This is a genomic window from Flavobacterium aestivum (assembly GCF_026870175.2).
GTDB classification, from domain to species: domain Bacteria; phylum Bacteroidota; class Bacteroidia; order Flavobacteriales; family Flavobacteriaceae; genus Flavobacterium; species Flavobacterium aestivum.
Genome location: NZ_CP113977.2, coordinates 1,095,268 through 1,210,610, shown reverse-complemented (window position 1 = coordinate 1,210,610; position 115,343 = coordinate 1,095,268). Strand labels below are relative to the sequence as shown.

Sequence of the window (115,343 nt, the reverse complement as noted above, 5' to 3'; positions counted from 1 at the left end):
CCCAGCCGTTTTAGTATAAGCCACCGTGCTGCAGTTGTCCGTAGCCACCGGAGCCAACCCTTGCGCAGCGGCGATAGCAGCAGCATCGCTGCATTGTATCGTTGAGTTTAAGGCAGTGGCAGCCGTAGTCCACACAGGAGCCGTAGTATCCTCGATGGTGATAACCTGGGTGAAGACCACGCTGGTGTTCGAGCAAACGTCATTGGCTACCCAAGTATTGGTATAGGTACCCGAGTTCGCGCAGGCTCCCGCCACAAACGCGCCAGCCGTTTTAGTATAAGCCACCGTGCTGCAGTTGTCCGTAGCTACCGGAGCCAAACCTTGCGCAGCGGCGATAGCAGCAGCATCGCTGCATTGTATTGTTGAATTTAAAGCAGTGGCAGCCGTAGTCCACACAGGAGCTGTAGTATCCTCGATGGTGATAACCTGGGTGAAGACCACGCTGGTGTTCGAGCAAACGTCATTGGCGACCCAAGTATTGGTATAGGTACCCGAGTTCGCGCAGGCTCCCGCCACAAACGCCCCAGCCGTTTTAGTATAAGCCACCGTGCTGCAGTTGTCCGTAGCCACCGGAGCCAAACCTTGCGCAGCGGCGATAGCCGCAGCATCGCTGCATTGTATCGTTGAGTTTAAGGCAGTGGCAGCCGTAGTCCACACAGGAGCCGTAGTATCCTCGATGGTGATAACCTGGGTGAAGACCACGCTGGTGTTCGAGCAAACGTCATTGGCTACCCAAGTATTGGTATAGGTACCCGAGTTCGCGCAGGCTCCCGCCACAAACGCCCCAGCCGTTTTAGTATAAGCCACCGTGCTGCAGTTGTCCGTAGCCACCGGAGCCAAACCTTGCGCAGCGGCGATAGCCGCAGCATCGCTGCATTGTATCGTTGAGTTTAAAGCAGTGGCAGCCGTAGTCCACACAGGAGCTGTAGTATCCTCGATGGTGATAACCTGGGTGAAGACCACGCTGGTGTTCGAGCAAACGTCATTGGCTACCCAAGTATTGGTATAGGTACCCGAGTTCGCGCAGGCTCCCGCCACAAACGCCCCAGCCGTTTTAGTATAAGCCACCGTGCTGCAGTTGTCCGTAGCCACCGGAGCCAAACCTTGCGCAGCGGCGATAGCAGCAGCATCGCTGCATTGTATTGTTGAGTTTAAGGCAGTGGCAGCCGTAGTCCACACAGGAGCCGTAGTATCCTCGATGGTGATAACCTGGGTGAAGACCACGCTGGTATTCGAGCAAACGTCATTGGCTACCCAAGTATTGGTATAGGTACCCGAGTTCGCGCAGGCTCCCGCCACAAACGCCCCAGCCGTTTTAGTATAAGCCACCGTGCTGCAGTTGTCCGTAGCCACCGGAGCCAAACCTTGCGCAGCGGCGATAGCCGCAGCATCGCTGCATTGTATCGTTGAGTTTAAAGCAGTGGCAGCCGTAGTCCACACAGGAGCTGTAGTATCCTCAATGGTGATAACCTGGGTGAAGACCACGCTGGTGTTCGAGCAAACGTCATTGGCTACCCAAGTATTGGTATAGGTACCCGAATTCGCGCAGGCTCCCGCCACAAACGCCCCAGCCGTTTTAGTATAAGCCACCGTGCTGCAGTTGTCCGTAGCCACCGGAGCCAAACCTTGCGCAGCGGCGATAGCAGCAGCATCGCTGCATTGTATTGTTGAATTTAAAGCAGTGGCAGCCGTAGTCCACACAGGAGCTGTAGTATCCTCAATGGTGATAACCTGGGTGAAGACCACGCTGGTGTTCGAGCAAACGTCATTGGCTACCCAAGTATTGGTATAGGTACCCGAATTCGCGCAGGCTCCCGCCACAAACGCGCCAGCCGTTTTAGTGTAAGCCACCGTGCTGCAGTTGTCCGTAGCCACCGGAGCCAAACCTTGCGCAGCGGCGATAGCAGCAGCATCGCTGCATTGTATTGTTGAGTTTAAAGCAGTAGCAGCCGTAGTCCACACAGGAGCTGTAGTATCCTCGATGGTGATAACCTGGGTGAAGACCACGCTGGTATTCGAGCAAACGTCATTGGCTACCCAAGTATTGGTATAGGTACCCGAGTTCGCGCAGGCTCCCGCCACAAACGCCCCAGCCGTTTTAGTGTAAGCCACCGTGCTGCAGTTGTCCGTAGCCACCGGAGCCAAACCTTGCGCAGCGGCGATAGCCGCAGCATCGCTGCATTGTATCGTTGAGTTTAAAGCAGTAGCAGCCGTAGTCCACACAGGAGCTGTAGTATCCTCGATGGTGATAACCTGGGTGAAGACCACGCTGGTGTTCGAGCAAACGTCATTGGCTACCCAAGTATTGGTATAGGTACCCGAGTTCGCGCAGGCTCCCGCCACAAACGCCCCAGCCGTTTTAGTGTAAGCCACCGTACTGCAGTTGTCCGTAGCTACCGGAGCCAAACCTTGCGCAGTGGCGATAGCAGCAGCATCACTGCATTGTATTGTTGAGTTTAAGGCAGTGGCAGCCGTAGTCCACACAGGAGCCGTAGTGTCCTCGATGGTGATAACCTGGGTGAAGACCACGCTGGTGTTCGAGCAAACGTCATTGGCTACCCAAGTATTGGTATAGGTACCCGAGTTCGCGCAGGCTCCCGCCACAAACGCCCCAGCCGTTTTAGTATAAGCCACCGTGCTGCAGTTGTCCGTAGCCACCGGAGCCAACCCTTGCGCAGCGGCGATAGCAGCAGCATCGCTGCATTGTATCGTTGAGTTTAAGGCAGTGGCAGCCGTAGTCCACACAGGAGCCGTAGTATCCTCGATGGTGATAACCTGGGTGAAGACCACGCTGGTGTTCGAGCAAACGTCATTGGCTACCCAAGTATTGGTATAGGTACCCGAGTTCGCGCAGGCTCCCGCCACAAACGCGCCAGCCGTTTTAGTATAAGCCACCGTGCTGCAGTTGTCCGTAGCTACCGGAGCCAAACCTTGCGCAGCGGCGATAGCAGCAGCATCGCTGCATTGTATTGTTGAATTTAAAGCAGTGGCAGCCGTAGTCCACACAGGAGCTGTAGTATCCTCGATGGTGATAACCTGGGTGAAGACCACGCTGGTGTTCGAGCAAACGTCATTGGCGACCCAAGTATTGGTATAGGTACCCGAGTTCGCGCAGGCTCCCGCCACAAACGCCCCAGCCGTTTTAGTATAAGCCACCGTGCTGCAGTTGTCCGTAGCCACCGGAGCCAAACCTTGCGCAGCGGCGATAGCAGCAGCATCGCTGCATTGTATTGTTGAATTTAAGGCAGTGGCAGCCGTAGTCCACACAGGAGCCGTAGTATCCTCGATGGTGATAACCTGGGTGAAGACCACGCTGGTGTTCGAGCAAACGTCATTGGCTACCCAAGTATTGGTATAGGTACCCGAGTTCGCGCAGGCTCCCGCCACAAACGCCCCAGCCGTTTTAGTGTAAGCCACCGTGCTGCAGTTGTCCGTAGCCACCGGAGCCAAACCTTGCGCAGCGGCGATAGCAGCAGCATCGCTGCATTGTATTGTTGAATTTAAGGCAGTGGCAGCCGTAGTCCACACAGGAGCCGTAGTATCCTCGATGGTGATAACCTGGGTGAAGACCACGCTGGTGTTCGAGCAAACGTCATTGGCGACCCAAGTATTGGTATAGGTACCCGAGTTCGCGCAGGCTCCCGCCACAAACGCCCCAGCCGTTTTAGTATAAGCCACCGTGCTGCAGTTGTCCGTAGCTACCGGAGCCAAACCTTGCGCAGCGGCGATAGCAGCAGCATCGCTGCATTGTATTGTTGAATTTAAGGCAGTGGCAGCCGTAGTCCACACAGGAGCTGTAGTATCCTCGATGGTGATAACCTGGGTGAAGACCACGCTGGTGTTCGAGCAAACGTCATTGGCTACCCAAGTATTGGTATAGGTACCCGAGTTCGCGCAGGCTCCCGCCACAAACGCCCCAGCCGTTTTAGTATAAGCCACCGTGCTGCAGTTGTCCGTAGCCACCGGAGCCAAACCTTGCGCAGCGGCGATAGCCGCAGCATCGCTGCATTGTATTGTTGAATTTAAAGCAGTGGCAGCCGTAGTCCACACAGGAGCTGTAGTATCCTCGATGGTGATAACCTGGGTGAAGGCCACGCTGGTGTTCGAGCAAACGTCATTGGCTACCCAAGTATTGGTATAGGTACCCGAGTTCGCGCAGGCTCCCGCCACAAACGCCCCAGCCGTTTTAGTATAAGCCACCGTGCTGCAGTTGTCCGTAGCTACCGGAGCCAAACCTTGCGCAGCGGCGATAGCAGCAGCATCGCTGCATTGTATTGTTGAGTTTAAGGCAGTGGCAGCCGTAGTCCACACAGGAGCTGTAGTATCCTCGATGGTGATAACCTGGGTGAAGGCCACGCTGGTGTTCGAGCAAACGTCATTGGCTACCCAAGTATTGGTATAGGTACCCGAGTTCGCGCAGGCTCCCGCCACAAACGCCCCAGCCGTTTTAGTATAAGCCACCGTGCTGCAGTTGTCCGTAGCTACCGGAGCCAAACCTTGCGCAGCGGCGATAGCCGCAGCATCGCTGCATTGTATCGTTGAGTTTAAAGCAGTGGCAGCCGTAGTCCACACAGGAGCTGTAGTATCCTCGATGGTGATAACCTGGGTGAAGACCACGCTGGTGTTCGAGCAAACGTCATTGGCGACCCAAGTATTGGTATAGGTACCCGAGTTCGCGCAGGCTCCCGCCACAAACGCCCCAGCCGTTTTAGTATAAGCCACCGTGCTGCAGTTGTCCGTAGCTACCGGAGCCAAACCTTGCGCAGCGGCGATAGCCGCAGCATCGCTGCATTGTATCGTTGAGTTTAAGGCAGTGGCAGCCGTAGTCCACACAGGAGCTGTAGTATCCTCAATGGTGATAACCTGGGTGAAGACCACGCTGGTGTTCGAGCAAACGTCATTGGCGACCCAAGTATTGGTATAGGTACCCGAGTTCGCGCAGGCTCCCGCCACAAACGCCCCAGCCGTTTTAGTATAAGCCACCGTGCTGCAGTTGTCCGTAGCCACCGGAGCCAAACCTTGCGCAGCGGCGATAGCAGCAGCATCGCTGCATTGTATCGTTGAGTTTAAGGCAGTGGCAGCCGTAGTCCACACAGGAGCTGTAGTATCCTCGATGGTGATAACCTGGGTGAAGACCACGCTGGTGTTCGAGCAAACGTCATTGGCTACCCAAGTATTGGTATAGGTACCCGAATTCGCGCAGGCTCCCGCCACAAACGCCCCAGCCGTTTTAGTATAAGCCACCGTGCTGCAGTTGTCCGTAGCCACCGGAGCCAAACCTTGCGCAGCGGCGATAGCCGCAGCATCGCTGCATTGTATCGTTGAGTTTAAGGCAGTGGCAGCCGTAGTCCACACAGGAGCCGTAGTATCCTCGATGGTGATAACCTGGGTGAAGACCACGCTGGTGTTCGAGCAAACGTCATTGGCGACCCAAGTATTGGTATAGGTACCCGAGTTCGCGCAGGCTCCCGCCACAAACGCCCCAGCCGTTTTAGTATAAGCCACCGTGCTGCAGTTGTCCGTAGCTACCGGAGCCAAACCTTGCGCAGCGGCGATAGCCGCAGCATCGCTGCATTGTATCGTTGAGTTTAAGGCAGTGGCAGCCGTAGTCCACACAGGAGCTGTAGTATCCTCAATGGTGATAACCTGGGTGAAGACCACGCTGGTGTTCGAGCAAACGTCATTGGCTACCCAAGTATTGGTATAGGTACCCGAATTCGCGCAGGCTCCCGCCACAAACGCCCCAGCCGTTTTAGTATAAGCCACCGTGCTGCAGTTGTCCGTAGCCACCGGAGCCAAACCTTGCGCAGCGGCGATAGCAGCAGCATCGCTGCATTGTATTGTTGAATTTAAGGCAGTGGCAGCCGTAGTCCACACAGGAGCCGTAGTATCCTCGATGGTGATAACCTGGGTGAAGACCACGCTGGTGTTCGAGCAAACGTCATTGGCGACCCAAGTATTGGTATAGGTACCCGAGTTCGCGCAGGCTCCCGCCACAAACGCGCCAGCCGTTTTAGTATAAGCCACCGTGCTGCAGTTGTCCGTAGCTACCGGAGCCAAACCTTGCGCAGCGGCGATAGCAGCAGCATCGCTGCATTGTATTGTTGAATTTAAGGCAGTGGCAGCCGTAGTCCACACAGGAGCTGTAGTATCCTCGATGGTGATAACCTGGGTGAAGGCCACGCTGGTGTTCGAGCAAACGTCATTGGCTACCCAAGTATTGGTATAGGTACCCGAGTTCGCGCAGGCTCCCGCCACAAACGCCCCAGCCGTTTTAGTATAAGCCACCGTGCTGCAGTTGTCCGTAGCTACCGGAGCCAAACCTTGCGCAGCGGCGATAGCAGCAGCATCGCTGCATTGTATTGTTGAGTTTAAGGCAGTGGCAGCCGTAGTCCACACAGGAGCCGTAGTATCCTCGATGGTGATAACCTGGGTGAAGACCACGCTGGTGTTCGAGCAAACGTCATTGGCGACCCAAGTATTGGTATAGGTACCCGAGTTCGCGCAGGCTCCCGCCACAAACGCCCCAGCCGTTTTAGTATAAGCCACCGTGCTGCAGTTGTCCGTAGCTACCGGAGCCAAACCTTGCGCAGCGGCGATAGCCGCAGCATCGCTGCATTGTATCGTTGAGTTTAAGGCAGTGGCAGCCGTAGTCCACACAGGAGCTGTAGTATCCTCAATGGTGATAACCTGGGTGAAGACCACGCTGGTGTTCGAGCAAACGTCATTGGCTACCCAAGTATTGGTATAGGTACCCGAATTCGCGCAGGCTCCCGCCACAAACGCCCCAGCCGTTTTAGTATAAGCCACCGTGCTGCAGTTGTCCGTAGCCACCGGAGCCAAACCTTGCGCAGCGGCGATAGCAGCAGCATCGCTGCATTGTATTGTTGAATTTAAGGCAGTGGCAGCCGTAGTCCACACAGGAGCTGTAGTATCCTCGATGGTGATAACCTGGGTGAAGACCACGCTGGTGTTCGAGCAAACGTCATTGGCTACCCAAGTATTGGTATAGGTACCCGAGTTCGCGCAGGCTCCCGCCACAAACGCCCCAGCCGTTTTAGTATAAGCCACCGTGCTGCAGTTGTCCGTAGCCACCGGAGCCAAACCTTGCGCAGCGGCGATAGCCGCAGCATCGCTGCATTGTATTGTTGAATTTAAGGCAGTGGCAGCCGTAGTCCACACAGGAGCCGTAGTATCCTCGATGGTGATAACCTGGGTGAAGACCACGCTGGTGTTCGAGCAAACGTCATTGGCTACCCAAGTATTGGTATAGGTACCCGAGTTCGCGCAGGCTCCCGCCACAAACGCGCCAGCCGTTTTAGTGTAAGCCACCGTGCTGCAGTTGTCCGTAGCCACCGGAGCCAAACCTTGCGCAGCGGCGATAGCCGCAGCATCGCTGCATTGTATTGTTGAATTTAAAGCAGTGGCAGCCGTAGTCCACACAGGAGCTGTAGTATCCTCGATGGTGATAACCTGGGTGAAGGCCACGCTGGTGTTCGAGCAAACGTCATTGGCTACCCAAGTATTGGTATAGGTACCCGAGTTCGCGCAGGCTCCCGCCACAAACGCCCCAGCCGTTTTAGTATAAGCCACCGTGCTGCAGTTGTCCGTAGCTACCGGAGCCAAACCTTGCGCAGCGGCGATAGCCGCAGCATCGCTGCATTGTATCGTTGAGTTTAAAGCAGTGGCAGCCGTAGTCCACACAGGAGCTGTAGTATCCTCGATGGTGATAACCTGGGTGAAGACCACGCTGGTGTTCGAGCAAACGTCATTGGCTACCCAAGTATTGGTATAGGTACCCGAGTTCGCGCAGGCTCCCGCCACAAACGCCCCAGCCGTTTTAGTATAAGCCACCGTGCTGCAGTTGTCCGTAGCCACCGGAGCCAAACCTTGCGCAGCGGCGATAGCCGCAGCATCGCTGCATTGTATCGTTGAGTTTAAAGCAGTGGCAGCCGTAGTCCACACAGGAGCTGTAGTATCCTCGATGGTGATAACCTGGGTGAAGACCACGCTGGTGTTCGAGCAAACGTCATTGGCTACCCAAGTATTGGTATAGGTACCCGAGTTCGCGCAGGCTCCCGCCACAAACGCCCCAGCCGTTTTAGTATAAGCCACCGTGCTGCAGTTGTCCGTAGCCACCGGAGCCAAACCTTGCGCAGCGGCGATAGCAGCAGCATCGCTGCATTGTATTGTTGAGTTTAAGGCAGTGGCAGCCGTAGTCCACACAGGAGCCGTAGTATCCTCGATGGTGATAACCTGGGTGAAGACCACGCTGGTATTCGAGCAAACGTCATTGGCTACCCAAGTATTGGTATAGGTACCCGAGTTCGCGCAGGCTCCCGCCACAAACGCCCCAGCCGTTTTAGTATAAGCCACCGTGCTGCAGTTGTCCGTAGCCACCGGAGCCAAACCTTGCGCAGCGGCGATAGCCGCAGCATCGCTGCATTGTATCGTTGAGTTTAAAGCAGTGGCAGCCGTAGTCCACACAGGAGCTGTAGTATCCTCGATGGTGATAACCTGGGTGAAGACCACGCTGGTGTTCGAGCAAACGTCATTGGCGACCCAAGTATTGGTATAGGTACCCGAGTTCGCGCAGGCTCCCGCCACAAACGCCCCAGCCGTTTTAGTATAAGCCACCGTGCTGCAGTTGTCCGTAGCCACCGGAGCCAAACCTTGCGCAGCGGCGATAGCCGCAGCATCGCTGCATTGTATCGTTGAGTTTAAGGCAGTGGCAGCCGTAGTCCACACAGGAGCCGTAGTATCCTCGATGGTGATAACCTGGGTGAAGACCACGCTGGTGTTCGAGCAAACGTCATTGGCTACCCAAGTATTGGTATAGGTACCCGAGTTCGCGCAGGCTCCCGCCACAAACGCCCCAGCCGTTTTAGTATAAGCCACCGTGCTGCAGTTGTCCGTAGCCACCGGAGCCAACCCTTGCGCAGCGGCGATAGCCGCAGCATCGCTGCATTGTATTGTTGAGTTTAAGGCAGTGGCAGCCGTAGTCCACACAGGAGCCGTAGTATCCTCGATGGTGATAACCTGGGTGAAGACCACGCTGGTGTTCGAGCAAACGTCATTGGCTACCCAAGTATTGGTATAGGTACCCGAATTCGCGCAGGCTCCCGCCACAAACGCCCCAGCCGTTTTAGTGTAAGCCACCGTGCTGCAGTTGTCCGTAGCCACCGGAGCCAAACCTTGCGCAGCGGCGATAGCAGCAGCATCGCTGCATTGTATTGTTGAGTTTAAAGCAGTAGCAGCCGTAGTCCACACAGGAGCTGTAGTATCCTCGATGGTGATAACCTGGGTGAAGACCACGCTGGTATTCGAGCAAACGTCATTGGCTACCCAAGTATTGGTATAGGTACCCGAGTTCGCGCAGGCTCCCGCCACAAACGCCCCAGCCGTTTTAGTATAAGCCACCGTGCTGCAGTTGTCCGTAGCCACCGGAGCCAAACCTTGCGCAGCGGCGATAGCAGCAGCATCGCTGCATTGTATTGTTGAATTTAAGGCAGTGGCAGCCGTAGTCCACACAGGAGCCGTAGTATCCTCGATGGTGATAACCTGGGTGAAGACCACGCTGGTGTTCGAGCAAACGTCATTGGCTACCCAAGTATTGGTATAGGTACCCGAGTTCGCGCAGGCTCCCGCCACAAACGCCCCAACCGTTTTAGTATAAGCCACCGTGCTGCAGTTGTCCGTAGCCACCGGAGCCAAACCTTGCGCAGCGGCGATAGCAGCAGCATCGCTGCATTGTATTGTTGAATTTAAGGCAGTGGCAGCCGTAGTCCACACAGGAGCCGTAGTATCCTCGATGGTGATAACCTGGGTGAAGACCACGCTGGTGTTCGAGCAAACGTCATTGGCTACCCAAGTATTGGTATAGGTACCCGAGTTCGCGCAGGCTCCCGCCACAAACGCCCCAGCCGTTTTAGTGTAAGCCACCGTGCTGCAGTTGTCCGTAGCCACCGGAGCCAAACCTTGCGCAGCGGCGATAGCAGCAGCATCGCTGCATTGTATTGTTGAATTTAAGGCAGTGGCAGCCGTAGTCCACACAGGAGCCGTAGTATCCTCGATGGTGATAACCTGGGTGAAGACCACGCTGGTGTTCGAGCAAACGTCATTGGCTACCCAAGTATTGGTATAGGTACCCGAGTTCGCGCAGGCTCCCGCCACAAACGCCCCAGCCGTTTTAGTATAAGCCACCGTGCTGCAGTTGTCCGTAGCTACCGGAGCCAAACCTTGCGCAGCGGCGATAGCAGCAGCATCGCTGCATTGTATTGTTGAATTTAAAGCAGTGGCAGCCGTAGTCCACACAGGAGCCGTAGTATCCTCGATGGTGATAACCTGGGTGAAGGCCACGCTGGTGTTCGAGCAAACGTCATTGGCTACCCAAGTATTGGTATAGGTACCCGAGTTCGCGCAGGCTCCCGCCACAAACGCCCCAGCCGTTTTAGTATAAGCCACCGTGCTGCAGTTGTCCGTAGCCACCGGAGCCAAACCTTGCGCAGCGGCGATAGCAGCAGCATCGCTGCATTGTATTGTTGAATTTAAAGCAGTGGCAGCCGTAGTCCAAACCGGAGCCGTAGTGTCAGAAACCGTTATAGTTTGCACCTGGTCTGCCGCCGCATTGCCATTACCATCAACTAAAGACCAAGTTCTTGTAATTATATGAGATCCTTGACAACTTCCATTTGCAACTAGATCTGAATAAGTAGCTTGAATTCCTGCTGAACAATTATCTGCTTCATTCGTTACGTCTCCAGTTGCCACAACAGATGCATCATAAGTACAGCTAGCAGTTGTGAAGATTGTAATATTGGCAGGTGCTGTGAATGTAGGCTTGATGTTATCTCCTACCGTAATTTGGATTGCTGCTGATGTATCAGAACAAGTACCAGAAGTAACCGTTCTTCTATACCATGTCGTTGTAGTCAAACTTCCCGGTGCATAATTTATTGTATTGCTTGTTCCTGATGCCGTTGAAAACCCCGCTACGGCGCTAGTGGTACTACTTTCCCACAAATACACATAAGTACCACTTCCACCAGTTGGTGTACTTCCTGTTAATGCCGTTGGTATGGTTCCCATACAAATAGTTTGGGCAGCACTTATTGTATTGTTTGCTATTGCTGGTGTTACTGTGATCGTTCCGGTTTTTGTTACTGTTCCGCAACCACCTGTTAGTGTTATCGTATAGGTAAATGGACTACCCACGGTTGTTGAAGGTGTTCCGCTAATCGTAACCGTATTGGCTGCCCAGTTGCCCGTCACCCCTGTCGGCAAACCACTAAAAGTCGCTCCAGTAGCGCCGGTGGTACTGTAAGTAATATTGGTGATTGCTGTATTGATACATTTGGTTTGTGTATCTGTACCCACTGCCGAACTCAATGTTATTGTATTGTCTGGTGTTACCGTGATTGTTCCGGTTTTTGTTACTGTTCCGCAACCTCCTGTTAGTGTTATCGTATAGGTAAATGGGCTTCCTACTGTCGTTGAAGGCGTTCCGCTGATTGTAACCGTATTGGCTGCCCAGTTACCCGTTACCCCTGTAGGCAAACCGCTGAAAGTCGCTCCCGTAGCGCCGGTGGTACTGTAAGTAATATTGGTGAGTGCTGTATTAATACATTTGGTCTGCGCATCTGTGCCCACAGCCGAACTCAATGTTATTGTATTGTCTGGTGTTACTGTGATCGTTCCGGTTTTTGTTACTGTTCCGCAACCTCCCGTTAATGTTATGGTATAGGTAAACGGACTCCCCACTGTCGTTGAAGGTGTTCCGCTGATTGTAACTATGTTGGCTGCCCAATTACCCGTCACCCCTGTAGGCAAACCGCTAAAAGTGGCTCCTGTGGCTCCCGTAGTACTGTAAGTAATATTGGTGAGTGCTGTATTGATACATTTCGTTTGTGCATCCGTGCCCACAGCCGAACTCAATGTTATTGTATTGTCTGGTGTTACCGTGATTGTTCCGGTTTTTGCTACTGTTCCGCAACCACCTGTTAGTGTTATCGTATAGGTAAATGGACTACCCACTGTCGTTGAAGGTGTTCCGCTGATTGTAACCGTGTTGGCTGCCCAGTTGCCCGTCACCCCTGTCGGCAAACCGCTGAAAGTGGCCCCTGTAGCGCCGGTGGTACTGTAAGTAATATTGGTGAGTGCTGTATTAATACATTTGGTTTGTGTATCTGTACCCACTGCCGAACTCAATGTTATTGTATTGTCTGGTGTTACTGTGATCGTTCCGGTTTTTGTTACTGTTCCGCAACCTCCCGTTAATGTTATGGTATAGGTAAACGGACTCCCCACTGTCGTTGAAGGTGTTCCGCTGATTGTAACTATGTTGGCTGCCCAATTACCCGTCACCCCTGTAGGTAAACCGCTGAAAGTCGCTCCTGTGGCTCCCGTAGTACTGTAAGTAATATTGGTGATTGCTGTATTGATACATTTCGTTTGTGCATCCGTGCCCACAGCCGAGCTCAATGCTATTGTATTGTCTGGTGTTACCGTGATTGTTCCGGTTTTTGTTACCGTTCCGCAACCGCCTGTTAATGTTATGGTATAAGTAAAAGGACTGCCCACGGTTGTAGAAGGCGTTCCGCTGATTGTCACCGTATTTGCTGCCCAGTTACCCGTCACCCCTGTAGGTAAACCGCTGAAAGTCGCTCCTGTGGCTCCCGTAGTACTGTAAGTAATATTGGTGATTGCTGTATTGATACATTTCGTTTGTGCATCCGTGCCCACAGCCGAACTCAATGTTATTGTATTGTCTGGTGTTACCGTGATTGTTCCGGTTTTTGTTACCGTTCCGCAACCGCCTGTTAATGTTATGGTATAAGTAAAAGGACTGCCCACGGTTGTAGAAGGCGTTCCGCTGATTGTCACCGTATTTGCTGCCCAGTTACCCGTCACCCCTGTAGGTAAACCGCTGAAAGTCGCTCCTGTGGCTCCCGTAGTACTGTAAGTAATATTGGTGATTGCTGTATTGATACATTTCGTTTGTGCATCCGTGCCCACAGCCGAACTCAATGTTATTGTATTGTCTGGTGTTACCGTGATTGTTCCGGTTTTTGTTATTGTTCCGCAACCACCTGTTAGTGTTATCGTATAGGTAAATGGACTACCCACGGTTGTTGAAGGTGTTCCGCTAATCGTAACCGTATTGGCTGCCCAGTTGCCCGTCACCCCTGTAGGTAAACCGCTAAATGTCGCTCCCGTAGCGCCGGTGGTGCTGTAAGTAATATTGGTGATTGCTGTATTGATACATTTCGTTTGTGCATCCGTGCCCACAGCCGAGCTCAATGCTATTGTATTGTCTGGTGTTACCGTGATTGTTCCTGTTTTTGTTACTGTTCCGCAACCGCCCGTTAATGTTATCGTATAGGTAAATGGACTACCCACGGTTGTTGAAGGTGTTCCGCTAATCGTAACCGTATTGGCTGCCCAGTTGCCCGATACCCCTGTCGGCAAACCGCTAAATGTCGCTCCCGTAGCGCCGGTGGTGCTGTAAGTAATATTGGTGATTGCTGTATTGATACATTTCGTTTGTGCATCCGTGCCCACAGCCGAGCTCAATGCTATTGTATTGTCTGGTGTTACCGTGATTGTTCCTGTTTTTGTTACTGTTCCGCAACCGCCCGTTAATGTTATCGTATAGGTAAATGGACTGCCCACAGTAGTTGAAGGTGTTCCGCTGATTGTAACCGTGTTGGCTGCCCAATTACCCGTTACCCCAGTAGGCAAACCGCTAAATGTCGCTCCCGTAGCGCCGGTGGTGCTGTAAGTAATATTGGTGATTGCTGTATTGATACATTTCGTTTGTGCATCCGTGCCCACAGCCGAGCTCAATGCTATTGTATTGTCTGGTGTTACCGTGATTGTCCCTGTTTTTGTTACTGTTCCGCAACCACCTGTTAGTGTTATCGTATAGGTAAATGGACTACCCACGGTTGTTGAAGGTGTTCCGCTAATCGTAACCGTATTGGCTGCCCAGTTGCCCGTCACCCCTGTCGGCAAACCACTAAAAGTCGCTCCAGTAGCGCCGGTGGTGCTGTAAGTAATATTGGTGATTGCCGTATTGATGCATTTGGTCTGCGCATCCGTGCCCACTGCCGAGCTCAATGCTATTGTATTGTCTGGTGTTACCGTGATCGTTCCGGTTTTTGTTACCGTTCCGCAACCTCCCGTTAATGTTATCGTATAGGTAAATGGACTGCCCACAGTAGTTGAAGGCGTTCCGCTAATTGTAACCGTATTGGCTGCCCAATTACCCGTTACTCCTGTCGGCAAACCGCTGAAAGTTGCTCCTGTGGCTCCCGTAGTACTGTAAGTAATATTGGTGATTGCTGTATTGATGCATTTGGTCTGCGCATCTGTGCCCACAGCCGAACTCAATGTTATTGTATTGTCTGGTGTTACCGTGATCGTTCCGGTTTTTGTTACTGTTCCACAACCACCTGTTAGTGTTATCGTATAGGTAAATGGACTACCCACTGTCGTTGAAGGTGTTCCGCTGATTGTAACCGTGTTGGCTGCCCAGTTGCCCGTCACCCCTGTCGGCAAACCGCTGAAAGTGGCCCCTGTAGCACCGGTGGTACTGTAAGTTATATTAGTGATTGCAGTATTGATACATTTGGTCTGTGCATCTGTGCCCACAGCCGAACTCAATGTTATTGTATTGTCTGGTGTTACCGTGATCGTTCCGGTTTTTGTTACTGTTCCACAACCACCTGTTAGTGTTATCGTATAGGTAAATGGACTACCCACTGTCGTTGAAGGTGTTCCGCTGATTGTAACCGTGTTGGCTGCCCAATTGCCTGTCACCCCTGTCGGCAAACCGCTGAAAGTGGCTCCCGTGGCTCCGGTGGTAGCATAAGTAATATTTGTGATTGCAGTATTGATGCATTTGGTTTGTGCATCCGTTCCTACTGCCGAACTCAATGCTATTGTATTAATTGGAGTTACTGTGACCGTCACAGCTTTAATATCAAAACAACCAGCTGCCGTAGTTCCTTTTATGTAATACGTTCCTGCTGTTGCTGTTGTTGGGGTTGAGTAGGCCGTTGTTGCTCCTGCATTAGTCCAATACGTGTAAGTTAAACTGGCTGTACTACCAGATGTAATTGCTGCCGAAGTAAGATCTACAGTTGAAGGTGAACATACTGCAGCTGGGTTCGTAATTACTACTGTTGGTGTTGGTACCGTTAAAGTAGCAGAGTTACTAACAACATTTGCACAAATATAATTAGACTGCGTAATAACAACACGGTATTTATAATTATTCATTGAGCACGTAATCGAAGATAAGTTCAATGTAGCTGCTGTTGCTCCTGCTATATTGTTCCATACTGTTCCTCCATCTGTACTAAGCTGCCATTGATATTGTCTTGTTCCTGAACCACCGCTGCCTACTACTGTAAACGAAGCCGTTGCCGTAGCCGAGGCAGTCTGATTACTTGGCTGAGTTGTTATTGCACTTGCTGAACCTACTGTAACTGCATTTGTATAAGTACCACTATATGAAGCTGCAATTACGGTTCCATTTGCATTTACGGCTGGTGAGCCACTTCCATATTTACCGTTATCACCTCCTAAAATATTCCCATCAGCATTATTAGAACCGTAATATTCATTCGCATCGGAGCATCCATCACCATCACTATCTAAATCTAAGTAGTTTAAAACACCATCTCCATCTGTATCTACACAGCCCTCATTAATAGTTACGCTAACATCATCCAGAAAATTGCCATAGGAAGCACCTCCTACCGATGAAACCGATTTGAAAGCTATAACGAGAGTAGTCTGCCCCGGAGTAATTGTATAGGTTCCCGAATATGACCCCCAACTAGCGGTTCCATCTGACATCGTTGCCTGAACCGTTGCTGAAGCCAAATTTGTTCCAATATTTACAGTAGCAACATCAGTTCCTGAACGTCCTCTATGTTTTACAGACCAATTAACAGTACCTGAAAAACCATTCAAACAAAATGTTTGATAAAGCGTTGATACTTCGTTAGCGTTTAGCTCAACAAATTGAGCTCCCTCGGCTGCAGGAACTCCATTAAAACCCGAATCCCAAAATTCTATTAAATGATCCGAAGCCGTAGTCTGCCACCCCATTGTAGCTGGAGATGTTGTGTCATCTATCAAATACCAACTAGCTGGATTAGAAACATTATTATCTGGTACCTCAAACCCACCATTAATGAATTTAACTGCACAATCAGAACATTCTACGCTATCTAGAATTCCATCATTATCATCGTCCAAATCAACCGAATCAATAACACCATCTCCATCTGTGTCTGTTCCTACTGCCACCGGAACTGGAGTAACAGTTGAAGAATCATTTCCAGATGCATTATCAGTTTGACCTCCACTAATTGTTGCTGTATTTGCATACGTCCCTGTCGCTTTAACTGTAGCTGTAATGGTTAATGTAACAGTTACATTTCTATTCAAATTTCCGATAGTCCAAACACCTGTTCCAGAAACATAAGTACCTACAGAAGGAACACTACTCACAAAAGTATAACCTGAAGGAAGAAGATCATTAACCTTTACTGATGTTGCATCTTTATTACCCGTATTATTAGTTGCCGTTAGTGTAAAAACCACATTACTCCCAACTGTAGGTGTAGAATTGTTTACAGTTTTCACAATTCCAAGGTCTACATTTTGAGCTAATAATGAAGCGCTAAATATTAAAAATATAAATAAGACGATTTTTCTCAAGAAAGTAAAATTTGTCATATATCTGTTATTTTAAAAAATCTAAAAGATTTTTATTATTCAAAAAAACATTGGTTACTTTAAACCTGTAAAAATGAACCAATACCATATTAGTATTCGAAATTCCATTTTGAAGGCTGGAAAAAAACTTAAGCAATTTTATTCTTTGATTTGACAACAAGGCCTAACATTTGATTCAAATCAAAAAAATGCACTGAATTTCTCCTAGAAGTTAATTCCAGAATCTGTTGCCTTTTGAAAATATTGCAAAAAAAGAAAATGCGTTTTATTAAGAGGAGTAACAAAAATAAAACAACAAAAATTGACGACTTAATGGAGTTAAGCATTTTTATAGTAAAGTTCCTCATAAATATCCGTATTAAAATTTAACAAATAAGGCTCGGCAAAACTAACTAATTATCAACAACTTACTAACAAATCCCGATTAAAATCAAATATCATCGCTGAATTGCCACTTTTCAAACAAAACAAGAAAATTATATTACATAAATATAGTTAAAATACTTAATACCAGCAATTAAAGATTAATTTAAATTATTTTTTGTAGTAAAATATTTTCGGAAAAATATAAGGCGCAAGAAATGTTTATGTAGCTAATATTTTAGATGATTACAATCTAAAATTTATATGTAACTATCTTTTAAACATCAATAAAACATTTCTGGAAGTTAAGGAATGTAAAACTTAGACCTATTTTTGATCTATATCTAAAAAACAAAAAACCGTATCATCTATGATAAGATAATACGGTTTTTACTCGCAGAGAGGATGGGATTCGAACCCACGATACAGTTACCCATATACAAGCTTTCCAGGCTTGCTCCTTCAACCACTCGGACACCTCTCTTTTTATTTTGGTTTGCAAATAACACTAAAATAATTGAGTTTTGAAAATAAAAACTCAATATTATTGCATTTCCCCACGCAAAGAAGTTTCAAAAATAGCTTTGAAGTCTTTTGGGTTTATGTTTTGCCCTATTAAATACATTAATTTGGTAATTGCTGCTTCTGTTGTGATATCTTTTCCTGAGATAATACCCAACTTTTTCATCGAAGTACTGGTTTCATAATGCCCCATGCTTACGCTTCCAATAGAGCATTGGGTTACATTTACAATATGCATTCCTCTGTTAATTGCTTTTTGCAAAAGACTCAAAAACCAATCTTCGGTAGGTGCATTACCTGCGCCATAAGTTTCGAGAACAATACCTTTTAGACTCTCGATATTCAAAATAGCTGAAAGAACAGTTTCACTTATTCCCGGAAACATTTTTATGATGGCCACATTATTATCTAAATGGGCATGCACTTTTAGTTGAGATTCCTCTTGAGTAGGTAAAAATAATTCTGAATTTACTTTTAAATGCACCCCAGACTCCACCAAAAAAGGATAATTTGGCGAAATGAAAGCCCTAAAATGCTCTGCATTTATCTTGGTTGTTCTATTCCCTCTGTACAATTTGTATTCAAAATAGAGACAAACCTCTTTTATCAAAGGCATGCCATTTTCTTGCAATGAAGCTATTTGAATTGCCGTAATTAGATTTTCTTTGGCATCTGTTCTCAAATCTCCTATTGGCAATTGCGAACCGGTAAATATTACTGGTTTAGAAAGATTTTCGAGCATAAAACTCAATGCCGAAGCTGAATATGACATGGTATCTGAACCGTGTAACACCACAAAACCATCAAAACTATCGTATTTATCCTCTATTGTACGAGCCATTTCGGCCCAATTTTCAGGATTCATATTTGAAGAATCGATTGGATCCTCGAAAGAAAAAGTTTCTATCTCACAATCCAACAACTTTAATTCGGGAATATTATGGAGTAGTTTACTGAAATTAAATGCTTTGAGTGCACCTGTTTCAAAATCCTTTCTCATACCAATTGTACCACCAGTATAAATTAAAAGAATTTTAGATTTAGATTTCATCAGTATATTTTAATTTATTAATAACTGGATTAGCATACATTGCCAAGAAGCCTTGTTTAGCTACCGGGTGCTCGTGATCGATTCTCATTTCTAGTCTGCGTTCGAAAACTAATTTTTCATTTTCGGTATACAGATGAACAAATCTTTTGGACTTATTCAGAATATCATAAGCGATATAATTAGTTGTCCATAATTTATAATTGCTTAAAATAGAATCGTCAATTACTTGTGCTAAAGCCTGCACTTGCTTATTTGTTGTATCTACATTCTTTTTAATATCATCTATTTCACTACTGATAATATCTCCTATATGTATGTGTATTCTTTTCTTTTGACCAATTATACCACTCAACAAGGTCATGAAATCTTCATTTTTTTCTTTTTTGTAAATTTCATTATTTGCTTCAGCCAGTAATTGTGGCATTTTTAATGCATCTGTAGGATCGTATTCGTAGGAAATAGAAACTGGTACAATTTTAATTTTCTTAAAATAGTCCATTACGTCTGATTCATCAGATCCCATGGCGATCATTTTTAAAACACCAGGATTGGTTTCGTCATTCCCGTCTTTAGTTCTTCCTTCACGTTGTGCAATCCAAACCGAACGATTTTCATGCAACATCAATTGGGCCATATATTCAGCCAACAATTTAGAACTTACCAATAACTCTCTTGGTGATAATCCACGTTGAACTAAAAAATTCCTATTTAGTTTTGCTAATATTTTTAAAAAAGATTTCTTAACTAAATTGTCGCCAATTGCCGATGAAGTCATATCTAACCCATGCTCGAACAAGCATGAATTGAGCAAAGTTGTATCTAAAACTATATCCCTATGATTGGAGATAAAAAGATATGCGGTGTTTTTTTCTAACTTTTCAAAACCTGATGTAGTTAACCCCTCCGAACTTTTCTCCAACACTTGCTGCACTCCATAATAAATAAAGTTGCATTGAAAATCACGAATAGAATGGGTTTTGCGAAGCTGTTCTTTCCAAATTTCATCTTCTACTCCAGGAAAACAGAAGTTCATCAAGGCTTTCATCATCGGATGATCTATTACCTTTATTATCCCTTCATTTATTTCGGAATCGTAAAAAGACCGAATCGCGTCAAATTTATTCATTTTGGTTTACAATTTAATTGGACAAAAGAACAAAAAAAATATTAAAATTACAGAAAATCGGCACTAAATACCGAATATTTTCGCAGAATTATCAGTTGTAATTTGCGCAATCTCATTTATTGAAAGACCATAAATTTGAGACAACTTATTTACTACATTAATTAAATAGCTGCTTTCGTTACGTTTACCCCTATAAGGAATTGGAGATAAATAGGGAGAATCTGTTTCTAACACAATATGCTCCAAATCGATTTTATCCAGAAATTGATCTATTTTCCCATTCTTAAAAGTAACCACTCCTCCTATTCCTAATTTCATATTATAGGAAATCGCTTTTAAAGCCTGCTCATAGGTTCCTGAAAAGCAATGGAATATTCCAAACAATTCTGGCGATTTTTCTTCTTCTAAAATTTCAAATATTTCATCGAATGCTTCACGACAATGAATAACTATAGGGAGTTTGTATTGTTTGGCTAGCTGAATTTGTTTTCTAAACGCTATTTGCTGCTCTGCTAAATGTGTCTTATCCCAATACAAATCAATTCCTATTTCACCAATAGCATAGAATTTTCTTTTTGCTAATTCGGCTTCAACATGCTTCAACTCCTCCAGATAATTATCTTTTACATAAGTAGGATGCAAACCCATCATCAAGAAAACATTGTCTGAATATTCCCTTTCTAACTCATACATTGCAGCTGTACATGTAGAATCTATTGCGGGAATAAAAAAACGTGTAACGCCTGAATCTATAGCTCTCTGTATCATTTCACCACGGTCATGGTCAAATTCTTCAGAATATAAATGGGTATGTGTATCGGTGATAATTAGGTCTGATTTCAATGCTAAAAATTTAAAGGGCAAAATTACAATTTAAAAGAACCTTTTCCATAAAACTTTGCGAACTTTGCTTAAAATTTCACCCCTTTTCGGTATAACCCATGAAAAACCTGCACGAAATCCTTGAAAAAGAAGATTATAAAAAAGTAACTTTTAAAATTACCAAAACACAACATCTTTTAATTAAAGCAAAAATCAATGGCATTAAGGGAAATTTTATTTTAGATACTGGTGCATCAAACAGTTGTGTGGGGTTTGAAAGTATAGAATATTTTACACTAGAAGCCAAAAACTCTAAAACTAAAGCATCAGGAGCTGGTGCAACGGGCATGTTAACTCAAATTGCAACTTCGAATAAACTGCAATTAGGTAATTGGAAAAATTCTAATTTTGAACTTGTAATCTTTGATTTATCACATGTCAATGAAGCATTAAACCATTATAAGGTAAAACCTGTACACGGCATTATTGGTGCCGATGTTTTGATGGAAGGCAAAGCGATAATTGACTACTTTAACCATTGTTTGTATTTGAAGAAATAAAAATATTCATTTTCAAAATGATTGCGTAAACAAAATCCCGCTTGACAATCAAACGGGATTTTTTTATATTATATAAATTTGAGAATTGATTTATACACTAAATATTCGCTGATGGATTAGGAATAATACAACCCGCCCAGTTGAATGCCCCATTTGCAATATTAGTATACGTTACATAAAAGAAACCACTACGTCCCCATCCAGATCCCCAGGAATTCTGTACTTTAAAAAGTTGTGTAGCATCATCATATCCTACAATACAAACACAATGACCTCCTTGTGTAGATCCATAGACGCTAGACCAAACATAATTGTTATTACGAATGTCATAAAAACTTTGATTCACGTTGAAACATACCGCTACAGCATAATTCTGATTAAGGTAATATTTAATATCTGATGTATTTCTAGGGTTCACATTAAACCAACCACCTGATTTTCTTCCCGCTGCCCAAGTTTTTTGTTGAGCTGATGGCATAACATAACAGCTTCCTGCTACATAGGGCATTTGTGAATTACTACATTCTCCTTGATTCTGAATTAAATTCATTGCATCATTCGGATATGAACCTGCTCCGCAATTCCCTAATTTTATTTGATTGTAAACATAAGCCGCACTCCTTGAAGCACCTGCCCAATTGCTTTGATGCACTGTATTATTAATATAACGAGTAATACTGTGAGCTGCATATCCTACTCCCCAACCAACGCATGAACCTTCACTTCCTTGATCACCGACCGGAGGAGTTGGCAAGTTTTTTACCGAAGCAACTGCAGCAGATAAAGACGATTTCTCAGAAAGTGATTTCAGATCTGGCCTGAATTTTGCAATTTCTAAACGGTATTCTTTTGGAGATAAGAACACTATACTTTTCAAATATTCTTCAGAAAATGGAGCCAGTCCATATCTCCCTTTATCCAGCAAATTAACCTCTCCATCCATTAATTTCCCTTGAACATCTTCTGACTGTTCGTTGTTTTTCTCACATGACACAAACGCAAGTATGGCCACAAACAGGATCGCAATCTTTCTAGCAATGTTTTTAATAAATTGTTTTTTCATAATTTTTAGTTTTTTTTAGGTTATTAATTTATTTAACAAATTTATATGTAATTTTAGCAATATATTAACACTAAAAGAACCACAACTACAACATATCTTTTTCATAACTATTTAGCGATCAGTCATTAACAGCAAATAACATTAACTGTTATATGAGAGAATATTAGCTATTACAAACAAAGATTAGTACTATGGAACTCATAATAGAAAAACTAAAAAAAGGCATACAATCTCATCCCATTATACAGAACAGCACTTTGTCTGGGACCAAAGAATGGAAGAGAGCACACTATATTATCTTATCAGAAATAATCACTGACCGCTTAGAAAAATCAGAGTTCATGCAAGGCTCAAAGAGAAACGAACTTGGATGCTCCATTTCGAGTATGACTTTACAAAGAATTTTCACAAATCACCCATCGGAAACAAAAAATTCAGATTTGCGTTTCCTGAAAAGCTTAGACAAATTGGCCATTTTTATTGGATATCCTTCCTTAAATAGTTTTTTAAATAACGAAGCAATAGATCTCGGTAAATCATCTGAATTAGAGAGCAAAATTGAACCTGTTTCCTTTTTTGAAGAACTTATTACAAATTATTGTCAAGAAGAATTTAATTGTTTGAAAAAACTACCAGAAGTCAAAGTAGCAAGTTTGTCAAAATTCTTTTTTACTGATGGCCCGTTATCAAAAAGAATTACTGACGTTATAGAAAGCTATTCGAAATTAAATTACCATTTGAACTGCACCAACAATAGATCAAATTTTGAAATTTATGATTTTAAAGTCTCCAGCATATCCGAAACCATTGCCATTTTTACTGTAAAAGAGTTTTGGAATTTAGAATGGAAAGATGAAAATGACAATATCACAATTGTTTTTAACAAAGTAAATAGGCAAACCTATTTTATTAAAAAGATAGATGCTGTTTGGAAAATTTGGGACAATTACAATCCCGATTATAATGAAATATCAACAAAAATAAACTCAGCTTTAGAAGAAAAGCTAAGCATAAAAAAACCGTTTAACTAAACGGTTTTTTTATTTAATGAATTTGTTTCCTTATCTCAAGACAAGATAACATACTAAAAAAAGATTCCTTTAATTTTTGATCAATAAAGCTTTACCCCAAATTAGCAAATCCTACATCTATCCTCACAATCAGACAAGATAGTATCAAAAAAAGCACACATACTACTCAAAACCAAGTATTTATACGCTAAAAAAAACTCATGTATTACTTTAATTTTAGGTTTATAATAACACATCAGCGGAAACCGAAAAACTGATCAAATGAGTAGGTAAAAATCATTAAATTAATTAAAATGGATTCAAATTTAAAAAATTCAGAAGTATTAGAAGCAGCATTAAATTTAAATAACGTTGCACAGATTACCAACATTCAAATAATCATTGACACGGATAAAATCCAGAATGATTACCCAAACGGAGGAAGTACAGACTCTACAAAACCAACACCTATTGGGCATCAATACCAGTACATGGTAAGTTCTAATTTAGCAGGAAGTAATGGAAGTGGTACAGCCGACTTAACGATTACTGCTCTTGTTGGGGACTTAGTTCGTTTTAACGCAATATCTGAATATGACAATTTCAATAGTGCAGTTATAATGTATAATGTACAAAAATTTGGTGGTTCAAATGTATTTGGAGATTTCACATCTAAAGTATTTACTGCTCCAGGAATTCAACCATCTGTAGGAGCATCTCCACTACCTATTCAAGTTGTTAATAATATGACATTTTGGTTCTACCAAGCAGACGTAATTTCAAGCGGAACTGAACAATATAATATTAGTTTTGCTCTTTATACTCTAGACAGAAATGCAGGAACAATGAAATTGTTTGGCTATTTTGTATGGGATCCTACAATTATAGTTAATGGCTAATTTCATAAAGAATTCAGCCCCAAACTGAAGAAATTAAAATGGCTATCTGGAACAAAAGTTTTAGATAGCCATTTGCTTATTACGCTTTTATAGCACATCCTAAAACCAAAAAACCGTTTAGCAAGACTAAACGGTTTTCTTATTTAATAGATTGTTGATTTACAATTCAAATGCTTTTTTAGGATTGTTATCACACAATAACTCCAATGGGTTTTCTAAAGCTTCTTTTACAGCTACTAAGAACCCAACAGACTCACGTCCGTCAATAATTCTGTGGTCATAAGAAAGTGCCACATACATCATTGGGTGAATTTCTACTTTTCCGTTTACAGCAATCGGACGCTCAATAATATTGTGCATTCCTAAAATTCCTGATTGCGGAGGATTGATAATTGGCGTAGATAACATACTTCCAAAAACACCACCATTTGTAATGGTAAATGTTCCACCAGTCATATCATCAACTGTGATTTGTCCGTCACGAGCTCTTAATGCTAATCTTTTAATTTCTGCTTCAACTCCACGGAAAGTTAAATTTTCAGCGTTACGAACTACAGGAACCATTAATCCTTTTGGTCCAGAAACCGCAATAGAGATATCACAGAAATCGAATCCGATTTTATGGTCACCATCCATCATAGAGTTTACATCTGGATACAATTGCAATGCTCTTGTAACCGCTTTAGTAAAGAATGACATATATCCTAAACTAACTCCACCATGCTTTGCTTTGAATGCATCTTTGTATTCATTACGCAAATTATTAATTGGCGTCATGTTTACTTCATTAAAAGTAGTCAACATTGCTGTTTCGTTTTTAGCAGCTACTAATCTTTCAGCAACTTTACGACGCAACATTGATAATTTTGTACGCTCTACACCACGGCTTCCACCAGTTGGAGTTCCCATAGATGGTACAGCATTTACTGCATCTTCTTTAGTAATTCTTCCTGCTTTACCAGTTCCTGTTACAGTAGCTGGAGCAATGTTTTTCTCGTCTAATATTTTTTTAGCAGCTGGAGATGGTGTTCCTGCAGCGTAAGATGCAGCAACCGGAGCCGCTTTTGGCGCCTCAGCTTTTACTTCTGCTTTTGGAGCTTCAACAGCTTTTGGTGCTTCAGCAGCTGGTGCAGAACCTGAAGGTTTCGCTCCATCTGTATCAATGTGACAAACTACAGCTCCAACAGCAACTGTATCACCTTCTTCAGCTTTTAAAGTAATAATTCCGCTTACTTCAGCTGGTAATTCAAGAGTTGCTTTATCAGAATCAACCTCAGCGATTGCTTGGTCTTTCTCTACATAATCTCCGTCCTTTACTAACCAAGTTGCAATTTCAACTTCTTTGATTGATTCCCCTGGTGATGGGACTTTCATTTCTAAAATCATACAATTTTTGTTTAAAGTTTAAATTGTTTAAAGTTTCAAGTTAGCATTAAACCTGAAACTTTAAACCTGAAACAATTTTTTATCTAAATAAATTTTTATCGAAAACCATTCGTATAGCATCTGCTTGACGACGTTTTGCTCTCGTATAACTTCCAGAAGCTGGTGCTGCATATGCTTTTAATGATGCTAATCTCCATTTTACTAAATCAAAATTCATCAACATATAACCGTAAGCTCCCATGTTTTTAGGTTCTTCTTGTGCCCAAACATAATCGTCTACATTTGGATATTGTGCAATAATAGCTTTTAATTGTTCAACTGGTAATGGAAACAATTGCTCGATACGTACAACTGCAACATCATTACGTCCGTTTTTCTCACGCTCTGCTGTAATATCATAGTAGAATTTACCTGTACAGAAAACCAAGCTTTTTACATCGGCTTTATTTACGGTAGTATCATCGAATGTTTCTTGGAAACTTCCATTCTCAAAATCCTCTATTGGAGAAACCACTCTTGGGTCACGCAATAAACTCTTTGGTGTAAATACAACAAGTGGTTTACGGAAAGTAGTTTTCATTTGTCTTCTTAACAAATGGTAGAAATTTGCTGGTGTTGTACAATCTGCAACATACATGTTTTGTCTAGCGCATAATTGTAAGTAACGCTCCATTCTTCCTGAAGAGTGCTCTGCTCCTTGCCCTTCGTATCCGTGAGGCAATAACATCACAATTCCGTTTTGATTGTTCCATTTATCTTCACCACATGAGATATATTGGTCAATCATAATTTGAGCTCCATTACTGAAATCCCCGAATTGTGCTTCCCAAATTGTTAGTGTTTTTGGACTCGCTAATGCATATCCATAATCAAATCCTAACACACCGTATTCTGATAATAATGAGTTAAAAATATGGAATTTACCTTTTGCTCCTTCAAGGTTATTTAGTAGTGTAACTTCTTCTTCAGAATCTTCAACTTTAACAACTGCATGTCTGTGTGAAAAAGTACCACGTTCTACGTCTTGTCCAGAAATACGAACATCGTAACCTTCTTTTAGTAATGAACCATAAGCTAAATGCTCAGCCATAGCCCAGTCTAACTTATTGGTATCAAAAAACATAGCTTTTCTATCGTTTACCAGTTTTTGAATTTTACTGATAAACTTTTTATCTTCCGGCAAGTTACAGATTACATTGGCTATTTTAGTCAATTCCTCTTTTGGGTAAGAAGTATCCACATTTTCAAGCATTTTCTTATCCGAAACTTGTTCAAATCCTTCCCATTCGTTTTTCATGAATGGAGTTATGATGGTCAAATCTTTTTTACGGGAAGCTTCTAAATTTTCTTCTAGTCTAGATTTGTATTCTTTTTCTAATCCGTTTACATAATTAGCATCAATTACACCTTCTGTCAATAATTTCTCAGCATAGATGTCTCTTGGATTTTGATGCTTTGCAATAATTTTATACAACACTGGTTGTGTAAAACGAGGCTCATCCCCTTCGTTATGACCGTATTTTCTATATCCTAATAAATCTATAAATACGTCACGTCCAAACTGCATTCTGAAATCTAATGCAAATGACATAGCGTGAACTACCGCTTCTGCATCATCAGCATTTACGTGCAATACTGGCGAAAGCGTTACTTTGGCTACATCTGTACAATAAGTAGATGAACGTGCATCTAAGTAATTGGTTGTAAAACCAACTTGATTATTAATTACAATATGAATAGTTCCTCCCGTTTTATATCCGTCTAATCGAGCCATTTGTATAATTTCATACAAAATTCCCTGACCGGCAATTGCAGCATCTCCGTGTACGGCGATTGGCAATACTTTAGAAAAATCATCTGGGAAATATCTATCTTGTTTTGCTCTTGTGATTCCTTCAATAACTGCACCCACTGTTTCAAGATGCGAAGGGTTTGGAGCTAAATTGATATTTATTTTTCTTCCTGATCTTGTTACTTTATCAGCTGTAAGTCCTAAATGGTATTTTACGTCACCATCAAAGTATTCCTGATCGTAATCTTTACCGTCAAATTCACCAAAAATGTCCTGAGTAGATTTACCAAAAATATTGGCTAAAACATTCAAACGACCACGGTGTGCCATTCCCATTACGAATTGCTCTACTCCTTTTTCTGCTGCTTTCTCAATTAATGCATCAAGTGCAGGAATAATAGATTCTCCTCCTTCTAGTGAAAAACGTTTTTGACCTACATATTTTGTATGCAAGAAATTCTCAAAAGAAACTGCTTCGTTTAACTTGTTAAGAATTGATTTCTTTTCCTCAGTAGAAAAGCTAGGTTGGTTATCATTGATTCTCAATCTCTTTTGAATCCATTCTACCACTTCTGGTTTACGAATGTAGATATATTCAATCCCGATATGTTGACAATAGATGCTATCTAAATGCCCGATAATTTCTTTTAATGTACATGGTTCAACTCCAATTACTTTAGCTGCATCAAAAACAGTATTTAAATCAGAATCTGAAAGACCAAAATTCACAAGTTCCAAAGAAGGCAAAAACACTCTTCTGTCTCTTACCGGATTTGTTTTGGTAAATAAATGTCCACGACTACGGTATCCTTCAATTAATTTAATAACCTTAAATTCTTTTTGGAGTTTATCTGAAATCGGAGCACATTCAAGTGCGCTTGGAGTAGCATTACTTGGAGCAACGCTTGAAGTATAGGTTACTGAATTTTCCTCATTATAAGTGGTCATTCCAAAATCGAAACCTTGAAAAAAACTTCTCCAACTAGGCTCTACGCTATCTGGGTTCTCCAGATATTGATCGTATAATTGAGCAAAAAATTCGGTATGTGCTGCGTTTAAAAATGAAAACCTATCCATAATGTTATTGAATATACTTTGTTAAATAGTCCGGCAAAAATACGACAAAGCAACTTATTTAAACCAATATTTTATGTACTTTTACCTAAAATAATGTTAAAAAAGCTTCTGAATATGAAAAGAAACAGTTTTATATCTGCCACAAAGTTTGTTTTTATGCTTATGGCTTTGTTCTTCTTCGAAAACGTAATAGCTCAATACCAAGCTACACCTCAACCCCAAAATCAATTTTGGCAAAGAGTACAATTTGGAGGTGGTTTAGGATTAAGTTTTGGAAGTAACTATACAGATGTTTCTATAGCTCCTAGTGCAATCTATAATGTAAACCCTTATCTGGATATTGGTTTAGGACTACAAGCTAGTTATGTTTCTTCAAAAGGATATTACGATTCCGGCATTTACGGAGCAAGCTTCCTTACTTACATCAATCCTATTCCTCAAATTCAGCTTTCCATAAATCTAAATGAATCTTATGTAAATAATCATTATGATGCCTATTATGGCCAAAGCGCCTATACCGATCAGTTTTGGAATACTGCTTTGTTTCTCGGGGTGGGTTATCGCACTGGAAATGTAACCGTAGGTCTTGCCTATAATGTTTTGTTTGACGAAAATGACAATGTGTACGGCGATGCACTTATGCCTTTTGTGAGAGCTTATTTTTGATCGAAGTTACTGAGTTACTAAGATGCTAAGTCTATAAGTTTTTTATAAAATCTAGAGCCTTTATAAAAATGCCCCGATAAGTTTATAAACTTGTCGGGGCATTTTTTATATTTAAAGACAACTTATAGACTTAGCATCTTAGTAACTTAGAACCTTACTTATAATAATTCTTAAACCAAACCTTCTGCCATTCTCTTTTTAGAATTAGAAAAACTACTTCCTCAGCCAGAATCACTAAATCAGAACCATCTAGTTTTTTTATCTCATCTTCAGAAACATCAATGATATATAACAAATTGAGATACTCAGCAAATTTATACTGAATGAGCCTGTATATCTTTTCGTGCAATTGAAGCTTCAATTCACTTGGCGAAAGACTTAACGGAAAATCCACTCCTTCGTTGGCCAAGTTAAAATCCTTATTCATTTGAACAATCAAATTAACATAAAGCGTTTCTTTCTCAGCTTCCTGAAGCAACAAATCGGTATTTTTTGGAGCTATAAACATGATGATTTTAGATTTCGGATTATTGATTTATAACTGATTCTAAGATTTTTTTTATTTAAAAACGAACTAATATGAAATACTGAACTTCAAATCTACATTCTAAAATCTAAACATTCCTCCCCATCAGGTTTTCTCCAAAAGTCCTTAACAATTCCTTTTTATCCTGATCTACATCCATTCTCTCCAAGGTATCAAAAGCTCTAAATGTATATTCTTTTATTGCCTCTTGTGTTGCTGATGAAGCACCTGTTTGAATAAAAATATTTTTCACCTCATCTATCTTTTTATCATTATCATCATATTGAACAGCAAACAAACTCTGTAACTGCTCCGCTTGTTGATCATTAGAAAATTCTAATGCTTTCAAATACAAATAGGTTTTCTTATTTTCGATAATATCTCCTCCAACTTGTTTCCCAAAAGTTTCCGGATCCCCAAAAGCATCAAGATAATCATCCTGTAATTGAAAAGCTAATCCTAAGTAAAGTCCAAAATCATAAATCAAATTAGCATTCTCTTCGGACGCTTTTGCAATAATAGCTCCCATTTTCATAGCTGCAGCTACAAGAACAGCTGTTTTATACTCAATCATTTTAAGATACTCTGGAATGGTAACATCTTTTCGAGTTTCGAAATCCACATCCCATTGTTGTCCTTCACAAACTTCAAGTGCAGTTTTACTAAACAACTTGGCTAAATCCCTAAAAACTATTGGTTCATATTGCTCAAAATACTGATAAGCCAATATAAGCATAGCATCACCCGATAGAATTCCAGTGTTGATATTCCATTTTTCATGAACAGTTGGCGAACCTCTTCTTAAAGGCGCATCATCCATAATATCATCATGCACTAAGGAAAAATTATGAAAAACTTCAACCGCCATTGCAGCCGGAAGTGCATTCTTATAATCAACATTAAAAACTTCGGAAGTCATTAATGTCAAAACCGGACGCATTCTTTTTCCTCCTAACCTTAATATATAATCTATAGGTGCGTATAAATTTTCTGGTTTTTTATTAATCGTTTGATTTTCTAAATAAGTAATAAAAAATTCTTGATACTGATGAATAGTGTGCATATAATAAGGTCTAATTTACTTTTCCGTCGTCTTATGAACTCAGGTTTTAAAGCCCCAAAGATACAATTCAAAAGTGATTTTTACTTTCTAAAATGTGGCAAAAAAGTGGCACAGTTTTTGAAAGTAAAAATATTTTAAAAAAAACATTGGAAACTTTGTTAGTGTTTAAAGTTTCCTTCTTACATTTGTACCATTAAAAATTTACAAAACTTAGAGCAAGGGATTAACACTACAAAAAATAAGTATCATGGAAAATGAATGGGCAATTGATTCAAACGAATCAGACGTATTAATAAAAACTAGACATTCTCTAATAGATTACATGTCAGGATCTAAAAACAATTTCAAAGGACATGTAGCTATCCAAAATGATCAAGTGGAAGATGCATCGATTGAATTTTTACTGAATGTAAATGACAAAGAAGTCAACTCTAATCAAAAAAACAAGGATTTAAAACTGATTGATTTTTTTGACAAAAACGAGTCACCAGTAATACAATTCAAATCGACTTCTTTTGAGAAAATAAACAAAAACATCAATTTTTTGAAAGGTTTTTTAACCATAAAGAACATTACAAAAATGGTAGAATTAGACACCGAATTTATCGGATTCAATAATTACAATGGCGTTCAAAAAGCTTCATTTGAAATTACCGGAAACATTAACCGCAAGGATTTTGGGTTAAACTATAATATGCTTTCGCAAAGTGGAGGTTATGCAGTAGGCAAAGACATCAAACTCATAGCCAACTTAGAATTTACACATTAAGAATAACCAGTTCTTAGTAGCATTAACGAACAACCAAAACTCATTTGATAACTAACTTTTACTGTATTATATAATTCAGATTACTAATTACAATTAAGTTACCCATAAAATGAAACAAAAAATCGTATTAAAGGCAAAAGATATGTTTTTGAAACTCGGTTTCAAGAGCATCACAATGGATGATATTGCTTGTGAGATGTGCATTTCAAAAAAAACAATTTATAAATATTTTTCGAATAAAGAATTGTTGATTGAGGAAAGCACACAAGAAGTTCATAAAGAAATATTTCAAATGATTGAGACTATTGTTGCCAAAAATTACAATTCGATAGAAGAGAATTTTGAGATTAGAAGAACCTTTAAGGAGATGTTTAAAGCAACGGACACATCACCAATTTATCAATTAAGGAAGCATTATCCTGTCATTTACAAAAAAGTTATATCGCAACAAGTTCAAGAATGTGAAAGTTGTTTTAGGCAAAATATTGAAAAAGGAATTGCTCAAGGTTTGTATCGCAAGGAATTGAATGTAGAAAATTATATAAAATTCTATTACACTTTAATTTTCAGCATCAACGAAAACACCAGTTCTGAAAAAGAAGCACTAAAATTAGAATTAGAAGCATTAGAATACCACACTAGAGCCATGGCAACACCTAGTGGAATAACAGAACTAGAAAAACAATTACAAAACCCTAATATATTATGAAGAGAATAATTTCATTAACATTCTTAATTTTTGCGATCACAGCAGAAGCCCAACAAGTTCAAACGCTCACCCTCAAAGATGCCTTAACATACGCTTTACAAAACAAAGCCGATGCCAAAAAAGCAAAACTTGAAGTTGAAAATAGTGAATACCAAATACAAGAGGTTCGATCAAGAGCCTTGCCACAAATTCATGCAAACGGAAGCTTAACGTACAATCCTATTTTGCAAACCAATGTAATAGACGGATCAGCATTTGGCGCTCCCGGAACTACAATTCAAGCCTCATTTGGACAAAAATGGACATCTGGTGCTGGAGTTACATTGAACCAAGTAATCTTTGATCAATCTGTTTTTACCGGATTGAGAGCAGCAAAATCTACTCGTGAGTTCTACCAAATAAACAATCAATTAACAGAAGAACAAGTAATTGAGAGAGTAGCAAATAATTATTATTCTGTTTATGTACAACGCGAAAAACTGATTTTATTAGACAGCAATTACGTTAATACTTCAAAAGTTCGCGACATCGTAAAGGGTCAATTTGACAATGGTTTGGCTAAAAAAATTGATTTAGACCGAATCATAGTAAAATTGTCTAATATAGACACGGAACGTCAGCAAGTAAAAAATCAAATTGACTTACAAGAAAATGCATTGAAGTTCTATATGGGTATGCCTATTGAAACTCTTATAGAAATTCCTCAAACAGAATTTGAAGTAACACCAGTGGCATTGACCGAAACTCCAAATACTGCTAACAGAACAGAATATTTGCTTTTGAAAAAACAAGAAGAGTTATTAGAGTTCCAAAAAACAGCCATCAAAGCTGAATATTACCCAACACTTTCTTTAGTGGCAGGATACAATTATATAGGACAAGGACCAGAAGTACCACTTTTTGCAAAACCCGCAGACGGCGTATATTGGTCTGACTACTCAGCTATTGGATTAAATTTAAGAGTTCCTATTTTCACAGGTTTTGGAACTCGTGCCAGAGTAAACCAAGCCGATGTAAACATTAGATCACTTCAAGAAAACATCAAAGACACTCAACTTTCTCTTGATCTGGATTATAGAAATGCAAAAACTCAAATTGAGAACAACATCATAACCATCGGAAGTCAAAAAGAAAATATGCGTTTGGCTGGTGATATATTAAAAAACACCAAGAATAACTACCTCCAAGGATTAGCATCATTAACTGATTTATTAGATGCAGAAAATGCATCCCTTGAAGCACAAAACAATTATACCCGAGCAATATTGGCTTATAAAATTGCAGAAATAACATTAATCAAATCCAAAGGAGAACTTAAAACACTTATAAACTAAAAAAAGATGAAAAAAAACATAGTAACCATAGCCGTAATATTAGTAGCACTAGTTCTTATTGCTTTTACATTAAATAAAAACAAAAAAGAAAATGACGAAAAAACAGCTCTTGTAGCTGAGAAAAACGCCAGTGTTTCCGTAAAAGTGAATACAGTAAAAACAGAAGAAGTTGCTCTAAATTTTGTTGCCAACGGTAATTTTGAACCTATTCAAGAGTTAAGTTTTTCTGCTGAGAAATCAGGTAAAGTAATTAGTGTTCTTGTAAAAGAAGGTGACCATGTTTCGGTTGGACAAACACTTGCCATTGTTAGAAGTGATGTTGTTTCAGTAAATGCACAAACTGCTGAAGCCAACTATCAAAATGCTTTGTCTGATTACAACCGTTATGACAATGCGTTCAAAACCGGAGGTATCACTAAACAACAATTAGATCAGGCAAAATTAGCCTTGACAAATGCAAAAGCCAACCTAAAGCAAGCCCAAATTAGTGTTGGGGACACTAGATTGAAATCGTCTATTAATGGAATCATCAACAAAAAATACATTGAGCCTGGTTTTATCTTAACCGGAACGCCGTCTACAACAATGTTTGACATTGTAAATGTTTCTAAATTGAAATTAAAAGTTACCGTTAATGAAAGCCAAGTAGCAGGTTTGAAAGTTGGAAACAACATAAATGTTACAGCAAGTGTTTATCCAGACAAAACATTTACAGGAAAAATAACTTTTATTGCTCCTAAAGCGGATTCAACTTTAAACTTCCCAGTTGAGATCGAAATCACCAACAATGCTTCGAATGACTTGAAAGCAGGTATGTATGGAACGGCAAACTTTGATTCAAAAAATCAAAAACAATCTATGATGGTTGTACCAAGAAATGCTTTTGTGGGTAGTGTGAGCAGCAACCAGATTTTTGTTGTAGAAAATGGAACTGCTAAACTAAAAACAGTTACTTCCGGAAAAATCCTTGGTGACCAAGTAGAAATCGTAAACGGATTAACTAATGGTGAAACCGTTATCATCACGGGACAAATCAACTTACAAGACGGGTCTAAAGTGGATATCATAAAATAATTCCCTAAAATTCCTCAAAAGGAGAAACCTAATAATATTATGTGAAATCGTTATGATCCTTGCCAAAATTGGATAAGGATCACGATGCACACATCCTAAAAATAACAAATAGTCATCTATGAAATTAGCCGAAATATCCATAAAACGTCCCTCATTAGTAATTGTGCTATTCGCAATTCTAATTCTTGGTGGGATTTTCAGTTACAGCCAGCTGGGCTACGAATTGATCCCAAAATTTGAACAAAATGTAATTACCATTGCTACCGTTTATCCCGGTGCATCACCAAGTGAAGTAGAAAACACCGTAACCAAAAAAATTGAGGATGCGATTGCTTCATTAGAGAATATCAAAAAAATAGACTCTAAATCATACGAGAGTCTTTCTACAGTTTCCATTACTTTGACTTCTAATGCCAAAGTAGACATTTCCCTGAATGATGCCCAACGTAAAATAAACGCCATCATCAGTGATTTGCCTGATGATGCCAAAACACCTTCGCTAACTAAGTTCTCTTTGAGCGATTTACCAATTATGACTATTGGTGCCAATGGAAAAATGGATGAAGCCCAATTCTATGACTTAATAGACAAAAAAATAGCTCCAGTACTTTCGCGTGTTACCGGTGTGGCACAAGTAAATATCATTGGAGGACAAGAACGTGAAATTCAGGTAAATCTTGATGCCGTAAAAATGCAAGGATACGGACTTTCTATTCCGCAAGTGCAACAAACTATATTAGCATCAAATCTTGACTTCCCAACAGGTAACATACAGACTCGTGATCAAAAAATATTAATCAGATTAGCTGGAAAATATAAGAATGTTGGCGAATTAAAGAACTTAATCGTTTCTTCTAAAAACGGAATTCAAATTCGTTTAGGCGATATTGCCGATGTGCAAGATGCCCAAAAAATAGCCGAAAAAATATCTCGTATCGATCAAAAAAGTGCTATCATTTTACAAATCATCAAACAATCTGATGCGAATGCTGTTGCGGTAAGTGAACAATTATTAAAAACAATCAGCAAATTAGAAACGGATTATAAAACCAATGAGTTAAAACTAAATGTTGCCAAAGACAGTACCATTTTCACACTTGAAGCAGCAGACTCAGTAGTACATGACTTATTGATTGCAGTATTTTTGGTGGCATTTGTAATGTTGTTCTTCCTTCATAGTATTAGAAACTCCTTGATTGTAATGGTATCTATACCAGCATCGTTGATTTCTACTTTTATTGGAATTTACTTATTGGGTTATACCCTGAATTTAATGAGTTTATTGGGACTTTCTCTTGTAGTTGGTATCCTTGTCGATGACGCGATTGTGGTATTGGAAAACATTTATCGACATATGGAGATGGGTAAAAGCCGAATCCGTGCTGCCTATGACGGTACAGCCGAAATTGGAGGAACCGTAACCTCAATCACATTGGTAATTGTGGTAGTGTTTTTGCCAATTGCTATGAGTTCTGGATTGGTATCTAATATTATCACCCAATTCTGTGTTACTGTAATTATTTCAACATTATTTTCATTGTTGGCTTCGTTTACCATCATTCCATGGTTATCTTCTCGTTTTGGAAAATTGGAACATATCGAGGGTAAAAATTTCTTCGAAAGAATTATACTTGGATTCGAGAACTATTTAACTCGTTTTATCGACTGGGTTTCTGGATTGCTAACTTGGTGTCTTGATCATTACAAAACGACCTTGGCCGTTGTTCTATTTATATTTTTTAGTTCGATAGCGCTTATCCCGGCTGGGTTTATTGGTGGGGAGTTTTTTGCTGCATCGGATAGTGGAGAATTCTTGGTACAAATAGAATTACCAAAAGACGCTTCATTAGAAGAAAGTAACTTTATGACTCAAAAAGCAGAAGCCTTTTTGAAAACAGAGAAATATGTAAAAAGTCTAATTACTACCGTTGGTCAAACCAGTGAAGGATTAGGATCATCTCAAGCGACTGCTTACAAAGCGGAGATTGATGTACAAATGATTGAACAAAAAGACCGTACTGACGACGCCTCTGTATATGCTGCAAAAATAAAACGTAAGCTCGAGAAAGTATTAGTTGGAGCCAAAGTAAAAACCGTTCCGGTTGGTATTCTTGGAACTGCGCAGGATGCTACTTTGGGATTAATTGTAACCGGATCAAATTTAGAAAGTGCCATGGCATTTGCTAAACAAGCAGAAGCTCAATTGCGCACCATTCCGGGGGCAACAGAAATTAAATTATCTGTAGAAGACGGAAACCCTGAAATCAATGTTCAGGTAGATAGAGACAAGATGGCCTCTCTTGGTTTGAGCTTACAAACAGTGGGTATGACCATGCAAACTGCTTACAGCGGAAACACTGATGGTCGTTTTAGAGCTGGAGAATATGAATACGACATCAATATCAAATACAATGCTTTTGACAGAAAAAGTATTACCGATGTGAGTAACTTAATTTTCATAAACGACAGAGGCGAACAAATTAAATTATCACAATTTGCAACTGTAAAAGAAGGTTCTGGTCCAAGCCAATTAGAGCGTAGAGATAAGACTGCCTCTGTAACTGTAAAAGGTCAAAACGTAGGAGTACCGGCAGGAACAATCGTAAACCAGTGGAAAGCAAAATTAGAGCAATTAAAAAAACCAGTAGGTGTTAACTATATCTGGGGTGGAGACCAAGAAAACCAATCCGAAGGTTTTGGAACATTAGGAATTGCTTTATTAGCTGCAATTATCTTGGTTTACCTTGTAATGGTGGGATTATATGACAGTTTTGCTCACCCGTTTGTAGTATTATTTGCTATACCACTTTCGTTTATTGGGGCATTATTAGCATTGGCATTAACAAACAACACTTTGAATATATTTACCATTTTAGGAATAATCATGTTGATAGGTTTGGTTTGTAAAAACGCGATCATGCTTGTCGACTATACCAACCAGCGAAGAGCGGCCGGTGAATCTATCAGAACGGCATTAATCCAAGCCAATCATGCACGTCTTCGTCCAATCTTGATGACCACAATTGCGATGGTATTTGGTATGTTCCCAATCGCATTAGCGTCTGGAGCTGGAGCTGAATGGAAAAATGGTTTAGCATGGGTAATCATTGGAGGATTGATCAGTTCATTATTCTTGACCTTAATCATTGTACCAGTAATTTATGAAATCATGGAAAAAATAATTCATAAATTCTCAAAAGGAGAAAAAGTGGATTATGAAGCTGAAATGGTTGCTGATTATGATCACAAAGAATTAAGCGAAGATGGATTTAATCCGAAGCATACGGTTTAAATAGTTTATAGTAATACTAAAAAAGGGCTTTCAACATTGTTTGAAAGCCCTTTTTTATTGAGTGTTTTTAACTCAAACTACAAGAGATGAGTTATTGTTGTTTATTGATTAACAATGAGGCTTTCGGGAAAAGTCAGGAGGCTTTTATCCTATTATGCAAACCAAGCCTAATTAAACTTGTTGTTCAACTACTACATTTTCTATACTCCAAATGGATAGTAAATCTATTATTTGCTTAAGCGATTCTCCTTTTGCAGATAATGAATACTCAACTCTAGGCGGAACCTCTGGATAAGCTTTACGAATTAATATCCCGTCTGATTCCAGTTCTTTTAAAGAACGTGATAAAACTTTTAGAGCGATCCCTGGAATTAATTTGGTAATTTCTCCAAATCTCAATGTTTTTTCTTTCAGCAGCAACCAGATAATTACAGGTTTCCATTTACCTCCTATAATATCTACCGTAACAGTAATAGGGCAATCTGTTGCCTGATAATATTTTTTTATTTTTTTTTCTTCCTCCATGGCGTATTCAATAAAATTTAGACAAAATTGTCAATACTAGACAAAAAGGTAACTACTTGACAAATGTAAAGTATTGCCATAGTTTTGACAAACAATTAAATTTTAAAAAATGAAAATTATTATTATTGGTGCTACTGGCACTATAGGTAAACATGTAGTAGACATGCTCAATACAGAACATGAACTTATTAAAGTAGGCTCAAAAAGCGGAGATCTTAAAGTTGATATTGGCAATGTAGATTCGATTAAAAAAATGTTCGAAAGCATTGGCTCTTTCGACGCTTTGATAAGCGTTGCCGGTACTGGCCATATAGGAAGCTTACAAACAATGACAGACTCCGATTTTCGCAAAACGGTTGATAGTAAATTGATGGGGCAAGTAAACCTAGTGCTTATCGGTCAACATTACATTAACCCTTCAGGTTCATTTACCTTAACATCGGGTAGTCTATCTCATGACCCTGTATTACAAACGGCTTCACTAAGTAGTATTAATGCGGCAATTGATGGCTTTGTCAGAGGTGCCGCTATTGAATTAAAAAATGCTGTTCGCATTAATTCGGTATCTCCTACAGTAGTTGCAGATTCGCCAGAGTATTTTCCGTTTTTTCTTGGCACAATACCAGTCGGCATGGAGGCTGTAGCTAGTGCTTACAAAAAAAGCATATTAGGTGCACAAACTGGACAAACGTACAAAGTTTGGTAAAATTTTTCATTAAACCTAATTAGTATCTTAATGAAATAATTGCCCCAACTAGCAGGATCTAATATCTAAATCTAATTTTGATAAAGAAACCACCGGAAATCTGATTTTTGGTGGTTTCTTGTTTTTTTGTAGGAATAGAATGGGTATATTTGAAATGCAATAGGCTAACAAAGCAATGTAAAAACAAAATGAGTTGGTAAGCAAAAGATTGTTTCCTATATAAACTAACTATGGGTAAGTTGTAAAACAACTGCTGAAAAGTGAAATGATACAAGAAAAAATACCGATACATTCTATTCACAAAGACAGCAAAATCGCAATCGAAGTAAAACGCTTTGTTAATGTTGACTCGACAAAAATTCATCAAAAAAAGCCACATCGAGACGATCATTATTTGCTATACTTTCAAGAAAAAGGGACAAGTAGTGTTATCGTCGACTTTATTACGATTGATTTGAAAGCGATGGATATCCTGTGTATTTTACCAGGCCAGGTACATTATGGCGTTTCGGCTATTGATTCTTATGCTTGGTCGATTTCTTTAGATGGTGCATTTATAAATGAATTTTATTTGCCTTTTTTTGAAGAGCTTATTTTACAAAATAAAGCTTTGTCTTTAGAAAAAGAAATATCGTCAATTCTCAGTAGAAATTTTGAGCTACTAAATGATTTAATCGAAAATAAAAACAATGTTTTTTTCTCCCAAACTATTATTAAAGGATTAGTAGATTCATGTGTCGGCATATTTGCATCGGGTTACCATGATATAGAAGAAAAAAACATACTAACATCTCGTCCTTTGGCAATAGTTCGCGAGTTTAAAAAATTGCTTTTGAAATCTTATGTGACCATAAAAAGTCCATCAGATTATGCTAAACTACTTCACATATCGTCTTCCTATCTTAATGAATCTTCAAAACAAGTAACAGGATTTCCAGTAAGTTATTGGATCCAGCAACAAATTATTATTGAAGCCAAACGAGCGCTTTATTATACTAATGACACCGTAAAAGAAATTGCATATGCACTAGGCTATGAAGATGCTACATACTTTTCACGCCTTTTTAGTAATCTTGTTGGAATGTCAGCCTTAGAATTTAGAAAACAATCCCGCATATAGTCCAATCATTCCTGTGATTTGGATAATATTCAATGTTGTTTTATGATGGAGATTTGCAACATCATAAAACATTTACAATGAACAGAAAAATAAAAAAACAGCGTCAAATCCAAGTTGCCATTATCGGGGCAGGTATAGGAGGTCTTTGTTTAGCACAAGGACTTAAGAAAAACAATATCGCTTTTCAAGTCTTTGAGAAAGATATATCTCCTAATAGTAGACCGCAAGGCTTCCGCATCAGAATCGATGAAATGGGACAGAAAGCACTTTCTGTTTGCCTTTCAGAAGATCACTACCAATTGTTTAAAGATAGTTGTGCTATACCTTATATTACGGTTAACACTTTAAACACTCAACTAGAATCATTCACAAATGAACATATAAATTCTTGGTTAGAATATGCCGAAATAGAAGAGATTCCCGATTTAAGGGCAAATAGAATTACAATGCGAGAAGTATTGTTAGCCGGTCTTGATAAACAAATTCATTTTAATAAAGAATTTATAAATTATGAAGAGTTATCTAATGGAAAAACAATGCTTCGTTTTAATGATGGCACTTGTTATGAAGCAGACATTGTCGTAGCTGCAGATGGAATTAATTCAAAATTATGTGCCTTACGATTTCCTCAAAACAACCTTACTGACACTGGAAACGTAAATGTATATGGCAAGACATTTTACAGCTTCGAAGCAAAAAAACAAATTGCAGAAATACTACAAAGTCGCACTTCGGTCATTTTTGACAAAGAAATTTCCCTAATTGTTGATACTATGCAATTCAAAGATTCTCTTTTAAACATAGCAAACCAATCTAAAGTCAATGCAGAATTAAGCCATATGAATGATTATATTTATTGGGCCTTTATAGGCAATAGAGAACGATTGGGATTAAGTAAAGATGAAAGCTTGCAAATGGGACAAGATAAAATTTTCTCACTTGTTCAAGAGATGACCCATTCTTGGCACACTTCACTTAAATCATTATTTCAGCTAGTAGACCGATCAACACTTACCATTACTGCAGTAAAAACATCATTCCCAAAAGAATCTTGGGTTAGTACTAAAATAACCGCCTTGGGAGATGCTATACACGCAATGAGTCCTGCGGGTGGTGCCGGTGCAAATTCAGCATTATACGATGCATCAATACTCACAGAAAATTTATCGAAAGTAAATTTGGGAGAAATGGATTTATTGTCTGCAATTGCAGACTATGAGGAAAAGATGCGGTCAAATAGCAGAAATACAATTCTTGATTCGCAAAAAGCTGGAGAAAGTTTATATGGAAAAGCAAGTATGGCAGAGGGATAAAAAACATCAATGAGTATTCAAATACACTACTCCATCAGAAACTAACAGAACGCACCTCTCACACTATCTTATGCAAGGATCACCCGCTCCTCAAAGTTTCCCAAAAAAGTGAATATCATTAAACAATCAAAACTACTCAAGATTCTAAAAAACTTTTTCCAGAGTAAAAAAAAGAATTATTTTAGAATACAACAGAATTTGATAGCTTTCTAAAAAAGCAAAAAATAACAAAAAAGAGCTTTCAAATATTTTGGGAGCTCTTTTTTTACGATTAAGTATAATTTATTACTTAAAAAAAGCTAATTACTTAATTTTAAACACAATCTAAAAAAATACACAGGAAACCCGTTTTGTTTTTAACGTTTCCTTATTATATTTGCACTATAAAAATATTACAAAAAGTAGGAATCGTAAAAAAATGTAAGAAGAGCCAATGCTCAGTTTTTTCTTAATTTAGAATTTACCTAAAAACAATGGAAAAGATTTCAGAGTTTTCAGTTTCCTTATTACTTTTACAACAATACAATTAATTAACAATAATTTACAACACAAAATGAAAGATAAAATCGTATCCAAAGCAAGTGATTTGTTTTTAAAACTAGGTTTTAAAAGCGTTACTATGGATGATATTGCGGGGGAAATGTGTATTTCAAAAAAAACAATTTACAAATACTTCTGCAATAAAGAAGTCCTAATTGAAGAAAGCACCGAGTTGGTTCATAGAACTGTTCATGAAGTTATAAACACCATTGTCGCCAAAGATTACAACGCGATTGAAGAGAATTTTGAAATTCGAAAAAAATTCAAAGAAATGTTTCAAGCTACCGATACCTCACCATTATACCAATTAAAAAAACATTATCCTGAAATATATGATAAGGTAATGAATCGAGAAGTAGATGAATGTAGTATGTGCTTTAAACAAAACATAGTAAAAGGAATCGATCAGAATTTATACCGGAAAGACCTTGATATCGATATCTACGTCAAATTTTATTACTCTTTAATTTTTAGCATCAAGGAAAATACAATTTCTGAAAGAGAATCAACAAAACTAGAATTACAAGCTTTGGAATACCACACCAGAGCAATGGCTACACCAGAAGGGATAGCCGAACTTGAGAAACAATTACTTAAAACCAATATATAATGAGGAATACATTCATACTAACCCTTACCCTTTTGACCTTGAGCATTAATGCTCAAGATTCGAATAAGAGTTACTCTTTTTCATTACAGCAAGCCATAGACCATGCGCTCGAAAACAATTACTCGGCTATCAATTCTGGTCGTGATATCGAATCTGCTAAAGAAAAAAAATGGGAAACTACCGCAATGGGATTGCCGCAGATTAATGCTGGTGTAGATTTTACCGACAATTTCGTTTTACAAAAATCGGTAGTACCAGCAGAATTTGCTGGAGGAAATCCTGGAGAATACATAGAAGTGGCCTTTGGAACCAAATACAATATGGTTGCTCGCTCCACTATAAGCCAACTTATTTTTGACGGTTCATACATAGTTGCCCTTCAGGCTTCAAAAACCTATTTAGCCTATTATCAAAACGCCAAAAAAAGAACGGATATAGAAATCAAGGAAATGGTTATCAACTCATACGGCAATGTTTTATTGGCCAATGAAAACATAGATATTCTAGAAAAAAATATTGCTTCCTTACAAAAAACACTAAACGACACCAAAGCTATTTACAAAAATGGTTTAATCGAAGAAGAAAGTGTAGAACAACTGGAAATCACATTGGCCTCATTAGAAAGTACCTTAAACTACAACAAGCGTTTATTGGATATCACCTATAAAATGCTAAAAATAAATTTAGGTATCGACATTAATGATCAAATCACATTAACCGACAAATTAGATGCTCTGACCATTCAAAATATGGATCTATCCATTTCAAAAACAGAGTTTGATGTGAACAGTAATATCAACTATCAAATAGCAACCAATTTTGAAGAGCAAAGAACATTAGAATACAAACTTCAAAGAAGTAAAGCATTACCATCACTGTCAGCAAATTTCAATTTTGGGTACACAGCCTTTAAGGATGAATTTCAATTTTTTACGGAACACCAAAACTGGTTCAATTATTCGAATATTGGGGTAAGTCTAAATGTTCCCATATTTAGCAGTTTGGCCAGAAGTTCCAGAACACAGCAGGCAAAAATTGCTTTAGACCAAGCAAAAACGTTGTTAAACGAAACCGAACAAAAATTGAAATTGCAATATGCTACTGCAAAAAGCGAATACGAATACAGTATTGCTGATTACGAAACGGCAAAAAGCAATTTGAATCTGGCGGAAAGAATTGAGAAAAAACAACAAATTAAATTCACAGAAGGACTCTCAACAAGTTTTGATTTCAATGATGCACAACGTCAATTGTATAGTGCCCAACAAAAATACTTACAGACTATGGTTAACATCATTAACAAAAAAGCGAGTCTAGAAAAAATCATCACTAAATAACGACTACCATTAAATATAAACTTATGAAATCGTCATTGACAACAAGTTGCCGAGCAAGCACAAATAAATAAAAAGGCGATAACATATAAATTAATTTTTACCTATATGAAAAAGATACTAATCCTAACCACCCTTTCCATTGTATTGATCGCATGTAATTCATCCGAAAAAAATCAATCAATCGACGCTATAATTGCATCCAAAGATGTAAAAGCGATAACCGCAAAAAAAGCGGAATTACAATTACAACTTTCTCAAATCGACGAAGCATTGGCAACCTTAGACGTAAATAAGGAAGTTGTGGCATTGGTTAGTGCCGTAAAACTAAAAGACACCACATTCAATCACTATCTTGAGATACAAGGAAACATCAATACTAATGAAAATGTATTGATACAACCTGAATTTCCTGGAAATTTAGTAGAATTGAATGTAAAAGCGGGTCAAAGTGTAAGCAAAGGACAAGTTCTAGGCCGTACAGATGATGGAGGTATGAGCCAGCAATTAGCTAGTGCCGAAAATCAATATGCACTTGCCAAAACTACTTTTGAGCGTCAGAAAAACCTATGGAGCCAAAAAATCGGATCAGAAATACAATATCTCCAATCTCAAACCCAAATGATTTCGGCACAAAAAGCAGTGGCACAAATCAAAGCCCAAATCGCAAAAACAGTAATCAAAGCACCTTTCTCAGGAACTATTGATGAAGTTTTTGTAGAAAAAGGAGAGGTTGTTGCTGCAAGTCCAAAGGGATTAATGCGAATTGTGAATCTAGGGAATATGTACGTTTCTACTTCTATCCCAGAAACCTATATCGGAAAACTAAAAATTGGAACTGAAGTAGATGTATACTTAACTTCATTGGGCAAAACCTACAAAGGTAAAGTGCGTCAAATAGGTAATTTCATCAATCCAAACAACAGAAGTTTCGGAATCGAGGTTAGTGTTCCAAATCCAGAAAATTTATTACGTCCTAACCAAGTGGCTAAACTAAAAGTAATTGACTACGTAAGCAAAAATGCTGTAGTTGTCCCAACCAATGTGATTCAACAAGATTCTAAGAAAAATAGTTTTGTATATACTGTAGCCAACTCTAATGGAAAAACTGGTATTGCCAAAAAAGTAATTGTAAAAACCGGTCAATCATCAGATAATGTAACCGAGATTTTAAGCGGCTTAGATGCAGATGCCATAATAGTTACTGAAGGGATGAATACTATTTCAGACGGGATGAAACTAAACTTTTAAAATGATTTTTGAATGCAGATTAACGATTTTCGAATGCAGATTTCTACATCGGTAAAATCTAAAATCTTATGTCTGACTTCTTAGTTAATTACACAATACAAATCTAAAATCAAAAATCGTTAATCTAAAATCTTAAATTAAATGGGCCATCAAAATAAAGAATTCGGAATATCAAGCTGGGCTGTCGAAAATCGCGTGACAGTCTATATCCTGACTTTACTGATTGTAATCACGGGACTCATTGCCTATATTACGATGCCACGAGAGGATTTTCCGGAAATTATAGAAAACAAGGTTTACATTTCATCTGTTTTCCCAGGAAACTCAGCTGAGGATGTAGAGAAATTAATTATCAAACCTCTTGAAAAAGAAATCAAGAATATCAGTGGCGTAGATAAAATTACGTCTAGCTCTTTTCAAGATTATGGAATGATCATTGTCGAGTTTGAAGATAAGGTAACCATCTTGGACGCCAAAACCAAAATTAAAGACAAAGTAGATATCGTAAAAGCAGATACAGATTGGCCTAATCTTGACAATGGAAGTAAAGTAGAACCAAGTGTATTTGAATTGAACATTTCAGAAGAAGTGCCAATCTTAAATATCAATCTTCAAGGAAACTACACCACTCAACAACTTAAAAAGTATGGAGAATTACTTCAAGACGATATTGAAGAAATTCCTGAGGTAAAAAAAGTAGACATCTTGGGTGTAGATGATAAAGAAGTAGAAATTGCTGTAGACATTTTTAAAATGACGGCAGCTCAAGTCTCTTTTGACGATATTCAAAATGCGGTCAAATACGAAAACATGACTCTTTCTGGAGGAAATTTAATCTCACAAGGTTCCAGAAACAATATTAGAATCGTAGGTGAAATCAAAGACCCGAAAGAACTGGAAAACATCATCGTAAAACACAATGGGGGAACTGTTTACCTGAAAGACATTGCAGTTGTTAAATTCAAAGAAAAAGAAAAAACCACTTATGCCCGTGAGAAAGGAACCGAAGTTGTGATGTTAAACGTAAAGAAACGTTCCAATCAAAACATGATTTCGGCCATTGAACAGGTAAAAGAAAAAATAGAAGAAGCCAAAGCATCGTATTTGCCATCCAACCTAAAAATTGAATTAACAAACGATCAATCTTCACGTGTTGAGCATCAAGTAGACGAATTATCCAATCATATTATATTTGGTATTGTACTGGTAATGATTGTGTTGATGTTTACTATGGGATTACGAAACTCATTGTTTGTGGGAGCAGCAATTCCGTTATCTATGCTAATGGCGTTTAGTATTCTTTCTGCTTTTGGCTTGACGTTGAATACGATGGTACTTTTCGGATTGGTTATGGGACTGGGGATGTTGGTAGACGACGGTATTGTGGTAGTAGACAACGTTTTTGCCAATATGAAAAAAGGAATGCCAAGAATAGAAGCCTCAAAAATAGGTATTGGCGAAATCGCTTGGCCAGTAATCTCATCAACCGCAACAACTTTGATGGCATTCTTACCTTTTGCCTTATGGCCGGGTACGATGGGTAAATTCATGAAATATTTCCCAATGACTTTGACTGTAACTCTTTCAGCTTCCTTATTTGTTGCTATGGTTGTCAATGCGGCCATGACAGGAGGTTCTATGGATATTGAGGACAAAAACGTAAGCAAAAAATCAGCAAAAATATATTCTATAATTTTTACCATAATTGCCGTAATCTTTGTGTTGCTTGGAAATATCTATGATTCAAAATTAGCAAGAGCCATAGGGCATTTGGCAATAATATCTTTTGTACTGATGTGGCTGTACAAACTGAAGATCTACCAATGGACACAAGATTTTCAACACAGCTTTTTTCCAAGAATGGAAGAAAAATACAAAACCTTTTTGGCAAAAATCTTGACCAAAAGAAATGCTTGGATTGCCCTTCTCGGAATTATCGGAATGTTAATTTTCTCTTTCGTGCTTTTGGGAATATTCCCTAGAAAAGTACTGTTCTTCCCGGACAATATCCCGAATCAGGTAATTGCCTATATAGAATATCCACAAGGAACCGATATTGAAAAAACCAATAAGGCGACTCTATTTGTAGAGAAACAGGTTATAGACGTTTTGAACAAATATGTTGATCCAAAAACCAAGAAAAACTACTTGGCCGAATCCATCGTTTCGCAAGTAGGTGTAGGAGCTGGAAATCCAAACGTGGATGCCGGATCGGCTTCGGAAACACCTTTCAAAGGGAAAGTAACAGTGAATTTCTCTGAATTTAAATTCAGAAGAGGCATTAACACCTCTGACATTCTCGAAGAAATCAGAGGCAAAGTAAAAGGAATCGCTGGAGCTACCGTAACAGTCGAAAAAGACGCCAATGGACCACCAGCCGGTTACCCAATCAGTATTCAGCTGACAGGAATTGACTATGAGGAAATGCTGAAAGAAGCAGACAAGATGATCACTTTTATCAATTCTAAAAACATTCCTGGAATCGAACGATTGAGCGTAGATGTCAACAAGGAAAGTCCGGAACTAGAGGTAAAAGTAGATCGTGTAAGTGCAGGAAGTTTAGGAGTTTCTACAGGACAATTAGGATTCAACTTACGTCGTTCCGTATACGGACAGGAAATCTCAACTTACAAAGAAGGTGATGACGATTACAACATCACTATGCGTATGCAGGATGATCAACGTAAAAACGAAAACATATTGTTTAACCAGTCCTTAACGTTCAGAAACCAGAATAACGGGCAAATGATGCAAGTGCCAATTTCTGCCGTTTCCGAAACAGAAAAAACGACTACCTACAACCAAATCAAAAGGAAAAACCAAAAACGTATCATGACGGTTTATTCCAACGTCTTGACAGGTTATAATGGAGATGAAATTACCAAACAAATTGCAGCAGATTTAAAAGGCTATCAATTACCGAAAACAGTTACCTATTCCTTCTCAGGAGTACAGGAAGAGCAAGGTAAAAACCAAAGCTTCTTGTTCTATGCATTGTTTTTGGCTATGGCAGGAATTACCATCATCATCGTGCTGCAGTTTAATTCGGTTTCCAAGACTATCGTAATCCTGTTTACTGTTCTCTTAAGTTTCAGTGGGGTGTTTTATGGTTACGTAATTGCCAACATGGATTTTGTGATCCTGATGACCATGATGGGAATCATTTCACTCGCGGGTATTGTGGTGAAAAACGGAATCGTATTAATGGACTTCTTTGTATTGTTATTAGACAAAAAAGTAGCCGAAAAACAGGTACAAAGCCATGACGATTTAACTCTGGACGAAATCAAAGAAGTAATCATCGAATCAGGTAAATCAAGGTTACGCCCTGTATTATTGACAGCACTTACCGCAGTATTAGGATTAATCCCACTGGCTATTGGACTGAATTTTGACTTCTTCTCTTTGATAACCGACTTGAATCCGCACATTTTCATGGGAGGAGACAACGTGATTTTCTGGGGACCATTAGCATGGACAATCATCTTCGGATTAACCTATGCCACCGTCCTAACCCTGATTATGGTACCGGTAATGTTCTATCTGGTAAAAAGGACCAAATATTGGTTAAGAGATAGAAGAAAAGCATTAAGTATAGAAGAATAGTTTTTTAAACTTTATAATTAAGACCACCTGAAATTTGATTTTAGGTGGTTTTTTGTTTTTTTGTAGGAATAGAATAAGTATGTTTGAAAAATATAATACGAAACCTACTAAGAAAACCTAAATTAAAAACAGAGAAACAAAAGAAAGTAAATGGAAAAAATAGAAATATATTCAAGTAAGAAAAAATCATTATTATTGTTAATAGCTTCCCTGATTTTTGTTATTGGCGGAATTTATATGTTTGTGAATGCTGAAAACTTAACAGGTTATAGAGCAAAGAGCCCTATTTTTATGAAAGGAATTGGAATTATCTCAGTTCTATTTTTTGGATTCGGAATATATGTATCAATTAAACGATTAATACAAAATCAACTAATGCTTATAATTGACAAAACAGGAGTAAATCTTAGTCCGAAAAAATCATTATCTGAAAGAATAGAATGGAAAAATATTGAAGGGTTTTCCGAAATTAAAATCCAAGGCACAAAAATTGTACTAATTGATGTAAATAATTCAGATTATTGGATTGAAAAAGAAGAAAATATAATTCGAAAAAAATTAATAAAATACAATGTAGATAATTACGGTTCTCCATTTAATTTTTCAGCAAACTCAATGCAAATGAATCATGCTGAACTTATGAAAACATTAAACGAAAACCTGAATAAGCATAAGAACATTACCTAACAGCCATTTTCATAACTAATCATAGATATTACTCTTATGAATTTTTTAAAAATTTTTCCTTTTTTATTAAGCTTATTCTTTTTAACAGGTTGTATCGGGAATATGAGTTCGGGACAAAGTTTTGGTCAAAATTATCCCTATTTTATTACTAAACATCCATTGAAAGTTAAAAAAATATTAGTCCCAACAGGAACAAAACTAATTTATGAAACACACAATTCAAAAGAAGGAGAACAAGATAAAATGATGAGTGAGGAAGAGCTCACAACGATAGAGCTTCCTATAGGTAAAACAATAGATTGGGGTGGCGTTCCGGTAACTTCTATTGACAAATTTTTTAATTCCGAAATGTGTGGATTTTCAGTTTATGCAGACTTTAATCAACTAAGCAATGATAAAAAAACTAAATTTTCTGATCTGTGGCAAAATTGCAATCGTGATTTAGGTATTAAGGTCAAAAACATAAATGATTGGTCTTTTAATAAGAATAACATTTTAGATATTGAGAGTTGTGGCGTAAACTATCAGCGATATTTCAAGGAGAATGCTAAGCAGCAAAAATTTTTAGATAATATGTATTCAGAACTGATGAAAGTCAATCCAAAATAAAAAATAATATTTGTACTGATTGAGAACAGTGCCCTGATAATGAGAATTTATAATCCCGGCAGCTTTCCCAAAAAAATTAAATTCGAAAGACAATCACAAAACAAACCCTCTTTTAAACCAATTTAAAAGAGGGTTATTTTTTTATAATTAAGGTTTTCAAAAAGAATTAACCTTTGGCAGATATTTAACCTTGATTAAAGTAACATTTCCCTATAAAACTTATTATTATTTTTTAAAATCCAGTAAAGAAATAATATTGAACAATAAAAATTTCGGCTTTTGTACTATACCTTTGCGGACTTAAAAAAAATTCTATAAAAGCCCCCAATTCAATATGAAGCGAGAACACTATATCCCATTTGATAAGGAATTCCTGCTCGAAGAACAACTCGCGGAATACGCTGGCGACAAAAAACAAGTCGAAGATTTCAAAAAGCTCTTCGACATTATTGAACATTATTTTCACTACGAAGCCTTTAATCTAATTCGTAATTTAAAACAAAATTATGCCCTATTCGATCCTGATATAAATCCAAAGGAACGAGTGGCTTTTGTTGGCAAAAGTAACTTTTCGGTTTTCAAAGAAACCTTGCTCACCATACTGGATCGTGGCAATTATAGCCAGGTGGAGCAGGAAACTTTGGACAAGGCTTTCGATGATTCGGATTTGATCGGTTTAAAACTGGATATCAACATTGAGGATTATAAAGAATACGGAATATTTGTTCGGGGACAGCATAAAGCAACCGAAAAAGTTAGTAAATTCTTTTTTTGGAAAAAAGAAATAGAAATCGAATACTATGACCGTGTCATGATTTACCTTAATTATCATGATGCCGATTATTATAAAGAAAAGAAAACTCGCTTAGACAAAATGCCGATTGATCCCGGATCTATCGTTTTGAAAATTTTCAAACGCGTTCCTAAAAATGACATAGAAACGATATTTCCGAATGCAATCCCTATGATGTCCAATACCGACAAACTATTATTATGGGTACCGGGGCTTGTGGGTGGTATTTCGTTATTGAGTACCAAAGTAATTCCTGCATTGATTACCATGCAAGCGGCATATCAATCAGGTGAAACAATAGATTTACTAAACAGCAAAGCATCTCTAAATCAAGGTTTAATTGCTCTTGGGATTTTGGGTGCCTACTTATTTCGCCAATACAATAATTTTGTAAACAAGAAAATAAAGTATTCTAAGATGCTTTCAGACAGTCTTTACTTTAAAAATCTTGGGAATAATAGTGGTGCTTTTTATTCTTTGGTAAACTCTTCGGAAGAAGAAGTCCTTAAAGAAACCATTCTGGCCTACTCCTTTTTGAACAGAAGTGAGACTCCATTGACAGAAGAGGAACTTGACCATCAAATTGAATCTTGGTTTAAAACCAAACATAATACCGACCTTGATTTTGATGTGAAAGAGGCTTTATTGAAACTAAAAAATGCTGATCTAGGATCAGAAATCAATGGCAAATGGAGTGTAATCCCTCTAGAACAAGCTCTCATCAGAATCGACGAGATATGGGATGGCGTTTTTGAATACAACCAACTAACTCTAAGTTAGCAACTTATTTTGAGACAAAAAAAAGAGAAAGTCGTTTAGATTTTCTCCTTTTTTTATACTCCAACTTTGTGATGTTACTCAGCAGTAACCGGGTCTATTATTTCAGAAACCAGGCTTATTTTATTAGCTGGAAATCCACCTTGACTGGCATGTTCCTTAATCATTTCTTCATTTGGAGCTATATAAACACAATAAATTTTATCATCAGTCACATAACTGTGTTTCCATTGTATTTCAGGCCCCATTTTTCTTAAAACATCACAAGATGTATTCGAAATCTCTTTTAATTGTTCTTTTGTCAAATTCCCTGCATTAGGAATTTCTCTTTCAATAACATACTTAGGCATACTAATTAGATTAAAAAATTAGAATAAAACAACTTCAAAAAATCTCTTTTGAATCCCACTTTAGCAAATAGTCATAAGAAAAGAAAGAGATTTATAAAAAATGGGGCGGTACACGCAATTGTTTTTTTAGATTCAATAAAACTAAAAAAACACTAAAACAACCAAAATCGGCTGATACAATAACCCGCAACAGCCGATTCCTTCACAGATGCAAACCTTACAGTTTAAAACATTCGTAAATAGATATTTATTCTTCACTTGGTCTCTATTTTGTTTTAAACTCTGCACTGTGTTACCACAATAAAATTACAACAAATCCTCCCGAATTATTCCCCCTTAACAAATTTATAACATCGGAAAAATGGCTATAAAAGGGTCAAAAAACAGAGAAACCCATTCCGTAAATTCGGAATGGGTTTCTCTGTTTTTTTCATAATTATTACTTAGTAGCTAGTGCCTCTTGTCTCCAGTTTTTAACTTTAGTAACCTTGTTATTAGAATAATCAACTTCGCTTAGACCATTTCCTTTCCAGAAGAACCATTTACCAGTTTTTACCCCGTCTACATATTCTCCCGAAGATGTTTTATCTCCTTCTTCATTATAAGAAATCCAAGTACCAACCAATTTTCCATTTTCAAAATAGCCTTCTTGTTGTACTTGCCCATTTTCATAAAAATAAGTGGCTTTAATTTTTTTGCCAAATGGCTCCAAAACAGGCTTTGCATCTTGTGCAAAAACAACCCCTGAGAATAATACCGCTACTAAAATTACAAGCTTTTTCATATCGTTAGTTTTTAATTATTTACATCTTTTTATCAAATTTAGAAACAAATCTTACATTAAAAAAACATTTTGGTAACAATTTCGTAACACAACTAAAAGCTTAACATTGGAAATCAAATAATGATTATTTTACTTACAAAACATCACTTTTTAAAGCTATTTTGAAAGAATGATAGCACTTTTTTTTAATTTGTTAGGAGCAATAACATTCTATATTATCAGAAAGACTCTTCCCGCTATCCACCACAATCTCTTGTTCCGAACCCGGAAGAAGAGGATTTTCACTTCACACAAGCGAAAACATCTGGCATAATATTTTCAACAAACATAAAAATCCTCTGCATTTCTCAGCAAATACTTTGCGCCTTAGCGGCTTTGCGATAAATTTTGCTCACAAAGTCGCTAAGGCGCAAAGACATGAAAGAACAAACTTGAAAAGAACACCATCCCTAATGGAATAAATAATAAATACAATTTGATATAAAATTCATAATTAGTCCTAAATTTGCACTCTCGCTAAAAAAAGCAAAAAACTAAATTTTATATCATGTACAGAAGTCATAATTGCGGCGAATTGAACGCCTCACATATCAATACAGAAGTTACACTTGCCGGTTGGGTTCAGAAATCCAGAGATAAAGGATTTATGAATTGGGTAGATTTACGCGACCGTTATGGAATTACACAATTGATTTTTGACGAAAGTCGTACTGTAAAAGAAGTTTTTGAAGCAGCCAAAACATTGGGTCGCGAATATGTGATTCAAGTAAAAGGAACCGTAATTGAGCGTGAAGCCAAAAACAAAAACATACCAACCGGAGAAATTGAAATTTTGGTTTTGGAACTGAACATTTTAAATTCGGCTTTAACCCCACCGTTTACTATTGAAGATGAAACTGATGGTGGTGAAGACATCCGGATGAAATACCGTTACTTGGATATTAGAAGAAATCCAGTAAAAAACAGTTTGCTTTTCCGTCACAAAGTAGCGATGGAAGTGCGTAAATACCTTTCGGATCTTGATTTTTGCGAAGTAGAAACACCTTATTTAATAAAATCTACTCCAGAAGGTGCAAGAGATTTTGTGGTTCCTTCCCGTATGAACGAAGGACAATTCTATGCTTTGCCACAATCACCTCAAACCTTCAAACAATTATTGATGGTTGGGGGAATGGATAAATATTTCCAAATCGTAAAATGTTTCCGTGACGAAGATTTGCGTGCAGACCGTCAGCCTGAGTTTACACAAATAGATTGCGAAATGGCTTTTGTGGAGCAAGAAGATATTTTGAATGTTTTTGAAGGATTGACACGCCATTTACTAAAAGAATTAAAAGGAATCGAAGTAGATAAATTTCCTCGTATCACTTATGATTATGCGATGAAAACCTATGGAAATGATAAACCGGACATCCGTTTCGGAATGGAATTTGGCGAATTGAACCAATTTGCACAGCACAAAGAATTTCCGGTTTTCAATGCAGCCGAATTGGTTGTTGGGATAGCCGTTCCAGGTGCAGGAAATTACACCCGTAAAGAAATAGATGCCCTAATTGACTGGGTAAAGCGCCCACAAGTAGGAGCCAGCGGAATGGTTTATGTAAAATGCAACGAAGATGGAACGTACAAATCATCAGTTGACAAATTCTACGATCAAGACGATTTAACCAATTGGGCAAAAACCACTGGGGCAAAGCCAGGCGATATGATTTTTGTTCTTTCTGGACCTGCTGATAAAACAAGAGGACAATTAAGTGCCTTACGTATGGAATTAGCCACACGCTTAGGACTAAGAAATCCATCAGAGTTCGCACCTCTATGGGTAATTGATTTCCCATTGCTAGAATTTGATGAAGAAAGCGGTCGTTACCACGCTATGCACCACCCATTTACCTCACCAAAGCCAGAAGACATGCATTTACTTGAAACCAATCCTGGAAAAGTACGCGCTAATGCCTACGACATGGTTTTGAATGGTAATGAAATTGGTGGAGGTTCTATTCGTATTCACGATAAAGCCACTCAACAATTGATGTTTAAATATTTAGGATTTACCGAGGACGAAGCCAAAGCACAATTTGGATTCTTGATGGATGCCTTCCAGTTTGGTGCACCACCACACGGAGGTTTGGCCTTTGGATTAGACAGATTAGTTGCCATTTTAGGAGGGCAAGAAACCATCCGTGATTTTATCGCTTTCCCAAAAAACAACTCAGGAAGAGACGTAATGATTGATGCCCCATCAAATATTGATGAATTACAATTAAAGGAATTACATATTAAATTAAACACAACAATATAAGGGAAATCCTTGAAAATCAATAATTTTACAAAAAAATTATGTAAGAATGATTTTCGTATTGTATTAAAGATTACATTTGTGTTATTATAAATTATTATTACTATTACAATGCGTACAGGTACAGTTAAATTTTTCAATGAATCAAAAGGTTACGGATTCATTACAGACGAAGAAACAGGAAAAGACATTTTTGTTCATGCATCAGGAATCAGCGCGGAAGAATTACGTGAAGGTGACAGAGTTAGCTATGAAGAAGAAGAAGGAAGAAAAGGAAAAGTAGCTGCTAAAGTAGCAGTACTTTAAGCATAAAAATAGTTTACTGTTTTTTTGCACAAACGTCTAAAAAACGTTTCGATATAAATCGAAACGTTTTTTTTTTTGCTTTCACCTCAAAACACACTCTGCACATTCCTTATTTATAATCAATAAAAATTAGAATTTCACCTAGCTGATAATTCAACTTAATTAGATGCAAAACTTGTGTTTTAATAACACGAAAGCTATCTTTGCTCCTTATTCCAAAGCAAAAAATACACAATTATGCAATCAGACCAATTAAATTATATTCCTATTTTAATGCAGTTTATACTCGCTGTAGGATTTGTTGTAAGTATGATTATAATTTCTGGAAAATTAGGACCAAAAAGGTCTTCAGAAACTAAAGATAAAAACTTCGAGTGTGGTATTGAATCAGTTGGAAACGCAAGGATTCCTTTCTCTGTAAAGTATTTCTTAGTAGCCATCCTGTTTGTTCTTTTTGATGTCGAAGTAATATTTCTATACCCTTGGGCCGTGAATTTCAAGGACTTAGGAATGGAAGGAATGATAAAAATGATTATCTTTATGCTATTACTTTTGGTGGGTTTTTTCTATATCATCAAAAAGAAAGCGTTAGAGTGGGAATAAAAAGGGATTTTAGATTTTAAATTTTTAGATTTTAGATTCTATCATACTTATTAAACCATTAAAGATAGATTTCGAAGCTAAAAAACTTAAAACTTATAATCTCTCAAATTAAAAAATTGATTTTGTTTAAAATATTGATTTTGTTTTTACGATTCTCAGGAATCTAAAATCTAAAATCAGCAATCTAAAATTAAAATGAGCGATTCTAAAATAAATATGGTTGCCCCTCCAGAAGGTGTTGTTGGTGAAGGTTTCTTCGCAACAAAACTGGATGACGTAGTAGGTTTGGCTCGCGCCAATTCACTTTGGCCTTTACCGTTTGCCACATCATGTTGCGGTATCGAATTTATGGCAACAATGGCTTCTCATTATGACTTAGCCCGTTTTGGATCTGAAAGAGTAAGTTTTTCTCCTCGTCAGGCGGATATGCTAATGGTTATGGGAACTATCTCTAAAAAAATGGCTCCAATATTACGTCAAGTATACGAACAAATGGCCGAACCACGCTGGGTAATATCAGTTGGTGCTTGTGCTTGTTCTGGCGGAATATTTGACACTTACTCAGTACTTCAAGGTATAGACAAAGTAATTCCAGTTGATGTTTATGTTCCAGGATGTCCTCCAAGACCAGAACAAATTGTAGACGGCGTAATGAAACTACAGGAATTGGTAAAAAATGAATCTGTAAGAAGAAGAAGCTCCCCAGAATATCAAGAATTATTAGCCTCTTATAATATCAAATAAAAATGGCTTTAGAGACAATAGAAATTCAAGAAAAATTAACTGAAACATTTGGCGAGAATGTTTTTCACTTCAATCAAGATAAAGACATTTTCTCATTTGAAGTAGCTTCAGACAAAATTACGGCAGTTATTCTTTTCTTAAAAAACGATCCCACTTTACGTTTTCATTTTTTGACCGATTTGTGCGGTATTCATTATCCAGATAATGAAGAAAACAGACAATTTGCAGTAGTTTACCACATGCATAATTGGTATGAAAACAAACGCATCAGAATCAAAACTTTTATAAAGGGATCAAATCCAGAAATAAAATCAGTTTCAAATATTTTCTTGTGCGCCAATTGGATGGAGAGAGAGACTTATGACTTCTTCGGAATTAATTTCATAGGTCATCCTCAATTGAAACGTATTTTGAATATGGATGAAATGATTTCTTTTCCAATGCGAAAAGAATTCCCAATGGAAGACAGCGGAAGAACAGACAAAGACGACAGGTATTTTGGAAGAACACCTTCAAATTGCTAAAAAAACTATATATAATTTTTCACATTAAATAAATGTCAGAACTATTATTACCACCGGAGCATCGCTATGCTAAAATAATTCAGGAAAAACACAATGAAGACGGAAGCGAGCTTTCAATTCTGAATTTAGGCCCAACACATCCCGCTACGCACGGTATTTTCCAAAACATCTTGTTGATGGATGGTGAAAAAATTCTTGAGGCAGAACCAACTATTGGTTACATTCACAGAGCTTTCGAGAAAATTGCCGAAAACCGTCCTTTTTACCAAATCACACCTCTTACTGATAGAATGAACTATTGTTCCTCTCCTATTAATAACATGGGATGGTGGATGACATTAGAAAAATTACTAGGTATTGAAGTTCCTAAAAGAGCTCAATATCTAAGAGTCATCGTAATGGAATTGGCTAGAATTACCGACCACTTAATCTGTAATTCAATCCTTGGTGTAGACACTGGAGCTTATACTGGTTTCCTTTATGTTTTTCAATTTAGAGAGAAAGTTTACGAAATCTACGAAGAGATTTGTGGTGCCCGTTTAACAACAAATATGGGAAGACTTGGTGGTTTCGAAAGAGATTGGTCACCAGAAGCTTTCCGAAAATTAGATGTGTTTTTAAGAGATTTCCCAGTTGCTTGGAAAGAATTTGAAAACTTATTTGAAAGAAACAGAATTTTCATTGACAGAACCGTTAATGTAGGTGCAATTTCTGCCGAAAAAGCAATGGCCTACGGATTTACAGGACCAAACCTTCGTGCAGCAGGTATTGATTATGACGTACGTGTTGCTCACCCATACAGTTCTTACGAAGATTTTGATTTTGTAGTTCCAGTAGGAAAATCAGGAGACACTTACGATCGTTTTTGCGTTCGTAATGCCGAAGTTTGGGAAAGTTTGAGCATTATCAAGCAAGCCTTGGCAAAAATGCCGGAAGGAAATGAATACCATGCTGACGTACCTGAATACTATCTTCCTCCAAAAGAAGATGTATACACCACGATGGAATCTTTAATCTATCACTTTAAAATTGTAATGGGAGAAGTTCCTGTTCCAGTTGCCGAAATATATCATGCGGTTGAAGGTGGAAACGGTGAATTAGGTTTTTATTTAACAACCGATGGAAGTCGTACTCCTTATAGATTGCATTTTAGAAGACCTTGCTTTATTTACTATCAGGCATATCCAGATATGATCAAGGGATCTATGTTATCGGATGCAATTGTTATTTTATCAAGTTTAAATGTTATTGCTGGAGAATTAGACGCATAAATTATGGTACACACACGTTACAAACAAGAAATAAATATGACAGAAACATTGATGAATCGCATCAATGAATTGATTAGTCATTATCCAGAAGATAAAAGAAAATCAGCGTTACTTCCCGTTTTACATGAAGTTCAAGATGCTCACGACAATTGGTTGAGCATTGACTTAATGGATAAAGTTGCCGAAATTTTACAAATCAAACCTGTAGAAGTTTATGAAGTGGTATCGTTTTACACGATGTACAATCAAAGACCTATTGGAAAATATATGTTTGAATTTTGTCAAACTTCACCTTGTTGTCTAAACGGTGTAGAAGATTTAATGGATTACACTTGCGATAAATTAGGTGTAAAAGTTGGAGAACCTACTGCTGACGGGTTATTTGAGGTTAGAGGTGTTGAATGTTTGGGTGCTTGCGGTTATGCTCCAATGATGCAGTTGGGTGATTTTTACAAAGAGCACTTAACCAAAGAAAAAATTGACCAGCTGATTACCGATTGTAAAGACGATAAAATAATATTACACGATAAATAATATGTCACAAAAAATATTATTAGACAAAATAAATATTCCAGGGATTAAAACTTATGAAGTGTATCGCCAAAACGGTGGTTATGCATCTGTAGAAAAAGCCTTGAAAACATTAACTCCGGACGAGGTCGTAGAAGAGGTTAAAACTTCTGGTTTACGCGGTCGTGGTGGAGCAGGATTTCCAGCTGGAATGAAATGGAGTTTTATTGATAAAAAATCAGGAAAACCAAGACATTTAGTTTGCAACGCTGATGAATCTGAGCCAGGAACTTTCAAAGATCGTTACTTGATGGAATTTATTCCTCACTTATTGATCGAAGGTATGATTACTTCCAGTTATGCATTGGGTGCCAACCGTTCGTATATCTACATTCGTGGAGAATACATGTGGGTATTTAAAATATTAGAAAGAGCCATTGCTGAAGCTAAAGCAGCTGGTTTCTTAGGAAAAAATATATTAGGATCGGGGTTTGATTTAGAACTACATGTTCATTGTGGTGCCGGAGCTTACATCTGTGGTGAAGAAACTGCTCTAATCGAATCATTGGAAGGGAAAAGAGGTAATCCTCGTATTAAACCACCTTTTCCAGCCGTATCAGGACTTTGGGCTAATCCAACAGTTGTAAATAACGTTGAGACTATTGCCGCAGTGCCATGGATTGTAAACAACTCTGGTGCTGACTATGCCAAAATAGGAATTGGAAGATCTACAGGAACTAAATTAATTTCGGCTTCAGGACATATTAAAAATCCTGGTGTTTATGAAATTGAATTAGGACTAAGTGTTTATGAATTCATGAACTCTGATGAATATCTAGGAGGAATGAGCTCTGACAGACCATTAAAAGCTTTTATACCTGGAGGAAGTTCTGTTCCGGTTTTACCAGCACATTTAATCTACAAAACTGCAGCAGGTGAAGACCGTTTAATGTCTTACGAATCCTTAAGCGATGGTGGTTTTACTACTGGATCTATGTTAGGTTCCGGAGGATTTATCGTTTATAATGACACTTCATGTATTGTTCGTAATACTTGGAATTTCTCTCGTTTCTACCACCATGAAAGTTGTGGTCAATGTACTCCATGTCGTGAAGGTACGGGTTGGATGGAAAAAGTACTACACCGTATAGAAAATGGTCACGGACGTGAAGAAGACATTGAGCTACTTTTGAGTATTCAGAGTAAAATAGAAGGAAATACCATTTGCCCTCTTGGTGATGCAGCAGCTTGGCCTGTAGCCGCAGCAATTCGTCATTTTAGAGAGGAATTTGAATATCATATCCGTTTCCCGGAAAAAATTAAAAATAGAGACCATTTTGTTGCTGAGCCTTTCGAAAAAGTAAAGCATTTAGTTTCTAAAGTAATAGTATAGTCAAAAGTTAAAAAGTTAAAAAGTCACAAAGTTATAAAGCCAAAGACATATTCTTTCGACTTTCGACTTTCGACATTAAGGCCTAAATAAATGAAAGTAACCATAGACGGTCAAGAAATTGAAGTAGAAGCAGGAACAACCATCTTGCAGGCTGCTCGTATGATTGGTGGAGAAGTTGTTCCGCCAGCGATGTGCTATTATTCTAAACTAAAAGGTAGCGGTGGAAAATGCCGTTGTTGTTTAGTTGACGTAACCAAAGGTAGTGATGCCGACCCAAGACCTATGCCAAAATTAATGGCATCTTGTGTAACTGGTTGTCAAGACGGAATGGAAATCGCCAGTAAAGCATCTCCAAGAGTACAAGAAGCCAGAAAAGCAGTAACTGAATTTTTGTTAATCAACCACCCACTTGATTGCCCTATTTGTGATCAGGCTGGTGAATGTGACTTACAAAACTTAAGCTTTGAACACGGTAAATCTGCCACTCGCTTTATAGAAGAAAAAAGAACTTTTGAACCTGAGGATATAGGTCCGAATATTCAATTGCACATGAATCGTTGTATTTTATGTCAAAGATGTGTACAAGTTGCAGATCAATTGACAGACAATAGAGTTCATGGAGTTATGGATCGTGGTGATCACGCTAACATTTCGACTTGTATTTCTAAAGCGATTGACAATGAATTTTCCGGAAACATGATTGATGTATGTCCAGTTGGTGCATTAACTGATAAAACTTTCCGATTCAAATCAAGAGTTTGGTTTAACAAACCGTATAATGCTCACAGAGATTGCGACAAATGTTGTGGTAAAACAACCGTTTGGATGTTTGGTAACGAAATACAACGTGTTACGGGTCGTAAAGATGAATACCATGAAGTAGAAGAATTCATCTGTAACGGATGTCGTTTTGACCATAAAGAAGTTTCTGACTGGGTTATTGAAGGGCCAAGAGAATTCGAAAAAGATTCGGTTATCAATCAAAATAACTATACTCAAAAGTTAGAAAAAGTAGAAATCGCTACTGAGAAAAATATTCTTTTGGGTAGAGATCAAGACAGAAAAAAAATCAGTATGGCAAGTAATCCATTAGATACTAACAACAAAAATTCTTAAGAAATGGAAAGTGCATTTATTATAGAAAAAAGCGTTGTTATCGTAATTGTTTTTGCTGTTACTATGTTGATGGCAATGTATTCTACTTGGGCAGAACGTAAAGTGGCTGCTTGGTTGCAAGATAGGATTGGTCCTAATAGAGCTGGACCATGGGGTTTATTACAACCTCTTGCCGATGGTTTAAAATTATTTTCAAAAGAAGAATTTTTCCCAAATACCCCTAATAAATTTTTATTTGTTGTAGGACCTGCTATTGCCATGAGTACTGCTTTGATGACCAGTGCAGTTATTCCTTGGGGAGACAAATTACATTTATTTGGCAGAGATATTATTTTACAGGCTACAGATATTGATGTTGCCTTATTATATGTTTTTGGAGTTATTTCTCTTGGTGTATACGGAATCATGATTGGTGGATGGGCATCTAACAATAAATTCTCTTTATTGGGTGCCATTAGAGCTGCCTCTCAGATGGTTTCTTATGAAGTTGCCATGGGATTATCTGTAATCGCATTATTAATGATGACTGGTACTTTGAGCTTAAAAGAAATATCAGAGCAACAAGCAGGGATGAATTGGAATGTTTTTTACCAGCCTTTATCCTTTTTAATCTTTTTGATTTGTGCTTTTGCAGAAACAAACAGAACTCCTTTTGACTTAGCAGAATGTGAATCTGAATTAATTGGAGGATACCATACGGAATATTCATCTATGAAAATGGGATTCTATCTATTCGCTGAATATGCGAATATGTTTGTTTCTTCTACCATTTTGGCTGTTTTATTCTTTGGAGGATATAATTATCCAGGAATGCAATGGGCAGTTGAAAACTGGGGTGTAAATACTGCCAATGTAATTGGAATGATAGTTTTGTTTGCAAAATTATGTGGTTTCATTTTCTTATACATGTGGGTTCGTTGGACTATTCCGAGATTCAGATACGATCAATTGATGCATTTGGGTTGGAGAATATTAATTCCGCTATCTATCATTAATATTATGATTACCGGAGTTGTACTTTTGAGAAGTGAAATAGCAGCTTATTTAGGATTTTAAAACACAAATCCCAATAGTTAACGGGACTAGCCCTGATAGAAGTGGAAATCCTTTTATGTTTTCCTTTAAAACATAAAAGATTGCAACGAATAGCAGGATTAGCTACAAATAAAAAATAAAAAATGTCAATAGAAACTATATCCTTATCGGGAAGAAAAAAAGTGGTCTCCAATAAAGAGATGACTTTTTTGGAACGCTTGTATCTTGTAGCAATTTTCAAAGGCTTGATGATTACATTGAAGCATTTGTTTAGAAAAAAAGTTACCGTTCAATACCCAGAACAAGTACGTGAAATGAGTCCGGTTTATCGTGGTAGACATATGTTGAAACGCGATGAGCAAGGTAGAGAAAACTGTACTGCCTGTGGTCTTTGTGCATTGTCATGCCCTGCAGAAGCGATTACAATGAAAGCGGGTGAGCGTAAAGCTGACGAAATGCATTTGTACAGAGAAGAAAAATATGCCGAAATATATGAAATCAATATGTTGCGTTGTATTTTTTGTGGATTGTGTGAAGAGGCTTGTCCGAAAGATGCAATTTACTTGACGATTTCTAAAGAATTAGTTCCTTCTCAATATGACAGAGAAGATTTTATTTTCGGAAAAGACAAACTAGTTATGCCATTGGAAATGGCTATGAAAAATGCTCAACTTAAAAACGCTAACTAATGTCAACAGTAATTATTATATTTTGCGTATTGGCAGCTATCACTTTATCTACTGCCTTTTTAACTATTTTTAGCAGAAACCCAATACATAGCGCTATTTACTTAGTGATTTGTTTTTTCTCAATAGCTGGACATTATTTATTGCTAAACTCTCAATTTTTGGCCATTGTACACGTAATTGTCTATTCTGGTGCTATCATGATTTTATTCCTATTTACAATCATGTTGATGAATCTCAACGAAAAAGATGAAGTACACAAACCTAGATTTACCAGATTGGGGGCAATTGTTTCTTTCTGTTTGGTTTGTTTAGTTTTAATCAAAATCTTTATTGATTCTAAACCTATTGTAGAATATGATTATACTGGCGAAGACTACCAATCAATTAAAGTTTTGGGTAAAGTATTATTGAACGAATATATGGTTCCTTTTGAATTTGCTTCTATCCTACTTTTGGTTGCCATGATTGGTGCGGTATTATTGTCTAAAAAAGAAAAACTAGAAAAATAATGAACAATATTTTAACTCAGATTGGTATAGAGAACTATATCTTCCTAAGCGTAACGCTTTTTTGTATCGGTATTTTTGGAGTTTTGTACAGAAGGAATGCCATTATTGTTTTCATGTCTATTGAAATCATGCTGAATGCCGTAAACTTATTATTTGTTGCATTCTCTACTTACCATCAGGATGCACAAGGGCAAGTATTCGTATTCTTCTCGATGGCCGTTGCTGCTGCTGAAGTTGCCGTAGGATTGGCAATATTAGTATCGATATTTAGAAACATCGGATCAATTAGTATCGATAATTTAAAAAACTTAAAAGGATAAATGGCAATGGATACCAATTTAGCTTTAGTCTTAGTATTAGCTCCTTTTTTAGGATTTTTAATCAATGTTTTTTTTGGAAAAACTTTAGGAAAGTCTCTTTCTGGAATTATAGGAACACTATCTGTAGTAGTTTCATTTATTGTTACGGTTTGCTTTTTTATGCAAATCAATCAAAGCAAACAACCTATCAATATTGTTTTATTTGATTGGATACAAATTAGCAATTTCAAAGTAAACTTTGGATTCTTATTAGATCAATTGTCTGTTTTATGGTTAATGTTTGTAACTGGTATTGGATCTTTGATTCATTTATACTCGATTAGCTACATGCATGATGATGAGAAAATGCATTCTTTCTTTGCTTACTTAAACCTTTTTATCTTCTTTATGATCACACTTGTAGTTGGAAACAACTTATTGGTAATGTTCATTGGTTGGGAAGGTGTTGGTCTTTGTTCTTACTTATTAATTGGGTTTTGGTATAAAAACCAAGATTATAATGATGCTGCAAAAAAAGCATTCATTATGAACAGAATTGGAGATTTAGGTTTATTAATTGGAATTTTTATTTTAGGTAACTTATTCTCAACTTTGGATTTTGCGACTTTGAAAACAGCAATCGCAGGAGCTAAAAATCTTGACACTCTTTGGTTAAGCATAGCTGCTTTGTCATTGTTCATTGGAGCTTGTGGAAAATCTGCTCAAATTCCTTTATACACATGGTTGCCTGATGCGATGGCTGGTCCTACACCAGTTTCAGCTCTGATCCACGCTGCTACGATGGTAACAGCTGGTATTTTTATGGTAACCCGATTAAACTTTATATTCGATTTAACTCCATACGTTCAAAACATAATAGCTGTAATTGGTGCTATAACTGCATTAGTAGCTGCTACAATAGGATTGGTTCAAAACGATATCAAAAAAGTATTGGCCTACTCTACTGTTTCTCAATTGGGATTAATGTTCTTGGCTTTAGGATTTGGCGCTTATGAGGTAGCTGTTTTTCACGTAATCACACACGCTTTCTTCAAAGCTTGTTTATTCTTAGGATCTGGATCTGTAATTCACGGTTTACATGGAGAACAAGATATGCGTAAAATGGGTGGTTTGAAAAAAGCAATGCCAATTACGTTCTGGACCATGCTTATTGCTTCACTTGCTATTTCTGGAGTTCCATTGTTTTCAGGATTTTTCTCAAAAGATGAAATTTTGATGGTTGCTTTCCACCATAACATTCCACTTTGGGTTGTAGCTTCTGTAGCTTCAATAATGACTGCTTTCTATATGTTTAGATTGATGTTCTTAACATTCTTTAGTGATTTTAGAGGAACTGAGGAACAAAAACATCATTTACATGAAAGTCCATCATTGATCACTTTCCCTTTGATAGTTTTGGCAATTTTAGCAACTGTTGGAGGCGCAATTAGTTTACCAGGTAATAGTTGGTTGAATGAGTATTTAGCCCCTCTTTTCACGAAAGTGGAAGCTGAACACCATTTAGGAGCAACTGAATATACATTAATGGCGATTGCCGTGATTGGTGGATTAGTGGGAATAGCAATTGCATACGCTAAATATATTAAACAAAACACTGTACCGAGTGAAGATGCTCAAATAACAGGATTTTCAAAAGTACTTTACAACAAATACTATGTTGATGAATTGTATGATTCTATTTTTGTTTCTTCTGTAAATGTTTTATCAAGATTCTTTAGAGACTATGTAGAAACAGGAATTTCGTCCCTAGTTTTTGGATTAGGAAAAGTAACCAATGAATTAAGTTTTCAAGGTAAAAAATTGCAGAATGGAAGTGTTGGACTATACCTATTTGCTTTTGTTTTAGGCATGTGTGCCATTGTTTCTTATTTATTTCTAGCTCAATAATTTTATACTATGAATGTATCTCTCATATTAATCATCCTTTTAGTTGGCGCATTTGCAACCTATTTAGCTGGTGATAAACTCGCTTCAAAAGTGGCGTTGTTTTTCGGGTTAGCCTCATTCGGTTGCTCAATTGTATTGTTGAATCATTTTAATTTGGGTGAAAACATTAGTTTTATCAACCGATGGATTACACAACCTAATATTTCATTTGCATTAAAAGCAGATGGTTTATCTATAGCAATGCTTTTATTGACAACAGCATTGACTGCCATAATTATATTTTCTTCTTTTGGGAATGACCATAAAAATTCAAAAGCATTTTATGCCTTGATTTTGTTTATGTCTTTTGCTATGGTAGGAACATTTTTAGCAAGTGATGGTCTTTTATACTACATCTTCTGGGAATTATCATTAATCCCTATTTATTTCATTGCCTTGATTTGGGGTAATGGTGATGCTGAAGAACGTAAAAAAGCAGTAGTTAAATTCTTTATCTATACCCTTGCCGGTTCTTTATTCATGCTTATTGCATTTGTTTATTTATACCTAAAAGCTGGAAGTTTCTTAATTGAAGATTTATACAAATTAAACTTAACTATAGCGGAACAAAAATGGATTTTTACAGCTTTCTTTTTAGCTTATGCCATTAAGATTCCATTAATTCCTTTTCACACATGGCAAGCAAATGTATACCAAAAAGCTCCAACTGTTGGAACCATGCTTTTGTCTGGTATTATGCTAAAGATGGGATTGTATAGCGTTATCCGTTGGCAATTACCTCTTACACCATTAGCTGCTAAAGATTACATGTTCGTATTCATCGGGATAGGTATTGCTGGTGTTATTTATGGTTCTATAGTAGCTTTGAGACAAAGAGACTTGAAAAAACTATTAGCTTATTCTTCTCTTGCTCACGTTGGATTAATTGCTGCAGGAACATATACTCTAACTCTTGATGGTTTTAGAGGAGCTGTTTTACAAATGATTGCTCACGGATTTGTAGTAGTCGGTTTGTTCTTTGCTGCTGAAATCATTTTTAGAAGATACGAAACCAGACTTATTGCTGAGATGGGTGGAATTCGCTCACAATCACCAAAATTTACTTCTATGTTTTTAATTTTGGTATTGGCTTCTGTAGCTTTACCAACTACTTTTAACTTTGTTGGAGAATTTACGGTTCTATATAGCCTTTCACAAATTAATATTTGGTTAGCTATTTTAGGTGGTACCACTATTATTTTAGGAGCTTATTACATGCTAAAAATGTTTCAACATGTAATGCTTGGAGAAACCAATTCTAAACTATTTGCCGATGTTACTTTCTCTGAAGGTTTGACAATGGTAATAATCATTGGTGTTTTATTCTTCTTTGGTATGTATCCTAAACCAATCAATGATTTGATTACACCAAGTCTTGAAACTATTTTAAACACTATTAATAAATACAATTAAGTAAAAAAGCATAATATAAATGACAACATTAATAGCTATAATAGGATTAGGTGTTTTATGCCTTATATTTGAAATTTTTGATTTCAGAAAAGCAATTATTCCAATAACAATTATTGGTTTATTGGCCATTTTAGGTCTTACGGTTTCTGAATTTAATACTACTGGGAATTACTATAACAATATGCTTATAGTAAACAAATTTTCAGTATCATTCTCTTCTTTATTCATTGTACTTACCATATTCTTGGTAGCTTTGAGCCATAATTTCTACGAAAACCATAAATCTAAACTTTCTGATTATGTTGCCATAAAAGTATTCCTTTTATCTGGAGCAGTTGCAATGGTTACTTTTGGAAACCTGGCTATGTTCTTTTTAGGAATCGAAATATTATCTATTTCTCTTTATGTTCTTGCTGCAAGTAGCCGAATGAATGTGAAAAGTAACGAAGCGGGAATGAAATATTTCTTGATGGGATCATTTGCATCTGGAATCATACTTTTTGGTATTTGTTTAATTTATGGTGCTATGGGATCGTTTGACATAGTAGAAATTAGCGAAATGTCACAATCTGCTGAATTACCAATTTGGTTCCCAATTGGAATCGTATTAGTAACAATCGGAATGTTATTTAAAATAGCTGCTGTTCCTTTCCATTTTTGGGCACCAGATGTTTACGAAGGTTCTCCAGCCTTGACAACTGCTTTAATGAGTACTTTGGCAAAAGTTGTTGCCATTGCCACTTTATATAAATTATTGACTGCTTTACATGCTGATATTAATTATTCATTCCAAATAGTTGTAGTCATTGTTTCAATTGCATCTATGACTGTTGGTAATATTATGGCATTAAGACAAGCAAACGTTAAACGTATGTTGGCTTTTTCAGGAATCTCACATGCTGGATTTATGTTGATGACGTTACTTAGTTTATCAACTTCTGCAGGAAACTTGTTGTATTATACCTCAGCTTATTCATTAGCTGGTATTGCTGCTTTTAGTGTAATCTTATACGTTTGCAAAAATAGAGAAAACGAAGATATTGTTAACTTCCATGGATTAGGAAAAACAAATCCATTATTAGCTGCTATACTAACTGGTTCTTTACTTTCTATGGCGGGTATCCCAATTTTTGCAGGTTTCTTTGCTAAATTAGTTTTGTTTAGTCAAACGATTCAATCAGGTTACTTAATAGTGGTTATATTCGCTGTTATTAACTCAATTATAAGTGTTGGTTACTACTTTAAATTGATTTTGGCTATGTACACTAAAGAGCCAAATGAAGTACGTAAAGGAAAACCTTTCTTAATCTATGCTGTGGCAATTATCGCTATTATTTTTAATGTAGTTTTGGGAATGTTCCCTTCATTGGTACTGGATTTACTAGCATAAAGATAACTTCATCTAAAAAAGCCCCACTAATTTCAATACTATTGAAGTTGGTGGGGCTTTTTGATTGAATAAAAATAAAAAATAGTAACCTCAATGGTGCGATAATCACAATAACTAAAGAGCTAATAAATAGCATCAATAATTATCCTGTATTAAAGTATTATCGTTAAATTGCGATTAGTTAAATGATCTATTCTAATGGGGACTACTAAAAAGAAAGAGTTTAAGGATGACGTTAATGATTTAGCAATTCTTTTTAAAGCTTTGGGGCATCCAGCACGTATGCAAATTATGAATACGCTACTCATAAAGGATAATTGCACTTGTGGAGAAATTGTATCAGCTTTGCCATTGGCGCAATCTACCGTGTCCAAACATTTGCTGGAATTAAAAAAGGCTAATCTACTACAGGTTACTAATTCCGGAAAAAAAACAATTTATTCCATAGAATTAGACCAGTTACGTGGTATGAAACACTTTTTAAAAAGTTACATCTCCGATGTCGATAAAAAAAGAGCTCAGATAAAACCACAAATAGCATTTTTAAACGAAGTAGCCTCAAATCCAAATAGACGAACCAGGAAATCAAACTTAAAAAAATTCAATTATTTATTTCCTGCCAAGAAAAAAAACAAAAACCCTGATTAAAATAATATCTCAAAATAAAAACCAAAAAAGACTTTTACAAAGCTCAGAATAAACCCATTTTTTATACTCCTCTATCTATATTAGAAATTATTGAACACCCGTTACTGTAAAGTTTAATAATTACCAAATCGTTTGTACTACTGTATTTAGAAAAAATCAATCTAGTTTAGCAAATCTTCAAATTCTTGGAAAAATATTGATACGAATTCAAGATCAATATCATCATAAATGTATATTCTATTAATACGAGACGAGTATTTTTACGCTATAGAAAATCGGGTAGATTCACTCATAAAAATTTCGATTACCCCTATTAACTTTGTTAAGTATTTCGATAAATAAATACAAAAATGGAGCAATCTGAAAATCCAAACAATAAAAAGAGTAAGAGAAATTAATTCGTATAACTATGGCAACAGCAACATTTCAATGGACAATAGAACCATATGAAGCACAAGGAAATCTTTGGATAAAATGGAGTACTAATGCTCCTTTTAGAGCACAACAAGGACAAATTCATGTTTATGAAACTAGTTACTTCCCTTCAAATCCACAGGACAAAACAAAAAAATGGTCTTGGGACGATCAAAACAATCATAACTGGAACACTGGTTTACCATGGGGGACAAACTGGTATTGTGCCTATATTGCAGAAAAACCTTCAAACGGTCCATATGCATATGTAGTACAAACAATAACTACTAAAGCAATGGGTCCAGATATTGCAAGAGTTGTAGAAGCCATATAAGTAAATGGTCTTTAAAGAAAAAGCAGAGATGATTACAGTGACTAAATAACGAATTATTTGTGCTTTTCAAGAACCAAATCTACATTAATATCGAAAGCTAGAAATTCAAAAAAACTGCTTTATAAAAAGTCTACCCCAAAATTTTGAGGTAGACTTTTTATTATATACTATTCTAACTTATTTTAAAAATTACTGAACTCCAGTCGCAGTAAGGTTTGATGGTTGCCAAATGGTTTGTCTTGCGACGTGTTGCATTGCTGCATCCATACGGCTAACTTGACCAACAGTAAACATTTTATAGCAACCTCCTGCACCTGCATACCCCATGTAATTTTCAACATTCACACGTTTTGCCGCACAATTGGTTTGAGTACTGCAATTATCGCTACTGGTAGCCTGTGGCGTATCACAAACCTTGTCTCCTGTTGTTGCGCACAAATTTTCATTAGCAATTGAACACCCATCTTGGAAAGAATGGATCAAATTTAGCCAATGCCCAAACTCGTGAGAAAGAGTAGATGCAAATTCTGTATCTGTATTTCCATATAAATATCTTCCGTTATAAACTATACGGGCAATTTTACTATCTGACATTGCTTTATCTGGATACCAAGCAACTCCAGAATTATTAAGTTTATTATCTCCATACAAGTCGAGTTGGATATAAACGTTGCAATACTTATAATTATCCCATGCATCAGCTTTAATAGCCTTGATAGCATTTGCTTTTGTACTTCCGAAACCTTCAGCATAAGGATGATATACAATTCCGGTAGTAGGATTCCCATTAGGGTCTTTTTGGGCTAATTTGAAAGTAACATTAAATGTAGAGCGGATTGCCAAAAAGAACGGATCTACAGAGTTATAATCCGGATTTAGCCCATGAAAATCATCATTTACTTTTTGCAAAGCTGTTATAATAGTCTGATCGTTTACCGTTGCTCCTGCAAAATCAGTCCCATAAACATGAAAGACAACTGGTATCACATAACTGGCTGCAAGAGCCTTACTCGTAGAGAGTCTATTGACACGATTTTGGGTAAAAATATCAAAACTCTGCATCTGTGCCAGAGCCGAAGGATTTTCAGAATAATATTTTGCCATCATTTCATCAGACAAACATTTTCCGCTAGGTTGGTCATTTACAGCTTCAATATTGGAACCATTCTTATCTTGTTCACAGCTTAAAGCCATTAGTGCAATGAGAGAATAAAAGAGGATTTTTTTCATTTTTTTGGTTTTTGGTAGTTAATAAAAAATATTCAAAAATTAGAATAGTATAATAAACATTAAAAAATCTTCAAAAAAACAAGTATTCCATTTTAAGGAAAAGACTACAACTCTAGCCGCTAAACAAAAAAGGATGTCTATAATAAGACATCCTTTCTACTAACTAAACTGTTTCAAAACATTCTGCTCTTACCGCTTCAACTTCATCAACTGTTATCGGTAAACGTTCTCCGATTTGTTGATATCCATCTTCAGTAATCAAGAAATCTTCTTCTACACGAATACCACTAAAATCACGGTATCCATCAAGTGCATTATAATTGATGAATTCTGCAAACTTATTCTCAGCTTTCCATTGATCCATAAGTTGTGGAATCATATAAATTCCTGGTTCTACAGTTAGGGCAAATCCTGGTTCAAGAGCGCGTCCCAAACGCAATGATTTCATACCAAACTGAGTACTTTTTTTCAATGTGTCAGAGTATCCCACATATTGTTCACCCAAATCTTCCATATCGTGAACATCCAAACCTATCATATGACCTAACCCACATTGAAAGAACAATGCATGTGCTCCTGCGGCAACAGCATCTTGAGCATTTCCTTTCATTAAACCAAGCGATTGCATACCTTCAACAATTTTTTGACAGGCGGTTAAATAAACATCTTTATACAATACGCCTGGTTTCAACATGGAAATTGCTGTATTATGAGAATTCAAGACTATTTCGTAAACATCTTTTTGTTTTGAAGTAAATTTTGCTCCAACCGGAAAAGTACAAGTAAGGTCCCCTGCATAGTTCATATCATTACTAGCACCTGCATCACATAAAATCATTTGGCCCTCGCGAATAGTATTAGCACTATACAGATTATGCAATGTTTCTCCGTGTATGGTCACAATTGGATTGAATGAAATAGCACTATTATTTGCATAAGCTACTTCTTTTACTTTAGCCATCACTTCATATTCTTTCATTCCTGGTCTTGCATAACGCATGGCAGCCAAGTGCATTTTCCCACTAGTCAATGTAGCTTGATGCATTTCGGCAACTTCTCGAGCCTCTTTATAAGAACGTTGATTTACAATTGCTTTAATTAAGGTAACCGAAACTAACTCGGATAAACCACTAACCGGTACACGAAACCATTCAGATAATTTAATTTTATTTTCTGGGCGGTATGGAGGTAAAATATGAACTTTTCTACCAGAAGCCAAAGCAGAACGTATTGTCTGCTCGATAGCGTTATATGGCCGAGTAACAGTTACACCAACTTCTAATGCCATTTCGCTGATAGAAGGTAAAGGTCCAGTCCAAACAATATCATCAATCGTTAGTTCATTACCAAAAATGATTTCTTCACCGCTTTCAACATCAATAACGGCAGCTAGTCCAGTTGTGTTTAACCCAAAATAATAAAGGAAACTACTATCTTGTCTGTATGGATACCAATTGTGTTCGTAGTTCATACTACTTTCCTCATTGCCCATTAAAACGATTAAACCAGACCCTACATTTGTTTTTAAAACGGAACGTCTGTTTACATAAACTGGTTTTTCAAATAATCTGAATTGCATTCTATCTTTTTTATAATTACAATAATCCGCACTATGCAGAGAACACTTCTTAGCTTTTTGTCTAAAAAAATGCCATATCCATCTGAAAAGACAGTTTTCAGTACAATAAATTCATAAAGTGGATATCAAATTTAGAATAACAGAACAATAAAAATTAATACAAAATTATCTGAAACCTATGATATATAAGCGAAAAAAAGCCATGAAAGGCTTTATCATAAAGTCCAAATTCCCAATAAAATCCTAAAACAAAAAGAGTCTCATACTGAATTGTTTAATTTTGCATTTCAAAAAATCATTTGGCTTGCCAAATAAAAATGCAGACAATGGATAATAAACTAAAAATACAAATCTGGTCGGATGTAATGTGTCCGTTTTGCTATATTGGAAAAAGAAAATTCGAAGAGGCTTTGTCACAATTTGAAAACAAAGATGCTGTGACAATTGAATGGAAAAGTTTTCAATTAGACCCAACATCAAATCCTAAATCTGGAGACAATACTATAGATCACTTAGCCAAAAAATACAATCGCGACAGAGATTGGTCTGTTGCCATGCATGATAGTGTTACGCAACAAGCAAAAGCAGTAGGTTTGGATTATCATTTTGAGAACGTAATTCTTGCCAATTCGCTCAATGCTCATCGACTTTCTCATTTAGCCAAAAAATACGATTTCGGCGATGCATTCGAAGAGCTATTGTTTAAAGCCTATTTTACCCAAGGTAAAGATGTTAATGATCTGGCAACATTAACGAATCTTGGTTTGGAAGTTGGTCTAAAAAAAGAAGAGATAGACAACGTATTGAATTCTAATTTATATACCAGCGAGGTCATTCAAGATCAAGATGAAGCACAAGCCATTGGTGTAACGGGTGTGCCCTTTTTTGTTTTTGATAATAAGTATGCCGTTTCTGGAGCACAACACCCGGAAACATTCTTAAAAACATTGGAAAAAGCATGGGAAGACGGAAATTTTAATTCGAAAATTATTCTTCAAAACACAACCAATGCTGATAGTTGTGGAATTGATGGTTGCAAATAATCTGAAATTTCATTGAATTCAAATAGCTATTGACTAGCCCTGATGGTAGTGAAAATCCTTTTGGGTCGGGGTTCGACCCAAAAGATTGTAACGTACAGCAGGAAATAGCTCCAAAAACTACTTATCAACAATCCTCAAAATAAACTTTTGTTACGAACTCACATCTGTTCCTAATGAGTAATTTTGTGTCATGTATGCTTTAGTTGATTGTAATAATTTTTATGCTTCATGCGAAAGGGTCTTTCAACCTCAATTCGTAGGAAAGCCTGTTGCCATATTATCAAACAACGACGGCTGTGTAATTTCCAGAAGTGAAGAAGCCAAAGCCGTAGGAATCCCTATGGGAGCGCCAACATTTAAAATCAGAGAATTAGTAAAAGAAAAAAACGTAAAGTTATTTTCGTCTAATTATCCTCTTTATGGCGATTTGAGCAATCGGGTAATGTCAATCTTAGAACAGTTTACTCCTAATGTAGAAATTTATAGTATTGACGAAGCTTTTCTAAACTTTGACGGTCTTACTATTTTGGATTATCATAATTATGGCATCCAGATGAAAAGCCGTGTACAAAAATGGGTGGGAATCCCAACATGTATCGGATTTGCACCAACAAAAGCTTTGTCTAAAGTTGCCAACAAAATTGCCAAGAAATTTGAAGATAAAACTCAAGGCGTTTATGTAATTGACACCGACGAAAAGCGAATCAAAGCATTAAAATGGACCAAAATAGAAGATGTTTGGGGTATTGGATACAGAACCATCAAAAAAGCAAGAATACGCAATATTAAAACTGCACTGGATTTTATTGCACCTCAACATGAGAATTGGATCAGAAAAGAAATGGGAGTTATTGGTCTTCGCCTAAAATGCGAATTAGAGGGAAAATCCGTTTTGGGTTTAGAACCCATTCATGACCAAAAGAAAAGTATTGCTACCACAAGAAGTTTTCCTAAGCAAATTTCGGATTTTGATTCATTGAGAGAACGTGTTGCTACTTTTGCAGCTGTTTGTGCAGAGAAATTGCGAAAACAAAAATCCTGTTGTCACACTATAATTGTAATGCTGGTAGTAGACAAACACACGGTGCAAACTTCAAAGTATTATTTTAATATGGCTGTGACTTTACCATTTGCAACAAACTCTACCATAACAATAGCAAATGCAGCAATAGAAATGCTAAAGAAACTGCATAATGGAAATGGTGATATAAAATTCAAAAAAGCTGGAGTGATTCTCACCGAACTCATTGACGAAGACAAAAAGCAATTGCAATTGTTTGAAGAGGAAAACCCAAAACATTTGGCTTTGATGAAAGTAATGGATCAACTCAATGTAAAAATTGGAAGTACCAAAGTAAAGCTGGCTACCCAAAATTTGAGTCTAACCTGGAATATGAACCAAAATTATTTATCTCCAAAATACACTACTGATTTTAAAGAGATTCTCGAAATAAAATGTCAATAAACAAAAACCAAAAGCTAACCTTTTTTCTACCTGACTTTGAAAGTGAGTTGAAAATTCCTTTCATTCCAGATGGTGTTTCGGCAGGATTTCCATCGCCAGCAGCAGACTTTATGGAAACCAATATTGACTTAAACACCGCATTAAGTGAAAATCCTTTGGCAACATTTTATATCAGAGTCAACGGAAATTCTATGATAGATGCGGGAATAAATGACAGAGACGTATTGGTTGTTGACCGAAGTTTAGAACCACAAAACAACAAAATAGCAATTTGCTTTATTGATGGTGAATTTACCGTAAAACGCATTAAGCTAGAAACTGATTGTCTTTATCTCATGCCCGAAAACCCAAATTACCAACCCATAAAGGTAACCGAAGAAAATCAATTAATCATTTGGGGAATTGTGACCTATGTTATAAAAAAAATGTGAAATCAAATAAATTGACTTCACACTTTTCAAACAAATCAAAAATAACTAACTTAAAACTTTCTTACCAAAAAATTGAATATAACGCGACTAGAATCCCGGTTATAATCATACAACCTACGGCGAAACCGTTGTTGATCTTAAACATTTTTGTATCTACTTCTAATCCTTTTACAGCAACACCTCTCCTGTTATCGATTATACTAATCACAATCATCAATAAAACGCATATTGCAAATACAAACCCCATTCTATCAATAAAAGGAATTTCATAAGCCATTGTTTTATCCTTTTGCTCTACCAAAACAGCAAATCCGGTACTATTCAAAAATTCTAAATTCATAAATCTTGGCAAGAATTTAAAAAATACTGATAATACAAAACCTCCTATTGTAGCAAACATTGCTGCGTTTGAACTGGTCTTTTTCCAGAAGAATCCCATAATAAACATCGCGAAAATACCAGGACTTACAAATCCGGTATATTCCTGAATAAATTCAAATCCTCCTTTTTTATCAATTCCTAAAAAAGGTGCAATTACAACTGCAATTAACATAGCCACAACAACAGTTATTTTCCCTACTCGTACCATTTTCTTTTCGCTGGCATCTACTTGAATTTTTTTCTTGAAGATATCCAAAGTAAAAATGGTCGAAATACTGTTTACTTTCCCTGCCAATGACGCAACAACTGCTGCGGTCAGTGCTGCAAAAGAAAGTCCTTTTAATCCAACTGGTAATAAGTTTAGTAATACAGGATAAGCTCTGTCTGGGTTCAATACACCATCTGCTCCTAACAATTCTGTTTGCAATCCGCCTTTCATATGAATTACGTAAGCGGCAATACCTGGTAAAACAACTATAACTGGCATCAATAATTTTAAGAAAGCAGCAAACAAAATTCCACCACGTGCTGTTTTTAAATCAGCCCCCAAAGCTCTTTGAGTAATATATTGATTACAACCCCAGTAATTTAAATTCACGATCCACATACCTCCAAACAATACTGTTAATCCCGGTAAACTAGGAAAGTTTGCGTTGTCTTTTTTGAATATCATATGAAAATGATCTCCAGATTGATTCATCATGTAATTGAATCCATTTACCATACCGCTTTGTCCGTTTAATTCGGCCACTTTGTCTAAGGCTAAATAAGTTGTTACCAAACCTCCAAAAATCAAAAACACAACCTGAATAACATCAGTATATCCAATCACTTTCATTCCTCCCAAAGCAATTATAATTGCAAAAAATGCCAATCCATACATGCACAAATCAACATTAATACCGGAAATTCCATTAATGGCCAATGCCCCCAAATAAAGTATTGAAGTTAAGTTTACAATTACATACAATAGCAACCAGAAAACAGCCATAATCATGGCAACGCTTCCATTGTATCTTTCGCTCAAAAACTGAGGCATCGTATAGATTTTATTCTTTAAGTAAACTGGAATAAAAAAGATAGCGACAATTATCAGTGTGGCTGCAGCCATCCACTCATAAGTAGCGATAGCTAATCCCATTTTGAAACCATTTCCAGACATGGCTATAAACTGTTCAGAAGAAATGTTCGAAGCTATCAATGAAGTTCCGATAGCCCACCAAGTCAAAGATCCCTCAGCCAAAAAATAGTCGTGAGAGGCAGTTAATTTAGCACTCTTCTTACGTCTATAAACCGAATATCCATATCCTGCGACTACAAAGAAATAAAATAAAAAAACTAGGTAATCATATAATTGCAATGTTTTCATTGGTTTGTTCTTTTGGTTAAATTTTAAATTATACTAATTGTTTATAATGAATTTCGGACTGACTCTTTAAGATTTCAACACTTTTTTCCGGTGTGATATCTCTTTGTGATTCGCCAAGCATTTCATAACCTACCATAAACTTCTTTACTGATGCTGAACGTAATAATGGTGGATAAAAATGCATATGAAATTGCCATTCCGAATGTAACTCACCATCTGTTGGAGCTTGATGAATTCCTGATGAGTATGGAAACGATGTCTTAAAAAGATTATCGTATTTAGTGGTTAATTGTTTTAGGATTGTTGCAAAAGCATAAGTTTCTGCTGCTGTAAAATCCGTAATTTTCAAAATATGACGTTTGCTGATAATCATAGTTTCAAAAGGCCAAATGGCCCAAAAAGGAACTAAAGCCACAAAATGATCGTTCTCAATAACAATTCTTTCATTCAGCCTCAACTCTTCCTGCAAATAATCCTGCAAAAGATTGCTGCCATATTTATCATAATAGGCTTTTAGATTATTCTGTGTTTTTTCTACTGAAGTTGGCAAGGACGACTGCGCCCAAATTTGCCCATGAGGATGCGGATTACTGCACCCCATGATACTTCCTTTGTTTTCAAAAATCTGAACGTGATTGATATAATCTATTTTCCCCAAAGAGGTATATTCCATTTGCCAAGTATGAATAATATTTTCAATAGCCTTGACGCTCATCTCTGGTAATGTCAAATTATGTTTTGGTGAAAAACATACCACTCTCGAAATACCTCTCTCTGGTTGTGCCTTGAAAAAAGTTGGCTTCGCTTGCTCTCCAGAAATTGGGTCTTTTGTTTCTACTTCAAATGCTATTTCATCCTGCTTTAAGGCAGCAAAATCATTTTCAAAAACAAAACAATCTTCATACGCAGGATTTACCATCCCATTAGCTCGGACATTCCCTGCACATAAATAACATTCTGGGTCATATTCAGGCAATGTTTCAAAAGCAACAGCTTCGTTTTGTCCTTGCCAAGGACGTTTCGCACGATGTGGTGAAACCAAAACCCATTCGTTAATTAATGGGTTAAAGCGTCTGTGCGGATCTTCATTTATATCAAAATTCTTCATTTAATTCCTATTATACAATGATGTACCATTTCCAATCTTTACATCATAAATTTTCAATTCTATATTAAAAGTCTCAAAATACAATTTAGAGACTTTTGCTTTTATAATATCTTCCTGCCCTTTCTGAATCAAGTTTATGGTACAACCACCAAAGCCGCCTCCCATTAATCTAGATCCTATTACTGAGTTTTCTTTCTTTGCAGTATCCACCAAAAAGTCTAACTCGGCACAACTTACTTCATACTCTGACGATAACCCATGATGCGTTTCAAACATCAGTTGTCCTAAAACTTCGATTTCTCCTTTATCTAATGCTTCGCATGCTTTTGTGACACGTCCTATTTCTTTTACTACAAAATGACTTCTTTTAAATACTTCTGAACTCATTTTATCTTCCAAACTCAGCACATGTTTTTCCGAACAATCTCTAAAACTGTTTATTTCCGGGAAATGTTTTTTGATTATTGAAAGTCCTTCATCACATTCCTCTCTTCTTGTGTTATAAGCCGAGGTAAACAATGAATGCTTAACATTACTATCAAATAAAATCAAAGAATAATCATTGAAATTGGCATCATGATATTCAAAATCTAATGTCTTGCAATCAATCTTTATAACTTTATTCTCTAAGCCCATAACGCTCGAAAACTGATCCATTATTCCGCAATTGATACCAACCCAATGCTCTGCCTTTTGACTCATTAAGGCAATATCGATTGGTTTTATGTTCAAATTAAAAAGAGAATTAATTCCATATAGAAAGCCACATTCTAAAGCTGCAGAAGAGGACAATCCTGAACCAACCGGAATATTACTGCTAAAAACACAATTGAATCCTTCAAAAGAAAATCCACTTATCTTCAATTGATTAATAACTCCTCGGAAATAATTGGTCCAAACTTTTTCATCTAATTCAACGGTCTTTGTAAGATCAATTTCAAATTCATCATCCAAATCTATAGCAATTATTTTGGATTGTTTTGAATTGTTTTTTTCGAAAGCAAAACAGATGATTTTATCAATTGCCGCAGGTAAAACATATCCGTCATTATAATCAATATGTTCGCCTATAATGTTTATTCTCCCTGGAGAAAGCACCATTTTTTCAGGTGAAGAGCTAAAAGTTTCTTCGAAAAAGGCAGTTGTTTTTTTTATTAATATATCATTCATTTATTTAAATTTAATCAAAAGCTTGATAAAACTTTCTTCATTTTTAATCTTTTGCACTATCCCTCTTTTATTTTTAAAAATTATCTGCTTACGAAGTCAAACAACTTGATCTCAGTCATTTCACTATATTTCCGTAACTTCTAGAACAACACTCGTTTCTACCTTAGATGAAGAAACTCGTAAACCAACATTCATTAAATAATCTCCTGTAAATGATTCCCCAGATTCTTCGAAAGATTTTTTGCCTTCTGGCATCAAGTTTATTTCCTCTACTTTATAAGTTTTATTTGGATCTAAACCTTGAAAGCGAACAGCGTTATATTGTGGATCATAAAGCGGATGTAATGTATAAGAAAACATCACTGCCTTACTTTTTGCCTCGTTAACATACATCAATACTGCACGGCTTTCATCATAAGGAGAGATAATTCTGTACATGTCACCATGCCAAATTACTGGACTCAATCGCTTATAATTAGCAACAGCATCCTGGCAGTACTTCAGTTCTTTCTCTTTAAGTTCTTTCACATTAATATCAAATCCTAATTTACCCATCATGGCAACGTCGGTTTTGAACTTAATGGATTGATTACCCCATGATGTTACGTGATTACAAATTGAAAAGGCTGGAAAGAACTGAGAATACCCCCATTGTATGAAGACTCTATTGTACGGATCTGTATTATCACTTGCCCAAAACTCTGTAAAATATTTCAGGAAAGCATAATCCGTTCTTCCTCCTCCACCTGAGCAAAGCATCATAGGCAGATTCGGATATTTTGTTTTAATTCGGTCTAAAACTTTATATAAACCGTTTGTATATTCAATAAATAAATGTGATTGTTGATTCTTAAGATAAGTTGAATAGGCGCTAGTCATCATTCGGTTACAGTCCCATTTAAAAAAGGCTACACCTGAATTAGTTTGCATAATGTCATCTACAGTTTTGAATACAAAATCTTGCACTTGCGGATTACATAAATCCAGAACCAATTGAGTACGATAATAACTTTCTGGTCTATTAGGCAATTTTAAAACCCAATCCGGATGTTTTTCATATAATTCACTCTTAGGATTAACCATCTCCGGCTCGATCCAAATTCCGAATTTTATTCCTGTTTTCTCAGCTTCTTGCATCAAGAAACCAATACCATTAGGCAATTTTGTTTTAGTAGCTTGCCAATCTCCTAGACCGGATTTATCTCCACTTCTAGGATATTTATTCCCAAACCAACCATCATCTAATAAGAACATGTCAACACCTAGCGTTTTTGAATCCGTAAACATATCTGTCAATTTCTTTTCATCAAAATTAAAAAAGGTCGTTTCCCAATTGTTTAACAATGTCAAACGGGTTTTTTCACCATCTTTAATTCCATATTTTCTAGCCCATGTATGTAAGTTTCTACTCGCCTGCCCTTTTCCTTTATTAGAAAAAGTATAAATAAATGAAGGTGTAGTAAATACTTTTTCTGGCTGAAGACTGTATTCTGAAGCAAATGGGTTTATCCCTGAACTTATTCTAAGTGAATTTTTATTGTCTAACTCAAAAGCTAACTTAAAATTTCCCGACCATGCAATCGTTCCTGCCACAAGTTCTCCTGAATTTTCATCGGCTTTAGAGTTAAGAGATAAAAAGAAAACTGGTGTTTGGTACATATTGTTACGAACTCCTAATTTTGAGTCAATAACTTTCGTACCGCTAGTCAATTCACTTTCCTGCATGCGAACTTCTTTGGCCCAATCTCCATGAAATTGAGTTAACCAATAGCGATCTGCATCAAAATGCAACATAGAAGACGCATAGTTATATAACATAACCGGTTTCTTTTCGTGATGCTGAATTTCTGTCCATTGCTCAATCACGTTTTCATTGTAAAAAGCTTTATAATGAAGCGTCACTTCTACTGGATACACTTGGTCTTTTAGTTTTATAATAGTTTCTGTGGTATTAGCATCAATTTTTTCTGTACGATGACTTACATACGTTAATTCCAGAGATGGATTCCCATCATTATGAGTCATTCTAATAGCAGACTCAAATAAGTTGTCAGTTCCATATGTTGGATACGCTTGGTGCCTTAAATTAACCAACGGATTTCCATCATTTATAACAAATGTTTTTGTGTTTTCCTTTGAAAGTGTATTGTATCCTGAATTCCCTTTTAGCTTTGTTCCCAAATAGGCTTGATAAAGCAAGCCATTCTTTCCTGCTTTCAAAATCAAAGCAGTACTTTGAGTTTCAATCTGAATTTGTCCATCTTGCGCATTAGCTTCACAAAACAAGGTTGTAAGTGCTAATAGAAGTATTATTTTTTTCATAGAAATTTTTCAGTAATAGTTTAGTGGTTAGTTTATTTTAAAGAATTTCAAATTTATATGTGGTTTTATGCTCATAGACTGCGTTCTTCTTTAGAACTGAACTCGGGAAATGCTTGTGATTAGGAGCATCCGGAAAATTCTGGGTTTCAAAACAAATACCACTTAAAGAATGGTAAAACACATCTTCTTTTCCATGAATGTCTTCACAATTTCCTCCAACATAAACATGAACAGCTGGTTGATCTGTATAAACAGACATTTTTAACTTGTTCTTTTTGCTAAAAAGAGAAGCTGCTAAATCCTTTCCTTGATTTAAAATAAAAGTAGTATCAATTTTAGCTGGGCAATTTTTGAATGATGAAAAATCAAAAAATGAATTAGTAACATCTAAAAACTTACCAGTTGGGATATTCTCATCTGTAGTTTCTAAAATTTCTTTAGAATTCACACTCATTTCTAAGTTAGAAACATCTGAATTGTGCCCATCTAAATTAAAATAACTGTGATGGGTTAGGTTTACAATTGTATCTTCTGTAGATGTAGCACGATATTCAATAATCAATTCATTTTCTTCAGACAACTTATATGTTAACTCTACTGATAAATCTCCCGGATAATTTTCGTCATTATTTTGACTTTCATACACTAAAGTTATCGATGGATTATCCTCTTGCTTTATGGCTTTAACTTCCCAAACCACTTTACTGAAACCTAAAAAACCGCCATGAAGAGCATGTTTATTGTTATTGATATTCAGACCATATACTTTACCATTCAGTTCAAAAGTACCATTATTGATGCGACCTGCATATCTGCCAACCGTTGCTCCCAAATATGGTGCACTTTCTAAATCGAATGATTTTAGGTATGCCTCTAAATTGTCAAATCCTAAAACAACATCAACTGTTTTATCATCTTCCAATGGAATTTTTAATGATGTCACTGTCGCTCCATAATTAATAATTTTTACTTGCATTCCATTTTTATTAACTAATTCATAAGAATGAACAGCAACGTCATTAGGCAATATTCCAAACAATTCTGCTGTAGAATCCATAATAAAATGCGGTATGTTTTTTATTTCCATTGTTTGTTTGTGAAAAATGAAATCCAAAAATATAACAATCAGACTGTACTGCATACCGGTACCTACCGGTTTTTTTTCGTATATTGCAAAAAAATATTATTTTATGAAAATAATCTCAATTCAGAATAATCTAGGAATACCTAAATACAAACAAATAGTTTACTCTGTTGAAAAAGCAATCGAGGATAAAAAACTGAAAAAAGATGAAAAATTACCTTCTATAAATAAAGTCTGCATAGCCTTTTCTTTATCTCGAGACACGGTATTACAAGCCTATGAAGAATTAAAAAAAAGAGGAATTATCTATGCCATTCTTGGCAAAGGTTATTATATAAAAAGCCTGGAAGTCACTATAAAGCAACGGATTATTAGGGGCAATACCAAACATACACTATAAACTAAGACATTAATACTAAAAAAGGTTTAAAAAGGTTTAATTCTTCTTTAATAAAAAAGGTCGAAAATTAAAGTTAGTCAAATGAATGGTTTAATTTTTGCTTTTTAAAAGTGATTTTATATGGTCGATTTCAGCTTCTAAGTCCCCTACACGGTCATATAATACGGTTGGGTCAGGTAATTCAAAAGAAAGGTGCATTTTTACAGCCCAGACTTCTTTTATATGATATGTCTCTAGAGATATATTAGGATACTCCTTTCTATTATCTGATTTCAAATATAAATTGTCATATTTTTTCAAACGGTTTAAAACACGCTTAACAAGAATACCATCATTACTGACAATCACATATATACGATTGTCTTTTATGTCTTTAATCCAATTCTCTACCCATTCACCAACTACATAAGACCCATCGTTTAAAGTTGGATACATAGAATGACCTGATACTTGAAACATTCTAAAAGTACCATTCTGAATATTTGGCAAACTAAAGGTTGGTAATGTCTGTACAAAGTGTGGATCTCCATAACCTAATAAATACCCAGCTGCAGCTTTAGTAGGTACCAGTACTACATTATCCTTCCCGCTTTCACTTACAGTAACAATCTTTGGCATTTTGCTAGACAAAACAGATTTGTCCTCATTTACTAAAAGTGATACATTTTCTTTATTTTTCGTTTCTTCCGAAAATGTGACAGTTTTTGTGACATTTTCAAAGTGTGACATATCCTGCACATTTGGTTTTAACATCTCACCCTCTCCTAAAACAAACCAAATAGGATTTAAGTCTATATAAGAATGTAGAATTTTTTCTATAGTATCTGAGTTCAAACCAGCTGAATTCTTAATGGCTTTACCAATTAATCCTACAGATAAGCCTGCGTCAACGGTAATATTGTTAGGATTCAATCCTTTGTATTCCATGTATTTACATAACCTATGTGTAATTTTTTCTATACTCATATTGAAATAAGTCTATGTTTTTATTAATTAGTATTGAAAAATATCTATATTTGTATCACTCTAACGATACAAATGTATAATAAATTTTAAGATATGAGCATATTAATTGAACAAGCGAGAAAATTTAAAACTTGGGAACTGCTTCATAGTATGACAGGTAAGAGTAAAGTTTATTGCAAAAAAGTAGTGACAAACGAAAGAAAACAAGAATCAGTTGCTGCCAAACTAATCATGGAAAAGTTTGCAGAATTAGAAAAAATGTTAATCAACTAATTCGTACGAATGCAACTGTTACCCCAAGACATCATTATACGTAATTACAAAGACGGTGAAACCTTATGGGTTTCGCAACGCTTGGTATTACAAATTTGTCAAGTAACAGAAGAATATTTAAGAACACGTGCTAGAGCACTATTCAAAAAATCAATCCAAAAAGGCTATAAATACGGCGACTTTTTACCCAATACAGGAAGTGCTTGGCGTTGGGGCAAAGCAAACGGGACGTTTTACTACGACTACGATTGTTTACCTGATCGCAAACCAACTCACTACCGTTCAAAATTTGGCGCAAAGCATGAGCTTCTACAAGCGTATGAGGCTCTGCAAAGTGCTGATAAATCTAACAAGCAAAATCAATTAAAAAACGCTATCCAAGCGCAAGTAAACACGTTCATTGACAATACTGACATTACTTATTACATGTACAGTGCAATTGTAGGCTTCAATCAAAAACAAGCCGAACAAATGGCGACTGGACGTGCTTGGTGCATTTGGATAATGAAACAATTGTTTAATGATAACTTCAAGTTACTTGGAATCAATAAAAAACAGGACTTCTACCAAGTGTGTACTGATATGTTGGCACCGCTGGAACTGGAAGGTTTTAAAATCAATTCTCCTGCCTATTTACGCAATAAGATAAATGAGTTTCCATTTACAGGCGATACAATCGAACAATTGAAGTTCTTTATTTCGGGTAAATATGGAAATGACAACGCCCAAATAGTGGGTAAATTCCCTTTAATTGACGAAAGCACAGGTCAAATTTACCAGTTTGATATACATCAGGCTATGATGTTTCATCTGTATATGAATCCTGGCGGTTCGTCAAAAGAATATATCCGCACACTTTGGGAGCGTGATTATTGCGAAGATGTTCAAGAATTTGACTTACAGCCTGTAGCCTATCGTACTTTTTGTCATCATTTGACCCGTTTTAGCTCACAAATCAAAACAGCTAGAGCGCGTCACGGTGAAGACTATTACAAAAAGCACGTTCAAACATACGTAACTACAGAAAGATTACAATACGCACACTCATTATTTGCGGGTGATGGTTCAGGAACTATCAACTACAAGTATAAAAAAGCTGACGGCAAGTGGCATACAATGAAACTATATGTAATTCTTATTACTGATGTAGCAAGTAGACACATTGCGGGTTGGTCCGTTGCTCCTGTAGGTTCTCACAAAGAAACTGAAGCTATGACTAAAGCAGCTGTTAAAATGGCTATTGAAAACGGAGGCAATCAAACGATGTTCGAGTTTATTTCTGATAACCACGGAGCATTTACTTCAAAAGAAAGCAAATCATTCTTAAATCTTGCTTTCAACAAAGTAAGAACCATTGAAGCGGGTAATTCACAAGCAAACCCTGCAGAAACTCAATTCCGTTTGTTTAAACGCAGTTTAAAAGACATTCAAAACTTCCTTTCAACATCATGGGGAACTGGTTTAGAAGGTCAGGCAAATCCTGATCATATCAATATCGATGATATGCCGACCTATGATGATGCTGTAATTCAGATGCATGAACTTATTAAGCGTTGGAATGCTACCAAACTACGTGATGGTGTTGCGCCTGTAGAACGCTTCGCAATTAAACACCCAAATTGCCAACCGCTTGAACCAATAGTAATGCGCTATTTGTTTGCTAAGCATACCAAAGTAGATGTAAGTTATATGCGAGGATATGTAAATGTTTATCGTACCAAAGGATACAGTGATAGTGAGTTATTCCAGTTCGAAATACCACAATTTGGAGGCGTAGGGACTGAATTGATTGCTAAAGCTACAGGTTACACCACAGGCGCTCAGGTAAAAGTAGTATGGGATGAAACCTTTGCTGATTTATACACACTGGATGAAAAATTTATAATGAGTTGTCCTAGATCGATTGGGACTTCACAATCTCATGCTGAAATGGACGAACAAAAAACCAATGCTTTAGGACACTTGAAAGGACGCAAAGCAAAACAAACTGAGTATATCGATGATTTCGAAACTTCACTTAATGAAGTAATGGAAGGATTAAGCTATGAGCATAGCATCGCACTTGGTGGCAATAAAGAATCTTATAATAAAAATCAAATAAATAACGAGAATACTAACCTTAAAAATACGACCAAACAGAGAGTAAATAGAGACTTTAATAGCTCTGAATGGTCGGCTTAAATTTTAAATCTATGGCAAAGTTAACACAAATTCAAAAACTAGACCTAATACCCTCAGCAATTGAAGTGTATTTATCGGACAACTCCACTACACAGGTGGCATTGGCAAAATTAGCAGGAATTGATAAAGCCTACGTGAACCAAATAGCAAAATCTAATGAGTTTATTGGTAAAGCAAAAATTGCTGACAAATATTATGAAGCAATAGCTTTGGTTATTGGTTTTAAGTTAGAAAAAACCTATTGGCAACACTTCAATACGTTCAATTTCAAACAATCGATTATCACTTTTGAAAAAGCACGTGAAAAGAAAATCAGGTTAGGAGTTGATGGTGATACAGGACTAGGCAAAAGTTATGCGGCCGATATGTTTAAAAGAAAACATCCTGCACATGTATTCCTAGTTAAGTGTTCAGGCATAGAAAATTCAAAAGAGTTTGCTATCAATTTGGCAACTGAAGCTGGAGTAACCACCACAGGAACTAAAGGCGCAATTATCAAAAGAGCTTGTGAGAAAATCAAAAATCTAGGTAATAACCCAATATTGATTATTGACGAATTCGAGAACTCAAAAGCAGGCAACATTCCAACCGTTAAAACTATTGCAGACGAATTACAAGGCTATGCTTCAGTAGTGGTTATTGGTATTGATGTGCAAAAAATGCTAAAAAAAGCAGCAGATAGTCGTAAAAATGGCTTTGTACAAACTAATCGCCGCTGGTCATTTGGATGGACAAACTTAGATCCATCAATTAGCGAAGACATTGAATGTATTTGCAACGAATTAGGAATAATCAACAAACCTGCTATCAACTGGCTTAAAGCACGTGTAAAAGACTTCGATAGTCTTAAAAATATCATTACCACGGCACTTGAAGAAGCTGAAATATCAGGTCAAGAAGTTACCATCTCAATGTTAAATGATTTATACCCATTATGATAACAGTTTATAACCCAACACAGCGAATCCTTATTGTAAAAAACAAAAAAGGAAAAATAGTAAAAGCCTTTGGAGGTGATATTGCAACCGAAAAGTGGAATGAAAAGTTAAATAGCTGGATTAATAAACGTAAAAATTAAACTTAATGAAAGTATCAAAACAATGGCTTGAAACCAAAATTAAAGAACTAAATGATTGGCTTTTTGCAAACGAAAAAGGAATTCATTTTGAATTTACTCACAAAAAACGCAGTCGAGATTATTATGTAAACAAGCTAATAGAACTCGAAGAAAACCAACTAATGTCAATAAAAGTATGAGTAAAAGAAGTGGACACCCACTGGCCAGTAGAAGGCGACACTTTAGAACTGATAGAACACAATTTTAATTAATAAAATAAGAAAAATGGAAACTACGAAACCAATTGCTGAAATGACAGCATCAGAATTAAGAGAATTAGCAAAACAAAAAGAAGCCGCAGAACAATCACAGCAAATACAGCGTAAAAAAGCTTATGATACTGATAAAGAAAACTTTTTAAACGAGGTTGCAACAAAGTTTACAGAGGTAAAAAAGATTCTATTCTCACTTAAAAATGATACGATTAGCCACTCCGAAAACTTCAATGCTTTGAAGTATCATCTAGAAGACAAAGCGGTTAAAGAAGCTAAGAGTTTCGAACTTAAAAATGACCGTGTAAAAATAGTAGTCGAAAACCAAGACAAGTTTGATTTTAACGACAGTGCCATTGTACACATCAATGCTATCAAGGACATTTTTAGAGACAAATTCGAGGCGAGAAATAAAGGTTTTTATAACCTTTTGGATAGCATTCTTATGAAAAACTCAAAAGGCGAATATGATGCTAAATTATTAAACAAGGCACGCCGTCAAGCTAAAGAATTAGGAGATGAAGCCTTGATGGATGAGTTTGACAAATTGAATGATTGCTTAGTGGTGGTAGGAACTGCGAAGTATGTGAGGGTTTATACCAAGGACGATAAGAACCGATGGAAAGATGTTTCTCTGAGCTTCTCAAGCTTGTAAAAATTGAATACACAATCCCGAAAGGCATGCGCTTACGTTCGAGTCGTAAGCGGGAGCGAAAAAATGAAAACTAGTAAAAATGAAAGCAATCGGAATCACACAGTTTCTAGAAAAGTCCTTCGATACATACGACATTGAAGGCGAATGGTTAGACAGTTTCGGCTTGATTGAAAAGAACTTCAAAATGTCGGTTACTGGCGATTCTGGACACGGTAAAACAGAATTTGTGGTTAAGTTCGTTAAAGAAATATGCTTAAAATTCAAAGTAAAAGCAGATTATTTCTCATATGAGCAAGGTCATTCAAAATCTTTACAAACCGCTATCCAACGTAATAACATGGAAGAAGTAAAAGGCAAAGTAATGTTTATGACAGGTGGTACTTTTGACGAACTTTTAGCGAGGTTAAAACGTAGAGCTTCTGCAAGAATTGTAATTATTGATAGTCAGGATTATTCTGAATTATCGACTAAACAATACAAATTGCTTGTCAAAAGCTTTCCTAAAAAATCATTCATTATCGTTAGTTGGGCAAAGAATGAAAAGCCAAAGAATCAAGCTGCACGAGACATCGAATATATGTCCTGCATCAAAGTGTATGTAAACAGCTTTAAAGCACACCCACGTAGTCGTTTTGGAGGAAATAAACCCTTTGTTATTTGGGATAAAAAAGACAGCACACCAGTTCAACAAAAACTTTTTTAAGATGAGACAACCGAAAAAACAAAGCAGAATCTACAACACTTTTAATGATTCGGATAGTGCTGTAAATAACTATTTCAATAACAAAAATCGTGTTGAAACCCAAAAAAAGGAAAGTGAACAATCCCTTTCGGCAGAAATGGAGTTGATTATGAAACGCAAACGAAGCACTATTCTAACGCTTGCCACACATACGGGCATAAAAGAGGCTGACAGTTGGACAAAATTCAATAATTGGATGATCAACTCCTCTGTTCATAAAAAAGCGCTTAATGCATACGATTATGATGAGTTGGACGATTTAACAAAACAGTTCCATGCATTGAAAGCCAACTATGAAAATAGTGCAGAAAAAACAGGGACTAAAGCTTGGCATCATGCCACAGGAATCCCGAAGCCATCTGATAATTAGGTATAAAAAAAGCCCTAAATAATACTATCTAGAGCCTCTCAACTTGGCGGTTGTGTGGCCCCAAAGATAGTATTAAATGGCTTATAATCGAGAAAATTTCTTAACAAAAGTTTTAAAAATTCAGGAAATTGCTTTGTATCACAACAAGCAAGGGCTGTTTTTTAAAGAAATATTCCATTTGTATATAGAGAAACAATTTCACATTAGTAAACGCACCTTCGACACTTACTTAGGTATAAATGCCCGAAAAGAACTCAAAGAATTAAAGTCAAAAAAGGAGCAAAACCAACAAAATCAACAATTACAACTCTTTTAATTATGAACCACGAACTAAAAATTCACCCTCAATTTTACAAAGATGTATTATTAGGGGTAAAGAAAGTAGAAGTCCGAAAAAATGATCGGAATTATCAAGAAAATGACCTTCTAATACTCAATGAATTTGACCCAAAAAAGGAAAAATATACCGGTGGTCAAATTAAAAGACGGGTAGATTATATCATTAAAGATGTTTTGGGTTTAGACCCTGAATATGTAGTCTTACAAATATCAAAACCTTTGTAAAATGAACATTGAAATTAAAATTTCCTTCACCCAATTAACATATTTAAATGATTGTTTCGCCGAAATGGAAACCCCAATTTCATCAGAAAGAGTTTCAAGAATATCATATAATATCTTATTTAATTTACATAAGAAGCTTTTAAAAAAAACCATTAATAAAATAGGTGTAAAAGATAAATTCAAATTATCTCTTGAATATTATGAAGGGCATTTTTTAGAGCAATACTTGTTACATAAAATCGAATATGTGTCAAAATATGAACTTGCATACCACTCAATTCAAAGTGTTATTAATGATTTAAACCAAAAATTAGCATAATGCATACTAAAAAGATGCCAAAAAAAGCACTCCGAAAAATGGAAACGATATTCGAATACGATGCACGATTAAAAAAAGAAGCTATCGAAATTTCAAAGAATTTCGCTCACACCAAACCAATTAAGTATTGACTAAAATAGAAGAATATGGAAGACTACATCACTTACGAAGTTACCTTCATTGAAACTAAAGAGAGATGGATATTTCAATACCGTAAATCGGATGAAATTTTACACTGTTTTATCAATTTGAAAGGCTCAAGCTTTATCAATTTGCTCCGAAAACAGACCTTTCCTGAAAATGTAGCAATGATAGAACAATGGGCAAAGTTTAAAAAAATAGTAACTATAGAACTTAAACTGGAAGATTATTCTTTTGAAACGTTTTGGGACAAATATGATCTTAAAAGAAAAAAAGAGCTATCGCAAAAAGCCTTTGAAAAACTGGATTTAGTTAGTAAAGTAAAATGCTTTACAGCATTAAAACATTATAACGAAGATTTAAAGAAAACAGGTCAAGCAAAGGCACATATGGTTACTTGGCTAAATCAAAAAAGATTCAATGACGAATATTAATTTAAATGCTGTTTAAACAATGCGGAAAACCGTAATAATTCGAGTAAATCTTTAAATAAATTTGCAAAATGAACCAACATTTAGAATTATTAATAAAAGCAGAAAAAAAGCAATCCTTCGCAAAAGGATTGCTTTTTGGTTTTACAATTGCTTCCGTTTTCGTAATAGCAATATTATTTTTTATATTTGATAAACTTTAAACTACAAAAATGAAAAAAATACTAGCAATATCAGTAACGACGCTTTTTTTGTCATGCAATAATTCAGGAAAGACGTACACAAAATGTATAGAAACAAGTTATAACCTTAACAAAGAGGCTATAGACAAAGTGATTAGTGTCAATAAAACCGACGGAGGGTTTACCGTTGAAATAGTAAATAACACAATTAAAATTGTAGACAAAAACGGAAAGGAAACTTTGTTAAATGATGATAATGGGTATTCTGTTGCAAATAAAATGATTGGTGACACCTTAGTAATTGAAAGCTTGCCTACTGAAGCTACACCTTCAAACATTCTAAAATATGGTAATGAATATAAATTTTACAACTAATGAAAAAACTACTCTTTACTTTACTACTCATTCCAACGCTTTTAATGGCTCAAAATCGTCCTGATTGGGATTATGATGTGCGCCAGCCAATAAGTGTCGATTTTCCACAGAAACTACCATTTTACAATGATTATTTGCCATTGCAAAACACCTATTACGAGCTAAATGTAACATTGAATAACATTAGAAAATTGGTAACGGATAACTTGAAAATGAACCCAAAACAAAACGCTCCAAGTGGTTCAGGGTTTCAGTATGAAATTTACACCAATCCAACCCACAGATTACCGCTAAAAGTAAAATACAATACGTTTACAGCTTATGGGTTAGAAGTGGTTAAATCAATCGAAATAAATGGCGATTTTAAAGATGTAGCAACGCTTTTTATTTACATGTACGACACTAACTATTCAGTTAACGAAATGCCAATTAATAAAGCTACAAAACATTATAAACAAGATTACGCCTTATTTACGGTTAACAAAGAAGGTAAAGCTTCTATTGTAATATCAAACACCAAATACAACGACAATACAGCCGAATTTATAAAGGATTTTAATACTACAAAAGAAGCTTTAAAAATTAATCAAACAAATACGAATTAATGAAAGATGTTATAATTTCAATTGAAAGAACTTTAGATACTATAATTATTGAAACCGAACATGAGTTTTCAGGATACATTACAATAGGAATTGTAAAAGGAGATGATTTTTATGTTAAGTTAGAATTTACAGACTTGGACACAACTAAGGTTAGTTTATTAAACAAGTTGTTTCATTTGCCAAAAGCCCTGAAAATAGAATCTAAAATAATTTCTAAAGAACAATTCCCTATCACACATATTGTGGTTGAAACGATAAACGCAGATTCCGACCTAAATGTAACTTGGGATTGCCTTTCAGATGACCCTGATTTTTCTTTGGTTTTATCCTAATCAAAATCAATAATAAGTTTTCCTTTTAAATCTAGTGTATCATAATCACCCGCTTGGTATTTGTCAAGCGGGTTTTTTCTGCCCGAATAACTACACTCAAAAGTCAGTAAATAAATATCCACAATGCTGTCCATTTTATGGAATCCCTCCGAAACAAGCTCGAGTTTTCCCGTTGTTTCACTCTCGATGGTTCTGACCACTCCGTCAATGGTTGCCACATAGTCAAGAAACTTCAAACCAAGGTCACGATTCAATGAAATATTCGAAGTGTCACGCAATTGCTCGTAGCAACAATAAAGCGTTATCGTTGCCATTGGCGGGGAGCTTTTATGATCAACATCCCAATCAATCAATAAGGCATTTTGAGCGAACAATTCAAAATTTTCTTCGAACTGTTCCTGTCCAGCATACAAATCAATATACTGAACTGGATTAATGTTTTGTTTGCTAAACTTTTCTTTGTTTTCGACCTTTCCAAAAGCTTCTATTGCTTTTTTATAAAATATGTTCATAGTTTAAACCTCGTTTAAATTATTTTAAAATCTCGTTTATTTCCTTTTGTACCAATCGCTCCACTCTACGCAATAAAACGGCAGACTCGCCAATAAACCGCCTTTCCGGTAGTTTTATTTTGCGTTTTCTTCGATGTGCTTTCACAGTGCTCTCCCTTCCTTTTCGCTTTCGGCTATGTGATTTTATATTTACAGCGGTATTAATTTCTGCACCTTCATTGTGCGCCTCTGCGTAGGGAACATCTGTACCAATAGTTACACTGTTACGGGTTACTTTTATCTTACGAATAGAACGTTTCAAACGCCCGGACTTTACCATTAACGAACCTCTAGCAGCTGCTTTTTTTTGCGCTTCACTATGCCATTCTGGTGACGGTTTTCTCGCAGGCCAAGCCGTTACGGTTCTGTCCACCCAATTTTTACGAACAAAGCGCTCCTTACTGAAATTGACCGCTTCAATAGCGGCCATTTCAGGAAACTTTCGATACAGTTTGGAAAGTCTATCCAGTTTTATTAAAAAGTCTTGCATACTAAGCTGTTTCAGCATTAACAATCACACGACGCATCATTTCTTTAAACCATGCTTCGACATCATCTTTAGTCATTCCTGCATAAGCACTTTCAGCTACATTGATACCGCCTTTGTTAAATGAGTCAATACGAATGTCGATTTTTCGAATTTGATTGGCAGACCCAGCCACTCGGTTCACGTTTTCACCTTGCTTTTTCTTCTTATCGTCTGGAGCTAGCTTACCGTCGATAACAGGAGCTTTAAGCAACGGACTTATAGGAGCGTTATCTGCAGGTGAATTTGATTTAGGAGATAGCTTGGGGTCTTTTTCTCCAGACGTAATCAAATTGTTTGATTCTCTAAACTGTTTGATTTTATCCAGTCCTTTTTGAGCCAATCCTGTTGGGTCAATTTTAGCGGCTAACTCCAGTATTTGTTGTAATGGCTTGAGCAAAGCATCTAGCAAAACAACTCCTATTCGTTTTAAACCTCCTACAATGCCATCGGTTTGGAATGCCGATTTAATGCTTTCCCAATGGTCATAAAGTGATTTAAAGGCACTAACAACTAGACCTATTGGTCCTAAAAACAGCATTAACGATGCGCCCCATTCATCCCATTTTGCAATAGCAAGAACAATAATTCCAATTAATGTCGCGATTCCTATAACTATTAACCCTATTGGATTCATACTCATTGCGATATTCCACAACCATTGAGCGCCTTCTACAAGTTTAAGTGATTTGGCTACCTTACCAAGCATTGGAAATAATTCAGTTCCTAAGCTTATAATTCCCGATATTGCCATTCCGCCCATACCTAACGCTTGTATTAAAGGCATCCAACCGCCTACGCTTTCCGCAATAGAGGTCTGTATTTCTGCCACCCAAGTTTTAAAATCGGCATCAGCAGATTTAAACGACTTTAATTTATTAGGGTCGAGTTCCATAGTTCCAAGACCTAAAATAAAACTCATACCTGCATCCTCACCTGCACCTTTAAAGATATCAGTCAATGCGAGTTGCTTGGCTTGTGCAGTTGCTCCTTCCATTGATTTTGAAATCAATTGTACGGCTTCAAAAGAAGTCTTTCCAACCAAATCTTTTACACCTAACCCTATTCCTTTTAAAGCAGCTAGTTGATTGGGTCCCATTTCTTTTAAACTCAAATTCGCCTCCTTAATGGAGTCGATTGCTTTGTCGGAGAAAATACCCTGCTTACCTGCGTTGGTCATAATGGCCAGCATTTGAGAGGCATCCAAACCAAGTTCACGTACTTGTGGCCCATATTCTTTGAACTGGTCAAGCATATCGCCGTTTAGGTTTGCTCCTTTTTCGTAACCCGCCTGTAATAATGCTAAATTGCTTTCAAAACTGCCTCCAATTTGTTTAGTCATAGCATTGGCTGCTTTTGCAATTTCGATGCTGTCTTCGTTGAAAAGCTTGCTTATTTTATGAATTTTGGCACTCATTTCGTCTACATTAGAAACATCCATTTGCTGTAAAGCAGTTTGCGTATTGCTAATGTCATTTGTGAAGTCCAACTGTTCGGATACGCTATTAAATAAATCCGTCATTTGGTTTATTTTAATAGGGTCAAATGCTTCACCAATATTAGAAAATACTTTGATTTGTTTCATATTAAAGCTTTGCAGTTTTTCTTCCATCTTATCGGTTGCATGCGATAACTTCGCCTGTACTTGAGATAATTTGTTGTTAAACATTTTATCACCAAGCTCCATAATCAACTCTAATTTTGATTTTTTGCCCATATTGTTATTTTTTATATCTTTGTAATCAAGTTATTAAAGACGCCTTTCACGATATCGCTCACTGAAGAGGAATAGCACAGCAGTAAGGAACCATTAAATTGGGGGTGTTAAATAGCTTTATTCCTAACAAGAAGACCTTTGCGTAAGTTTAGGTCTTCTTTTTTTGCCTGATACCAAGTCAATACTTCAAGCCCATTGTTATTCAATTTACAATCTACTATAACCATAGTATCTTGATAGAACTTGATATAACGAGACTGGAATTTCCCTTCTAATTTATCGGGGTTATTATACCAAACTTCATCCGGACTATTCAATATTTCTTTGATATGCGGGAATATCTGATGTCTGTTTTCAATTGGTTTCACATACTTTCCTTTGGTGTGAAAATCGAAGTTCTTTTCAGTTAACACCATCTTACGGCCATAGTAGTCTTTGAACCCCATAAAAGCTCCTGATTTGTCCTTTTTAAACAATTCTTTTACATTGTCTGCAGTAATGCTTTCGTCTAGTGAAATAGGGTTTAAATCGAATTTAAACGAATCCCATTTTTTTAGATCATACTTATCTAAAGTCATATCGTTTAACTTTTTCGGCAGTCCTTTGATATCGCTGTAAAACTGTGATTTGGTAAATACTTCTTTCAGGTCACCTCGATTGATATTGAATTGACTTTTTGACCAGTTTGCATTGTCAGCGTTAAGCATTTCCTGAGCGACTTTACCGCTCATTACTTCACCTGATTTCGGAGTTTGGTTATATTGTGTAAACTCGCAGCGACACCCGTGACCATTTGGAGGAAATAACTTCATAGCTTCACGGTCGCTTAAGTTGAATATTTTACCATCCAGTTTGGCGTGTTCATTTCTTACTTTTGAATCTCCTGCAGTTTGATATTGAACATAAGAAGTAACCGTGTCCTTTTCGGCTAAAAAACGGTGATATGCTGCCGAATTTTGACCCACGGCCACCGAAAGATTATATTCAGTGGTTAGATAGTTTTGATTCAAATTAGCTACACGTTCATTAGCCAGTTTCTTAAAATCGGCTTCTGATCTAATTTCGTTTTTATCCTGGTCTAATAGTAAATCAGTCATGGCGGCCAAACGTGCCTCCGTCTTCGATTCCGAAAATTCAAAAAGGTTATATTCCATCAGCTGATAAGCCAAACTATCGGGCGTATTAAACCCTGAAATTGTGCCATAACCCGATTTTAAACCGTCAACTAATTGCAAAGCTTCAGCAACTATTAACTGTCCCTGTGTGCCTATTGTTTCCTCTTTGTTCCATACAGCAGTAAGTAATTTATTAGTTAAATCGTCTAGTATTTTGGTGCTTGCTTCAACTACAGGAGCGATGGAACCGCAGCACTTATGATAAGTAATCTCTTTTCCATGGTTTATCGCCTGAATGGTTATCTTTTTGCTCGGGATTTTGAATTGCTTCATTTTTTATAAGTTTTAAAATAGCCTCCATTATCGGTGCTGATGCTACAATTTGGTTATTTGATTGAGTTTGTTTTTTGCCAGTTATCGGTACGTTAAATGTTTTAGAAACCCACTCTTCGTCTACGTCAAATTCTTCCATAATGCCTTTTACGATTTCCCAAAACTTAGTTAGATCTATTTCTTCTTTCGATTCTATCCATTCAAAAATATCATCATCAGAAATGTAGCTGTAGCCTTGAATTTGTAACAAAGGCAATAATTCATCATTGATATTAAAGCCTATATTTTTCCTATCGGATTGACTAATTTTGAAATCTAAAGAGCGTTCGTGAACTTCGGTATTAGATCGATTGGCTTCATTGCTTCCTATCGTATTAGAACCCACTAACACACCTGAAATTTCAGTAGTATTGTATTCAATAAATTTTGAATACACATTGTAAGCATCGGTTCTATTAGCTTCGTCAAACTTGATAGTAGTTCCTTCAGGGAAAACACCTACTGAAGCTTCAGCTAATGCCAATAATTGCTTTTCGACATTATCGATGTGCGTAGAATTGCTATTATTGGTAGTTGCTGAAATCATCGGCATTCCAAACTTTTCGCAAAACTCAGCCCATGACTGTGCTACATTTCGTTTCCAAATTAAGTTTGGAATAATATTATTAATAAGTCCTAAAGGGTCGTCTTGATTAAGTTCAATTATCCACGGCTTATTTTGATCAGAATCATATTCTATAAAAATTTTATCTTTTGATAAATCAGGATAAATTCTTTTTTGACTAGGTACTAAGTTTCTTGAAGGTAGAACAGAAAATTTAATTTTCTTATCGTTAAACTCTGAAAACTCAATTAATTTAGTTCCAAAAAGTATAGCATCTAATTCAAGATTTAAATAGCGATAGAACCATTTTTGATTAAGTAATTTGGTTGCTTCTTCATTTATATCACCTGTTTTTTCATTTCTTATTTGAAATCCAACACTTAAAGTTGCTGTCTTTCTAAGGATAACATTTTTTAAAAGTGTTCCGTCCGTTTTCAAATCATCAACTAAATCAAAATAGCGATTGTACCGTGGTGTTTCAATATGTTCAATAGCGGTTAGTGCCAAACGCCATGATTGAATTTCTTTTCTAGAGCGGTCTTTGTATGATTTGGCAATTTGCATAATGATGGCATCAGCATTTCGTTTGCCTGATTTCAAAGGCAAAGTATCTGTTTTCGCTACAGGCGAAAAACCGCCCTTATTACGGTTGTTAAGTATTCTGTTTGTATTCTTTCTCATAAATTATAAAATTGCGCCTTAGAATTGAGTTTAAACGTGTTTTAAATCGCAAACACTACCACTTGTTATTCGTGAATGTGTTTTTGCTGCTTAATCGAAAGCTGTCCTTTGCTTCTCCCGTGCTTTCGTCTTTGATTAATGGCAGGTCAGCATAGCCTTTTCCTTCGGCTATTAATTTGAGCCATTCCATTACGTCTTGGTATCGGTTGGAACGGTGTTCTGGAATCTTATTGGGAGCGATGGAACAATACAAATGATACAAGGCACAATCAATAGTAATCATTACGATATAAGCGTTCCGGATATCAGTGGTAGCTCCATCAGCTAAAGTTGTAAATATGGCAGCCACATCATAACGCCCGGCTAAATAGTTCTTGATTTGAGCTATTGCCATTTCTTCTGCACTCAACAGCTTGGTTTCAGTGTAATTTTCTAGCAAAATGTTTTTGATTTCATTTCGAATCAATACAGCGTAGTCGGTATCTTTTAAAAATCGGCTCATTAGAATCTGTTTTTGTTATTTTTTATTATTTCTTTACGAGATGTGGCTTTAGGCTCAAATTTGGTTACGAATGTGATTTGATTTACTTCTACTATTGCAGATTGTAACGCATCGGGACCATCATCATTTGCGCCGCTTCCTTTTTCGAAAGCATATAGTTGTTCTAGCAACATATCAAAGTCAATCGATTCTTTGCATTCATCATTAAACCAAATATTAGCACGTTCAAAATAGCCCATCATACTTTCAATACGGTCGAATTTGCCGTCCTTACTTTTCTTGTCTGCTACAACTGGAATGTACCAACCACGCTCATCACCTTCAATATCAAAATCATTCACAAACTCATCTTGAGCAAACAAACCCTCAATTCGGTAGCGGCAATTGTATTTTAAGAAATCATTTTGTTGTACAAAATCATACAGCCATTTAGCAACATTCATTCTTGATGTTTTTCGAACGTAAGCGGCTAAAACGTGAAATTCACGTCCAATTTTACCCACTAGAATCATTGCCTTATAATCTCCTGCATCCTTATAACTTAAATCGCCATAGAAACACATTCCTTCATATTTGCTCCATTCTAACCTAGTTTTCCATTGGATTTGTTCGGGTTTAAACATTTCGCCATCTTGTATGTGTACGTGCATGTATTCACGCATAAAGGAACGATAAGGCGTTTCTTCATATTTATCCCTCCAATATTGGGCGTTTGTTTTTTCTGGCCATGTAGGTTCGAATGTGTGTAAATCTTTGACGGCTTTGGCAGTAACGATAAAGTGCTTTATTTTTCGTTTTGCCTTTAAAGCCTTTTCATTGATTTTTTCAAACTCTTTTTTCAATAAATTGATAATACAGTTTTTGTGAAAGTTGTTATTAGCAACAATAAAGCGTTGTCTCAAACCTCCTTCGTCAAAACAACCTCTTAAATCCTCCCAAGCCCATTCGTAAGCTTCACGTGAAAGCTTATCATTCTTTACTCTTTTTCGAGTATCAGCATCATCCATTAAGATATAATCGGGACGGTTTTCCTCCTCGCTTTCTCCACGGGGTGACTGACCGATACTCATTGCTTTGAATTTTACACCATCAGTCGTTGTAAAATCTCCATTTGTCCAGTCTCCATAATTAAATCGTTTACCGTAATCGTTTATTAATCGGGTATTCGATTTTAATTGTGCCTGTATTTTACCAATCAATTTTTTTGCTTTTGGGTCGGTTTGACCAATCAAAAGCATATAAAACAAATCTTTTGTGAAGTATAAAAACAAAGGGATTCCCATACCTAAATGCACACTTTTTGCACCTGATCTGTAAATCTCTCCAAGGACACTACATATTTTATTATTAATAATTATGGTCGCTAAATCCACGTGATAAGGCGCACAAGGACTTTTGGCATAGTTCGGAAAGTAATATTCAAACCATTTTATATAATCACTTTCAAGTCTTTTGATACGGTTGAGTTTATCAATAGGCTTTTCATTGATATCAATTGTTGTAGCTTTCTTAATTCTTACACAATGTGCATCATACTCCTTTATAAGTTTTTCCCATTTTGGACTCATTGCCATTAGCCTTCCTGATTTATTTTAAACAAAATGAACTGTTTGTGATATTCCGTAAATAAGACGGCTGTTTTGGGGTCTTGGTCTGCCATCCAGTTATCGAATTCTTTGAAAACTGAAAAGACAATTTGTGTACTTGTGCTACTTGATAGTGTTTCGATTACCTTATTAATCTTAGCGAGTGCATCGGCATCGATAAGCGATACTCCACCAGTAGCAACGGTTTTTAATTCCTTAATCAATATTTCGCGAATCTTATGAGGAGATGCCAACATTTCGGCACGCTTGTCTTCCCAACGTCCGTCTTTTCTCCATTTTGACAGTGTTTGTTCGGATACGTCTAGCTGTTCGGCAATAGCTTTTGCTGTCATTCCGTCTTCGACAAACATCCTTTCGGCCATTACTTTTTTTGCCTGATTTGTGAGCAAATTTGACATGTTTTTATAGTGATTTAAATGCAAAAATCCTTATAAATCAAGGTGCAAACTAAAATTGTTGCAACCCTTGCGAACAATTTTTCATACCCTATTTTATCATCACATCTTTGCTTCAAAGTTTTAAAAATGATTTTTCAAGTACAGCAAAACACGATAGCCGCATACGGTCAAATTTGGGAAGGAAACGGAATGGAGTTCGTTTCGATATTCACACAAATGGAAAGTCAATACAGTGATATTACTGTAAAGATTCACACCTATGGAGGTTCTGTGTTTGACGGAAATCTAATCTTTAACACTATCCAAAACAGTAAAAAAAACATTGATATACAAATCATTGGTATAGCTGCATCGATGGGTGCAATAATCAGTCAGTCCCGCAAAAATAAACCTCGTATGGTAAGAAATGGATATTTGATGATTCACGCCCCATCAGGTGGTACCGATGGAACAGCAACCGACCACGAGAATACCGCTAAACTATTACGCTCAATAGAAAAAAACTTTAAAACTCTTTTAGTTAATAGTACAGGAAAGCCTGAAAGTTATGTCGCTAAATGGATGGTTGGGGACAACTGGTTTGATGCAGAACAGGCGCTGAAGGAAGGTTTGATTTCTGAAATCATAGAACCCGAAAGCGATACTATAATCGCTAATTTAAACCCACAAGAATTAGGTGTACAAGGAATGTATTACCAATTCACGGCTTTACTGACTCCTAAAAACGAATCAAAAATAAATTTAGATCATACTATGAAAAAACCAATTATTGAAGCTCTAGCCTTAACTGGTGTAAATGAGCAAAGTTCGGATACAGCGATTATTGATGCTGTTAATGCAAAGTTTGCTGCTGAAAAGTCAGAGCTTCAAGGTAAGCTAGATGCCGAAATTAAAAAGCGTGAAACTGCCGAAGAATCATTAAAAGCCAAAGCCAAAGCAGCTATTACGGCTGTTGTTGAAGCAGCTAAAAAAGCGGGTAAAATTACTCAAGACCAAGTGGCTACTTATGAAAGTATTGCTGAAGCTTCAGGAATTGAAGTTTTAAACACTGTTCTTGGTGCTATTCCGGCACGCAATCCTATCTATTCACAAATACAATCACATGGTAAAACGGATGCAGTTTTAGGTCGTGAGGAATGGGATTTTGACAAATGGCAAAAAGAAGATCCAAAAGCCTTAGAAGCTATGGCCGGAAAAGAACCAGAAAAATTCAAAGAATTGTTTAACGCAAAATATAAAAAATAATGGCAGAATTAGTTGACGGATTATGGCTTGAGCAATTTGTAGAGCCTCAGCTTTTAGAAGAATTTAGAAACTATAAGGATGACTTTATAGGAACTTTCAAAGCGCCTTCAGAGGATGCAATTGATAAAGATGGTATTAAGTTCAATAAGTTGATTAATGAAATAAAATTTCATGTTAACAAGAGTACTGCTTTTGAACCAGTTGAAATCCCTAATAAAAAGGGTTTGGTTGAGTGGGATAAATTAGATACAGACTTAACTGTAGTATCTGATAAATCAATGCGAGCTTTAGCTTTTGATAAAGAAAGTGAATTAAGAAGATTGCATAATGAAGCCTTTAGAATGGGTGTCCGAGATTATGCGTTGAGAAAAATTGCTCCAAAAGCGAATACTTCAGGAACTCCAATTTTAAGGACAACTGGAGAAGATGATGGTACTGGTAGAAAAAAATTGAAGTATTCTGATATGATTAAATATTACAGCGTACTTGAAGGTTTGAATCTTACAGATTGGGCTCAAGCATTTATGATTCTTTGCGCTGAACACAGACAAGATCTTATTGAAGATAGAGGTAATACTAATAACATTCGTGATATTGAAATTGACTCTAATACGGGAGAGTTAAAAAGATTTTTTAAACTAAAATTCTTTGAAAATAATAGCTCTGTAAAATTTACTGCAGCTGATGCTCCTGTTTCTCAAGGTGCTGTTTCTCAAGCAACACATAGAAATGGTTCTTTATTTTATTATGCACCAAATATTGTACATCACATCGAAGCGGTAAAAGTACTTTATAAACCAATGATACAAGATACTCGAAATCCTGATCCCCAGTCAGAACTACGATTACACTGTTATGGTCTTACAGACAAAAAGCAGGAATATGGTGTGGGGGCGTTAGTTTCCGGTATTGTTACTTAATTTTTTATGTAAGTAAAATGATAGATAAAATTACACTGAAGCAAGAAGCTGATAAGCTTTTTGCTTCTACATCCCACGAAGTGTTGTTTGCAAGTCCAGCAGGCGAATTTTTTACGTCTGAAAAAATTGGAAGTTTGAGTATAAAGGCAGGTGAAAAGCTTATCAAGTTTGAAAAAACAGAAACAAAAGAGCTAAACGCCAATGACACTATTGCTAAAATCAAAGCGGTTACTTCATTGCAAGAATTGGCGGCGTTTGCAGGTGATGATCGTAAATCTGTTATATCAGTTTATGGCTGGAAAGAAAAACAACTAATAGAAGCTATTAAGGTGGTTGGTGCAAAAACCGAAGGAACTAACCCACCAGTGGCAGGAAACGGAAACGCAGACACCGACACCCAAAAGTAAATTTAAAACCAATTTAAACGATGGCAAATTTAGATGCTGCAAAAATAAAAAAAGGGAAAGTTGGAGCCAATAGGCAAAACAACGACAGGGGAATTTCAGGACTCATTGTGAGTTCGCCTGTCAATACTCTTTTACCGTTTAAAAAAACGGTTCAATTGTACGGTTTGTACGATGCCGAACAAAATGGTATTACCCCCGAATTTGACAAGACAAACAATGTAAACGTATATCGCCACGTGCGAGAATTTTACAGAGGTGCCGGTGAAGGTGTTGAGCTTAATGTAATGTTAGTACCTCAAACGGAAACGTTGATAACCATTACTGAAGATACTACTGGCGACAAAGTAAAACGTTTACTGGTTGATGCCGCTTACAAGGTTAGACAAGTGGCCATTGCTTTAAACCCAACGGTTATTGGTGTGGCTGTTGATGGATTGCCACCGGATGTTTTCGGGTCAATTCCAAAAGCACAAGGTACGGCCGAATGGGCTTATAATCAATTTATGCCAGTACACTTATTCGTTGAGGGTTATGGCTTGAGTGGCACGGCTGCAGTAGTTCCTGACTTGAGAGATATTGAAAATGTTGAGGCAACAAAAGTAACTATGGTTATTGGCCAAGACTGGCAATACGCTGAAACTAAAACAGGAATAGCCCAAAAATTTGCCGATGTAGGTACAATTTTGGGGATATGTGCGGCTGCTGGAATTAATCAAAACATTGGAGATAACGAGGCATTCAATTTAACCAATGCCGGAAAGTCTGCTTGGTTGGTTCCTGGACTATCGAACCATAAAACCAATAAAGAAGTTTATGCTGAATTGCAAACTTTTGAAGATAAAGGATATGTGTTTGGTATTACTTATCCTGGTCTAGCGGGAGTCCGTATCAATAACGACCACGTTTGCGCACCTATTAAAATAGATGCTGAAGGCAACATCAACGAGCATACAATTGCTTACGGCCGTGTTATGGACGACTGCGCTAGACAGTTAAGAACCGCTTATTTACCTAAGGTTAAAAAAACGTATCCGGTTAACGCAGCGGGTAAACTACCAACAGGTGTGCGTGTGAGTTTGGAAACCATTGGCGACAACATATTTACCGATATGCAGAACGCTGTCGAAATATCTGCGGGTAAAACGACCATTGACCCGAATAGTGATTTGTTGGTTGCAAAAGAGCTGAAGGTATCTTTTAACGTGCAACCTACTGGTGTACTGGGCTATTTAAACGGAACTATTAACCTTAAAGCTAAGCAATAATGGCAGAAATAACAAGAAACGGTAAAGCTTACGATAGTGCTGATTCAGAATGTTTCATTAATGGAGTGCCTCTTGAAATTACTTCGGCAACTTATGGTAATGAGCAAGAACATCAATTGAATTTTGGTCTTAGTTCGAATGCTAGCAGTTGGAGTCGTGGCAAAAAAACACCAAGCTGTACAATAGGTATTATGATGCATGACATCGTACCTCTTGAATTAGCTGCTAAAGGTGGTAGTATTTTAGATATTCCACCATTTTATATGATCATGACTTTTACGAATGAATATAACATCATTGTAACGGATAGGGTTTTAATGAAATTCCAAAACGAGGGCCGAGAGGTTACTGGCGAAATGGGGCTTAAAAAAGAATACACGATGTTCGCTTTATCAGTTGAATTGAACGTAGCGGCATAATTCCAAGTTCATTTTTTTTCATTTTTTAACAAGCCCTCTGATAGGGAGGGCTTTTTTTAAATCAAATTTAAACACAAAATATAATGGCAAAAGTCAAAAAAGAAGTAAGTCAAGAAATAATTGAAAAAGTCGGCGGTGTCGACAAATTAAGACGAGTTGAATTACCGCTGGATGATGACGGTAACGAGGTATTGGACGTGATCGTTTGCATTCCCGATCGTAGAACTATGGGGCAATACTTGAAGTATCAAAGCGTAAATCCCGCAAAGGCACAAGAGATTTTGGTTAAAAACTGTTTGCTGACAGATAAAGACCAGGTACTTGCAGATGATGCATTGTTTTTAACCTGTGTAAGCGAATTAGCCCAGCTGATTCCAATTAGAGAAGGCAAGATAAAAAAGTATTAGACGATTGCCCGGGACTGATAAATGATGCTGATAAAGACATGATTTTTAAAATTGATGCAATGATTAGCCACGTCTTGCATTTGCCTTTCCCGGAACAATTGGATGATGATGTTTGGGCTCAAAAATGGGCACAAGTGCAGTGGCTGATTGAAAAAGGTATAGTAGCTCCAATAAATCCAACATAATGCCAATAACAGATGCTTACAAACACGTCTTTAATGACGTTGTTGCTTTCCCGTCAAACATAACGATCGATTTGGTAGCACGCTATGCGGCCGCTTTTGGAATGATGGCAGCGGGAGCGGCTATTGAAAAAGTATTTGTTGAAAAAACTAAAAACAAAGATTACAATTTTCAATATTTCCCTATTCAAGATGGGAGTGTGGACTATGTAAAAATGGTTGTTCCTGGGCAAGAAGCTTTAGAATTTTCGACCGTATTACATGGCGACAGAGGCAATGTTTTTGCGCCTCCTTTATTGATCGGTTTTTCTCAAGAAAAGTCTCTGATTGAAACCGAAGTCAATGACGATGATCCGATCGTAATTGAAAGATGGGGAACAAAGCCGTGGGATATCACTATTAATGGCATTTTGATTGATTTAGACAACAGAATTTATCCAACAGATGAGATACGTCGTTTAAATCGAAATTGGAAATATAATGGCGTGGTTAAGGTTATAGGGAAGCAATTTGAAGAAAAAGACATCGATAGTTTGTATTTCCGATCAATCAATTTTACGGCTGTTGAAGGTTACCAGGACACTATACAATTTACCATCAATGCAAGTTCAATAAAGGCAGTCAATTTCACACTTTTGAAACCAAATAGTTAATGAATTATTTGTATCACAATATCAGTATAAGAATAACCATTGCTGATAATTTAGAGTTTACGGTTTGCCAATCGATTCACATAGAATCAAGTGTACAAGTTCTTGCAAATAATGCCAAAATCGAATTACCTAGGGAGTTTCGTAATGCCGTTGATGAAGTGGGTAAAGCCATCAATATTGCGGGTAAATCTATTTTGGATTTTATGAAACGTGGGAATGCTATAAAAATTGAGTTTGGGTACGATGGTGACCTGCAAAATGAATTCGAAGGATACATCACTAAAATAGGCGCTGAAATGCCTTTGCTTTTAGAATGTGAAGACGAAATGTTTCAACTCAAGAAAGCTCCTAGAATAACCAAATTTATAAAGTCGGGAAAGTTAATTGATATTTTGAAAGCCGTATTACCCGCCAAATATAAGATTGAATGTAATGGTGATTACTCAATCGGAAAGTGGCTAATAGAAGATGCAACTCCTTACAATGTTCTTGAAGAGCTTCGAGACAAAGCAGGAATCAGAGCTTACTTTAAAAACCCAACGACACTATGTGTTGGAATGATCGTGGATTTTAAAGCTGAAACAGTTCATAAATTCAATTTTAGTGAGAATGTACGACGTGGTAGTAATTTGAAATTTGAACAAAAGGAAAGTAAACCAATATTTCTAACTGTCGAAAGTAAACAAGCAGACGGCAAAATACTTTCAATATCTGTAGGTGAAAAAGGAGGTGATGAAAAGAAAATGAAGCTTTGGCCAAATATGACTAAATCAGAACTTCAATTATGGGCCAATAAACAACAAACAAGTGTTTCCTATGATGGCTTTGAGGGAACTTTAGACGGATGGTGTTACCCTAGAACTAAGCCAGGAGATTCAGCACAATTGTATAGGCCATATTACAAAGACAGGCATCAAGATGGAAGGTATTTTATAGAAAGCGTAACCATCGATGTTAACGGTTCTGAAGGTATTAAGAGAGCCAATAATTTAAGTTATAAACTATGAGTGAATTTGAGGAAATGTTTAAACAAGCTATCCATAGCTCACGTAAAAATAAAGGCAAATTTACCTTAACTGTTGGAACGGTAAAAGCTGTTGAAAATGATACTTGCACTGTAGATTATTATGAAGATGTTCGGCTTAACGCTATAATTGAAGATTCAAAAAGCCAGTTTACAGTGTATCCTAAAGTAGGCTCAAAAGTAGTTATTGGCCGCCTAGAGAATGAAGATAATGCTTTTGTAGTTGGTGTTTCTGAAATTGAAAAAGTAACTGTTAAAATAGGCGATTTGATATTTGAAATAAACAATGGCAAGTTTAAGATTAAAAGCGGAAGTGTGAGTCTTAAATCGATTTTAAACGATGCTTTTGACCAAATGAATAAAGCAATAATAACGACACCATCGGGACCAGGACAATTTTCCGCTGCAGATAAATTGGTATTTAAAGATTTAAAACAAAAAACGAATCAATTACTAGGATAATGGCATTAAATGATATTGTATTTATTGACGAAATAGTAAATCTGCAGGATGAAATGAGTCGGGCAATAGATTATGAAACGGCTAAAGTAGAATATGCACAAAAACTGCTACTAGCAATTAAAAATTACATAAAGTCTGGAACGGTTACTGTAAACGTGATTACCACTGGAAGTGCTGCTAATCATACTGGAACTGGAACGGGTACAATAAGTTAAAGATGAGACAGGATATATTGAGAGACGAAAGCGGTGATTTATTATTTGCCAATGGTGATTTTGCCACAGGACAAAGTGATCAGCAACACGTTGAGGATATTTTTGACTTGCAACCAGGAGAATTAAAAGAGTTCCCTTTAGCAGGTTTTGGTGCTATCAATTATATCAAAAAAACAATTACTGCAGATGAGTTTAAACGTGATTTAAAGATTCAGTTAAACTATGATGGTTACACCAACGCAACGATTGACACCAGTAAAGGAATTGAGAATTTAAACATTGAAATATGATAAGAATGATAAATTATTTTTTAAAAGGATTCGGTTTTGTCTCCTTAGGTGATTTTACAAAGAGTGCTTTCGGATTCATTTATACATCAACTTCAATTATTAAAATCGATTTAATCTTGGCTTTTATATTCTCAATTGTTAGTTTTTTGTTTGGGTTCAATCACCTTTTTTTAATTGCTTACGTTGTCCTTTTGGTTTCAGAATGGTACACAGGAGTACAAGCTTCGCTCAAAAGAGGCGAACGACACGAAAGTCGAAAGTTTGGTAGAATGATTTTAAAAATAGCTACTTATTTAGTGCCTATTTACATCTTAAACACTTTTGCCAAAAATGCTGATTTTATCAAAATAATGGATATGGAATTAGATCCTTTTGCATGGTTGTATTGGGCGGTTTTACTGGGTATTATTTGGCAATTATTAGTTAGTCTTTTGGAAAATTTAGACAGTTTAGGTGTCCGTTATGCGAAGACATTAATCCGAATTATCAATAAAAAGTTTTACAAACAATTTGAATTAGACGATGGAGATAATAGCCTTACATAATCAAACTTTAGCAGATATCGCTGTTAGGCATTGTGGAACTATTGGAGCTCTGGTCGAAATAGCCATTCTAAATAATATCAGTATTACCACGGATTTATATGCTGGACAAATTATTCAGATTCCATCAAAAGATTATGGTAATCAAGAAGTGGTTAATTATTTCGCAACAAACAAGGTTGAACCAGCAACGGCTTTAACCAAAGAACACATAGCCTTAATAGAAGGGAATTCGGGTATTGGATATTGGATAATTGAAAACAATTTTATAGTACAATAATGGCTAGAACTGTAGCACAAATACAAAATTTAATGTTAGCGGATATTGCTTCAGATGATACGTTGACAACGGCGTTAACATCGTCAAGTAAGTACGCTATTTTTAGGCTATTCACATTTATAGTGGCAACAGCTATATGGATTCACGAAACTTTTTTCGACCAACATACTGTAGAAATTGATACAAAAATATACAATCAAAAATCAGGCAGACCATCATGGTATAGAGAAATGGCTTTGAAGTTTCAATACGGTTTTGACCTTGTTGCTGATAAAGATTATTTTGATAATGGCACAGCATCACAAGAACAAATTGAAGATTCTAAAATTATCAAATACGCTGCTGTAAATGAATCAGATGACGAAAGCAGGCTAATTATAAAAATAGCTGGAGAGGTTGATGGTGTTTTAACTGACTTTACTGACCCTTCTCAAGTTATAGCGATAAAAGCATATTTCAAAGAAATAAAATACCCGGGCAAAATAACAATCATTAATTATAAGGCTGATCAGCTTTATTTAAATATTCAAATTAAACGAGATGCTTTAGTTTTAAATGAAAGCGGAATGAGCATTTTAAACGCTAATTATCCTGTTCGAGAGGCTATTCAGGAATTTATGAAAGAACTTCCTTTTGATGGTGATTTGAAGCGTTCGGCTCTAGTGGATAAAATGCAAAAAGTACCAGGTGTTTTGGATGCTACAATATTAAGCGCTGAAAGTTCATGGATAGACCCTGAACTGAATGGTTACGCAACTCCACAGCCTATATTCATTTCGAAAGTAGCTGTAAGTGGTTATTTCGAAATAGTAACATTTGACAATATTAATTATGTGGTTTGATATTAATTGGAATGTCTATGGGGTTCAAAATTTACCCAACAAATGGCGTGATGTAATTTCTATTCAGTTTATAAAAGTGCTACTACGACCGATAAATGATATTTATTACAAATGGTACAACTGGCGAATAGAGAACATTTATAAGCTAGAACATACAGGGCAAATATGTTATTCGAGAGGTTCTTTGAATGACAAATTTGACCCAATTGAAAGGCGTATTTATATCACTGACGGGTTAGAGCATGATACTTTTTACATCTATACAGAGGCGGAAGACAGAACGATCTGGTTATATACTGAAGCTGAGAATAAAACAATTTATTTAAGAACGGAAGCCGAAACGGCTGACACAGGTTTGGACTTTATAGTCTATGTGCCTTTAGAAATTTATAATACACAAAAAGACTCTTTGATAGCTCACATTGAGTTTTATAGGGTAGCGGGTAAAAGATATAAAATTATTACAAATGAATAAAACGAATTTTGTACAAACGGGCGGATTTCCTTTAAACGCTGAGCGGTTAGAAGAACTAGAAACGGCTTATTCAATTTTTAACGCTTATGGAGCTTTGGCGGGTAACTTCACCATTATATCGGGATGCGTTACATCGGGTTCTAATGTTAGCGACGGTTATGTGTATGTAAATGGAGAATTATTGGCTTTTAAAGCTGGAGCGGTTACACCAACATCAAGTGTAATTATTATTGAACAAAAGGTAAATCGACCTTTTGAAAATTCAGAGATTAAGACGGTTCACACAATTCGTTATGCCACATTTGGGACTGCTGAAACCTCATGGCTTTGGAGTGACTTTAAACGACCAATGGAGACTAAGGAACTAATAGCTGCTTTATTTTTAAAAGCCGATAAAACGACTACTGATAATATTTTAACTCGTTTGACGACTGCAGAAGCAAAATTAGCGACTATAGCAGCAGGCGCAGAAGTGAATGTAGCAAGTAACTGGAATGTAACTGATCCGTTATCTGATGCATATATTCATAATAAACCAACCATTACTAATCCATTCTTGTATAAGGGGTCGGTAACAATTGGAGACCCGGATGGTAAAATAACTAGGAATGTTAGCTTTCCAGATGTGGGTACATCAAACTATATGGTATTGGGATGTCTTCATGGAAGAAATGGAAATAGAAGTATAGACATAGGTGAAACCTGGACTATTTTCACCAGAACAGAAACTAGTTTTGTTTTAGGTGTCAACGATGTTGGAGGGGTACAAGCATTAGACTTCTATTTTGCAATAGTGGCTCTATAAATTAATTAATTGTTAAAAATAATATGGCAACACTAGCACAAATATACGACTGGTTTATGACTAGTAAGAAACCTACGCAAGCGCAATTTTGGGCGACTTGGAGTAGCTTTTATAATAAAAACGAACCAATACCGCAAAGCTCGATCTCAGGGCTTACAGAGGTTTTGAATGCAAAGACTGAAAACGATCAGTTTAACGCACACAAAACGGATACAAGCGCTCATGCCGATTTGTTTAACGCCAAAGAAGACAAATCTCAAAAAGGCGTAGCTGGTGGTTATGCTCCACTGAACGATTACATCAAATTAGCAAGCCAATATCTCGACATTGTTGATGATTTGACCACGGGAGGTTCCAGTTCCTTAGCGAGTGCCGAAACGGTGAAAACATTAAAAACGCAAATCACTGCTATCAATACGTTGCTAACTTCAAATGACATTAATCTTGACACAGTTCAGGAACTTGTTGACGCTATCAAAACGGTGCAAACTTCAATCAGTACAATATTAGTTAATGATTTGACTACGGGCGGAACCACAAAGGCTTTGACGGCTGAAATGGGGAAAAGTTTAAAAGCTTTGTATGATAGCCTTTCAACTAACAAAGTTGATAAAGCAGCGGGTGAGCGACTTATTAATGCGGCTGAAATTACTAAACTTTCAAGTTTGACGAATATTATAACAACAGTTAAATCTATTCTATCGACTGCTTTGTCTAGTCAAGATGTGGCAGGATTTGTAACGTACTTAAATGCCTTAACTCCTGTACTTGTCGTTGGAGCTAATGAAATTGTAGAATACAAAACAACCGATACAGGGCGGGTATTTAAACTTCTTTTGCGAGGGCGAAGCTTTGGAGTTGGTCAAGCTGCAATTGTTGCAGCGGATGTTATTGAAAGTACGGAGTTCTTGAGCAAAGATATAAAGTTGAGTAATTACCCATCTACTCGAAATGATGGACAAATACTGACGAATAAAGTTCTTGGTACTGATGTGAATGGGAATTTGAAAATGTACACAATTGCTACTGCTCCAGCTCCATATTTGAATGAACTGATACCTGATAGCTACTTGCCTAGTACTACAGGAAATTTTATACTTAAAGGCGCATTTTTTACGCCTGCTATGACCGTGGTTATTAATGGACAAACTGTTAATTACACCACTTTTATAAATGACAATGAAGTCCATGCAAATGTGACAACAGGTGCTGCTGAAGGTCGTTTTAATGTTACATTAAATAATGGTCTCTCAGCTACTTTTAACAATGCATTGTTAATCGTATTGGGCACGGTTTACAAACCGATACTTACTGATTGGACAAATTTAACAGGCTCTTTAAATGTAGACACGATAGGCGAGGCTCATTTAAAAGTAGCCAATAACTTAAGCACTGGTAAGTGGCAAAAATTGATACCTGCTGCACAAAATTTTAAAATGCTTTTTTATATTGATAAATCACCTTTAATTGCCTCATCTCCAGTAGGCTCTTTTGATAATAGATTATGTTTGATAAAAGTCAGTGACTCAAGTATTGTTTATGGTGCGGGTGTTTATGGTAGCAACTATGGTAATCCTAATTTCCTGACATACCTGAACAATGCGTATGTTGATTTTACTAATTATACATCAGGAATTTATCCAATACAATGTGAAATAAGAAGAGTTTCTGGAGAAGTGTTTGTGTATTTAAATGGTGTGTTACAACGGCAGTTTGTAACTCAAGCACAAGTTGATATGTACATTCAAGTCAGAATAACAAGTTTTGACATCACCAATATTAAGTATGTAGAAACGACTTAAAAAACAATAATTATGAGCGCAAAAATAGTATTAGATTATTACTTGGACCAATATCAAACATTAGGTAATACCCTATCAGACATCTCGTTTGATAATCTTTCCTTTTTGCAAGAAAGGGAACCCGTTTATAACATGAAAGGGCAAAAAGTATCTAAATCATATTATGATAAAAAAGGGAAAGAAGTAGTTAGAATTACTTATGGCCGTGTTTTTGGCAACTATGAGCACAACGGAAAAGCTTATTCTAATGTGTTTTTAGGACTTCAAAAAACGGTGCATTATATGGATTGGGCGGGTGAAATAGCCTACTCCAAGAAAAAACAGCTTTATGCATTCGATTTGCAACCTGTTTTCTTGGGTGATGGTAACGAAACAGTTGTTGGTTTTTCATCCCAAAAACAAAGACAGATTTTGAAATCGGAACGTTTTAGTGCGGATGATTATTTACAGGCTATGAATCCCCAATTGTATGCAATTTTATATGCTCACTACACCAATCAATACAATGCTTATTTGCGTACTGGCATCAAGACTGAATTTGTAAGCGCTTTGAATGCAGAAGCAAGTATCGATATATTGGCACTTCTAGATAAAGAAGTATACGGCTGTGAACCAATGACAGTGAAAGAATTAATAATTATGAATTTACAATAATGAAAAAAATATTTATAGAAATCGGTCTGTTTATCGTAGCTATACTGGTTTTTCCTTTGCTGTTTACATTAGGTCTGATTTACACATCAGCAAAACACATTTGGAAATTCGATTACTCATTTTCTAAACAATTCACACCAATACTTAGAAGTGTAAATTTAATATTGGACGGGTTAGCAAATGCAGGTGCGGGTGAAATGTTAAACGATGTGTACAAGGTATCAGGACTTATTAAATATGGTAAGTGGTATCAAACAATATCAGCAGTTACTGGATTGCTCTTTATGTATGATAAAGACACTAAGCTGCGTATTTTTCTAGATAAGATTCTAGGCGAAAAACACTGCGAAACAGCCATCTCAAAAGAAGATCTATTTTATTACGAAAGCGTAAAGTAAAAATCAATCAAAATATATGAAACCAGAACTATTTGTAAATAATTACCTGCCACATGCAAAGAAAGTGGAGGCTAAAACAGGAATTTCAGCTGTAGCAACATTAACACAGGCGGCACTTGAATCGGCTTGGGGTGATGTTGCACCAGGAAACATGTTTTTTGGGGTTAAAGATACCGATGGTATTAACGGTAATGAGCAGTTAATAACTACTACTGAGTACAGTTCTAGAGCTGATTTGAAGTTCCCGGTAATTATATCGATTACTCCAGTAATGCGAAAGGGACGCAAAATGTTTAAGTATGTAGTAAAGGATTACTTTAGAAAGTATCCAACGCCTGAAGAATGCTTTAATGATCATGCGCAATTCTTTTTGAAAAACAGTAGATATGCAAAGGCTCTAACCGTAAAGCATGACTACAATAGCTTCTTTGAAGAAATTGCAAAAGCGGGTTATGCCACTGATCCAAATTATTCCGACACGCTTAAAGCGGTGTCTAAATCGATTGTAAAATTTATTAAATAGAAATATGAAATTATCAATACTCATACCTTTATCACTATTGGTTTTAGGTTGTAAAACCAAAACGGTTACAGTCGAAGCCTCGAGACAAAAGGAAATCGAAGAAATGCAAAGGCATTTCGATTCTATCTTTCAGCAGTCGGTAAAGCA

At 36.9% G+C, this 115,343-nt stretch carries 107 protein-coding genes and 1 tRNA gene (2 of these 108 only partly in view); 79 read left to right on the top strand and 29 right to left on the bottom strand.

The window, feature by feature from the left end; genetic code table 11:
* The 5 genes from OZP08_RS05280 to OZP08_RS05260 all read right to left on the bottom strand — a co-directional run.
* On the bottom strand, window positions 1-16,752 hold the 5' portion of the coding sequence (locus OZP08_RS05280; RefSeq protein WP_281323157.1) for an Ig-like domain-containing protein. 1,935 nt of this gene lie to the left of the window's left edge; 16,752 of the gene's 18,687 nt are visible here — the first part of the coding sequence; it begins with the start codon at window positions 16,750-16,752; the stop codon falls past the left edge of the window.
* 760 nt (window positions 16,753-17,512) lie between these two features.
* Window positions 17,513-17,599, bottom strand: a tRNA-Ser gene (locus OZP08_RS05275).
* A gap of 60 nt (window positions 17,600-17,659) precedes the next feature.
* Window positions 17,660-18,688, bottom strand: a complete 1,029-nt coding sequence (locus OZP08_RS05270; RefSeq protein ID WP_268848631.1) for an asparaginase — start codon at window positions 18,686-18,688, stop codon at window positions 17,660-17,662.
* Complete coding sequence (locus OZP08_RS05265; RefSeq protein WP_281323156.1) at window positions 18,678-19,814, bottom strand: 1-acyl-sn-glycerol-3-phosphate acyltransferase; 1,137 nt, start codon at window positions 19,812-19,814, stop codon at window positions 18,678-18,680. Before OZP08_RS05265 ends, OZP08_RS05270 begins: the two co-directional genes overlap by 11 nt.
* Window positions 19,815-19,877: 63 nt before the next feature.
* Complete coding sequence (locus OZP08_RS05260) at window positions 19,878-20,657, bottom strand: TatD family hydrolase (RefSeq protein WP_281323155.1); 780 nt, start codon at window positions 20,655-20,657, stop codon at window positions 19,878-19,880.
* 98 nt (window positions 20,658-20,755) lie between these two features.
* Between OZP08_RS05260 and OZP08_RS05255 the strand changes: the two genes are divergently transcribed.
* Window positions 20,756-21,196, top strand: a complete 441-nt coding sequence (locus OZP08_RS05255; RefSeq protein ID WP_268848630.1) for a retropepsin-like aspartic protease — start codon at window positions 20,756-20,758, stop codon at window positions 21,194-21,196.
* Between the two features lie 97 nt (window positions 21,197-21,293).
* Here OZP08_RS05255 and OZP08_RS05250 read toward each other — a convergent pair whose 3' ends face one another.
* Window positions 21,294-22,259 (bottom strand): C1 family peptidase, encoded by a 966-nt coding sequence (locus OZP08_RS05250; protein ID WP_268848629.1) that lies wholly within the window; start codon window positions 22,257-22,259, stop codon window positions 21,294-21,296.
* A gap of 191 nt (window positions 22,260-22,450) precedes the next feature.
* On the opposite strand from OZP08_RS05250, the gene OZP08_RS05245 reads away from it, so the two are divergent.
* Together OZP08_RS05245 and OZP08_RS05240 are read left to right on the top strand one after the other, a co-directional pair.
* Entirely contained in the window at window positions 22,451-23,290 is an 840-nt protein-coding gene (locus OZP08_RS05245; protein ID WP_281323154.1) for a hypothetical protein, read from the top strand.
* Between the two features lie 293 nt (window positions 23,291-23,583).
* A complete protein-coding gene (locus OZP08_RS05240; RefSeq protein ID WP_268848626.1) occupies window positions 23,584-24,168 on the top strand; it encodes an inclusion body family protein in 585 nt (194 codons plus the stop codon).
* 159 nt (window positions 24,169-24,327) lie between these two features.
* Here OZP08_RS05240 and odhB read toward each other — a convergent pair whose 3' ends face one another.
* Window positions 24,328-25,554 (bottom strand): 2-oxoglutarate dehydrogenase complex dihydrolipoyllysine-residue succinyltransferase, encoded by a 1,227-nt coding sequence (gene odhB, locus OZP08_RS05235; protein WP_268848625.1) that lies wholly within the window; start codon window positions 25,552-25,554, stop codon window positions 24,328-24,330.
* 79 nt (window positions 25,555-25,633) lie between these two features.
* Window positions 25,634-28,423: a 2-oxoglutarate dehydrogenase E1 component gene (locus tag OZP08_RS05230; RefSeq protein ID WP_281323153.1), complete on the bottom strand. Its 2,790-nt coding sequence runs from the start codon at window positions 28,421-28,423 to the stop codon at window positions 25,634-25,636.
* Window positions 28,424-28,537: 114 nt separating this feature from the next.
* Here OZP08_RS05230 and OZP08_RS05225 point away from each other — a divergent pair, with 114 nt between their 5' ends.
* The gene (locus OZP08_RS05225; RefSeq protein WP_268848624.1) at window positions 28,538-29,089 is read left to right on the top strand and encodes a hypothetical protein; all 552 of its coding nucleotides are present in this window, start codon (window positions 28,538-28,540) and stop codon (window positions 29,087-29,089) included.
* A 154-nt stretch (window positions 29,090-29,243) separates the two neighbouring features.
* On the opposite strand, the gene OZP08_RS05220 is transcribed toward OZP08_RS05225, so the two are convergent.
* A complete protein-coding gene (locus tag OZP08_RS05220) occupies window positions 29,244-29,597 on the bottom strand; it encodes a hypothetical protein (protein WP_268848623.1) in 354 nt (117 codons plus the stop codon).
* 106 nt (window positions 29,598-29,703) lie between these two features.
* On the bottom strand, window positions 29,704-30,678 hold the full coding sequence (locus tag OZP08_RS05215) for a polyprenyl synthetase family protein (protein WP_281323152.1): 975 nt from the start codon (window positions 30,676-30,678) through the stop codon (window positions 29,704-29,706).
* A 247-nt stretch (window positions 30,679-30,925) separates the two neighbouring features.
* On the opposite strand from OZP08_RS05215, the gene OZP08_RS05210 reads away from it, so the two are divergent.
* The 5 genes from OZP08_RS05210 to OZP08_RS05190 all read left to right on the top strand — a co-directional run bounded on the left by OZP08_RS05210 (window position 30,926) and on the right by OZP08_RS05190 (window position 37,856).
* A complete protein-coding gene (locus tag OZP08_RS05210; RefSeq protein WP_268848621.1) occupies window positions 30,926-31,447 on the top strand; it encodes a YceI family protein in 522 nt (173 codons plus the stop codon).
* A 109-nt stretch (window positions 31,448-31,556) separates the two neighbouring features.
* Entirely contained in the window at window positions 31,557-32,156 is a 600-nt protein-coding gene (locus OZP08_RS05205; protein WP_268848620.1) for a TetR/AcrR family transcriptional regulator, read from the top strand.
* Window positions 32,153-33,490 carry a TolC family protein gene (locus OZP08_RS05200; RefSeq protein ID WP_268848619.1) on the top strand — a complete coding sequence of 446 codons (1,338 nt, stop codon included), beginning with the start codon at window positions 32,153-32,155 and terminating at the stop codon, window positions 33,488-33,490. Before OZP08_RS05205 ends, OZP08_RS05200 begins: the two co-directional genes overlap by 4 nt.
* A gap of 6 nt (window positions 33,491-33,496) precedes the next feature.
* Window positions 33,497-34,564, top strand: coding sequence for an efflux RND transporter periplasmic adaptor subunit (locus OZP08_RS05195; RefSeq protein ID WP_268848618.1), 1,068 nt, complete (start codon window positions 33,497-33,499; stop codon window positions 34,562-34,564).
* Between the two features lie 118 nt (window positions 34,565-34,682).
* Complete coding sequence (locus OZP08_RS05190) at window positions 34,683-37,856, top strand: efflux RND transporter permease subunit (RefSeq protein WP_281323151.1); 3,174 nt, start codon at window positions 34,683-34,685, stop codon at window positions 37,854-37,856.
* Between the two features lie 171 nt (window positions 37,857-38,027).
* On the opposite strand, the gene OZP08_RS05185 is transcribed toward OZP08_RS05190, so the two are convergent.
* Complete coding sequence (locus OZP08_RS05185; protein WP_281323150.1) at window positions 38,028-38,381, bottom strand: winged helix-turn-helix transcriptional regulator; 354 nt, start codon at window positions 38,379-38,381, stop codon at window positions 38,028-38,030.
* A 163-nt stretch (window positions 38,382-38,544) separates the two neighbouring features.
* Here OZP08_RS05185 and OZP08_RS05180 point away from each other — a divergent pair, with 163 nt between their 5' ends.
* From OZP08_RS05180 to OZP08_RS05135, 10 genes are all read left to right on the top strand, one after another.
* Window positions 38,545-39,087: a short chain dehydrogenase gene (locus OZP08_RS05180; RefSeq protein WP_281323149.1), complete on the top strand. Its 543-nt coding sequence runs from the start codon at window positions 38,545-38,547 to the stop codon at window positions 39,085-39,087.
* Between the two features lie 265 nt (window positions 39,088-39,352).
* Window positions 39,353-40,207 (top strand): AraC family transcriptional regulator, encoded by an 855-nt coding sequence (locus OZP08_RS05175; protein ID WP_268848614.1) that lies wholly within the window; start codon window positions 39,353-39,355, stop codon window positions 40,205-40,207.
* A 77-nt stretch (window positions 40,208-40,284) separates the two neighbouring features.
* The gene (locus OZP08_RS05170; protein ID WP_268848613.1) at window positions 40,285-41,520 is read left to right on the top strand and encodes an FAD-dependent oxidoreductase; all 1,236 of its coding nucleotides are present in this window, start codon (window positions 40,285-40,287) and stop codon (window positions 41,518-41,520) included.
* Window positions 41,521-42,073: 553 nt separating this feature from the next.
* Window positions 42,074-42,670 carry a TetR/AcrR family transcriptional regulator gene (locus OZP08_RS05165; RefSeq protein ID WP_281323148.1) on the top strand — a complete coding sequence of 199 codons (597 nt, stop codon included), beginning with the start codon at window positions 42,074-42,076 and terminating at the stop codon, window positions 42,668-42,670.
* Window positions 42,670-44,007, top strand: a complete 1,338-nt coding sequence (locus OZP08_RS05160; protein ID WP_281323147.1) for a TolC family protein — start codon at window positions 42,670-42,672, stop codon at window positions 44,005-44,007. Before OZP08_RS05165 ends, OZP08_RS05160 begins: the two co-directional genes overlap by 1 nt.
* Window positions 44,008-44,112: 105 nt before the next feature.
* Complete coding sequence (locus tag OZP08_RS05155) at window positions 44,113-45,255, top strand: efflux RND transporter periplasmic adaptor subunit (protein WP_268848612.1); 1,143 nt, start codon at window positions 44,113-44,115, stop codon at window positions 45,253-45,255.
* Between the two features lie 141 nt (window positions 45,256-45,396).
* On the top strand, window positions 45,397-48,861 hold the full coding sequence (locus tag OZP08_RS05150; RefSeq protein WP_281323146.1) for an efflux RND transporter permease subunit: 3,465 nt from the start codon (window positions 45,397-45,399) through the stop codon (window positions 48,859-48,861).
* A gap of 150 nt (window positions 48,862-49,011) precedes the next feature.
* On the top strand, window positions 49,012-49,548 hold the full coding sequence (locus OZP08_RS05145) for an STM3941 family protein (RefSeq protein ID WP_268848611.1): 537 nt from the start codon (window positions 49,012-49,014) through the stop codon (window positions 49,546-49,548).
* Between the two features lie 36 nt (window positions 49,549-49,584).
* Window positions 49,585-50,157, top strand: coding sequence for a hypothetical protein (locus OZP08_RS05140; protein WP_268848610.1), 573 nt, complete (start codon window positions 49,585-49,587; stop codon window positions 50,155-50,157).
* Window positions 50,158-50,491: 334 nt separating this feature from the next.
* Complete coding sequence (locus OZP08_RS05135) at window positions 50,492-51,730, top strand: TMEM143 family protein (protein WP_281323145.1); 1,239 nt, start codon at window positions 50,492-50,494, stop codon at window positions 51,728-51,730.
* Window positions 51,731-51,804: 74 nt separating this feature from the next.
* On the opposite strand, the gene OZP08_RS05130 is transcribed toward OZP08_RS05135, so the two are convergent.
* Both OZP08_RS05130 and OZP08_RS05125 read right to left on the bottom strand, forming a co-directional pair.
* A complete protein-coding gene (locus OZP08_RS05130; protein WP_268848607.1) occupies window positions 51,805-52,077 on the bottom strand; it encodes a DUF4242 domain-containing protein in 273 nt (90 codons plus the stop codon).
* Window positions 52,078-52,516: 439 nt separating this feature from the next.
* The gene (locus tag OZP08_RS05125; RefSeq protein WP_281323144.1) at window positions 52,517-52,861 is read right to left on the bottom strand and encodes a toxin-antitoxin system YwqK family antitoxin; all 345 of its coding nucleotides are present in this window, start codon (window positions 52,859-52,861) and stop codon (window positions 52,517-52,519) included.
* A 547-nt stretch (window positions 52,862-53,408) separates the two neighbouring features.
* Between OZP08_RS05125 and aspS the strand changes: the two genes are divergently transcribed.
* The 18 genes from aspS to OZP08_RS05035 all read left to right on the top strand — a co-directional run bounded on the left by aspS (window position 53,409) and on the right by OZP08_RS05035 (window position 70,305).
* The gene (gene aspS, locus OZP08_RS05120) at window positions 53,409-55,163 is read left to right on the top strand and encodes an aspartate--tRNA ligase (protein WP_281323143.1); all 1,755 of its coding nucleotides are present in this window, start codon (window positions 53,409-53,411) and stop codon (window positions 55,161-55,163) included.
* A 108-nt stretch (window positions 55,164-55,271) separates the two neighbouring features.
* Entirely contained in the window at window positions 55,272-55,466 is a 195-nt protein-coding gene (locus OZP08_RS05115; protein ID WP_115814005.1) for a cold-shock protein, read from the top strand.
* A gap of 237 nt (window positions 55,467-55,703) precedes the next feature.
* Window positions 55,704-56,069 carry an NADH-quinone oxidoreductase subunit A gene (locus OZP08_RS05110; protein ID WP_268848605.1) on the top strand — a complete coding sequence of 122 codons (366 nt, stop codon included), beginning with the start codon at window positions 55,704-55,706 and terminating at the stop codon, window positions 56,067-56,069.
* Between the two features lie 195 nt (window positions 56,070-56,264).
* Entirely contained in the window at window positions 56,265-56,813 is a 549-nt protein-coding gene (locus tag OZP08_RS05105; protein ID WP_281323142.1) for an NADH-quinone oxidoreductase subunit B, read from the top strand.
* Between the two features lie 2 nt (window positions 56,814-56,815).
* Window positions 56,816-57,337, top strand: a complete 522-nt coding sequence (locus tag OZP08_RS05100; protein WP_268848603.1) for an NADH-quinone oxidoreductase subunit C — start codon at window positions 56,816-56,818, stop codon at window positions 57,335-57,337.
* Between the two features lie 32 nt (window positions 57,338-57,369).
* Window positions 57,370-58,608 (top strand): NADH-quinone oxidoreductase subunit D, encoded by a 1,239-nt coding sequence (locus tag OZP08_RS05095; protein ID WP_281323141.1) that lies wholly within the window; start codon window positions 57,370-57,372, stop codon window positions 58,606-58,608.
* Window positions 58,609-58,611: 3 nt separating this feature from the next.
* On the top strand, window positions 58,612-59,142 hold the full coding sequence (locus OZP08_RS05090; protein WP_268848601.1) for a complex I 24 kDa subunit family protein: 531 nt from the start codon (window positions 58,612-58,614) through the stop codon (window positions 59,140-59,142).
* Between the two features lies 1 nt (window position 59,143).
* A complete protein-coding gene (gene nuoF, locus OZP08_RS05085; protein ID WP_268848600.1) occupies window positions 59,144-60,511 on the top strand; it encodes an NADH-quinone oxidoreductase subunit NuoF in 1,368 nt (455 codons plus the stop codon).
* Between the two features lie 90 nt (window positions 60,512-60,601).
* Window positions 60,602-61,627, top strand: coding sequence for an NADH-quinone oxidoreductase subunit G (locus OZP08_RS05080; RefSeq protein ID WP_281323140.1), 1,026 nt, complete (start codon window positions 60,602-60,604; stop codon window positions 61,625-61,627).
* Window positions 61,628-61,630: 3 nt separating this feature from the next.
* Window positions 61,631-62,683, top strand: a complete 1,053-nt coding sequence (nuoH, locus tag OZP08_RS05075) for an NADH-quinone oxidoreductase subunit NuoH (protein WP_268848599.1) — start codon at window positions 61,631-61,633, stop codon at window positions 62,681-62,683.
* Window positions 62,684-62,805: 122 nt separating this feature from the next.
* Window positions 62,806-63,351 (top strand): NuoI/complex I 23 kDa subunit family protein, encoded by a 546-nt coding sequence (locus OZP08_RS05070; protein ID WP_281323139.1) that lies wholly within the window; start codon window positions 62,806-62,808, stop codon window positions 63,349-63,351.
* On the top strand, window positions 63,351-63,860 hold the full coding sequence (locus tag OZP08_RS05065) for an NADH-quinone oxidoreductase subunit J family protein (protein ID WP_268848597.1): 510 nt from the start codon (window positions 63,351-63,353) through the stop codon (window positions 63,858-63,860). Before OZP08_RS05070 ends, OZP08_RS05065 begins: the two co-directional genes overlap by 1 nt.
* A complete protein-coding gene (nuoK, locus tag OZP08_RS05060; RefSeq protein WP_116763998.1) occupies window positions 63,860-64,180 on the top strand; it encodes an NADH-quinone oxidoreductase subunit NuoK in 321 nt (106 codons plus the stop codon). Before OZP08_RS05065 ends, nuoK begins: the two co-directional genes overlap by 1 nt.
* Before the next feature lie 6 nt (window positions 64,181-64,186).
* Window positions 64,187-66,067 (top strand): NADH-quinone oxidoreductase subunit L, encoded by a 1,881-nt coding sequence (nuoL, locus tag OZP08_RS05055; RefSeq protein WP_268848596.1) that lies wholly within the window; start codon window positions 64,187-64,189, stop codon window positions 66,065-66,067.
* Between the two features lie 9 nt (window positions 66,068-66,076).
* Entirely contained in the window at window positions 66,077-67,519 is a 1,443-nt protein-coding gene (locus OZP08_RS05050) for a complex I subunit 4 family protein (protein ID WP_268848595.1), read from the top strand.
* Between the two features lie 19 nt (window positions 67,520-67,538).
* Window positions 67,539-68,909 carry an NADH-quinone oxidoreductase subunit N gene (locus OZP08_RS05045; RefSeq protein WP_268848594.1) on the top strand — a complete coding sequence of 457 codons (1,371 nt, stop codon included), beginning with the start codon at window positions 67,539-67,541 and terminating at the stop codon, window positions 68,907-68,909.
* A gap of 198 nt (window positions 68,910-69,107) precedes the next feature.
* Complete coding sequence (locus tag OZP08_RS05040) at window positions 69,108-69,557, top strand: ArsR/SmtB family transcription factor (RefSeq protein WP_281323138.1); 450 nt, start codon at window positions 69,108-69,110, stop codon at window positions 69,555-69,557.
* A gap of 409 nt (window positions 69,558-69,966) precedes the next feature.
* Window positions 69,967-70,305: a hypothetical protein gene (locus OZP08_RS05035; RefSeq protein WP_268848592.1), complete on the top strand. Its 339-nt coding sequence runs from the start codon at window positions 69,967-69,969 to the stop codon at window positions 70,303-70,305.
* 189 nt (window positions 70,306-70,494) lie between these two features.
* Here OZP08_RS05035 and OZP08_RS05030 read toward each other — a convergent pair whose 3' ends face one another.
* Window positions 70,495-71,535 (bottom strand): M43 family zinc metalloprotease, encoded by a 1,041-nt coding sequence (locus tag OZP08_RS05030; protein ID WP_281323137.1) that lies wholly within the window; start codon window positions 71,533-71,535, stop codon window positions 70,495-70,497.
* Window positions 71,536-71,698: 163 nt separating this feature from the next.
* Complete coding sequence (locus OZP08_RS05025; RefSeq protein WP_281323136.1) at window positions 71,699-73,114, bottom strand: aminopeptidase P family protein; 1,416 nt, start codon at window positions 73,112-73,114, stop codon at window positions 71,699-71,701.
* A gap of 326 nt (window positions 73,115-73,440) precedes the next feature.
* On the opposite strand from OZP08_RS05025, the gene OZP08_RS05020 reads away from it, so the two are divergent.
* The 3 genes from OZP08_RS05020 to OZP08_RS05010 all read left to right on the top strand — a co-directional run bounded on the left by OZP08_RS05020 (window position 73,441) and on the right by OZP08_RS05010 (window position 76,053).
* Complete coding sequence (locus OZP08_RS05020) at window positions 73,441-74,157, top strand: DsbA family oxidoreductase (RefSeq protein WP_268848588.1); 717 nt, start codon at window positions 73,441-73,443, stop codon at window positions 74,155-74,157.
* A gap of 190 nt (window positions 74,158-74,347) precedes the next feature.
* Window positions 74,348-75,622, top strand: coding sequence for a Y-family DNA polymerase (locus OZP08_RS05015; protein ID WP_268848587.1), 1,275 nt, complete (start codon window positions 74,348-74,350; stop codon window positions 75,620-75,622).
* Window positions 75,613-76,053 carry a LexA family protein gene (locus tag OZP08_RS05010; protein ID WP_281323135.1) on the top strand — a complete coding sequence of 147 codons (441 nt, stop codon included), beginning with the start codon at window positions 75,613-75,615 and terminating at the stop codon, window positions 76,051-76,053. The genes OZP08_RS05015 and OZP08_RS05010 overlap by 10 nt, the downstream gene beginning before the upstream one ends.
* 61 nt (window positions 76,054-76,114) lie before the next feature.
* On the opposite strand, the gene OZP08_RS05005 is transcribed toward OZP08_RS05010, so the two are convergent.
* The 5 genes from OZP08_RS05005 to OZP08_RS04985 all read right to left on the bottom strand — a co-directional run bounded on the left by OZP08_RS05005 (window position 76,115) and on the right by OZP08_RS04985 (window position 83,490).
* A complete protein-coding gene (locus tag OZP08_RS05005) occupies window positions 76,115-77,803 on the bottom strand; it encodes a sodium/sugar symporter (protein ID WP_268848585.1) in 1,689 nt (562 codons plus the stop codon).
* Window positions 77,804-77,831: 28 nt separating this feature from the next.
* A complete protein-coding gene (locus OZP08_RS05000; protein ID WP_268848584.1) occupies window positions 77,832-78,911 on the bottom strand; it encodes a UDP-glucose--hexose-1-phosphate uridylyltransferase in 1,080 nt (359 codons plus the stop codon).
* Entirely contained in the window at window positions 78,912-80,081 is a 1,170-nt protein-coding gene (gene galK / locus OZP08_RS04995) for a galactokinase (RefSeq protein WP_281323134.1), read from the bottom strand.
* A 123-nt stretch (window positions 80,082-80,204) separates the two neighbouring features.
* Window positions 80,205-82,403 carry an alpha-galactosidase gene (locus OZP08_RS04990; RefSeq protein ID WP_268848582.1) on the bottom strand — a complete coding sequence of 733 codons (2,199 nt, stop codon included), beginning with the start codon at window positions 82,401-82,403 and terminating at the stop codon, window positions 80,205-80,207.
* Between the two features lie 37 nt (window positions 82,404-82,440).
* Window positions 82,441-83,490, bottom strand: coding sequence for an aldose epimerase family protein (locus OZP08_RS04985; protein WP_268848581.1), 1,050 nt, complete (start codon window positions 83,488-83,490; stop codon window positions 82,441-82,443).
* Window positions 83,491-83,593: 103 nt separating this feature from the next.
* On the opposite strand from OZP08_RS04985, the gene OZP08_RS04980 reads away from it, so the two are divergent.
* Window positions 83,594-83,887 (top strand): GntR family transcriptional regulator, encoded by a 294-nt coding sequence (locus tag OZP08_RS04980; protein WP_281323133.1) that lies wholly within the window; start codon window positions 83,594-83,596, stop codon window positions 83,885-83,887.
* A gap of 90 nt (window positions 83,888-83,977) precedes the next feature.
* On the opposite strand, the gene OZP08_RS04975 is transcribed toward OZP08_RS04980, so the two are convergent.
* Window positions 83,978-84,853 (bottom strand): S24 family peptidase, encoded by an 876-nt coding sequence (locus tag OZP08_RS04975; protein ID WP_268848113.1) that lies wholly within the window; start codon window positions 84,851-84,853, stop codon window positions 83,978-83,980.
* 93 nt (window positions 84,854-84,946) lie between these two features.
* On the opposite strand from OZP08_RS04975, the gene OZP08_RS04970 reads away from it, so the two are divergent.
* From OZP08_RS04970 to OZP08_RS04895, 16 genes are all read left to right on the top strand, one after another.
* Window positions 84,947-85,126, top strand: a complete 180-nt coding sequence (locus OZP08_RS04970) for a hypothetical protein (RefSeq protein ID WP_268848579.1) — start codon at window positions 84,947-84,949, stop codon at window positions 85,124-85,126.
* A gap of 9 nt (window positions 85,127-85,135) precedes the next feature.
* The gene (locus OZP08_RS04965) at window positions 85,136-87,307 is read left to right on the top strand and encodes an integrase catalytic domain-containing protein (RefSeq protein WP_281322886.1); all 2,172 of its coding nucleotides are present in this window, start codon (window positions 85,136-85,138) and stop codon (window positions 87,305-87,307) included.
* 11 nt (window positions 87,308-87,318) lie between these two features.
* A complete protein-coding gene (locus OZP08_RS04960; RefSeq protein ID WP_268848577.1) occupies window positions 87,319-88,245 on the top strand; it encodes an ATP-binding protein in 927 nt (308 codons plus the stop codon).
* The gene (locus OZP08_RS04955) at window positions 88,242-88,385 is read left to right on the top strand and encodes a hypothetical protein (RefSeq protein ID WP_268848117.1); all 144 of its coding nucleotides are present in this window, start codon (window positions 88,242-88,244) and stop codon (window positions 88,383-88,385) included. The genes OZP08_RS04960 and OZP08_RS04955 overlap by 4 nt, the downstream gene beginning before the upstream one ends.
* Window positions 88,386-88,390: 5 nt before the next feature.
* A complete protein-coding gene (locus OZP08_RS04950) occupies window positions 88,391-88,564 on the top strand; it encodes a hypothetical protein (RefSeq protein WP_268848118.1) in 174 nt (57 codons plus the stop codon).
* Between the two features lie 85 nt (window positions 88,565-88,649).
* Window positions 88,650-89,291, top strand: coding sequence for a DUF3164 family protein (locus OZP08_RS04945; RefSeq protein WP_268848119.1), 642 nt, complete (start codon window positions 88,650-88,652; stop codon window positions 89,289-89,291).
* A 79-nt stretch (window positions 89,292-89,370) separates the two neighbouring features.
* Window positions 89,371-89,994 (top strand): hypothetical protein, encoded by a 624-nt coding sequence (locus OZP08_RS04940; protein WP_268848576.1) that lies wholly within the window; start codon window positions 89,371-89,373, stop codon window positions 89,992-89,994.
* Window position 89,995: 1 nt separating this feature from the next.
* Window positions 89,996-90,403: a hypothetical protein gene (locus OZP08_RS04935; RefSeq protein WP_268848575.1), complete on the top strand. Its 408-nt coding sequence runs from the start codon at window positions 89,996-89,998 to the stop codon at window positions 90,401-90,403.
* A gap of 76 nt (window positions 90,404-90,479) precedes the next feature.
* Window positions 90,480-90,719, top strand: a complete 240-nt coding sequence (locus OZP08_RS04930) for a hypothetical protein (RefSeq protein WP_268848121.1) — start codon at window positions 90,480-90,482, stop codon at window positions 90,717-90,719.
* A 2-nt stretch (window positions 90,720-90,721) separates the two neighbouring features.
* A complete protein-coding gene (locus tag OZP08_RS04925; RefSeq protein WP_268848122.1) occupies window positions 90,722-90,967 on the top strand; it encodes a DUF3850 domain-containing protein in 246 nt (81 codons plus the stop codon).
* Between the two features lies 1 nt (window position 90,968).
* Complete coding sequence (locus OZP08_RS04920; protein ID WP_268848123.1) at window positions 90,969-91,286, top strand: hypothetical protein; 318 nt, start codon at window positions 90,969-90,971, stop codon at window positions 91,284-91,286.
* Window positions 91,286-91,417 (top strand): hypothetical protein, encoded by a 132-nt coding sequence (locus tag OZP08_RS04915; protein ID WP_268848124.1) that lies wholly within the window; start codon window positions 91,286-91,288, stop codon window positions 91,415-91,417. The genes OZP08_RS04920 and OZP08_RS04915 overlap by 1 nt, the downstream gene beginning before the upstream one ends.
* 15 nt (window positions 91,418-91,432) lie before the next feature.
* A complete protein-coding gene (locus tag OZP08_RS04910; RefSeq protein WP_268848125.1) occupies window positions 91,433-91,861 on the top strand; it encodes an LvrA C-terminal domain-related protein in 429 nt (142 codons plus the stop codon).
* A gap of 209 nt (window positions 91,862-92,070) precedes the next feature.
* A complete protein-coding gene (locus tag OZP08_RS04905) occupies window positions 92,071-92,415 on the top strand; it encodes a hypothetical protein (RefSeq protein ID WP_268848126.1) in 345 nt (114 codons plus the stop codon).
* Window positions 92,415-93,020: a hypothetical protein gene (locus OZP08_RS04900; protein WP_268848574.1), complete on the top strand. Its 606-nt coding sequence runs from the start codon at window positions 92,415-92,417 to the stop codon at window positions 93,018-93,020. Before OZP08_RS04905 ends, OZP08_RS04900 begins: the two co-directional genes overlap by 1 nt.
* Entirely contained in the window at window positions 93,020-93,352 is a 333-nt protein-coding gene (locus OZP08_RS04895; protein ID WP_268848128.1) for a hypothetical protein, read from the top strand. The genes OZP08_RS04900 and OZP08_RS04895 overlap by 1 nt, the downstream gene beginning before the upstream one ends.
* Here OZP08_RS04895 and OZP08_RS04890 read toward each other — a convergent pair.
* The 8 genes from OZP08_RS04890 to OZP08_RS04855 form a co-directional block, all read right to left on the bottom strand.
* Window positions 93,349-93,864, bottom strand: a complete 516-nt coding sequence (locus OZP08_RS04890; protein ID WP_268848129.1) for a hypothetical protein — start codon at window positions 93,862-93,864, stop codon at window positions 93,349-93,351. The two genes, OZP08_RS04895 and OZP08_RS04890, sit on opposite strands and share 4 nt — an antisense overlap.
* Window positions 93,865-93,883: 19 nt before the next feature.
* The gene (locus OZP08_RS04885; RefSeq protein WP_281322887.1) at window positions 93,884-94,393 is read right to left on the bottom strand and encodes a phage virion morphogenesis family protein; all 510 of its coding nucleotides are present in this window, start codon (window positions 94,391-94,393) and stop codon (window positions 93,884-93,886) included.
* Window position 94,394: 1 nt separating this feature from the next.
* Entirely contained in the window at window positions 94,395-96,146 is a 1,752-nt protein-coding gene (locus tag OZP08_RS04880) for a phage tail tape measure protein (protein WP_268848132.1), read from the bottom strand.
* Window positions 96,147-96,253: 107 nt separating this feature from the next.
* Entirely contained in the window at window positions 96,254-97,594 is a 1,341-nt protein-coding gene (locus OZP08_RS04875; protein WP_281322888.1) for a PBECR2 nuclease fold domain-containing protein, read from the bottom strand.
* Window positions 97,518-98,879, bottom strand: a complete 1,362-nt coding sequence (locus tag OZP08_RS04870) for a phage portal protein family protein (RefSeq protein WP_268848134.1) — start codon at window positions 98,877-98,879, stop codon at window positions 97,518-97,520. The genes OZP08_RS04875 and OZP08_RS04870 overlap by 77 nt, the downstream gene beginning before the upstream one ends.
* Before the next feature lie 55 nt (window positions 98,880-98,934).
* Window positions 98,935-99,381 (bottom strand): phage protein Gp36 family protein, encoded by a 447-nt coding sequence (locus OZP08_RS04865; RefSeq protein ID WP_268848135.1) that lies wholly within the window; start codon window positions 99,379-99,381, stop codon window positions 98,935-98,937.
* The gene (locus OZP08_RS04860) at window positions 99,381-100,955 is read right to left on the bottom strand and encodes a hypothetical protein (protein ID WP_281322889.1); all 1,575 of its coding nucleotides are present in this window, start codon (window positions 100,953-100,955) and stop codon (window positions 99,381-99,383) included. Before OZP08_RS04860 ends, OZP08_RS04865 begins: the two co-directional genes overlap by 1 nt.
* A complete protein-coding gene (locus OZP08_RS04855) occupies window positions 100,955-101,386 on the bottom strand; it encodes a transposase (protein WP_268848138.1) in 432 nt (143 codons plus the stop codon). The genes OZP08_RS04860 and OZP08_RS04855 overlap by 1 nt, the downstream gene beginning before the upstream one ends.
* A gap of 126 nt (window positions 101,387-101,512) precedes the next feature.
* Here OZP08_RS04855 and OZP08_RS04850 point away from each other — a divergent pair, with 126 nt between their 5' ends.
* From OZP08_RS04850 to OZP08_RS04745, 22 genes are all read left to right on the top strand, one after another.
* On the top strand, window positions 101,513-102,631 hold the full coding sequence (locus OZP08_RS04850) for a Clp protease ClpP (RefSeq protein ID WP_281322890.1): 1,119 nt from the start codon (window positions 101,513-101,515) through the stop codon (window positions 102,629-102,631).
* Entirely contained in the window at window positions 102,631-103,551 is a 921-nt protein-coding gene (locus OZP08_RS04845) for a hypothetical protein (protein ID WP_268848568.1), read from the top strand. Before OZP08_RS04850 ends, OZP08_RS04845 begins: the two co-directional genes overlap by 1 nt.
* Before the next feature lie 17 nt (window positions 103,552-103,568).
* Window positions 103,569-103,958 (top strand): hypothetical protein, encoded by a 390-nt coding sequence (locus tag OZP08_RS04840; RefSeq protein WP_268848141.1) that lies wholly within the window; start codon window positions 103,569-103,571, stop codon window positions 103,956-103,958.
* A 20-nt stretch (window positions 103,959-103,978) separates the two neighbouring features.
* Window positions 103,979-105,223: a DUF2586 family protein gene (locus tag OZP08_RS04835; RefSeq protein WP_268848142.1), complete on the top strand. Its 1,245-nt coding sequence runs from the start codon at window positions 103,979-103,981 to the stop codon at window positions 105,221-105,223.
* A complete protein-coding gene (locus OZP08_RS04830; protein ID WP_268848143.1) occupies window positions 105,223-105,642 on the top strand; it encodes a hypothetical protein in 420 nt (139 codons plus the stop codon). The genes OZP08_RS04835 and OZP08_RS04830 overlap by 1 nt, the downstream gene beginning before the upstream one ends.
* Window positions 105,643-105,725: 83 nt before the next feature.
* Entirely contained in the window at window positions 105,726-106,049 is a 324-nt protein-coding gene (locus tag OZP08_RS04825; protein WP_268848144.1) for a hypothetical protein, read from the top strand.
* 59 nt (window positions 106,050-106,108) lie between these two features.
* A complete protein-coding gene (locus OZP08_RS04820; protein ID WP_268848145.1) occupies window positions 106,109-106,234 on the top strand; it encodes a hypothetical protein in 126 nt (41 codons plus the stop codon).
* The gene (locus OZP08_RS04815) at window positions 106,234-106,884 is read left to right on the top strand and encodes a DUF6046 domain-containing protein (RefSeq protein ID WP_268848146.1); all 651 of its coding nucleotides are present in this window, start codon (window positions 106,234-106,236) and stop codon (window positions 106,882-106,884) included. The genes OZP08_RS04820 and OZP08_RS04815 overlap by 1 nt, the downstream gene beginning before the upstream one ends.
* Window positions 106,884-107,891, top strand: coding sequence for a hypothetical protein (locus OZP08_RS04810; protein ID WP_268848147.1), 1,008 nt, complete (start codon window positions 106,884-106,886; stop codon window positions 107,889-107,891). Before OZP08_RS04815 ends, OZP08_RS04810 begins: the two co-directional genes overlap by 1 nt.
* Entirely contained in the window at window positions 107,888-108,370 is a 483-nt protein-coding gene (locus OZP08_RS04805; protein WP_268848148.1) for a hypothetical protein, read from the top strand. Before OZP08_RS04810 ends, OZP08_RS04805 begins: the two co-directional genes overlap by 4 nt.
* Window positions 108,370-108,585 carry a hypothetical protein gene (locus OZP08_RS04800; RefSeq protein WP_268848149.1) on the top strand — a complete coding sequence of 72 codons (216 nt, stop codon included), beginning with the start codon at window positions 108,370-108,372 and terminating at the stop codon, window positions 108,583-108,585. Before OZP08_RS04805 ends, OZP08_RS04800 begins: the two co-directional genes overlap by 1 nt.
* Before the next feature lie 2 nt (window positions 108,586-108,587).
* Window positions 108,588-108,875, top strand: coding sequence for an oxidase (locus tag OZP08_RS04795; RefSeq protein ID WP_268848150.1), 288 nt, complete (start codon window positions 108,588-108,590; stop codon window positions 108,873-108,875).
* Between the two features lie 5 nt (window positions 108,876-108,880).
* Window positions 108,881-109,420: a phage holin family protein gene (locus tag OZP08_RS04790; RefSeq protein ID WP_268848151.1), complete on the top strand. Its 540-nt coding sequence runs from the start codon at window positions 108,881-108,883 to the stop codon at window positions 109,418-109,420.
* Window positions 109,398-109,697, top strand: coding sequence for a LysM peptidoglycan-binding domain-containing protein (locus OZP08_RS04785; protein WP_268848152.1), 300 nt, complete (start codon window positions 109,398-109,400; stop codon window positions 109,695-109,697). Before OZP08_RS04790 ends, OZP08_RS04785 begins: the two co-directional genes overlap by 23 nt.
* Window positions 109,697-110,539, top strand: a complete 843-nt coding sequence (locus OZP08_RS04780; RefSeq protein WP_281322891.1) for a nucleotidyltransferase — start codon at window positions 109,697-109,699, stop codon at window positions 110,537-110,539. Before OZP08_RS04785 ends, OZP08_RS04780 begins: the two co-directional genes overlap by 1 nt.
* On the top strand, window positions 110,529-111,014 hold the full coding sequence (locus tag OZP08_RS04775; protein ID WP_268848154.1) for a hypothetical protein: 486 nt from the start codon (window positions 110,529-110,531) through the stop codon (window positions 111,012-111,014). Before OZP08_RS04780 ends, OZP08_RS04775 begins: the two co-directional genes overlap by 11 nt.
* Window positions 111,007-111,819: a hypothetical protein gene (locus tag OZP08_RS04770; protein WP_268848155.1), complete on the top strand. Its 813-nt coding sequence runs from the start codon at window positions 111,007-111,009 to the stop codon at window positions 111,817-111,819. Before OZP08_RS04775 ends, OZP08_RS04770 begins: the two co-directional genes overlap by 8 nt.
* Window positions 111,820-111,842: 23 nt before the next feature.
* On the top strand, window positions 111,843-113,621 hold the full coding sequence (locus tag OZP08_RS04765) for a hypothetical protein (RefSeq protein WP_281322892.1): 1,779 nt from the start codon (window positions 111,843-111,845) through the stop codon (window positions 113,619-113,621).
* Window positions 113,622-113,633: 12 nt separating this feature from the next.
* Complete coding sequence (locus OZP08_RS04760) at window positions 113,634-114,275, top strand: hypothetical protein (protein ID WP_268848157.1); 642 nt, start codon at window positions 113,634-113,636, stop codon at window positions 114,273-114,275.
* Window positions 114,275-114,673 carry an ATP synthase subunit B family protein gene (locus OZP08_RS04755; RefSeq protein WP_268848158.1) on the top strand — a complete coding sequence of 133 codons (399 nt, stop codon included), beginning with the start codon at window positions 114,275-114,277 and terminating at the stop codon, window positions 114,671-114,673. Before OZP08_RS04760 ends, OZP08_RS04755 begins: the two co-directional genes overlap by 1 nt.
* A gap of 16 nt (window positions 114,674-114,689) precedes the next feature.
* Complete coding sequence (locus OZP08_RS04750) at window positions 114,690-115,196, top strand: glycoside hydrolase family 73 protein (RefSeq protein WP_268848159.1); 507 nt, start codon at window positions 114,690-114,692, stop codon at window positions 115,194-115,196.
* A gap of 4 nt (window positions 115,197-115,200) precedes the next feature.
* A protein-coding gene (locus OZP08_RS04745) for a hypothetical protein (protein WP_268848160.1) crosses the window boundary here: on the top strand, window positions 115,201-115,343 show its 5' end (the start). Its footprint extends 436 nt past the window's final position; only the first 143 of its 579 coding nucleotides appear in the window; the start codon lies at window positions 115,201-115,203; its stop codon lies beyond the right edge, outside the window.

Bases quoted from the DNA above. Each gene is read 5' to 3' on its own strand.
- OZP08_RS05270 (WP_268848631.1), bottom strand. From the start codon at position 18,688: ATGAAATCTAAATCTAAAATTCTTTTAATTTATACTGGTGGTACAATT.
- OZP08_RS05265 (WP_281323156.1), bottom strand. From the start codon at position 19,814: ATGAATAAATTTGACGCGATTCGGTCTTTTTACGATTCCGAAATAAAT.
- OZP08_RS05255 (WP_268848630.1), top strand. From the start codon at position 20,756: ATGAAAAACCTGCACGAAATCCTTGAAAAAGAAGATTATAAAAAAGTA.
- OZP08_RS05250 (WP_268848629.1), bottom strand. From the start codon at position 22,259: ATGAAAAAACAATTTATTAAAAACATTGCTAGAAAGATTGCGATCCTG.
- OZP08_RS05245 (WP_281323154.1), top strand. From the start codon at position 22,451: ATGGAACTCATAATAGAAAAACTAAAAAAAGGCATACAATCTCATCCC.
- OZP08_RS05240 (WP_268848626.1), top strand. From the start codon at position 23,584: ATGGATTCAAATTTAAAAAATTCAGAAGTATTAGAAGCAGCATTAAAT.
- odhB (WP_268848625.1), bottom strand. From the start codon at position 25,554: ATGATTTTAGAAATGAAAGTCCCATCACCAGGGGAATCAATCAAAGAA.
- OZP08_RS05230 (WP_281323153.1), bottom strand. From the start codon at position 28,423: ATGGATAGGTTTTCATTTTTAAACGCAGCACATACCGAATTTTTTGCT.
- OZP08_RS05225 (WP_268848624.1), top strand. From the start codon at position 28,538: ATGAAAAGAAACAGTTTTATATCTGCCACAAAGTTTGTTTTTATGCTT.
- OZP08_RS05220 (WP_268848623.1), bottom strand. From the start codon at position 29,597: ATGTTTATAGCTCCAAAAAATACCGATTTGTTGCTTCAGGAAGCTGAG.
- OZP08_RS05215 (WP_281323152.1), bottom strand. From the start codon at position 30,678: ATGCACACTATTCATCAGTATCAAGAATTTTTTATTACTTATTTAGAA.
- OZP08_RS05210 (WP_268848621.1), top strand. From the start codon at position 30,926: ATGGAAAATGAATGGGCAATTGATTCAAACGAATCAGACGTATTAATA.
- OZP08_RS05205 (WP_268848620.1), top strand. From the start codon at position 31,557: ATGAAACAAAAAATCGTATTAAAGGCAAAAGATATGTTTTTGAAACTC.
- OZP08_RS05200 (WP_268848619.1), top strand. From the start codon at position 32,153: ATGAAGAGAATAATTTCATTAACATTCTTAATTTTTGCGATCACAGCA.
- OZP08_RS05195 (WP_268848618.1), top strand. From the start codon at position 33,497: ATGAAAAAAAACATAGTAACCATAGCCGTAATATTAGTAGCACTAGTT.
- OZP08_RS05190 (WP_281323151.1), top strand. From the start codon at position 34,683: ATGAAATTAGCCGAAATATCCATAAAACGTCCCTCATTAGTAATTGTG.
- OZP08_RS05185 (WP_281323150.1), bottom strand. From the start codon at position 38,381: ATGGAGGAAGAAAAAAAAATAAAAAAATATTATCAGGCAACAGATTGC.
- OZP08_RS05180 (WP_281323149.1), top strand. From the start codon at position 38,545: ATGCTCAATACAGAACATGAACTTATTAAAGTAGGCTCAAAAAGCGGA.
- OZP08_RS05175 (WP_268848614.1), top strand. From the start codon at position 39,353: ATGATACAAGAAAAAATACCGATACATTCTATTCACAAAGACAGCAAA.
- OZP08_RS05170 (WP_268848613.1), top strand. From the start codon at position 40,285: ATGAACAGAAAAATAAAAAAACAGCGTCAAATCCAAGTTGCCATTATC.
- OZP08_RS05165 (WP_281323148.1), top strand. From the start codon at position 42,074: ATGAAAGATAAAATCGTATCCAAAGCAAGTGATTTGTTTTTAAAACTA.
- OZP08_RS05160 (WP_281323147.1), top strand. From the start codon at position 42,670: ATGAGGAATACATTCATACTAACCCTTACCCTTTTGACCTTGAGCATT.
- OZP08_RS05155 (WP_268848612.1), top strand. From the start codon at position 44,113: ATGAAAAAGATACTAATCCTAACCACCCTTTCCATTGTATTGATCGCA.
- OZP08_RS05150 (WP_281323146.1), top strand. From the start codon at position 45,397: ATGGGCCATCAAAATAAAGAATTCGGAATATCAAGCTGGGCTGTCGAA.
- OZP08_RS05145 (WP_268848611.1), top strand. From the start codon at position 49,012: ATGGAAAAAATAGAAATATATTCAAGTAAGAAAAAATCATTATTATTG.
- OZP08_RS05140 (WP_268848610.1), top strand. From the start codon at position 49,585: ATGAATTTTTTAAAAATTTTTCCTTTTTTATTAAGCTTATTCTTTTTA.
- OZP08_RS05135 (WP_281323145.1), top strand. From the start codon at position 50,492: ATGAAGCGAGAACACTATATCCCATTTGATAAGGAATTCCTGCTCGAA.
- OZP08_RS05130 (WP_268848607.1), bottom strand. From the start codon at position 52,077: ATGCCTAAGTATGTTATTGAAAGAGAAATTCCTAATGCAGGGAATTTG.
- OZP08_RS05125 (WP_281323144.1), bottom strand. From the start codon at position 52,861: ATGAAAAAGCTTGTAATTTTAGTAGCGGTATTATTCTCAGGGGTTGTT.
- aspS (WP_281323143.1), top strand. From the start codon at position 53,409: ATGTACAGAAGTCATAATTGCGGCGAATTGAACGCCTCACATATCAAT.
- OZP08_RS05115 (WP_115814005.1), top strand. From the start codon at position 55,272: ATGCGTACAGGTACAGTTAAATTTTTCAATGAATCAAAAGGTTACGGA.
- OZP08_RS05110 (WP_268848605.1), top strand. From the start codon at position 55,704: ATGCAATCAGACCAATTAAATTATATTCCTATTTTAATGCAGTTTATA.
- OZP08_RS05105 (WP_281323142.1), top strand. From the start codon at position 56,265: ATGAGCGATTCTAAAATAAATATGGTTGCCCCTCCAGAAGGTGTTGTT.
- OZP08_RS05100 (WP_268848603.1), top strand. From the start codon at position 56,816: ATGGCTTTAGAGACAATAGAAATTCAAGAAAAATTAACTGAAACATTT.
- OZP08_RS05095 (WP_281323141.1), top strand. From the start codon at position 57,370: ATGTCAGAACTATTATTACCACCGGAGCATCGCTATGCTAAAATAATT.
- OZP08_RS05090 (WP_268848601.1), top strand. From the start codon at position 58,612: ATGGTACACACACGTTACAAACAAGAAATAAATATGACAGAAACATTG.
- nuoF (WP_268848600.1), top strand. From the start codon at position 59,144: ATGTCACAAAAAATATTATTAGACAAAATAAATATTCCAGGGATTAAA.
- OZP08_RS05080 (WP_281323140.1), top strand. From the start codon at position 60,602: ATGAAAGTAACCATAGACGGTCAAGAAATTGAAGTAGAAGCAGGAACA.
- nuoH (WP_268848599.1), top strand. From the start codon at position 61,631: ATGGAAAGTGCATTTATTATAGAAAAAAGCGTTGTTATCGTAATTGTT.
- OZP08_RS05070 (WP_281323139.1), top strand. From the start codon at position 62,806: ATGTCAATAGAAACTATATCCTTATCGGGAAGAAAAAAAGTGGTCTCC.
- OZP08_RS05065 (WP_268848597.1), top strand. From the start codon at position 63,351: ATGTCAACAGTAATTATTATATTTTGCGTATTGGCAGCTATCACTTTA.
- nuoK (WP_116763998.1), top strand. From the start codon at position 63,860: ATGAACAATATTTTAACTCAGATTGGTATAGAGAACTATATCTTCCTA.
- nuoL (WP_268848596.1), top strand. From the start codon at position 64,187: ATGGATACCAATTTAGCTTTAGTCTTAGTATTAGCTCCTTTTTTAGGA.
- OZP08_RS05050 (WP_268848595.1), top strand. From the start codon at position 66,077: ATGAATGTATCTCTCATATTAATCATCCTTTTAGTTGGCGCATTTGCA.
- OZP08_RS05045 (WP_268848594.1), top strand. From the start codon at position 67,539: ATGACAACATTAATAGCTATAATAGGATTAGGTGTTTTATGCCTTATA.
- OZP08_RS05040 (WP_281323138.1), top strand. From the start codon at position 69,108: ATGGGGACTACTAAAAAGAAAGAGTTTAAGGATGACGTTAATGATTTA.
- OZP08_RS05035 (WP_268848592.1), top strand. From the start codon at position 69,967: ATGGCAACAGCAACATTTCAATGGACAATAGAACCATATGAAGCACAA.
- OZP08_RS05030 (WP_281323137.1), bottom strand. From the start codon at position 71,535: ATGAAAAAAATCCTCTTTTATTCTCTCATTGCACTAATGGCTTTAAGC.
- OZP08_RS05025 (WP_281323136.1), bottom strand. From the start codon at position 73,114: ATGCAATTCAGATTATTTGAAAAACCAGTTTATGTAAACAGACGTTCC.
- OZP08_RS05020 (WP_268848588.1), top strand. From the start codon at position 73,441: ATGGATAATAAACTAAAAATACAAATCTGGTCGGATGTAATGTGTCCG.
- OZP08_RS05015 (WP_268848587.1), top strand. From the start codon at position 74,348: ATGTATGCTTTAGTTGATTGTAATAATTTTTATGCTTCATGCGAAAGG.
- OZP08_RS05010 (WP_281323135.1), top strand. From the start codon at position 75,613: ATGTCAATAAACAAAAACCAAAAGCTAACCTTTTTTCTACCTGACTTT.
- OZP08_RS05005 (WP_268848585.1), bottom strand. From the start codon at position 77,803: ATGAAAACATTGCAATTATATGATTACCTAGTTTTTTTATTTTATTTC.
- OZP08_RS05000 (WP_268848584.1), bottom strand. From the start codon at position 78,911: ATGAAGAATTTTGATATAAATGAAGATCCGCACAGACGCTTTAACCCA.
- galK (WP_281323134.1), bottom strand. From the start codon at position 80,081: ATGAATGATATATTAATAAAAAAAACAACTGCCTTTTTCGAAGAAACT.
- OZP08_RS04990 (WP_268848582.1), bottom strand. From the start codon at position 82,403: ATGAAAAAAATAATACTTCTATTAGCACTTACAACCTTGTTTTGTGAA.
- OZP08_RS04985 (WP_268848581.1), bottom strand. From the start codon at position 83,490: ATGGAAATAAAAAACATACCGCATTTTATTATGGATTCTACAGCAGAA.
- OZP08_RS04980 (WP_281323133.1), top strand. From the start codon at position 83,594: ATGAAAATAATCTCAATTCAGAATAATCTAGGAATACCTAAATACAAA.
- OZP08_RS04975 (WP_268848113.1), bottom strand. From the start codon at position 84,853: ATGAGTATAGAAAAAATTACACATAGGTTATGTAAATACATGGAATAC.
- OZP08_RS04970 (WP_268848579.1), top strand. From the start codon at position 84,947: ATGAGCATATTAATTGAACAAGCGAGAAAATTTAAAACTTGGGAACTG.
- OZP08_RS04965 (WP_281322886.1), top strand. From the start codon at position 85,136: ATGCAACTGTTACCCCAAGACATCATTATACGTAATTACAAAGACGGT.
- OZP08_RS04960 (WP_268848577.1), top strand. From the start codon at position 87,319: ATGGCAAAGTTAACACAAATTCAAAAACTAGACCTAATACCCTCAGCA.
- OZP08_RS04955 (WP_268848117.1), top strand. From the start codon at position 88,242: ATGATAACAGTTTATAACCCAACACAGCGAATCCTTATTGTAAAAAAC.
- OZP08_RS04950 (WP_268848118.1), top strand. From the start codon at position 88,391: ATGAAAGTATCAAAACAATGGCTTGAAACCAAAATTAAAGAACTAAAT.
- OZP08_RS04945 (WP_268848119.1), top strand. From the start codon at position 88,650: ATGGAAACTACGAAACCAATTGCTGAAATGACAGCATCAGAATTAAGA.
- OZP08_RS04940 (WP_268848576.1), top strand. From the start codon at position 89,371: ATGAAAGCAATCGGAATCACACAGTTTCTAGAAAAGTCCTTCGATACA.
- OZP08_RS04935 (WP_268848575.1), top strand. From the start codon at position 89,996: ATGAGACAACCGAAAAAACAAAGCAGAATCTACAACACTTTTAATGAT.
- OZP08_RS04930 (WP_268848121.1), top strand. From the start codon at position 90,480: ATGGCTTATAATCGAGAAAATTTCTTAACAAAAGTTTTAAAAATTCAG.
- OZP08_RS04925 (WP_268848122.1), top strand. From the start codon at position 90,722: ATGAACCACGAACTAAAAATTCACCCTCAATTTTACAAAGATGTATTA.
- OZP08_RS04920 (WP_268848123.1), top strand. From the start codon at position 90,969: ATGAACATTGAAATTAAAATTTCCTTCACCCAATTAACATATTTAAAT.
- OZP08_RS04915 (WP_268848124.1), top strand. From the start codon at position 91,286: ATGCATACTAAAAAGATGCCAAAAAAAGCACTCCGAAAAATGGAAACG.
- OZP08_RS04910 (WP_268848125.1), top strand. From the start codon at position 91,433: ATGGAAGACTACATCACTTACGAAGTTACCTTCATTGAAACTAAAGAG.
- OZP08_RS04905 (WP_268848126.1), top strand. From the start codon at position 92,071: ATGAAAAAAATACTAGCAATATCAGTAACGACGCTTTTTTTGTCATGC.
- OZP08_RS04900 (WP_268848574.1), top strand. From the start codon at position 92,415: ATGAAAAAACTACTCTTTACTTTACTACTCATTCCAACGCTTTTAATG.
- OZP08_RS04895 (WP_268848128.1), top strand. From the start codon at position 93,020: ATGAAAGATGTTATAATTTCAATTGAAAGAACTTTAGATACTATAATT.
- OZP08_RS04890 (WP_268848129.1), bottom strand. From the start codon at position 93,864: ATGAACATATTTTATAAAAAAGCAATAGAAGCTTTTGGAAAGGTCGAA.
- OZP08_RS04885 (WP_281322887.1), bottom strand. From the start codon at position 94,393: ATGCAAGACTTTTTAATAAAACTGGATAGACTTTCCAAACTGTATCGA.
- OZP08_RS04880 (WP_268848132.1), bottom strand. From the start codon at position 96,146: ATGGGCAAAAAATCAAAATTAGAGTTGATTATGGAGCTTGGTGATAAA.
- OZP08_RS04875 (WP_281322888.1), bottom strand. From the start codon at position 97,594: ATGAAGCAATTCAAAATCCCGAGCAAAAAGATAACCATTCAGGCGATA.
- OZP08_RS04870 (WP_268848134.1), bottom strand. From the start codon at position 98,879: ATGAGAAAGAATACAAACAGAATACTTAACAACCGTAATAAGGGCGGT.
- OZP08_RS04865 (WP_268848135.1), bottom strand. From the start codon at position 99,381: ATGAGCCGATTTTTAAAAGATACCGACTACGCTGTATTGATTCGAAAT.
- OZP08_RS04860 (WP_281322889.1), bottom strand. From the start codon at position 100,955: ATGGCAATGAGTCCAAAATGGGAAAAACTTATAAAGGAGTATGATGCA.
- OZP08_RS04855 (WP_268848138.1), bottom strand. From the start codon at position 101,386: ATGTCAAATTTGCTCACAAATCAGGCAAAAAAAGTAATGGCCGAAAGG.
- OZP08_RS04850 (WP_281322890.1), top strand. From the start codon at position 101,513: ATGATTTTTCAAGTACAGCAAAACACGATAGCCGCATACGGTCAAATT.
- OZP08_RS04845 (WP_268848568.1), top strand. From the start codon at position 102,631: ATGGCAGAATTAGTTGACGGATTATGGCTTGAGCAATTTGTAGAGCCT.
- OZP08_RS04840 (WP_268848141.1), top strand. From the start codon at position 103,569: ATGATAGATAAAATTACACTGAAGCAAGAAGCTGATAAGCTTTTTGCT.
- OZP08_RS04835 (WP_268848142.1), top strand. From the start codon at position 103,979: ATGGCAAATTTAGATGCTGCAAAAATAAAAAAAGGGAAAGTTGGAGCC.
- OZP08_RS04830 (WP_268848143.1), top strand. From the start codon at position 105,223: ATGGCAGAAATAACAAGAAACGGTAAAGCTTACGATAGTGCTGATTCA.
- OZP08_RS04825 (WP_268848144.1), top strand. From the start codon at position 105,726: ATGGCAAAAGTCAAAAAAGAAGTAAGTCAAGAAATAATTGAAAAAGTC.
- OZP08_RS04820 (WP_268848145.1), top strand. From the start codon at position 106,109: ATGATTAGCCACGTCTTGCATTTGCCTTTCCCGGAACAATTGGATGAT.
- OZP08_RS04815 (WP_268848146.1), top strand. From the start codon at position 106,234: ATGCCAATAACAGATGCTTACAAACACGTCTTTAATGACGTTGTTGCT.
- OZP08_RS04810 (WP_268848147.1), top strand. From the start codon at position 106,884: ATGAATTATTTGTATCACAATATCAGTATAAGAATAACCATTGCTGAT.
- OZP08_RS04805 (WP_268848148.1), top strand. From the start codon at position 107,888: ATGAGTGAATTTGAGGAAATGTTTAAACAAGCTATCCATAGCTCACGT.
- OZP08_RS04800 (WP_268848149.1), top strand. From the start codon at position 108,370: ATGGCATTAAATGATATTGTATTTATTGACGAAATAGTAAATCTGCAG.
- OZP08_RS04795 (WP_268848150.1), top strand. From the start codon at position 108,588: ATGAGACAGGATATATTGAGAGACGAAAGCGGTGATTTATTATTTGCC.
- OZP08_RS04790 (WP_268848151.1), top strand. From the start codon at position 108,881: ATGATAAATTATTTTTTAAAAGGATTCGGTTTTGTCTCCTTAGGTGAT.
- OZP08_RS04785 (WP_268848152.1), top strand. From the start codon at position 109,398: ATGGAGATAATAGCCTTACATAATCAAACTTTAGCAGATATCGCTGTT.
- OZP08_RS04780 (WP_281322891.1), top strand. From the start codon at position 109,697: ATGGCTAGAACTGTAGCACAAATACAAAATTTAATGTTAGCGGATATT.
- OZP08_RS04775 (WP_268848154.1), top strand. From the start codon at position 110,529: ATGTGGTTTGATATTAATTGGAATGTCTATGGGGTTCAAAATTTACCC.
- OZP08_RS04770 (WP_268848155.1), top strand. From the start codon at position 111,007: ATGAATAAAACGAATTTTGTACAAACGGGCGGATTTCCTTTAAACGCT.
- OZP08_RS04765 (WP_281322892.1), top strand. From the start codon at position 111,843: ATGGCAACACTAGCACAAATATACGACTGGTTTATGACTAGTAAGAAA.
- OZP08_RS04760 (WP_268848157.1), top strand. From the start codon at position 113,634: ATGAGCGCAAAAATAGTATTAGATTATTACTTGGACCAATATCAAACA.
- OZP08_RS04755 (WP_268848158.1), top strand. From the start codon at position 114,275: ATGAAAAAAATATTTATAGAAATCGGTCTGTTTATCGTAGCTATACTG.
- OZP08_RS04750 (WP_268848159.1), top strand. From the start codon at position 114,690: ATGAAACCAGAACTATTTGTAAATAATTACCTGCCACATGCAAAGAAA.